Genomic DNA, 109,130 nt, shown 5'->3' on the forward strand with positions numbered 1-109,130 from the left:
TGTGCAGCTTCTCACCACGCAGATTCCGCACAGTGGACCTCGGGTGCCAGCGGGCTCCCGGTCTTCCCTGCGCCCTCTTTCATTTCAGAGGGTGAGGCCACAAAGCAAGGCTCGGGCGAGATCAGCCGCGAGGACGCCAAAGCGTGTCTGCAATGACGATGCGTCTTGAATGAGCAATGCCGTTGCTCCGACGCCATCGGTTTTCCCGGTACCGCGCCCGGGCTTGAGCCGGACGCCGGCAGACAAAAAACGGCGGGGAAAGAGCCCCGCCGCCACGTCTCCCCGTCATCAGGCGGCGAAGATCTCACGCATCCGAAATCTCACATGCCAATGTCGAACACGTTCGGCAATTGGCCGGCGAGAGGCAACGCGGTGGCGCCGAGGAAGGTCGCCACCATGGCCATCAGCCGGCGGTTGTTCTGGCGCTTGCCGCGCATCTGGCCGGCGATCCACTCCAGCATCTCGCTGTTCACCTTGGAGGCATAGGACGGCGCCCAGCTCTCGATGTCGGTGTCGGCCGACAGCGCCATGTTCCGCGGCGGCACCTTCAGGCCCGAAGCGCTCGCGGCATAATGGGCGACCGCCTTGGCGAGCAGATCGTCGAACCGGCCCCCATCGGTGCGCTCAGTCGCGGCCTCGTTGATCTCGAACAGCACTTCGGCCTCGGCGCGGCTCACCGGCTGATCGTTCACGGCGGAGGCCGTCAGGATGCGGATGCACCATGCGGTGTCATCAGCATCGAGCGAACGGGAGAAATGCACCCTTCCCTTGGTGGTCGGGCCTTCTCCCGTGATTATGCCGTCGCGCACCACGCTCAGCGCGTGAGCCGCGGTATCGCGGCAGGACGGTTCGAGGGACGATGACTCGGTGGGTTTGGGCGCAGCGGCAGACATAGTTCACTTCCAGATTTCTTCTGACCGGCCAGCATTTTCATGCCGGCGTAAAGGGGTGGTTAATGATTCGATATGGGGATCGCGACTTGTCCAGATGGTTGCCAATTGGTCGCTGTCAGGACTGATTTGGTTCTAGGGCGCGCCCCAGGAGCGTGATGGAAGTCATAAAAGGCATTATCGGGGCGAGCGAGACCGTGTGACCCCGGAAGAGACGTTTCGCGGCGGGGACGGCCGTAACAATAAGTTGCTGAGAAATGGGCTCTTCCGGGAAGGAATTCACATTTTACTTGAGCCGGTTCAGTTGGCGTTCACTTGGTCTTGCAAGCCCCTTATACTGCCCGCGACGGCAGAGACGCATTCTTCAACAAATTCAATGCGATGAGGTAAAATCATGACACTTCCGATCGGCGCCACCGCACCAGACTTCGAAGCCGAGACCACCGAAGGGAAGATCAAGTTCCACGACTGGATCGGCAACAGCTGGGCGTTGCTGTTCTCGCATCCGAAGGACTTCACGCCGGTTTGTACGACCGAGCTCGGTGCTCTCGCCAAGCTGAAGCCGGAATTCGACAAGCGCGGTGTCAAGCTGATGGGCCTCTCGGTCGATCCGGTCGACAACCATGCCAAATGGTCGGAGGACATCAAGGAGACCCAAGGCGCGGCGCCGAATTATCCGATGATCGGCGACACCGATTACAACGTCTCGAAGCTCTACGGTATGCTGCCGGCCGCCATTTCGGGCGATCCCCTGGTCCGCACGGCCGCCGACAATCAAACCGTTCGCAACGTTTTCATCATCGGTCCGGACAAGAAGATCAAGCTGGTGCTGGTCTATCCGATGACCACGGGCCGGAACTTCCAGGAAATCCTGCGCGTCATCGACTCGCTGCAGCTCACCGCCAAGCATCGTGTGGCCACCCCGGCCGATTGGTCACAGGGCGACGACGTCATCATCGCGGGCTCGGTCTCCAACGAAGAGGCCAAGACGATCTACCCGCAGGGGTGGAAGGAGCCGAAGCCCTACCTCCGCATCGTGCCGCAGCCGAAATAATTCCGCCGTTGAGCAGCGGGCATCATCCCGGGGGCACTTATTCCTCGGGATGACCTTGCTGATGAAACCCGGCGCGTGCGTCTCGTATATTGAGAACCTGCTCAGCGAGATGCGCTCCCGATCATGCCAAACCCGCAGCCGGTCATCGTCTGGTTTCGCGAGGACCTTCGTCTATCTGACCACCCCGCTCTCCACGCCGCCGGGAAGACCGGCGGGCCGGTGATCTGCCTCTATGTGCTCGATGAATCCGTGGGGCGGGCGCCGGGCGGCGCGGCGCGCTGGTGGCTGGCGCAGTCGCTGCGGGCGCTCGGGACCGAGATCGCCGCACGCGGCGGATCGCTGGTCCTGCGCAGGGGACCGGCGACCAAGGTGATCCCTGAAGTGGCGCGCGAGAGTGGCGCACGCGCTGTCTACTGGAATGGGATCGCGCAGGTGCCGCATCAAGCGGTTGAGCGACAGCTCGAAACGGCGTTGGCAAAGCTCGGAGCGGACTCGCAAAGTTTTCCCGGCGACCTCCTCGCCCCGCCCTCGGCAATCCGCAACAAGGATGGCCGGGGCCTGCGCGTGTTCACACCATTCTGGCGGCGGGTGCTGTCGCTCGGCACCCCGCCAAGGCCCTTGCCCGCGCCCAAGGAGCTGCGACCAGCGCCGGAGATCGCCAGCGATCGACTGGAGAGCTGGACGCTCGAGCCGAGCAAGCCGGATTGGGCGGCCGGCCTGCGCGAAGCATGGACTCCCGGCGAAGCCTCTGCACGCGAGCGCCTGCGCGACTTCCTGAAGCACACAGTGCGCGGCTATGTCGGCGATCGCGACCACCCGGATCGGCACGGCACTTCACGGCTGTCGCCGCATTTGCGGTTCGGCGAGATCAGCCCGCGCCAGGTCTGGCACGCCGCGCGCTTCGCCGCGGCGGAAGATCCGGCACTCGGACCCGGCGTCGAAAAATTCCTCAGCGAGCTTGGCTGGCGCGAATTCTGCCGCCACCTCCTCCACGACAACCCGGGCCTCGCCACCGAAAACCTGCAGACGAACTTCGATGGCTTCCCGTGGTCGCGCGACGACAAGGCGCTTGCCGCCTGGCAGCGCGGGCGCACCGGCTATCCAATCGTCGATGCCGGCCTGCGTGAGCTCTGGCACACGGGGGTGATGCATAACCGTGTCCGGATGGTGGTCGCCTCCTTCCTGGTCAAGCACCTGCTGGTCGACTGGCGCGAAGGCGAAGCCTGGTTCTGGGACACACTGGTCGACGCGGACGCCGGGAGCAATCCCGCGAACTGGCAGTGGGTCGCCGGCTGCGGGGCCGACGCGGCACCCTATTTCCGCGTGTTCAATCCGCTGCTTCAGGGCGAGAAGTTCGATCCGGATGGCGCCTACGTCCGGCGCTGGGTGCCGGAACTGAAGGGGATGCCCGCCAAGCTGATCCATCGGCCCTGGCAGGCAACGCCCATTGAGCTTGCCGCCGCGGGCATCACAATGGGCAAGACCTATCCCGAGCCGATTGTCGATCATGCCGGAGGACGCGAGCGTGCGCTCGCCGCCTTCGCAAAGATCCGCGGAGGTTGAGCGCGGCTTTGACACAATTTCGAAACCCGCTATCGTCATGACTCCTGTCAAACCGCGGGGGATGAGATGGACGACGAAAAGCCGATCACCGAACAGGCGATGGACACGATCACCAGCGCCGTGGAAGCGACCAAGGACGCGGCGGTCACGGCCGTGAAGCAGGTCAGACGCGCCGCCAAGAAGGTCGCCAGGAAAGTAGCGCCAAAGAAGACGTCCAAGAAGAAGGCCGGTAAATCCTCAAAGAAGGCAGCCAAGAAGACTGCAAAGAAGGCTGGCAAGACATCCACAAAGAAGGCCGCCAAGAAAACCACGAAAACAAAAAAGAAGGCCAAGAAGGCGAAGCGCTGATCGCAATCCTCAGAGCAGGTCTCCGGGTGCGGGCGCGCCCGGAGACGGCGCCGCCCTATCCTCACCGCCTGGCTGCCCGTCGGCCCGGATGGTGCTTGCCTTGGGATTGCGGATCGCTGCGATGAACGAGCGGTCCTCGGCGTTGAAGCGCTTCCGCTTTTCCGATGAGCCGAACTGCTTGATCACTCGCTGGCCATTGACCTTCTTGATCACGTTGCGCCCGCGGTCATCGTGAATGGAGCCTTCATCGACCCCGGATGATCGAACTTGGTGCCGTTGCGATGCGCGAACGGCTCGAACCATGATGGAGCAGTGCACGCCTCGCCTTCATTGATACAGCCGCGCTGACAAAAGAAGTGGAATTGAATGCTCCACCCTAGCACGACGCGGTCAACGGACGTCAGTGCTGCGCACAGTGCTAAGAGCGTCGATTGACCACGAAGACCGCCGCCGCGCACGTCGCCATTCCGGCAATGGCAATTGCGTCCAGCTTTTCTCCGAACAGCAGATAGGCCATCAGCGCCGTCACGGCCGGCACCAGATAGAACAGGCTCGCGACCGAGGTCGCCGCAGCGTGGCGGATCAGCCAGTACAACAGCCCGATCGAGCCTATCGAGAGCGCCACGGCGAGCCAGGCGAGCGCGAGCACGAATTCCTGTGTCCAGTGCACCACGCGGTCTTCGAACAGAAATGCTCCGATCGCGAAGAAGACGGTGACGGCGACATATTGCACGAGATTGCCGGCGCGCCAGTCGATGTGATTGCAGTAGCGGCGCTGGTAGAGCGTGCCGAGCGTGATGCTGATCAGCGAGACCACGGAGGCCAGCCAGCCAAGTCCGGCTTCGCCGGTCATGGGACGGTTGTGCAGGATCAACACGACGCCGCCGAGACCGAGCACGAGACCGGCCCATTGCACCGGCGTCACTCTCTCGCCGAGCCAGCGATTGGCGATGGTCGATGTCAGGATCGGCTGTAGGCCGGGAATCAGCGCAGAGAGCCCGGCCGGAATCGAATGCGCGATCGCGATCGCGGTGCCGCCGAGATAGAAACCATGGACGAGGATGCCGGCGACCGCGCTGTGGGCGAGCCCGATCCGGTCGGGCCATTTCGGCCGCGCAATCCCGGCGATGATCGCCATCAGGCCGACCACGATCGCCATGCGGATGGCGAGATAGGTCAAAGGATCGGCATTGTTGACGACGTATTTGGTGCCGATGAACCCGGTGCTCCAGAGCAGGACGAACAGGATCGGCGCGGCGCGGGCGGCCAGGATTTCTTGGTTATGGTTCATTGCCGCCCTCATTGCCCCACCGGAGGCCATGCGGCAATGCGAATTTCGTTCTGACGATGCTGCGCTGCGTCAGCCCACAGCGGCCCAGCTCAGCCGGTCACCATTCTTCCGGACAGGGATTGACAATCCTCCAGAGCTCGACACCGTTCTTGATCTTCTTCATGTCGGTGGTGAGCCCGCCATTGCGGCGAATCCAGTCCTTCACCGTGTCGGGGTAGTAGGACATGAGATCGGAGGTTCCTTCGGCGCTGGTGACCTTGATGCCGAAGGTGAACGCCTTGTCGTAATAGGCCTGATGGAAACCGAGGCTCGCGCGCGGCGTCACGCAGATCTTGTTCATGGGCACGATGCCGAGCACGAGCGTGCAGGCCGAATTGCAGATGCCATCGATGATGACGCGCTCGCCCTTCTCGCGCACCCGCTTGTACTTGGCCTTGTACTCCTCGACATAGCCGCCATGGTCGCGGGTGATGCGCAGTTCGGCGCGCGCCGGAGTTACGGCGGCGAGGCAGAGCAACAGCAGGCTCAGAAGCGTGATGCGCATGGCGAGGTGACGGCGACGGCCTTCAGGAATACCACCGACTTCCAGGGACCCAGAGAAATGATCCTCGGCGCCGGCGACAGGATTCTTACCGAAATACTCTTTGGTCATAGTTGTGTGGGGAATTCGTTAAGCATCCCGAAAAGGCCAAAAATGGGCAGCTTTTGACCCCAAGTCCGACAATTCTGTCACACACCCCGGAAATCTGCGGGATTGCACCTGATTTTGGGCCTCCGGAGCGATGCCAGACCACCCGAAATGGCTATAAAATGGTTGATCTGTTTGAGCGGGCTTCGGAGAATCGAGATGAGCAAGTTGACGTTTGTAGCCGCGATCGTGGCCCTGACGGCTGCAGTTCTGGCTCCCGGCCTTGCGGAAGCGCGCGGACACCATCGGTATCACCGCTCTTACGCCAACCCGCTGCCCTATCCGATCAGCTATCTGCACAATTACGGACCGGGCCTCACCCCCGGCACCTTTGCCTATTACGACGGCCCGTCGACCAACCATTGCTATCGCAGCGCGGCCGCGTATATCGGCCAGGATGGACGGCGGCACCCCTGCCACTGAGGCGCCGCGCGCGTCCTTCCGGCTGGCGCCTCTATTTCGCGGCGCCCGACAGCAACAATTGCTTCTCGATCTCGTAGACCGGCAGCTTGACGAGGTCCTTGCCGACTTCACCCTGGAGCGCCTTACGCACCGTGTCAGAATAGTCGGCGCGGATCATGCCCAGCGCGCGCGGGGAGGCCACCATGGTCAGCGCCTTGGTCTCGCCGGAGCTGACGGCAGCATCGAGCCGGCCAGCAAGTCCGCGCAGGAAGGCGCGCTCCGCCTCATCGTGCCAATCGGTCTGCTCGACCGAACTGCGCGATCCACCGACCGCCGCATGCAAGCGGCCGGGCGCATCGCTACCTTGCGCGGCGGTCGAGGGGTTGGGCTGCTCGTGCACTTCTCTGGTATGTAGATTGGGAAACATCTCGTCGCCGACGTTCTCCAGAATCAGCGCCTTGCGCCCGTCGCACACGACCAGCCAGTCACCCTTCTCGATTCTCATCTTGTTCATTGCAACTTCTCCTTGAAACTTATCGACCCCGCGTCCGGCATCAGAGGTGTTCTTCGAATTCCTCGAAAGACTTGCCGAACTGCGCCATTGCCTCTTCCAGATAATCGGCAAGCATCGGCGTGCCGATCAGGTAGGAAGCAGTGCGCTGATTGTGCGCCTGTGCGGCCTGGGCGTGCAGTTCGCGCCAATTAGAGAGATCACCGTCGCCCCGGCCGAGCCAGGTCAGCGCCACCAGATCGATCTGCTCGTCAACGTTGAGATCGCGGATGAAGCCCGCCAACTCCGTACGGTCGGTGGTTTCGCCACGTCCGCCGCGTCCGTAGCTCATGTCGTCGTCACCTGAGTCCAGGATGACGCCGCCTCCGGCCGCTTCGCTATCGGAGCGGCGCGATTTCGCGATGACGAAGAAGACCTTCTCCGGCGAGATCGACAGATTTGGAATGATTCGCATCCAGCTAACCTTACCCGGCAGCATGCACCACGCCGCTGCCACGGCGACGACAGTAAGAGCCAAGGCACACTTGCGATTTGCGCAGGATCAAGGTCTCCGGCACGGCATGGTCCTGCGGCCTAGGCCAGTCCTCGAGCCGGCATCAGGGCCGGTCGACTTGGTGAAGGCTTGTTCATCAGCATTACATTTCGGTTCCGCCACAATTTGATCCGAACAACTTCGATATTCTGCATCGCGTAAGCGGAGGAAGACATTATGACTCTCAAGACTGGCCTCGTCGCCGCGTCCCTGTTGGTTGGCGCCCTCGCGGCATCGCAGGCGGCGTCCGCCATGCCGATAGCGCCGGCTCCCGCGACACCGCAGATGTCCGGCGTCGAGCAGGTGCGGATGGTCTGCAACGCGTGGGGGCAGTGCTGGTGGCGCCCGAACTACTATGGATATTACGGGCCTCGGCCATATTACCGCCCTCGCTATTACGGGCCGCCGCGCTATTACGGGCCGCGCTACTATGGCTATTACGGCTATCGCCGCTGGTGACATCTGAAGGGGCTCTCGGGGCCCCTTCGCTTTTTGGCGAGCTCATGTCTTGCGCGGTGCCACCGCACTGGGAGCCGATCTGATCTAGATCAAGGATGAATCAGCCGACCTCGTCATCCTTTAACAAGGAGTTAATTGCCCGCCCGGTGGTCGTCAGGCATGAATGTGCAGAACGTTGGGCGCGACATTGAGCCGACGGACTTCATAGCATGATGTCCGCAATACTACGGCCTGAAATTCGGTTTACTGAAACGCGCGGTTCCGTCATTGATGGCGATGCTTCGACATTCATTTGATTGTACATTTCAGCGGCTGGCAGAAACCATGTTGTTCGACAACCTTGCTCCCTCCTCCGCGCTTCAACTGATCGGCTTTTCTGACGTCGATTCATTTCGGCCGATCGAGACGATGGAGGATGCGAGAAGCATTCCGCTCGACATCCCCAACTTCGCGCCGGTCCGCGCTGTCGTCGCCCTGCCGGCGTGCCGCATCATCGTGATGAAATCGTTCGCGCGCATTCTCGATACCGCCTATCGCATGCCGGGCGGGATGGTGATCCTGTCCATGACCGATGACGTTCAGGCCAGTTTCAAGGGAGTGGATATCGACGCCCGCTTCTTCGCTGCGCTGCGCGGCAACGACGAGTGCCATTTCGTCGAACCCCAATCCAATCATCATGCCATGATCATCTTCTCTCCCGAGCTGAGAGACCGGGGCTGGTTCGACAATGCCGACGACTTGCGGGCCCATGTCGCGAACCGGCCCGCACTGCTCCACACGCGGCAACTCCTGCTCGACATCCTACGCACGGCGTCAGTGCAGCCGGGCCTGTTCGAAAGCACAGAGGCTGCGGCCCATCTTCAGGAAGGCTTGCTGCTCGCGCTCGACGACCTGTTTCGAATCGAATCGTTGTCGGACCGGATCGCCTCGGTCCAGAGCCAGCGAGCGATCAAGCTCGTGCAGCGGATCGACGACTTCTTGGCGGCCGATCCGACAGCACCCATCTATACGGCCGACCTCGCCGGCGAGTTTGGCGTCTCGGTTCGGACGCTCGGCGGCGCCGTCAGCAAGGTGCGCGGCATGAGCTTGCACCAGTATATTCGCCTGAAGAGGCTGTGGGCGACTCGCGCCCGCCTGCTTAGGGGCGGCGGCGTCACCGTCGCCACCTGCGCGCGAGCCCAGGGCTTCCATCATCTCGGTGAGTTTGCCGCGGCCTACCGCGCGATCTTCCAGGAGGCGCCCTCCGACACGCTAGCCCGCGGACGTAGGAGCCCTCCCGCCGGCCCACACAGCATGCGTACAGTTTCTCTAGACCTTTAGAAAAGGCGAGGTCTGGCGCGCTCGGAAGGATTCGAACCTCCGACCCTCGGAATCGAAATCCGATGCTCTATCCAGCTGAGCTACGAGCGCCTGAGCCCGGGGTGACGGGCCACCAAGATCCCCTCACCGGCGCTGGCGATCAGGCCAGCACAGCAAACGGCGTTTGGACTGCTTCGAGTTAGCAGAGAGGCCGGCCAATAAAAAGCCCTTCCCGCCTCATCGAAGCGGGGTCGCAGGCGTCTGTCACCAAGTGTTGTTGAAAAGGCCGAAATGCGGCTGCTGGGCCACCAGCATCATGGGACGACCGGGCTGCGGCGGAGGTGTCCTGGCAACTTTGCGCTTGGGCTGGGCCGGAGAAGTTTGAGCCTGAGCAGCCTGAAGCTGACGAGCTTGCGATCTCGGCTCGGTCCTCGTCTCGGTCTTCCTGGTCGCGGCAGTCTCGGTCCTCGGCGCCGGCGTGAACTGGGCGAAGGTCTCGCGCACCCGGGTCTTGGCCGACATCTCGGCCAAAGCCGGCGTTAGGCTCTCCTGCGCCGGGGGCTCCGGTGCCGCAACAGCGGCGGTCTGCACCGCGGGCGCGGCTATCGTCGGCTGGCTGGTGTCGAGCACCACGCGTTCAGGCAGGTGCCGATTGGACCGGATTCGGATCAGGGGCTGATCGATGCCGGCGGTTGCGATGGCTTGCGTGACCGGCGCCGGCGGGAGAACGAAATCCGCCGCGAACAGCAGTGCGAGCAAGGCTCCACCGACGAAAATGAAATACCTAAAGATGGGCATTGGCCGCGCTCCGCCCCCCGCATCCCCGCGTGGGCTCTCCGCCTCAACAGGCGATCTCTCAATTGGTTCCTGACCCAGCCGCTCGGTTCAAATGGTGATGCATGGTTTTTTGCCCAAGCACCGAGGAGGGTAACTTTTCCGCTACCCGATCGCGTCGCCTTAGACACGGCGCGCTGCAACCAGCGAGCAATTTGCATGATCGGCATTCACGTTAACGAAGCCGACGAGGACACGTACAAAGGTCTTGCGGCTCTTCATGCTGACCGGATCGGCCACCACGCGGGTGCGGTTCGTAAGATGACTGCCGTCATGCCGCGTGAAGGCGCAGACGATCTCGACATCCTTTACGGCATAGTCGTTGTCGTTTCGGAGCGTGAACGTCACCAGGGCCTTCGAACCGAGGCCGCCGCGGCGCCAGGTCTGCGATGAGATCCTGAGACGACCGAGTTCTGCCCTCGCCGGCGCCTGAGCTTGGGATGCCGGCCGCACGTCTACCGACGCATCGTCCGACGGAAGCGCCTCAACAGAGGCCAGCTCCGGCGTCGCCGGCTCAGCACTATTGCCTCTGGAAAAAGGTAGCAAAATCCAGACACCACAACCCAGGATGATCGCCGCCAGCAGCCAGAGAAGACTGCGGCCAAACGAGACACTGGCGATCGTCACGGCCCGTGCCAGCCGTTCGCCGGTCCCGGCGAGGCGCCCAAATCCGATCCGGTCGAGCCTGGCGTTCATGGTGCATTACCAATTGCGGCCAAGGCACCATGGAGATGGGCTCGGCCACAGCTTACCCTAATTCGCGCAACGAACTAAGGTTCCCCGCTTCATGCGAGTCGGCCAGGAGCATGGTAAGCACCAGCCGAGCCCGTTAACATGCGCTGCAACATCGCAGCCCGTTGGGAGAACAGGTAATGCCATTCGCCGTCACTTGGGATCATGTCCACCTGCGCAGCCCCGATCCGGAGGCCACGGCGGCTTGGCTGCGGGACATCCTTGGTGGCGAGATCGCTCGCGCGCCGGGACGGATCGACGTGAACCTCGGCGGCGCCAGGATCTTCATCGCACCTCTAGAGGGCGACAGCGACGTCAACCCGCCGCCCCCGCACCCGCATCAGGGTCTCGACCATTTCGGCCTTGTGGTGCAGGACATCGACGCCGTGGCCGCCGAGATCAAGGCCAAGGGTGTCACCTTTACGCGTGAGCCGACGACCATCCGGCCCGGCGTACGCATTTGCTTCATCCAAGGCCCTGAAGGCATCTCCATCGAGCTGCTCGAGCGCGACAAGAAGTATAGCTGACGTGACGCGCGCCGTGCTCCCGCGCCCAGCCGGCAAACTGCCGCGTTGCGCGAGAAGACGGGCTTTGGCATAAAAGCTGGACCGGTTACGCCATTGGGCGATGGCGGCCGGCCCGTGGGACGTTATGAAGAACGGCCTTTATTCAATTCACGTGACCCTGCTCGATGGTCGAGTCGGCAAGGGCAGCGGCGTGATTCTGTTCCGCGACGGCAAGATTCTTGGCGGCGACGCCTACCTCTATTACACCGGCAGCTACACGGTGAAGGACAACAGCACCTTCAAAGGCGAAGTGCTGGTGCAACGGCACACGACGCCTCGGGGCGATGACAACCCACTGTTCGGCGGCCCCGCCCCCGTCGGCATCGGCGTCACCGGCAGCTTCACCGAGACGCGCGGGGAGATGACCGGGACTGCGCTGGTCGGCAAGGCCAGCCAGATCTTTGGCGCCACGCTGCACAAGCTCGCGGACGTCGATTAGCTATTCGGCCGCCTGCTCCAGCGGCGCCACCCGGGGCAAGATCATCTGGATGCGCGTGCCGCCCCCCGGCTCGGAATCGAGATCGAGCCGGCCCCCCAGCCGGTTGGTGACGATACTGTAGACGATGTGCAGGCCGAGACCGGTGCCGCCCTGGTCGCGCCGCGTCGTGAAGAACGGATCGAAGGCGCGGCGGCGGACGTCGAGCGACATGCCGCAGCCATTGTCGGAAAAGATGATCTCGACATTGTCCTTGCCGGATTCGCGCACCTGGATCTCGATGGTCCCCGGCCTGCCATCCGGGAAGGCGTGCGCCACCGAATTGAGAAACAGGTTGGTCAGCACCTGGCCGTACGGGCCGGGATAGCTGTTCATGGTCAGGTCCGGCTGGCACTCGACGTTGAGCGTCAGATTGTGCTTGCGCAGGCCCGGCCGCAGGCTCATCACCACCTGCTCGGTGAGGTCGCCGAGATCGAATGTGCGCTGGTCCGAATAGTTGCGGTCGGCGGCGACCTGTTTGAAAGACTGGATCAGTTCGGCGGCACGGTTGAGGTTGGAGACGAGTTGCGAGGATGCATCGCGGCTTGTACCGAGGAAATCGTTGAGCGTCGAGCGGCGCAGCTCCCCCCGCTCGACTTCGGCGGCGAACACTGCGGTCTTGCGCTCCAGCGCGGACGCGACCGTGAGGCTGATTCCGACCGGATTGTTGACCTCGTGAGCGACGCCGGCAACGAGGCGCCCGAGCGCGGCGAGCTTCTCGGCCTCGATCAGCGAGGCCTGCGTCTCGCGAAGATTGCGCAACGCGGTCTCGGCAGCCTCCTTGGCCTTGCGCATCTCCTGCTCGCCGCGCTTGCGCTCGCCGATGTCGAGCGCAACGGTGACGATCCGCTCGATCTCGCCCTCGGCATCGAGCAGCGGCAGCTTGTTGACCAGCCATTGCCGCATGTTGCCTGCCGCGTCCTTGTACTCCTCCTCATAGAAACCGAGCCCTTTGCGGAGCTGGAGCACGCGCTTGTCGTTCTCGTCGGTCTTCGCCGCGCCGTAGCGCGACATCAAGTCTGCGGTGGTGCGGCCAAGCGCATCGCGGGGCTCGATGCCGAAAATGCCCGCCATGTAGCGGTTCATCAGCACGTAGCGCAGGTTGCGGTCCTTGACGTTGATCACCGCAGGCACGGTGTCGATGACCTGCTGGAGCAGGCGCCGGCCTTCGGCAATGGCGTCTTCCGCGCGCTTCTGGTCGGTGATGTCGCGCAGCGTGCCCTCATAGCGGACGATACTGCCCTGCTCGTCCCGCACGGCCGTGGCGCTGTCGGAGAGCCACAGGATATTGCCGCTGCGCTGGCGCACCTGGTACTCGAACTCGCGCACCATGCCGTCGCGCGCCATCAGCCGCTGGTATTCGGCGCGCGCCTCTGGATGGACGTAGATCGTGTGGGCGATGTCGTTGATGCTGTCGATGAGCTGCTGTGGGCTGTCATAACCCATCATCCGCGCCAGCGCCGGATTGGCGTTGAGGAGGTCACCGGCGGGCGTCGTCACATAGATGCCGTCGACCGAGCCCTCGAACAGCTTGCGGTAGCTCTCCTCGGCGAGGCGCTGCTCGGTAAGAGCGCGCACCGCCGCCTCGCGCGCGGTGTCGGCCTCCTCCAGCGCGCGGCGGAACACTTCGGCCGCCCGCGCGATGTCGCCGATTTCGTTGTCGAGGTCGGCGGATGGAATCGAGGTGTCTTTCCGGCCGGCCGCAAGCGCGCGAATGGATCGTGCGATCTGGGCGAGCGGACGAACCGTCCTGCGCACCACGAACAACGAAGCGCCGATACCGATCAACACGCCGACCGTACCGAGCACGATGCTCTGCCATCGCGCCTCGGTCAGGGTTCGGGCAAAGTCGCGCGACAGCACGTGTCCGCGCCGGGAGCTGACTTCGCGCAGCAATTCGGTGACGCGGCCGATCAATCGGCCCTCAGTTCCCAAGACCTCGCGATCAATGTCGGCGATCTGCCGCTCCCGGACCGCCACCGCCATGATCGCCTCGGCGTAGTCGTTCACCGCGGACTTGAGCCTGGGATCGGCGATGCCCATCGTTCGCATGCTCTGCGCCGCTTGCTCGGCCGCGGAGGGGTTGCGCGCGAGCAGCCCGAGCGCGATCCGGCTCTGCGCTTCGGAGAGGTGCGACGCCAGCTCCCGGTCCGCAGTGCCGGCGACAGCTGCATCGAATTGCTCGCGCAGCGGCGGCAGGCCGGCGAGCAGCTGGGCGCGGCGGTCGATCAGCGTCGAGATCCGCTCCAAGCCGGTACGATAGGTGGCGAGCCGCTCGGTGACCCCGTCGAGCATGTCCTGCTGCTCGGGCGCGAGCTCGATACGGGTCTTCTTCAGGATCTCGCTCAGGGTCGAGGCCGCCTCGCCCACCTGCTGGAACTGAATGCCGGCGCCTGGGTCTGTGACAAAGTCACGCGCGGCGAGGCGCAACTCGTTCATGCGGCGGTCGATATCCTCGGCGAGGTCGCCGACGCTCTGGAGCCTCTGCAGCTCGGCGAAGGTGGTGTCGATGTGCCGGATCGCGATCACGCTCGCGGTCGAGGTAACGATGATCACCGCCAGCACCAACAGGAAGCTGCCGAAGGTGAGCTGGCCGATGGAGAGCGAAAATGTTCGCCTTTTCTCTGGGGACGGCGTCAATTCGGCGGACATTGGTGGTTTAAGGACCGGGCTGCTGGAAACCCAATATACGACGTATTGCCGCCCAGGGGGAACATGCCTCGTGGCGCGGAATATCCTTAATATCGAGGCTTGCCGCTCCTTCAGCCTCGCGCCTTACGACAGGTCGACGCCGGCGGGCTGCCGGCCGAATTGGCCATGGCGGTGACGCCGAGAGGACGCACGCCAAGGCCAGACCGTCCGGCCAAAGCTCGGGCGTATCCGCCCTCCGGCTCCGGATGTTTGGCTTCACAGAGGTGTACTAGCCGGCTGCCCCTACCTCGAACACCTCGCCGTCATAGCCGGCCTCGGCCGGGATGCGGAGCTGACGGCCGGTTTCAGTCTTGGTCATGACCGGCATCACCGTGACGATGGACAGGCCGCGGGCGTGCTCCATCGCCGCGCTCACGTTTGGCTGCTTGGCCAGCCGGATCAGATTGCGCGTCGTTGGGAACGGCAGCTTGAAGCGGCCGCTCTCGCCCCCCTCCACCGCTTCGCGCGGCGAGACCCAGATGGAATCGGTGGACTCGAGCCCGTCATGCGCGCCGAGCTGGTCCGGCGGTGCGGCGGCAAGGAAGAACCAGGTGTCGAAGCGCTTCGGCAAGCCCTCCGGCGTGATCCAGTGCGCGTATGGCACGAGCGTGTCCAGCGCGAGCTGGAGACCGTTGTCGGCGAGAATGTCGAGGAAGCCGATCTTGTGTTCGTTCAGCGCAACACGGTGCGCGTCGGCAATCTCGCCGGCACGCCTGGCATCGATTGGCGCGCCGGTATCCTTCGACCGCGCCAGGAGGATGCCGCTCTCCTCGAACGTCTCGCGGATCGCGGCGATCCGAAAACCGCGGTCCGCTTCGCTCAAGCCTTCGCCGCCCGAGTAAAGGCCGGCGCGGGCGACGATCTCCTTGTCGCCAGCATCGACGCTGCCACCTGGAAACACCAGCGCACCCGAGTTGAATTCGATCTGATGATGGCGGACCATCATGAAGACCTCGATTTCGTGTGCCGCGCCGTCCCGAAGCAGGAGGATCGTGGAGGCCGGGCGTGATGCTGATGTCTCGGCCATGCAACTAACCTGCGGCGCTGGATTGCGGGCCGAGATTGGCGCGCTTGTCGGCACGGGCGACGCGCGACAGCAGGTACTCGACCTCGGCCTTCGCCGCCGCCGTGATTGTCGCGCCGGGCTTGCGCTGGGCGCTGGAGGCAATGACGCCGCGCTTCTGCAGCACGTATTTGCGCACGGCAAGGCCCGCGCCGGGTTGCTGCTCATAGCGGATCAGCGGAAGATGCGCGTCGAACAGATCATGCGCGGCGTCGCGCTTGCCCTCCTTCGACAGCCGCACGACGTCGATCAGAAGCTCGGGGAAGGCGTAACCGGTCATGGCGCCGTCGGCGCCCCGCTCCATCTCGAAATCCAGGAACAGCCCGCCGTTGCCGCAGAGGATCGAGAGCGGCCGCAACGATCCGTCCTTCTGGAAGTTGCGAAGCGCCGAGATCTTCTCAAGCCCTGGCCAGTCCTCGTGCTTGAGCATCACGCAGTTCGGGTTGTCCATGACGATCTTGCGGATCACGGCAGGCGTGAACACCACCGACAGGGTCAGCGGATAATCCTGGAGCACCCAGGGCACGTCGGGGCCGATCGCCTCCGCGGCCTGCTTGAAGTAGCCGACAATCTGATCGTCGGTGCGAAGCGAGGGCGGCGGCGCGATCATGACGCCCGCCGCGCCCGCATCCATTGAAGCCCTCGCCAGCGAGCGCATGGTGGCAAAGCCCGGTGCAGAGACGCCGACGATCACCTGCATCTTCTTGGCGCGCTTGACGAAGCGCACCGCCACCTGCTCTGCCTCGGCAGCATCGAGCTTGGGGGCCTCGCCGAGAATGCCGAGCACCGTTACGCCGTCGCAGCCGACTTCCTCGTAGAAGTCGGTCAGGCGGTCGATCGAGCGCTCGTCGATCCGGCCATCGTCGTGGAACGGCGTCGGCGCGATTGCGAAAGTGCCCTTGGCCTCGGCGGTGAGTTTCATCGTCTTCCCTATCTCAATGTTCGTCATTCCGGGCGGCTCGAAGAGCCGAACCCGGAATCTCGATACTCCGGGTTCGTGCTTCGCACGCCGCGGAATGACGGGAAAGCTAAAACCGCCTCGCCCCCATCTTGATCTGCTCCTCGGAGAAGAAAATCTCCTTGGCGTGATCGACGATGTCCTGGGCCTTCCAGCCCGAATGCGGCGGCTTCCAGCCTTCCATTTCCATCATCCGCATCTCGCGCACGCCGCGCGGCCCGGAGACGCCCAGCACCTTGCCGGTCTGGTCACCCGACAAATCGCTGACCATGTATAGCACGGCCGGCGCGATGCCGTCCGGCCCCAGCGCCGCACCGGGGTTCTCCTTATAGCGGGGCAGGTCTGCGGTCATGCGGGTCAGGGCCCCCGGCGCCAGCGTCCAGATCCGGATGTTGTACTTCCGGCCTTCGATCGCCAACACGTTGGACAGGCCCCAGATCCCGCCCTTGGCCGCGCCGTAATTGGTCTGGCCGAAATTGCCGATCAGGCCCGAGGTCGAAGAGGTGTTGACGATGACGCCGCCCCCGTTCTCCCGCATCCAGCGAAACACCGGAAGGGTGCAACAGAAGGTGCCCTTCAGATGCACCTTGATGACCTTGTCCCAATCGGCCTCGGAGGCCTTGGCAAAGGTCTGGTCGCGCAGGATGCCGGCGTTGTTGACGAGGATGTCGGCGCGGCCGAAGTGCTTAATGGCATCGTCGAACACCGACTGACCGCCCTCCATGGTGGAGATGTCGGCCCCGTTGGCGACCGCCTTGCCGCCTTCCGCCGTAATTGCGTCCACGACCTGCTGCGCCATGGACTTGTCGGCGCCGGAGCCGTCTCGGGGCCCGCCGAGGTCGTTGACGACGACGGAGGCCCCTTCCCGCGCGAACAGCTTTGCGTAGGCTTCGCCGAGCCCGCCACCCGCGCCGGTGATCAGCGCAACCTTTCCGTCGAGTAGTCCCATGGTGGTTTCTCCCTGTTTTCTTTGTCATTCCGGGGGATCGCGCAGGGCTGAGCCCGGAATCCGGAACTATTAGCGCGAGATTCTCGGGTGCGCACTGCGCACCATAGTTCACGCATCGCGCGCCCCGGAATGGCGGAGAGCGCTAACCCAGGACCGTCTTGCCGTTCTTGATCACTGTGACGCCGCGCGACTCTACCTTGGCTTCGAACGAGATCACGTTGCCGTCTTTCCAGAGGTCCATGGTTACGGTCTCGCCGGGATAGACGGGGGAAGAAAACCGCGCGACGTGCTGGCGGAAAGCGCTGGCATCGTAGTCGGCATAGGTCTGGAGCACGCCGCGGCAGGTAATGCCGTAGGTGCACATTCCGTGCAGGATGGGGCGCGGGAAGCCGGCTTTCTTGGCAAACTCGGGATCCGAGTGCAGCGGGTTGCGGTCGCCGCAAAGGCGATAGACCAGCGCCTGATCGGGGCGCGTCGTGATATCGATGGTCTTGTCTGGGCTGCGCGAGGGAATCTTGTGCGGATCTGGCTGCGTCAGGTTCGGCCCGCCGAAGCCACCATCGCCGCGCGCGAAGCGCGAGGCGACCAGCGTTGCCAGCTTCTCGCCCTTCTCGTTCTTCAGTACGGTCTGGTGAACGATGACGACGCCCTTGTCCTTGCCCTTGTCGTAGACTTCGAGCACGGAGGAATCGGCGGTGATATTCGCTTCCACCGGCAGCGGCTGATGAAAGGTGATGTCGCGCTCGCCGTCGACAACCATGACGCGGTTGAGGTTCATCTCGCCCGGACCCGAGCCCCAGGCGGCCACGGACGCAAATGTCGGCACCACCTTCAGCGGTCGCGGCGTGTAGGCGCCCTCGTTGACGAAGGCGAGTTCCTTCTCATCCATCGGATCGGCGCCGAGCCCGATGCCGTAGGCGTAGAGCATGACTTCGCGGTCGGTGTAGGCATATTTCTGGCCGATGTTCTTCAGGCCCTTGAGTTCTTCATATCTGGCGGACATGTTGTTTTGTCTTCCTCTCCGAGTTTCTTATCCGCAGGCGGCGATGCCCGTTGATTGTGCCCTCTCCCCTTGTGGGAGAGGGCCGCACCGCCCTTGCAACAAACTCACTCGGGTGACGGTTGGCTCCGCAGTGACACTTCTCGTGTTGAGAGAGACCCCTCACCCGGCAGCCTTCGGCTGCCACCCTCTCCCACAAGGGGAGAGGGTTACACCTTGTTTTCGCGTCAGGCCGGCGTGAAGAACGGCAGCGGCGCGCCGTCGGTCGGCTTGAACACTACCTTCACCTTCTGCCCGATCTTCAGCTTTTCGAGATCGCAGTCGACGAAATTGGTCTGCACCGACGGCCCCTCCTTCAGCGTGACGTAGCCGATCGCGTAAGGACCGGTCGGCGACTTCCGCATCAGGCTGTAGGTGTAGATCGTGCCCTCGCCCGACGCTTCCTCCCACACCGTCTTGTCCGAGTAGCAGAACGGACAGATCGAACGCGGGAAGTAATGGGCTTCGCCGCACGCGGTGCAGCGTTTGATCATGAACTTGCCCTGCTTGGCGGCGTCCCAGAACGCTGCGGTCTCCGGATTCGTCACCGGGGCCGGATACTTCTTTGCTTCGCTCATCACACGCGCTCCAGAATGGCCGTCGACGCGGCGTGGCGGACACCGAGAAGCCCGCCAGTGCCGTGGGCGATGGCGAGATCGCAATTCTTGACCTGCACCTTCGGATGCGCCTCACCGCGCAGCTGGCGCACGGCCTCGAGGATCTTGGTCATGCCGCCGCGGTTGACGGGATGGTTGCTGCAAAGACCACCGCCGTCGGTGTTGAACGGCAGTTTGCCGACGCCCGAGATGAGGTTGCCGTCGGCGACGAACTTGCCGCCCTCGCCCTTCTTGCAGAAGCCGAGGTCTTCCAGCTGCATCAGGACTGTGATGGTGAAGCTGTCGTAGATGGAGGCGTACTTGATGTCCTTCGGCGTGATGCCGGCTTCCTCGAACGCACGCGGGCCGGACCAGACGCCGGCGGAGTATGTAAGATCGAGGTCCTTGCCGCCGCGCGGGCCCTTCATCGCCTCGCCGTGACCGATGAGCCGCACCAGCGGCTTCTTCAGGCTCTTGGCGATCTCGGGCGTCGTCACGATCATTGCGCCGCCTCCGTCGGAGACGACGCAGCAATCCATGCGATGCAAGGGATCGGAGATCATCGGCGAATTCAGGACGTCCTCAACGGTGACGACGTCCTTGAGCATCGCATGCGGATTGTACTGCGCGTGATGCGAGGCCGCGACCTTGATCCAGGCGAGCTGCTCGCTGGTGGTGCCATAGTCGTGCATATGGCGCATGGCACACATGCCATAGGCATTGTGGGTGGTCGCGCCGTAGGCGGTCTCGAAATCGGCTTCGGCGCCCTGCGCCCGCGGCGGCATCGCGCCGGTGCGCGGCTTGCCGGCCAGCGTGATCAGCGCGATCGAGCATTTGCCCGCCGCGATCGCCTCGGCGGCATGGCCGAGATGGATGATGTAGGAACAGCCGCCGGTCTCGGTGGAATCGACATGGCGGAGCTTCTTGGTGTTGAGGCCGAGATAATCGACCATCGGCCAGGCGCCGCCGGGGGCATCGCCCGCGCAGAAATAGCCGTCGATGTCGTCCTTGCTGATCCCGGCATCCTCGATCGCGCCCTTGGCGACCTCGGCGTGGAGCTGGGCGGTGGATTTGTCCGGCGCATGCCGGGTCGGGTGTTCGTAGATCCCGGCGATGTAGGCCTTGCCCTTGATGGTCAAACTTCAGGTCTCCGCTCGCGTTTCTTGTTGCGTGGTTTTTCTGAACCGCGGTGGGCTGATTGGCAAGCGTGGAAATATTCCGCCCCGCGAGAGGGCAGCGAGTGGGCGCAAGTGGAGAGGTTCTCGCCGGCCTCCGCGTCGTCATTGCGAACGGAGCCGCCGATCATCCATTCTGCAAAACAACCCCATGCACAGTAGAACGGTGGTTGATTTCACACGGGAATTCTTCGGTGGGTTAGCTGAAGGCGTGACCACCTCTTGGCTTTCCGCGTGGACGGAGAAGTGGCTGTCTACGGAGCTAACCCACCTACGAGACTGCCCTACTCCGCCGCGATCTGTCTGGGCGCAGGCGGCGGGGTTGCCAAGTCCGCCGCGAGCTGGGCGTAGCGAGCCTTTGCATCCGCCACCGCCTTCTCCTTCACCGGGCCGTAGCCGCGGATGCGATCAGGCAGCGAGAGCAGTTCGACCGCGGTGTCGATCGTCACCGGCGATAGGAGGCCGAGCACGGTGGCGACATCCTTCTCGTAGCCGGCGATGAGGTCGCGCTCGAGCTTGCGGTCGGCGCTGCGACCGAAGACGTCGAAGAGGGTGCCGCGCAGGAACTTGAACTTTGCCAGCACGCGGAAAACGTTCAGCATCCACGGGCCGAAGGTGCGCTTCTTCGGGCGGCCGAGGGCATCGACGCCACGCGCCAGGATCGGCGGCGCCAGGTTGAAGTTGAATGTGAAGTCGCCCTCGAACTGCTCGCGGAGCTGCTGTTCGAAGGCGCCGTCGGTGTAGAGACGCGCGACTTCGTACTCGTCCTTGTAGGCGAGCAGCTTGGCATAGTTCACCGCGACGGCGCGCGGCAGCGCGTCGCCATAGCCGCCCTTCACCGCGGCATCTCGGACTTGGTCGACCAGCTTGCGATAGCGCCTGGCGAGACGGCTGTTCTGATATGCCGTGAGATGCTTGGCGCGATGCTCGATGACCTCATCCAGCGTCATCGCGTCCAGGGTCTTGGGCGCGACCACCTCGTCCGTCCCCTTGAGCATGTCGGAAAGTCGCTTCGGATCGGCGACCGCGAGGCGGCCGAGGCGGAAAGCTTCCTTGTTCATCTTGATCGAGACACCGTTGACCTCGATCGCTTGCTCGATGGACTCCGCCGAGAGCGGGAAGAGACCCTTCTGATAGGCGTACCCCATCATCATCATGTTGGTGGCGATGGCATCGCCGAGGAGCTGCTCGGCCGGCTTGGTGAAGTCGAAGAAGACGGAGTCCTTGTGGAGCGCGGTCTCCAGCAGCGCGTGCAGCTTCCGAGTCTGGAAGTTGAAATCGCGGTTGAGGACGAAGTCGGCGGTCGGAATGACATGGCTGTTGATGATGCCGCGGGTGCGGCTGGTGTCGCAGAGCGAGATCGTGTCCTTGGCGACCGCGACCACCTCGTCCGCGGCAAGCACGAGGTCCGCCGTACCGGTGACGATGCGCGAGCAGGTTACCTCCGCGGGATGATCCGACAGGCGAACATGGCTGAGCACGGCGCCGCCCTTCTGCGCCAGGCCCGACATGTCGAGGATCATCGAAGCCTTGCCCTCGATATGCGCGGCCATGCCGAGCAGCGCGCCGATGGTGAGAACTCCGGTGCCGCCGACACCGCCGACTGCGATATTGTAGGGCTTGTCCAGTGTGGGCCGCGAGGCCGGCTCCGGCAGCTCACCGATGTCGGCGAGTTCCGCGGGTGCGCGGTGGCGCGGCTTGCCTCCGTCCACGGTGACGAAAGACGGGCAGAAGCCCTTCAGGCACGAATAATCCTTGTTGCAGGACGATTGGTTGATGGCACGCTTGCGGCCAAACTCGGTTTCCAGCGGCTCGACCGAAATGCAGTTCGACTGCACCGAGCAATCGCCGCAGCCTTCGCAGACCGCGGGATTGATCATGACGCGGCGCGCCGGATCCTCCATCAGGCCGCGCTTGCGGCGGCGGCGCTTCTCGGCCGCGCAGGTTTGCACGAACAATATCGCCGAGGTCCCCTTGAACTCGCGGCACATCTTCATGACGTTCTGGAGCTCGTCGCGATGATATTTCTTCACGCCGGGCGCAATGGTATCGGCCGGATAGGCATCGGGCGCCTCGGAGACCAGATAGATCTCGCGGATGCCTTCGGCGTGGAGCTGATGGGTGATCTGTTGCGGCGAGAGATCGCCGTCATGGCGCTGGCCACCGGTCATGGCGACGGCGTCATTGTAGAGGATCTTGTAGGTGATATTGGCCTTGGAGGCGACCGCCTGACGGATCGCCAGAATTCCCGAGTGGAAATAGGTGCCGTCGCCGAGATTGGCGAAGATGTGGTTTTCGTTGGTGAAGGGCGCGATGCCGACCCACGGCACGCCCTCGCCGCCCATATGGGTGAAGGTCTCCGTCGAGCGGTCCATCCACAGCGCCATGAAGTGACAGCCGATGCCGGCAAGCGCGCGGCTTCCTTCGGGGACCTTGGTCGACGTGTTGTGGGGACAGCCGGAGCAAAAATACGGCGTGCGGGAGACGGGCGCAGTCGGGATCATCTGCGACGCCTGACGGCCGTTGAACCAATCGGCCTTGGCGCGAAGCATCTCCGCAATCTCGGGGTTGAGATCAAGCCGGAGCAGACGCTCGGTGAGCGAGGTCGCAAGTGAAGCGACGCTGAGCTCCGCGGCGAAGGTGAGGAAGCGCTTGTCGTGCTCGTCCATCTTGCCGACGATGCGCGGGCGGACGTCGTCGCGCCAGTTGAACAGCACCTGCTTGACCTGGTTCTCGACGATCTCGCGGCGCTCCTCGATGATGAGAATCTCCTCGAGACCGACGGCGAATTGATGCACGCCTTCCGGCTCCAGCGGCCAGGGCATCCCGATCTTGTAGAGGCGCAGTCCGATCTTGGCGGCGACCTCCTCGGTAATCCCGAGCTCGCGCAACGCCTGGCGGACGTCTTCGTAGCTCTTGCCCGACGCCATGATGCCGAAGCGTGCGTTCGGCGAATCCATGGTGATCCGGTTGACCTTGTTGGCGCGCGCGAAGGCGATGGCGGCAAAGCCCTTGTAGTCCTGCAGGCGGCGGTCCTGCTCGAAACGGTCGTCGGGCCAGCGCAGGTTGAGGCCGCCGGGCGGCAGCTCGAAGTCGGTCGGGATGATGAAGGGCTTCATCTCGTCGCTGAGATCGATCTCGGCGGTGGTCTCCACCGTCTCCGTGATCACCTTCATGCCGACCCAGCAGCCGGAATAGCGCGACATCGCGATGCCGAGCAGACCCATCTCGATCATCTCGTGGATGCTCGAGGGATAGAGATACGGCATCAGTGCAGACATGAAGGCGTGGTCGGACTGATGCGGGACAGTCGAGGACTTTGCGCCGTGGTCGTCACCGGCGAGGCACAGTACGCCTCCGTTCCTGGCCGAGCCGGCGGCATTGCCGTGGCGGAACACGTCGCCGCAGCGGTCGACGCCGGGGCCCTTGCCGTACCAGATGCCGACGACGCCGTCGTACTTGGCGCCGGGCGAGAGGTTGAGCTGCTGCGATCCCCAGACGGCGGTGGCCGCCAGATCCTCGTTCACGCCGGGCTGGAACTTGATGTTGTACTGTTCGAGGTGCTTGCGCGCGGCGAAGAGCTGTTGGTCATAGCCTCCGAGCGGCGAGCCGCGATAGCCGGAGATGAAGCCGGCGGTATTGAGGCCATTGGCGCGGTCGCGCCGGATCTGCGCCATCGGTAAGCGCACCAGGGCCTGGATGCCGGTGGTGAAGACGTGTCCCGTCTGCTGGGTGTATTTTTGATCGAGACTGATCGGACCCTGGTTTATGCCCATGCTGTCCTCGCTACCGCCCTGTTCAAGTCTTGCCGACTTAAGCCGTTGCCTTCCCGTTGTTTTTAGCTAGGGCGCGCCGACCACCGCCGCCACTCTATGTCGGATATTTCATGATCCGCACCACAAATCTGGACCGAAGGACGCGCCGGGCAAAAATCGCAACTTCGTGGCCCGAAACACGCCGGGCGTTTTCAGTTTGTGTCACAATACCCCCGCCGCCGCGAAATGAACGGACATCCCCATCGTGCGGGTGACGGCGATTGGTCGCAGGGAAGGTCCCTCGACCGGACGATTCTGACTAGCTTGGCGCTTGCGGGCCCGACGTTGTGCAGTGCGGTTGCAGAGGTCGCGGATGGCAGGAGGAAACCGCCATGACGCTGTAGATGGCATGGCTCCGACATTCCAAGTGAGCGAAGCGCTAACGCTCGTCTCCCGTAAAGACGAATTTCGGCATTTCCCATTTGTAGCGCACCGCGAGCAGGCGGAAGCTGAGGCCGAGGACGAAGGTCAAAATCGTCCAGAGTTCGGCGTTGAGATTGAGGCCGAACGCCGTCGCATAGAACAACCCTGTCACGACCGAGACGCTTGCATAGAGCTCGGACCGAAACAGCAGCGGCACATCGTTGCAGAGCACGTCGCGCAACACGCCACCGGCGCAGCCGGTCACCATGCCCGAGACGATCACGATCGGCAGCGAGGCATCCATCTACCAGCCGACGTTGCAGCCGATCATGGTGAACACGACGAGCCCGATGGCATCGAGCACGATGAAGGCGAGGTGCAGCCGATGCACCAGCCGCGCGATCAGGATGGTCAGCAGCGCCGCTCCACCCGGCAGTGCGAGGTAGATTGGATTGGCCACCCAGACCAGCGGATAGTGACCGAGAAACGCCGACATAGTCCATGCTGCGCCGGCCCGCGGCGAGCGCCGCCGTCATCCCCTCCGCAGTGATGGCGACGAGTGCCAGAACATGCAGCACGCTGTCGGTCGGCGGCAAGCTCCACATCGGTTGTTCCCCTTCTCCGGACATGGAACTTGGGCGCAGTTCCTGCCGAACGGGTTCCCGATTCCCCACAGATCAGCAACATGCGACGAAAGCATAAGGTGGCGCGGAACGGAATGTCGCAGCTAAGGGTTGTCTTGCCGTCATAACCCGAGGAGATCCAATCGATGGCTGACGACCGTTTTCCCAACGATCCGTACCGCCCGAACCTCGCCGATGATGAGTATTCTCGCACGGCGCGCCGGGATACCGACCTTCAGGCCGATCCCCAACTTGGCGAAGGCCCTGCTTCCAGCGGCAAGATCGCGGTGTTTGCAGTGGCGATCGCCCTGGTGCTGGGCGCCGTGTTCTACGGCCTGAACAATACCAGCACGACCAATCAGGCCAGCAACACGCCGGCCTCGCAAACCGCTCAACAGGCGCCTTCCAATCCGGCTGCACCTCCCGGCATGCGAGACGTGACGCCGCGGAACAACACCGAGCCGGGCGTAACGACGGGTGCTGCACCGAGCAGGCCGGCTGCCCCGGCGCCGGAGTCGCAGACGCCGCCTGACGGCGCGAAGTGACAGTTTCAGTGAGATGGGTGAGCGGCGGGATGCAAGGTCCCGCCGCTTTTCGTTTGCCTAGCTGAACATCTTGTTGAGTTCGCCGCCAGGATAGCCGCTGCCAAGCTCGGTGAACGTTCCCTTCTCGGCCATCTCCTTTGCGGCGCGCATGAAGCCGCCCCAGGCGACGCGGGCGAGCGAGCCTCCTACACTGATGCGGCGCACGCCGAGATCCTGGGCTTCCTGCAGGGAGAGCCCGGACGCGCCGATCAGGAGATTGAACGGCTTGGGATGTACCGCCTTCACCACCGCAGCGATGTCTTCGCGGCTCTTCAGACCCGGCGCGTAGAGACAGTCGGCGCCGGCATCGGCGTATGCGGCCAGCCGATCGATGACGAGCGTAAGGTCGGTGACACCCCAGAGATAAGCCTCGCATCGGCCGACCAACAGCGTGCCACTGTCGCCGATCGCCTTGCGCGAGGCCTTGATGCGTTCGGTTGCGAGACTGTGGTCATAGAGCGGATTGTTCTTGTCTCCGGTTGAATCTTCGATAGACAGGCCCGCGACACCGGTGCGCACGCAGCGCTCGACATTGTCGGCGACCCTGTCCGGCTCAACCGCAAAGCCGCCCTCGAAATCCGCATTCACGGGAATGTCGACCGCCGAACTCAATGCTGCCAGATGCTGACAGACGTCCTCGACGGTGACGTGATTGTCGGCCTTGCCGATGGTCCAGGCAAAGCCCGCGCTCGATGACGCGATCGCCTTGAAGCCGAGATGCTGCAGCGCTTTGGCGCTGCCGACATCGACCGGATTGGGCAGGATGAAGCAGCCGCTCTCGTGCATCTTCCTGAACGCCGCGCGCTTGTCAGCAGTTGTCACATGCATGAATCTCTCCCTCGTTGGCCGCGCAGACATAGGCGCGCGTTTTCAAGTGCGCTAGTGCGCATCGTGCACCGCGCGGCTGTCCTTCGGCGCCTGCTCACGATCGGTCATGCTGTAGTCACGAACGACGCTCGCAATGCGCAGATGATAGTCCGAGAAGATCTTGGCACGGCCTTTCGCCTGCGTGCGGCGATGCTCCATCGTGTTGCGCCAAGCCTCGACCGCTGCCTCATCCCGCCAGAACGACACCGATAGAATCTTGCCCTTCTCGCTCAGGCTCTCGAAGCGTTCGACCGAGATAAAGCCGTCGATGGTTTGCAGCAGGGGCTTCAGATCCGCCGCAAGGTCGAAATAGTCCTGGCGATGTTCCGGCTTGGGCCAGACCTCGAAGATCACGGCGATCATAGGCGTCTCCTGCTGTTGGTTGGCCTACAATACCACCTTGCGCAGGAATGTGCGCTCTTCGGCGAGGATGAATTTCTCAGACTCGGCAAAATTGAAGTTTGCCATGCCGTCGAGATCAACCCGCAGCCGTTTGCGATAGGCCTCGTAGGCCGCCAGGCTTTCGAACGAGATCAGGGCGGACGCGATGTTGTTGGTGCCCTCATGCGGCATGAAATAGCCGATCAAGTCGCCGCCGCATCGCGGGATGATGGTAAGCCAGCGCTTCGAATATTCCTCGAATTGCGCCCGCTTGAAGGGATCTAGCTGGTAACGGATGAACACGGTAACGGACATGGGGTTCTCCTCGTTGCTCCGTCATTGCGAGCCAACGGGTCCGCGCGAAGCGCGGCCCGATGACAGGCTTCGCGAAGCAATCCAGGAATCCCTCCGCTGGGACAGTCTGGATTGCTTCGTCGCCAGTGCAAAATTGCTTGGCAATTCTGTCACGGGTTGCTCGCAATGACGACTTGAGTGAGGACTACGCGCTTGCCTCGCTACAATGCTTCGCCTATCATCGAACTATGAAAGCAGGCCCAGACATCGCCATGGTCGCCTCGTTGGTCGGCGACCCCGCCCGCGCCAATATGCTGACCGCGCTGATGAACGGCCGCGCGCTCACTGCGAGCGAGTTGGCGCAGGAGGCCGGCATCACACCGCAGACCGCGAGCTCGCATCTTTCGAAGCTGGAGGCAGGCGGCCTCGTCGCGCCGGAGAAGCAGGGCCGGCATCGCTACTACCGCCTCACCGACGACGACGTCGCCGGCGTGCTCGAGGGGCTTGCGGGACTTGCCGCGCGCACCGGCCACATGCGGGTGCGTACCGGACCGAAGGACCCGGCGCTGCGGCGCGCGCGGATTTGCTACGATCACCTCGCCGGCGATCTCGGCGTGCAGATGCTGGACTCGCTGCGACAGCGGCAGCTGGTCAGGCAGAAGAAACTGGACATCGAGCTCACCACCGAGGGGGCGCGTTTCCTTGCCAAACATCTGCAGATCTCCCCCGACATGCTCAGCCACCCGCGCCGCCCGGTTTGCAAGGCCTGCCTGGACTGGAGCGAGCGGCGTCACCATCTCGCCGGCATGCTGGGCGCGACCCTGATGCAACGCTTTGCCGAGCTGAAATGGGCCACGCGCGATGCCACGCCGGGCAGCCGCGTGGTGAATTTCACCCGTATCGGCGAGAAGCAATTCGCCGCGCTGTTCGGGAATGGGCGGGACTGATCACGCGAGCCCTCGCGACGGCACACAATCCCGTGTGAACTCCTCCTCTCGTCATGGCCGGGCTTGACCCGGCCATCCACGTCTTTATTGCGGCTGGCACGTGGATGCCTGGGACGAGCCCGGGCATGACGGAGATTTTGATGAACCGCATCTTCTCGACTGCACTTGCTGCCGTCCTCTTCAGCATCCCGCTTGCATCCCACGCCGCCGATACGAAGCCTCGCGAGCCCTATGGCATCGCGCTCGAAGGCTTCGCCTATCCCTACCCCGTGCATTTCATCCCGGTCGTCAACGACGGCGAGCCTCTCAGCATGGCCTATATGGATGTCGCCGCGGCTCAGCCGAACGGCCGCACCGTGGTGCTGCTGCATGGGCGCAATTTCCCATCGAGCTACTGGGCGCCTGTGATCGAGATGCTGAGCGAGGCGGGTTATCGCGTCGTGGTTCCGGACCAGATCGGCTTCGGCAAATCCTCCAAGCCGGCGGGCGAGCTGCACTTCGACAATCTGGCGCGCAACACCATGGCACTGCTCGATCATCTCAAGATCGACAAAGCCGAGATCGTCGCCCATTCGCTTGGCGGCATGCTGGGCGTGCGCATCGCGCGGGCCTACCCGAACCGCGTTGCCCATCTGGTGCTGACCGCGCCGATCGGACTCGAGGACTACCGCCTCTACGTGCCGCCGACGCCGACAGAGAAGATGATGGAGACCGAGGACAAGCTCACGGCGGAGGGCTACCGGAAGCAACTCCAGACCAACTACGCGATCAAGCTGCCGGCGGACGCAATCACGCCGTTCATCGATGCCCGCTTCAACATCAAGGGCAGCCCGGATTATCCGCGCTGGCTGCGCGCCTTCGTCAGCTCCGGCCAGATGATCTACCGCGAGCCGGTCGCGCACGAGATCCCGCTCATCGCGCTGCCGACCCTGTTCATCATGGGCGCCGACGATCACAATGCTCCCGGCCGGCCGCTCGCGCCGGAGGCGCTGCGGGCCAAGATGGGGCAGAACGCTGAACTGGCGAAGATGCTGGCCGCGACGATGCGGAATGCGCGGGCGGAGGTAATCCCGGACACCGGCCATCTCGTCTTCCTTGAGGCGCCGGAGAGGTATAGGGAGCTGGTGCTGGGCTTTCTCGGCCGCTAGCGCCGCCGACGTCGCCTGAAGCCGCATGCGGAGAACGTTCATGCCGCATTCAGGTCATGATTGGCAGGTTTGGATCGCTACGTGTCGGCATGTTGCAGGATTTTAACGTGTCGAATCGTGTCGCTTGATTCATTGTGCGCCAGAAGCGCCATGCCCCTGTGCCTGCCTCAAAGGACAAGAAGGAAGAATTCAATGAAATACCTGTTTGCCGCCGTCATGCTCGCAAGCGCGGCCGTGGTCGGTTTCAGCGAAGCTGCCAGCGCAGCTGAAGGCTGCGGCCGAGGGTTCTATCGCGGTCCTTACGGTAATTGCCGCCCGATGCGTGGCGCTGTGGTCGTGCGCCCGGCACCCGTGGTGATCGCCCCGGCACCGGTCGTCGTGGTGCCGCGCGCCCGCGTGTGCCCCTACGGCTTCCGCTGGTACGCCGGTCGCTGCCGCCCGTTCTGATATCCCTCCATTTTCGTTGCAGAATGGCCGCGCGGCGGGAGCCTGCGCGGCCTTTTTTGTGGGTGCGGCCCACGGCCCATCCGCCGTTGAACTGACGCGCGTCGGAATCGAAAGAGGACCGCCAGTGGCGATCCCCATCCAGTCCTCGACTTGGATTCCTTACCAATGATGGCGGCGGTGCCAGCGTCGGCGATGCCGGCGCCAATGACGGCGGTGCCAGCCCCAGTGGCGGTGATGGCCATGCGCGTGGCGGCGATGCCCGTGCCAGTGGACCTGCTCGGGCGTCAGCTCGGCGGCTTCCTCCCCCGTGGTGACTGCGGGGTGAGCGTCGGGATTGCCTTGCGGCATGCGGGCGGGATCAGCGAGCGGATGCGGTGACAGCGGCGCGGCCTGCGCCGCGGATGCGGCGAAGGCGGCGGCGCCCGCCGTCAATCCCAATGCAAGTTTCAAAAAACTCCGGCGCTCCATGGCTTCTTCCTTCTTGGATCATCGTGCCTGTGATGCAGAAGGAGTGTCGCCGTGACGGCATGAACCGAGGCTGAATCGTGCATTCAGATTTATCGCGCCCAGAAGATGTCTTCGGCTTACCTCGCAAACGCCTGCGCCAGCACCAGCATTTCTCGCGTGCGCTTGACGTCGGGCCAGTCGCGATTGAAGTCGGCGACGAGCTGCTTCAAGACATCGCCCTCGAGCATAGCCGTAAGCTTCGCCTCGTCCTCGAATTCATACATGGCCTGGTGAATCGACGGGTCATCCAGACTCCAGAATCGCCAAGCCTTGGCCACACCGAACGCCTTCACCGCGTCGGGCAGGTGTTCCCTCTCGTACCACCGGTCGAAGGCGGCGCGCTTGGCGGGATCGGTGACGATGGCGCGAACGACGAAGAAGGCAGCGGGCATCGGATTTCCTCCTGATTGTTTGAGCCAGGATAGCCGCTTCGGCGAGCGGCGACAAAAGAGTTCGTGCCGGTGTCGGAACGGGCCGCCTTCGATCGTCCTTCGCTTCGATCCCGAAACACACGGAGACAGCAATGGCCGACCTCACCCTGACCACCTTCAATTGGGTTCCCGACGCGCCGCGAGGCTTCGTGCGCGACCTCCGCGTGCGCTGGGCACTGGAGGAAGCCGGCCTGCCCTATCGCGTTGCGAGCGTGCCTTTCGAGGATCGCGGGCCTGCCCACCTCGCGCACCAGCCGTTCGGCCAGGTGCCGTGGCTGACCGACGGAGACATTTCGATCTTCGAGACCGGCGCGATCCTGCTGCATCTCGGCGGACTGAGCGAGAAGCTGATGCCGACGGATCCGCGCGGCCGCACTGAAGCGATGAAATGGGTGTTCGCTGCGCTCAATTCGGTGGAGATGGCGAGCCTGCCCTGGGCAATGTCGCAGTTCATGGGCCATCCGACCGATACGCCGGCGTGGAAATTCGTCGACGACTTCCTCAAGCTTCGGCTGAAGCACCTCGAGCCGGTGCTCGGCAGCCGCGAATGGCTGGCGGGCTCCTTCTCCGTCGCTGACATCCTGATGGCGGACGTGCTGCGCCCTGCCGACGGCTTCGACGGGCTGATGGACCATCCGGCCTGCCGCGCCTACCTCGCGCGCGCCACCGCCCGTCCCGCCTTCGCCAAGGCTCATGCCGATCAGATGGCACATTTTGCTATGGCGGATGCCAGGCGCGGGGCGTGATCTGCCTCACACAATAAATCAGGCACTCGGACTAGAGTCGCCCCAGCTGGAACGAAGCCATTCGTCGCAGAACTCCTCTGAAAGGTGCCACATGCCCCGCATCGAATATCTCAAGCAACAGATTGCGCGCGCCGAGCGGCTGGCCAAGGCCATCCTCGACCGGCAGGCCGCCGAGCGGCTTCAAGCCTTCGCAGCCGAGTGCCGCACCGAATTGTCGGAGCTGACGTTCAAGCGGGCCGCGTGAAGCGTGCTGGTGCGCCTCACACCAGCTTCAGCGGCGCATCGGCAACGACGCGGAGATCAATGCTGCCAATCAACGCCGAACGCCGCGCCTCCGCCTCACTGATGGCCTCGTCCGTCTGCCGCAGCGTGCTGACGTTCGAACCGAGCGAGACGATCCCGCCCAGCACCAGCGCGATCGATGCCAAGGCGGCGGTCTGACCGAAGCCAAAAAGGCCGAGGATCGTCACCAACAACAGCGTCGCCCCGCCGCCGATCGCGATCTTGGACGCGAGAATGTACTTCCGGCAGCGCTCGGCGATTTCGGCGAGCGCCTCGATCCGCGCTTCGATATCGGAAATCTCGTCAGCCGGATCGTCTTCGGTCATTGCATCCAGGATGCCAAATCAGAGGGACCTGTAGCCCGCATGAGCAAAGCAACATGGGACCTGAGTAAGGGCCCGGATGTCGCTGCGCTTATCCGGGCCACTTCCATCTCACAAAGGCAGATTGTCGTGCTTCTTCGCCGGCATTTCCGTCTTCTTGTCCTTCAGCATCGCCAGCGCCCTTGCGATCCGTTTGCGGGTCGAGTGCGGCATGATGACGTCGTCGATATAGCCGCGCTCGGCGGCGATGAAGGGCGACAGGAAGCGGTCTTCATATTCCTTCGTTCGCGCGGCGATCTTGTCGGGGTCGCCGATGTCTGAGCGGAAGATGATCTCGACCGCGCCCTTGGCGCCCATCACCGCGATCTGGGCGGTCGGCCAGGCGTAGTTCATGTCGGCGCCGATTTCCTTCGACGCCATGACGTCGAAGGCGCCGCCATAGGCCTTGCGGGTGATGATGGTGACGAGCGGCACGGTGCACTGCGAATAGGCAAACAGCAGTTTCGCGCCGTGCTTGATCAGGCCGCCATATTCCTGCGCGGTGCCCGGCAGGAAGCCCGGCACGTCGACGAAGGTGACGATAGGGATGTTGAAGGCGTCGCAGAAGCGCACGAAGCGCGCCGCCTTGCGGGAAGCGTCGGAGTCGAGCACGCCGGCGAGCACCATCGGCTGGTTGGCGACGAAGCCGACGGTGCGCCCCGCGATGCGGCCGAAGCCGGTGACGATGTTCTTGGCAAAGCTCTCCGCGATCTCGAAGAAGTCGCCCTCGTCCACGACCTTCAGGATCAGCTCCTTCATGTCATAGGGCTTGTTCGGATTATCGGGGATCAGCGTGTCGAGCGACATGTCGACGCGCTCGATGTCATCGAAGCTCGGCCATTCCGGCACGCCGTCGGAGTTATTGGACGGCAGGAAGTCGATCAGGCGCCGCATCTGCAACAGCGTCTCGACGTCGTTCTCGAAGGCGCCGTCCGCGATCGAGGAGCGCGTGGCGTGCACCGAGGCGCCACCCAGCTCTTCCGCCGTGACGACCTCGTTGGTGACGGTCTTCACCACGTCGGGGCCGGTCACGAACATGTAGCTGGTGTTCTTCACCATGAAGATGAAGTCGGTCATGGCCGGCGAATAGACGTCGCCGCCGGCGCAGGGGCCCATGATGACGGAGATCTGCGGGATCACGCCCGAGGCCAGCACGTTGCGGCGGAACACGTAGGAATAGCCGGCGAGCGCGGCGACGCCCTCCTGGATGCGGGCGCCGCCGGCGTCATAAAGGCCGATGATGGGCGCCCTCGCCTTCATCGCCATGTCCTGGAGCTTGGTGATCTTCAGCGCGTGCGTTTCCGACAGCGAGCCGCCGAACACCGTGAAATCCTTGGCGAACACGAACGTCTTGCGGCCGTTGACGGTGCCCCAGCCCGTGACGACGCCGTCGCCGGGGATCTTGTTCTTCTCCATGCCGAACTCGGTGGAGCGGTGCTCGACGAACATGTCGAACTCCTCGAACGATCCCTTGTCGAGCAGGAGCTCGATGCGCTCGCGCGCGGTCAGCTTGCCGCGGGCGTGCTGCGCCTCGATGCGCTTCTCCCCGCCGCCGAGCTTCGCGCCGGCACGACGATGTTCAAGGGCGTCCAGGATGTGCTTCATTTGCTCCCGCCAGTTCTTAAGTCTTACGCGATGCCGGGGTTCTAACACGGCATTTTGCGGGCCGGGAAGCGGCTTTCGGGCCTGCAGGGCTGCCTTGAGCAGCGTAAAAGCGCAAGGAAATACAAAGTTTTGCCTGGGAGGCGGAATGGAGCATGGATCGGCCGGGGTCACCCCGCTCGCGCGCTCGGCGGCAACAGGACACCAGATCGGCTTCCCGCCCGCGACCGGTGCCACGGGCTCAATGAACATGCACCCAAGATCGCCATGGCCGGGCTTGCCTGCCTGGGAGCCAGGATTTCACGGCGAGGCGGAATGGCTGCAAGAGAACTGCTCGGCCTGCGTTCGCAGACGCGGCTGCGGATGGAGCTAGATCGCGCCGATATCGGCAAGGCAGGCCTGTGTCAGTGGCATGCGCTCACCGACGAGACGCGGCTCCTTGCAATCCATGTTGAGCGCGAAAACCGTGTGCGACTCGCCCTTCTCGGTCCAGCCGACCATCCAGCCGAGCGACGGCTCGCCGCGCTCGGCGCCCAGCAAACCGGACTTGGCGCGAATGACGCTGTCGCCGACCTTGGTCACCGGCAGGATATCGCAGACGAGATCCTGGCTGCGCTTGCTCACCGGCAGTGCGCGGCGGCGCAGCCTGTCGACGAAGTCGATCTGCTCGACCGGATCGATGCGCAAAGCCCCGGTGAGCCAGAACTGGTCGATGCCGCCGCCGATGTCGCGATTGCCGTAATCGAACTCGTCGACATATTTCTGCATGCGTTCCTGGCCGATGCGGCGCGCAATCTCCTGATAGACCGGCACCGCGCTGACTGCGATCGCACTGCGCAGCGTGTGATCCTTGTTCCAGGCCTCGATCGGACGCTTGACGCCGTCCCAGGGAAACACGTCCTTGTCGGGATCAGTGACCACGCCGGTCTCGAGCGCAATCAGCGCGTTCGGAATCTTGAAGGTCGAGGCCGGCAGCTTGCCCTCACCCGATCGCTCCTTGTCACTTGCGACAACGAGATAGTCCTCGACCTTGTAGCCGACAAAGGTGCCTGACGTGCCGAGGTCGGTGAAGCGCTTTGCGATGCCCTCCCGTATTTCATTGCGCGGCGGCGCGACATGGGCAAGCGCACGCGATGGCAGGGCCGAGACTGCAGCGAGAAGACCGAGGGTAGAACGACGGGTCAGCAAAAGCGATATCCGTGAGCATGGAGAACCGGCGCGACCATGCAGCCGCTACGTGGTGAAACGATGACGGTTGATCCTTACCTTCCCCGGCCCGACAGCCGCAGCACGAACACCAGCACCTCGGCCACGGCCTTGTAGAGGTCCGGCGGAATTTCTTCACCGAGCTCCACCTTGGAGAGCGCGCCGGCCAACACCTCGTTTTCCTCGATCGGGATGTCGTGCGCCCTGGCGATCTCGACGATCTTCTCGCCGATCGTGCCTTTGCCCTTGGCCACGACGACTGGGGCGTTGGTGCCCTTCTCGTAGTGCAGCGCGATCGCGAGCTTGGTTGAATCGCTCATGTCGCGCGATCCAGAAAATGTCCGGCGGGGGCCGGCGCCGGTTGCGGCGGCGTGCCGTCGCGGACCAGGATGTCGCCCGGCTTGAGCTCGGCGCGCGTCAGCGCCTGGCTGAGCTCACCGATGCCGGCACGGAGCTGCTGCGCCGTCGCCGGCCGCTCGGCCCACATCCGCACGAAGGTCTTGTCGCCGTTGAGCGTGATCAGCGCGTGGACGGGGCCCGCCGGCTCCACATTCAGCGAGAAGCGTGCACGCCAAGCCTGCGCGACGGGATCGGCGGCCTCATTGCCACCATCGCGCGAGATCTCGAACTGCGCCATGGCAGTTCCTTGCGGGGTCGCGAACGGAATCTCGAAATTCCACTGCGGCACGGCCGGATCGATCCGGTGCCCGGTCGCACCGCTGCGATCGGGCAGCGAAGCAATCTGCAACAGCGTCTGCCGCGCGATCGCAGCATCAGTGTCGTCGAGCAGGCGATCCACGGTCGCGGCAAGCGGCGTGTCCGGCGCGAGCGATGGCGCGGCGATGGACTGCGGCGCCGGCAGCGCTCCGCGGAATGGCGGGGGCGTCGGCTGCGTGGCGGCCTCGAAGAGGCGGCCATCCGGCACGCCCTTGCTGGACCCCGGCACGTTGCCGGCCAGACGCGGCAGCTCTTGCGCGACCTCTTGCAGCAAGCTCGCCGCAAGGCCGGCGGACATGGTTCGCAGTGCCGCCGGCTGCGAAGCGCTGCCAGCGATCTCGGCGGGCAGGGCAGCTGCGGAATTGGCGCCGCGCGGCACTTGCGGCTGTTGGGCGGTTTCGGTCGACGGCGATGCGGCCTGCGCCGCTCCCCCTGCTGCCGGAGTCGTCGCTTCGGCTTGCGTCGATGGTACCGCAGTCCCGATTGTCGCCAGCGCATGGCGCAGCACCAGCAGCGCCGCCTTCAAATCGGGCATCGTGCCGGAGGACGGCGCCCCCGCGGCAAGCGAGGCCTCGAGGAACAGCCCTGACTTCTGGAAGGCGGATTCGATATCGCCACCGTCGAGCCCGGTGTTGAGCGGCGTCTGCTGTGCCAGCACGTCCAGCACCGCCTGCTTCAAGCCCGCGGGCAGATCGCTGCCGGTGACGACGGAGGCCAGATTGGCAAACAGGGTGGCCTGGCTGCCCTGTCTGGTCGCGGCATCGGCCGAAGCCACCGCAACAGCAGCATGCTCCAACGGCGTCAGCGTGTTGCGCGAAGCGCCCGCCGACGGGGCAAGTGGCGGGCTTTCCAGCAACGATGCCGCGCGGGGCGTCAGCGTGATCTGATCGGCAGCCGCTTCGCCTGCCCCACCCAGAACCGCGAGCCGAATGGTGCCGTTGTTCTGCGAGACCGCGAGCTGGAGATTCTGCCCCGGCGTCAGCGGGACCTCCGACATGACGTCCATCGAGAGGTTGGCGATCGCGATCCGCACCAGATTGTCGGCCATCACGCCGACCACCCTGGCATTGACGACGCTGCCCGCCTGAAGCACGAGGTCGGGCGTCGTCGCATCAGCCAGGGAGCTGGCGGCACTGACGGGAAGAATGGACGTGACCGGCGTCGGCATCGCAAAAGGCCCCAGGGAGCACGCCCCCACCCTAAGGCCGGCGTCGTAAACCTCTCGTTAAGGACCTTTGGCCGCGAGCGCCTTTGCCGCCGCCAAGACCGTCACGGCGGCCTCGAAATCCCTGAGGCGCGTGGCGCGGCGCGCGGCCGCTTCCTCGTCCACCCCCCATTGCTCGATGTTCCAGTCCTCATCGACATGGGCGGCATCCCAGACCTGCCCGGCATCGCGCACGTCATGAGCCAGCGCCAGCGCCAGCAGCGCCGAGCCGGTCAGGGTCGTCACCATGTGGAGCGCGGCGACCGACCAGGCATCCTGCGGCAGGGCGGCACGGGCCGCCTTCAACGCCTCGTCCGGCTGCTTCACATGCATGACCCCCTCGGACAGGATGAAATGTGCGCCCAGCGCCTCCGCCGCCCAGAACAGCACGGGATCCCAATGCGCGGCCTCGCGGGCGACCAGCCTTTCGGGATGGCCAGCGCGATAGAACAGAAGGTCGGATTCGAAATATTTCGCGAGGTCGTCGCTGACGAGTTCGACGCGGTCGACGACGCCTTCCACGACGCTGTTGGCGATGCGCGTCAGGGGCATGCTCACCGGGTCGATGCTTTCGCCCTGAGCCGCCCATTCAGCGGCCACGGCATCGGCAAGCGTCCGCGCCGGAATCAGCACTTGACGGCCGCTTGGCGTGCGGATCGCCTTGCCGTCGAGCGTGACGGCGAAACCGCCCTCGGCCTCAGCAACGCCCGCCTCCTTGTAGAAGCGCTTGCGCTGCGGCGGACGCGCGGACGCGCGCGCCGATGCCCGGGGATCCGGCGTGGGCTGGCCTGCTGCCTCTTCGAACAATTCGCGCATCTGCTTCTTCGATCCTTCGTCAGTCAAATCACCTGCGTCGTCGAGACTTCACCAGGACGACGATGAGCGCCGCTAGTTGGCGCAACTGCGTGCATACGTACCGCGATCGGCCGGGCCCAATCCCGCGGCCGCGGCGGCGTCGAGACACTTTGTGAAGCGATCGCCGAACGAATTGCGCGGAAGCGGCTGGTAATTGTATCGCGGTGGCGCGTCGAATTGCGGAACCTTCGGTGCCTCGATCTTCGGCGGCGGCGGTGGTTGGGGCGATAGTGGAGCGAGGCGCGAGGCGCCCGGTGACACATATTGCGCGTGCGCAGCCTGCTCCGTGCAGAGCGCCGCCATCAGCACAAAACAGATCGAGAGCCGAGTCATCGGGGACATGTCGTAGACCGGCCGCGCCCGTTCAACCCGGCTATTCCTCAGGCGCGTTCTCGATGGGATCAAATCTGGTTGCATCCAGCCCGAGCAGGTTCCACGACTGCTGCATGTGCGGCGGCAACGGTGCGGTGGCGTCGATGACGCCGCCGCGCGGATGCGGAATGACGATGCGGCGTGCCAAGAGATGCAGCCGATTCTGCAGTCCGCCCGGCAACTGCCAGTTCTCGATGTTGAAATACTTGGGATCGCCGACGATGGGATGGCCGATATGGGCCATGTGGGCGCGGAGCTGGTGGGTTCGGCCGGTCACCGGCTTCAGCGACACCCAGGTCAGCTTGTTGCCAGCGGTCTCGACCACGGCATAATAGGTCACCGCGTGGCTCGCGCCCTCATCGCCATGCTGGGCGATCCGCATGATGGTGTCGTCCTCGCCCTCCTCCTTCGCCAGGAACGTCGAGATGCGGCCCTGCTTGGGCTTCGGCAGGCCCGGTACCAGAGCCCAATAGACTTTGCGCGCCGACCGCGAGCGGAATGCGCCGGTCAGGTGCGAGGCGGCGAAGCGAGTCTTGGCGATCAGGAGACAACCCGACGTCTCCCTGTCGATGCGGTGCACGAGGCGCGGCTTCTGGCCCTTGGCATCGCGCATCACCTCAAGCATCTGGTCGATGTGCCGCGTCATGCCCGACCCACCCTGTACGGCAAGGCCGGCCGGCTTGTTCAGCACGAGGACGTCGTCGTCCTCCCAGATCGTCATCTCCTTCAGCGCCTTGAGCGTCTTCTGGGCAGCCTCCGAGAGCTCGCCGCCGCCCTTCGGGGCGTCGAGCTTCAGCGGCGGAATGCGGACGCTCTGCCCCTCCTCCAGCCGGTCCTTGCTGTCGACGCGCTTGCCGTCCACGCGCAGCTCGCCTTTGCGAACGACGCGCTGAATATGGGAGAACGACAGGCCGGGAAAGCGCGCTTCGAGGAAACGGTCGACGCGCATGTTGTTCTCGTCGGACGTCACGGTGACGGTCTGCACCTTGGTCGGCAGCAATGCTTCGACAGGCTTTGCCGGCGCGGACCTTTCCAGTTCCACCTTGGGCGCACGCCGCTCGGCGCGCTCACCCGCAAAGCGCGGTGGCTTGCTGCCGGGCTTGCCACTAGGACGTGGCCCGGCCCTCTTCGCGCTATGCGCCTGATGCGGGCGCGAGTTGTCGCGCTCGTCACGCGAACGCGGTTTTGGATTCATTCTCTTGATGCGGCGGCTCATGCGGTCTTTCCAAGCTTTCGTGTCGACTGCGCATTGGCGCGGCGGGGCAGCGACGCAACCTGCGCGCCCACCTCCTTCTCCGCCAGCCGCAGCTCATATTGCTGTTGCAGGTTCATCCAGAATTGCGGGCTGGTGCCAAACCAGTGACCAAGCCGCAGCGCCGTATCGGCGGTGATGCCGCGCTGTCCGTTGATGATGCCAGTGATGCGATTGACCGGCACGTCGATCTGACGCGACAGCTCTGCGGCCGTGATGCCGAGTTCGCGCAGCTCTTCGGCGAGTTGTTCGCCGGGATGGATGGGCGTGCGGGGCATAAGCTTCCTTCACTGATGGCCGACGATCTCTACATCGGTTGGGCCAGACGACCCTTCCGGCCAACTAAAACAGATCCGCCATTGATCGTTGATCCGGATCGAGAATTGTCCTGCACGATCGCCCCTAAAGGCTTCCAGACGATTACCCGGCAATGCCGCCAGGTCCGCTAGGCTTGTTGCCGCGCCCAATCGATCGAGGCGGGTCTCTGCCTGACCGGCAAACCCCGAGAAGTCCTTGACGTGCTGGCCAGCGGCAAATCGCTCCGTGCGCTTGTCACGGTAGCTGACGATCATGCGGTTCCCTAGCATGATTTACGGATTACGTAAAGTGTAACTCATCGCGCCGGCATAATGCGTTCTTCGGCTACTTGCCGCCCCGCTCCTTGCGCAGCTTGGCCCAGTAATCGAGCCGCTTCCGGATCTCCCGCTCGAAGCCGCGTTCGGGCGGGTCGTAGAAGGTCTGGCGGCCCAGGGATTCCGGGAAGTAGTCCTGGCCGGAGAAGGCATCCGGCGTGTCGTGGTCGTATTCGTACGCTGCGCCGTAGCCTTCCGACTTCATCAGCTTGGTCGGAGAATTGAGGATGTGCTTGGGCGGCAGGAGCGAGCCCGCCTGCTTGGCGACCTGCATTGCCGTGCCGAAGGCAGTGTAGACGGCGTTCGATTTCGGAGCGGTGGCGAGATAGACCACAGCCTGGGCGATCGCGAGTTCGCCTTCGGGATGGCCGAGGAAGTCGAAAGCGTCCTTGGCCGCGTTCGCAACGACGAGCGCCTGCGGATCGGCGAGACCGATGTCCTCGACTGCCATGCGCACGACGCGGCGGGCCAGGAACAGCGGGTCCTCGCCGGCGTCCAACATGCGCGCGAGATAATACAGCGCCGCATCGGGATCTGAGCCGCGTACCGATTTATGCAGCGCGGAGATCAGGTTGTAGTGGCCATCGGCCGACTTGTCGTAGATCGGCGCGCGGCGCTGCAAGATCTCCTGCAGTTGCGCGGCATTGAAGATCTCGGCCGCCCGCGCCGACCGCCAGACCTCTTCGGCGAGCGTCAGCGAGGCGCGCCCGTCACCGTCGGCCATCCGCACCAGCACCGCGCGTGCCTCGGGGTCGAGCGGCAGCTTCTTGCCCTCCACAGCCTCGGCATGCGCGAACAGCTTTTCGATCGCGGCGGCATCGAGAGAGCGAAACACCAGCACACGGGCGCGGGACAGGAGCGCCGCGTTGAGCTCGAAGGATGGGTTCTCGGTGGTGGCGCCGACCATGACGACGGTGCCATCTTCCATCACGGGCAGAAAGGAATCCTGCTGGGCGCGATTGAAACGATGCACCTCGTCGACGAAGAGCAGCGTGCCCTTGCCCATCTCGCGGCGGGCGCGCGCAGCATCGAAGGCCTTCTTCAAATCGGCGACGCCGGAGAACACGGCCGAAATCTGCTCGAAATGCAGATCCGTCGCGTCCGCCAGCAGCCGCGCCACCGTGGTCTTGCCGGTGCCCGGGGGGCCCCAGAAGATCAGCGAACCGAGCGAGCGCGTCTCCAGCATGCGCGTCAGGGCACCATCGGGCCCGAGGATATGATCCTGACCGACGACCTCCGACAACACGCGTGGACGCAACCGATCCGGCAGCGGATGCGGAGCGTCGCGGTCGAGCCCCCCAGCACCGAACAGGGTGGGCGCGTCCTGTGGTCGCCTCGGACTCATCCGCCCAGCGTGACGTTGATCTGCTGGCCGCCGCGCACAAGCGTGATACGCCAGATGCGCGGTCGCTCGCCTGCCGCCTTTTCGAGGTCCGCGGTCTTGCTGATCTTCTGATTGTTGACTGCAAGGATGACGTCGCCCTTCTGGAAGCCGACGCTCGCGGCCGCAGTATCGCCACCGATATCGGTGATCACGACGCCCTCGGTATCGGCGTCAAGACGCAGTTCGTCGGCCACCGCGGGCGTGATGGTCGAGACCTTCGCGCCCTGGAATGGCGAACGCGCGGTGATGACGAGTTCGTTGCGCCCCGTATCGGGTGCGGTCTCCAACGCCACCGTGAGCCTGACCGGCTTGCTGCCGCGCTGCACGTCGATCTGCGCGGTGCCGCCGAGCGGACGGGTTGCGAAGCGGTAGTCGAAAGCGTTGGGATCATCCACGGTCTGGCCATCGATCCCGATGATGAGGTCGGAGGATTTCAGACCGGCCCTCGCTGCGGGCCCAGTCGGTACCACGCTTGCGACCAGCGCACCGGTCGGCGAGCGCAGGCCGAGGCTTTCCGCAATCTCGGGCGTCACCGCCTGCAATTTTGCCCCAAGCCACGGCCGCTTCACCGCCTTGCCGCCGCTCTTGGCGGAGGCGACGACGACGCGCACCATGTTGGCGGGAATCGCAAAGCCGATCCCTTGCGAGCCGCCGGAGCGCGAATAGATCGCGGTGTTGATGCCCGCGAGCCTGCCGCTCATGTCGACCAGCGCGCCGCCGGAATTGCCGGGATTGATCGGCGCATCGGTCTGGATGAAGAATTGGTAGTCGGTGATGCCGACCTGCGTGCGTGCGAGCGCCGAGATGATGCCGTGGGTCACGGTCTGGCCGACGCCGAAGGGATTGCCGATCGCGAGCACGACGTCGCCGACCAAGAGTTCGTCGGAATTGGTGAAATCGAGGGTCGGGAATTTCTCCTTGGTGTCCTTCAGGCGGAGCACGGCAAGATCGGTTCGGGAATCCTTCAGCAGGATCTCGGCCTCGAACTCGCGCCTGTCCGACAGCGACACCTTCACCTGATCCGCGCCCTCAATGACGTGCACGTTGGTGACAACGAGGCCGGAGGCATCGACGATGACGCCGGAGCCGAGCGAGCGTTGCATCTGCTCGGGCTGCTGGCCCGGCACGCCGAAGAAGCGGCGAAAGATCGGATCGTCGAGCAGCGGATTGCGGTTCTGCACCACCTTGGCGGCGTAGACGTTGACGACCGCCGGCTGCACCCGCTGCACGATCGGCGCATAGGACAGCCGCAGCTCGACCGGCGACGCCGGGACCCGACGGTCCTGCGCGGCAGCCGGATTGAAATGGGCCGAAAAGACTATGCACGATGCCGTAACGACGGCGCTCCAGGTCGATCGAAACATTCCTACCTCTTGGAAAAGACGCCGGAATATAGGCGCGTTCGTCCCGCAATAGAAGGGCGCCGGAGGGCAATATTCGGCCCGTGCCCGCTGTACCCGGCATGCAAGCGCAGCGTGCGATTCGGCAATTTGCCTGAGCGATCGATTGGCATGATGCGTGTCATCCAGCATTGTGGAGTGACGCAGGATTCGGTTGCGGCGAATTGGCATCAGTGGGAACCGCACAACCGGACGCAGCGTCGCGGGGCAGTCATCGATCCCACCTAGGCTCTCCGTTCGCGACTTGGAAAGTTCGTCAAACGATGGGAGGCGTACGTGAGCAGAACAAGAATTGCGGCCACGGCAATTGGTCTCGCCGGCGCGCTGGCGGCCTCGCAGGCCCAGGCCCAATCGGCAAGCAGCAGCGAGCAGGAGATCGCGCTCCTGAAGCAGCAGTTGAAGTTGCTCGAGCAGAAGCTCGACAGGCTTCAGAGCCAAACCGCGGCGAATACGGCGGCCACGGCAAGAGCCAAAGCCGAAGCCAAGGCCGAGGCGAAAGCCGAGGCGCGGTCGGAGGCGAAGGCGGCCGTGGCCAACGCGAACGCGGCGATCCCGGTCAAAGGGCCGGCACCTGCATCCGGTGTCGTCGTGACGATGCCGAACAACCGGCCGACCATCTGCACCGCCGATGGAGCAAACTGCGTCGGCATCACCAGCCGCCTGCACTGGGATGTCGGCGGCTACGACTATCGCCCCAATACGGCGGCGACTGTGCCGCAGAAGCTCGATAGCGGCCAAAACGTCCGCCGCGCACGCATCGGTGTCACCGGCAAGTTCTTCCACGACTGGAACTTCGCGCTGATCTACGATTTCGGCGGCTCGTCGGACGGATTTGGCGGCGCCGCACCGGGATCGCTTCCGGGCGGTGGCCTCTCCGGCGTAGAGAACGCCTATCTCAGCTATACCGGCCTGAAGCCGTTCGGCGGCAAGATGGCGATCGAGGCCGGCATCATGGATCTGCCATACACTCTCGACGAGGCCACGAGCTCGAACGACATCATGTTCATGGAGCGCGCCTCGCCAGGCGTGATCGCGACCAACATCGGCGCCGGCGACTTCCGCTCCGCAGCCGGTGCGCGCTGGTTCAACGACCAGCTCTGGATCGGCGGCTATGTCACGGGCCCCACGACGGGCGCGATCCATTCCGCTTCGAGCGTCTCGCCGCCGGGCACGAGCGAGCAATATGGCGCCGTGGCACGAGTCGCTGGCAATCCCATCAGCGCCAAGGACTACTCGGTGCATATCGGCGCCAATGCGCAATGGCTGATCCAGCCGCCGCGCAATCTGATCGCCAACACGCAGACTGTCACGCTGAGCGATCGTCCGGAATTGCGCCTCGACCCGACACCGCTGATCTCCACCGGCGCCATCGCCAACGTCTCGGGTGCGCAGGTCTACAGCGTCGAAGCCGCGGCGACCTACGGTCCGTTCATCGTCCAGGGCGAGTACTTCTGGTACAACGTCGATCGCACGGCCAACACCAGCGTGCCGCTGGCCGGCGCACCAAGCCTGAAATTCCAGGGCGGCTATGCGCAGGCTGGCTACGTGCTGACGGGCGAAGGCCGGACCTACAATGCGGCGAACGCCGCCTATCACGGTGTCAAACCGGCACATCCGTTCTCGCTCGATGGCGGCGGCTGGGGTGCGTGGGAGATCGCAGGACGCTTCTCGACGATCGACCTCAACGATCAGCTTGCAACGGCTACCGGCGTTGCCGGCGGACGTCAGACCGTCTACACGCTGGCGCTCAACTGGTACGTCAACGGCAACGTCCGCTTCATGCTGGACTATCTGCACGGCACGGTATCGCGACAGGCTTCGCCCGTATCGACCGCCGATGTCGGCTCGAAGTTCGACGCGGTCGCGATGCGCACCCAGTTCGCGTTCTGACACAGCCGGCTTTTCCGGGAGCGGTGCGATCCGCTCCCGGAAGCTCTACGCCGCGCGCCGCGGCTTCTTCACGACCACCGGCGGCGACGCGCAGGACAGCCGCTCCTGGTGGCTCTCGCCCCAGGCCTTCAGGATGTCGATGACCGGCTTGAGGCTCTCGCCGAGTTCGGAGAGGCAATACTCCACGCGCGGCGGCACCTCGGCATAGACTTTGCGGATGACGAGCTTGTCCTCCTCCAGCGCGCGCAGCTGCTTCGTGAGCATGCGCTGGGTGATGCCGGGCATCCGGCGGCGCAATTCGCCGAACCGCTGCGTGCCGCTCTGGAGGTGGTAGAGGATCACGCCTTTCCACTTGCCGTCGATAAGGTCCAGCGTCGCCTCGACCGAACAACCCGGACGACGGGCAAAATCGCGCCGTTTCATTCGTGTTTTCCCAATAGTATCCAAACAGGGACTATATCCCCAAATTTACAGTACTTGCCAATTGGAGGCCAGGGCGACAGTTAGAGCGGCAGGCGAACACGCCATCTGATGGAGACAAGCCATGAAAGCCGTCGGCTACAAGAAATCGCTTCCTATCGAGGAAGCAGAGTCCCTGATCGATTTCGAGACCGCAAAGCCCGAACCCAAGGGGCGCGACATCCGCGTCGCCGTGAAGGCGATCTCGGCCAATCCGGTCGACTACAAGGTCCGCAAGCGCGCTGCCCCGTCCGAAGGCGAGACCAAGATTTTGGGCTATGACGCCGCCGGCGTGGTCGACGCTATCGGTCCTGACGTCACGCTGTTCAAGCCGGGCGACGAGGTGTTCTATGCCGGCTCGATCCTGCGCCAGGGCACCAATGCCGAATTCCACCTGGTCGACGAGCGCATCGTCGGCAACAAGCCAAAGAGCCTGTCGTTCGCGCAGGCCGCCGCGCTTCCCCTCACCTCCATCACGGCCTGGGAATTGCTATTCGACCGTCTCGGCGCGGTACCGGGCAAGAGCGTCGATCCGCGCACCCTGTTGATCACGGGAGGCGCCGGCGGCGTCGGCTCGATCCTGATCCAGCTCGCCCGCCGCCTCACCGGTCTGACGGTGCTTGCCACGGCGACGCGGCCGGATTCGCAAAAGTGGTGTCTCGATCTTGGTGCACATGCAGTGGTCGACCACGGCAAGCCGATGAAGGAGCAGATCGAGGCCTTGAAGCTGCCGCCGGTCGCGCTGGTGGCAAGCCTCACCTTCACCGACCAGCACTACAAGGCGATCGCGGAGTTCATGGCGCCGCAGGGCAAGTTCGGCCTCATTGACGATCCCCCGGAGTTCACCATGAGCACTTTCAAGGGCAAGGCGATCTCGGTGCACTGGGAATCAATGTTCACGCGTTCATCGTTCCAGACGCCGGACATGATCGCCCAGCATCATCTGCTCAATGACGTCTCCGACCTCATCGACAAGGGCGTGCTGCGCACCACGCTCGACCAGACCTTTGGCACGATCAACGCCGCCAACCTCAAGCGCGCGCATGCGCTGCTGGAGAGTGGCAAGTCGCGCGGCAAGATCGTGCTGGAGGGGTGGTAGGCGAACTTCGTAGGGCAAACAAGTCAGTGGTGGGCAAGCTTCGCTCTGCCCACCCTACTGCATCTTTTCCTGCGGACGCGTCGCCCGTTCGATGAATCCCTTGGCGAGCGCGTGATAGATGCCCTCCTCGCAGATCATCCGCGAAGTCGCGTGCGCGATCAGCGCCGCCGCCATCAACGGCACGACCATGCCGTGATTGTCGGTCATCTCCGTCACAATCACGAAGGCGGTAATCGGCGCCTGCACCACGCCCGCGAAATACGAGACCATGCCGAGCAGCATGATCGCGCCGAGCGGCGCATCGTGGAAGAACGAGGCGATGTTGCTGCCAATGCCGGCACCGACGGCGAGCGACGGCGAGAAAATGCCGCCCGGTATGCCGCTGATCGCAGCAAAGGTGGTGGCAAGAAACTTGAGGGCGCAGAAATCCTGCGGCAGCGGCGAGCTGTGCTCCAGCGCCGCCTTCACCTGCTCGTAACCGGTGCCATAGATGGTATCGCCGGATACCAGGCCGCAGATCGCGACGACGAGACCGCAGGCGAATGCAAACCACAGCGGATGGCTCTTGATCGCGCGTCCGAGCGGATTATTGAAGCCGCGCGCCATCGCGATGACGATGCGGCTGAACAGGCCGCCCGCGAGGCCGCCGGCCACCCCGCAAAGTGGAACGGCGAGCCAGTCCGCTCCACGCGCCAGCGTCGTCGCGCTGCTGCCAAAATAGGCGTAATTGCCGGCGAGCGCGAGCGAGGTGAGGCCGGCCGCGATGACGGCCGCAATGATGAGGCTGGACGTGCGGGTTTCAAAAGCGCGGCTCATCTCCTCGATGCCGAAGACGATGCCAGCCAGCGGCGTGTTGAACGCCGCGGCCAAGCCGGCCGCGGCACCAGCCAGGATCAATCCGGGCTGGCGGCGCGGCGAGACGCGGCCGAGCGCGAACATGATGGAAGCACCGACCTGCACCGTCGGCCCCTCCCGCCCAACGGAGCCGCCACACAACAGACCGAACAGAGTGAGGATCACCTTTCCGATCGCAACCCGGATCGAGACCAGGCTCTCTCGCGCGCCCTGATCGGTCAGGTGCCGCGCCGCAATTGCCTGCGGAATTCCGCTGCCCTGCGCGTTCGGGAATAGACGGATGGTCAGATAGGCCGACAGCATGAAGCCGAGCGGCGTCACCGCCAGCACGGCATAGCGCGATTTCGCGAGCAGCAACGCAAAGGCGTGCTGGGCGAGGTCGGCAACTTGCGCTAGCGCCACCGCAATGGCGCCGACTCCGATCCCACCGAGCAGAAAGATCGCCTGCCGCCGCCACCGCGCGGATGTCAGGCTGAACAGACGTCTATGGCGGGTCGATAGGGGCCAGAACATAGAAGTTCATTCTAGCCTGCCGGGCGCCAAATTGAAGCACCCAGTAGGCAGATCAGGTAAGCTGGCACTACACCTTCCACGAATAGCAGTTGCCGCTCGAGCGCCGTCTGCCGAAGCTTCAGTGCATCGGCATATTCTGCCGATGCGTACCATTCGCGCGCCCGGGCCATCGAGGGAAACTCGACGATGATGATGGTCTTGGCCGGCGGACCACCCTCCCCCACCTCGGCAGCGTCGCCCTGCGCGAGATAGCGGCCGCCATATTGGGCAATGGTCTGCGCCGCGAGCGTGCGGTAGGCCCCATCGTAGCTCTGTCGCGCACCCCGGCCTCGATATCACAGGGGCCGCCATGCGCATCGTCTCAGGCGATCGTGTTGACGATGCCACCCTCGGCGCGCAGCGCTGCACCGTTGGTCGCGGACGCCTCCTTGGATGCGACGTAGACCACCATGTTGGCGATTTCCTCGACGCTGGCGAAGCGTTGCAGCAGCGAGCTAGGGCGATGCTGCTTGACGAAATTGGCGGCGGCTTCATCGACCGATTGGCCGTTCTGCCTGGCGAGATCCTTCACGAACGTCTCGACGCCCTCCGACATGGTCGGGCCAGGCAGCACGGAATTGACGGTGACGCCGGTGCCGCGGGTGAGCTGCGCCAGTCCGCGCGCGACAGAGAGCTGGGCCGTCTTGGTCATGCCGTAGTGGATCATCTCGACGGGAATGTTGAGCCCGGACTCAGAGGAGATGAAGACGACGCGGCCCCAGTTGCGATCGAGCATGCCCTTCATGTACGCGCGCGACAGCCGCACGCCGCTCATGACGTTGACCTCGAAGAAGCGCGTCCAATCCTCATCGGGGATATCGAAGAAGTCCTTCGGCTCGAAGATGCCGGCATTGTTGATGAGGATGTCGATCTCGGGCACTGCCCTAACGAGCGCCTTGCAGCCTGCCGCGGTCGAGACGTCGGCGGCGATGCCGCGGGCCTTGGCACCCGTCCCTTCCAGCTTGCGCACCGCCGCATCGACCTTGTCCTGGCCACGGCCGTTGATCACGATGCTCGCGCCCGAGCCGGCGAGGCCCTTGGCAATGGCGAAGCCGATTCCGGCGGTCGAGCCGGTGACGAGAGCGGTCTTGCCGGACAGGTCGATCTTCATACGATGTCTCCATGGATGATGGCGGAGATATCGGGCGCGTTCGATGGAGTGCAATCGGCGCTCACTCACGCGTGAGTGGCGCGGTGCTCGCAAGGTGGTTCGCCGAATGCGCATCCACCTGTACAAAAAAAGCGGCGCCTGCGAGAGCGCCGCCTTGTCAGATCGAAATGCCGGCGGGCTTACGCCGCCTCGGCTTCCGTCTCCTGCACCGGGCCGGAATCCTGGCCCTTGGCATCGACGTCGCGGTCGACGAACTCGATCACGGCCATCGCGGCGTTGTCGCCGTAGCGGAAGCCGGCCTTGATGATGCGGGTGTAGCCGCCCTGGCGGTCCTTGTAGCGGGGCGCGAGCACGTCGAACAGCTTCTTGACCTGATCCTTGTCGCGCATCTCGGAGATCGCCTGGCGGCGCATGGACAGGCCGCCCTTCTTGCCGAGGGTGACCAGCTTCTCCACGATCGGACGGAGCTCCTTGGCCTTCGGCAGCGTGGTGACAATCTGCTCGTGCTTGATCAGCGCGGCCGCCATGTTGGCGAACATCGCGCGCCGATGCTCGGCCGTGCGGTTGAGCTTCCGATGAACCTTGCCGTGACGCATGTGAGTAGTCCTTTACGTTAAAACTGCCGCGACGGTTCGTCGGACATGTTGCTCAGGTGGGCTGCCTGCGTTCGCCCTTTGAAAGCGAGTTGTGAGTAGCGAATGGCGAATAATCGTCCATTCGCCACTCCCTATTCGCCATCCGCTCAGTAGTGATCCTCGAAGCGCTTGGCGAGCTCGTCGATGTTCTCCGGCGGCCAGCCCGGCACTTCCATGCCGAGGTGCAGACCCATCTGGGCCAGCACTTCCTTGATCTCGTTCAGCGACTTGCGGCCGAAGTTCGGGGTGCGGAGCATTTCCGCTTCGCTCTTCTGCACGAGGTCGCCGATGTAGACGATGTTGTCGTTCTTCAGGCAGTTGGCCGAACGCACCGACAGCTCGAGCTCGTCCACCTTCTTGAGGAAGGCCGGGTTGAACGCGAGATCGGGGATGATCTCCTGGGCGACTTCCTTGCGCGGCTCTTCGAAGTTGACGAACACGTTGAGCTGATCCTGCAGGATGCGCGCAGCGTAGGCCACGGAGTCATCCGGCGTGATCGCGCCGTTGGTCTCGATGGTCATTGTCAGCTTGTCGTAGTCGAGGATCTGGCCCTCGCGGGTGTTCTCGACCTTGTAGGAGACCTTGCGGACCGGCGAATACAGGCTGTCAACCGGGATCAGGCCGATCGGCGCGTCCTCGGGACGGTTGCGCTCGGCGGGCACGTAGCCTTTGCCGGTCGAGACCGTGAACTCCATGCGGATCTCGGCGCCCTCGTCGAGGGTGCAGATCTGCAGATCGGGGTTCAGCACGACCACGTCGCCGACGGTCTGGATGTCACCGGCGGTCACGACGCCCGGACCCTGCTTCTTCACGACCATGCGCTTGGGGCCTTCGCCCTGCATCTTGATCGAGATGTCCTTGATGTTGAGCACGATGTCGGTGACGTCCTCACGGACGCCCGCGATCGAGGAGAACTCGTGCAGCACGCCGTCGATATGCACCGACTGCACCGCCGCGCCCTGGAGGGACGACAGCAGGATGCGGCGCAGCGCATTGCCGAGGGTTTGGCCGAAGCCGCGCTCGAGCGGCTCGGCGACGATGGTCGCGAAACGCGAGGGGTCGCTGCCAGGCGTGACCTGGAGCTTGTTCGGCCGAATCAGTTCTTGCCAATTTTTCTGGATCGTCACTGTTTCACCCATACAGGCCAGTCGAACTGCCATGCAGACACTGGCGTTGGAGAAAGGCCGCGGGCCGTACCTGCGGCTTATTGCAAAACTCATTGCGGGCGCCGATGCGCCCGCAACCTGGTATCAAACGCGCCGACGCTTGCGGGGGCGGCAACCGTTGTGCGGGATCGTGGTCACGTCGCGGATCGAAGTAACGGTGAAGCCTGCGGCCTGGAGCGCGCGGAGCGCGGATTCGCGGCCTGAACCGGGACCGGCGACCTCGACTTCGAGCGTGCGCATCCCGTGCTCCTGCGCTTTCTTCGACACGTCCTCGGCGGCGACCTGCGCGGCATACGGGGTCGACTTGCGCGAGCCCTTGAAGCCCATCGTGCCGGCCGAGGACCAGGCGATCGTGTTGCCCTGCGCGTCGGTGATGGTGATGGTCGTGTTGTTGAACGACGAGTTCACGTGCGCGACGCCGGACGCGATGTTCTTGCGCTCACGACGACGAACGCGGGTGGCTTCCTTGCCCATTGAGTCCCTTTCCTGAAGATCTCAAACGCCGCCGTAATGCCAGCGGCTACACCTGTGGAACGAAAAGCGCGTGGCGAACGGGTCATCCCCTCTTCGCCACACGCCGCGATTGGATTCGAAAACTTACTTCTTCTTGCCGGCGATGGCCTTGGCCGGGCCCTTGCGCGTACGCGCATTGGTGTGGGTACGCTGGCCGCGCACCGGCAGACCGCGACGATGACGCAGGCCGCGATAGCAACCGAGGTCCATCAGACGCTTGATGTTGATGCCGACCTCACGACGCAGATCGCCCTCGACGAGATAGTCGCGGTCGATGACTTCGCGGATCTGAAGCACTTCGGCGTCGCTGAGCTGATTGACGCGACGATCCACGGGAATCTTCACTTTCTCCAGGATCTCACCGGCGATCTTCTGACCGATGCCATGGATGTACTGGAGCGCGATCAGCACGCGCTTGTTGGTGGGAATGTTCACGCCGGCAATACGGGCCACGGCCTTCTCTCCTGTCGCCGATCCTCGTCAGGACCGGGCTTTAAGTGCTTGTGTTCTCGGGCAGGTGTTCACAAACGCGAACACGACGCCCACCCCCGGTCTTCCTGGGGCCCGGCATCGTCTGAAACTATCCGACTTGGATGCGGGGCTTATTAGGGGATTCCGGGGGCTTTCGTCAACCGCTGCTAGCGTTTGGCTCGCTTTTTCGTGACCTTTTTTGCGGCCTTTCTGGCTCCCTTCTTGACGGCCTTCCCGGCGGTCTTCACGACCGCCTTCTTGGCTGTTTTCCTGGTCGCCGTCTTGGGGCCCTTCACGACCCTCTTGGCCGCCTTCTTGCCAGTCTTGACCGATTTGGCGCCTTTTTTGGTGGTTTTCGTCGGTTTCTTGGCCGTCCTCTTGGTGGTCTTGGCCTTTTTGGCAGGCGCCGCCTTCGCTGCGCTTCGGGCGCGGGTCTTGGGCTCAACCGCACCGAGGGCCAGGAGTTGGCGATGGATGGCCTGGGTGACCTCGTCGATGGCCATCATGCCGTCGATGGTGGAAAGCTTTCGACGCTCGGAATAGTAGTGAATCAGCGGTTCCGTCTGGCTGCGGTAGCTGGCCAGCCGCTTGGTCAGGACCTCCGGGGTATCGTCGACACGGACCTCCTCCCCCCGTTCGCGCATCTGGGCTACCCGGGTCTCGACGCGGTTCAAGAGCGCGCTCTCGTTGACGCGGAGCTCGATCACGGCGTCGAGCTTGAGATGCTTGCGCTTGAGCAACTCGTCCAGCGCCTCGGCCTGCGGCACGGTGCGCGGGAAGCCATCGAGGATGAAACCCTTCTTGGCGTCCGGCTGGTCGATCCGGTCGGAGATGATTCCCACGACGACATCGTCCGGCACTAGGCCGCCGCTGGCCATGATCTCCTTGGCCTTCAGTCCGACCGGCGTTCCAGCAGCAACAGCGGCACGCAGCATCTCGCCGGTCGAGAGCTGAACGATGCCATAGCGCTGCACCAGAAGCTGAGCCTGAGTCCCCTTGCCCGACCCCGGCGGTCCCAGAAGTATAATTCTCATCGGCGTACGCCCCCCGGATTGGTGAGCGATACGTCGCGCACCTGTGCTTTGATATCAAGAGCGGTGCAAACCACAACCAGCACCGCACCGCCATTGATGACCATACTATAAGGCAGTCCGATCCCGTAAAGGTCGAAGACCTCCGGAATCACCTGCAACGCCGTCAGGTAGACGGCTCCGACGACCGTCGTCAATGACACGACGCGATCGAGATAATCGGCGGTAGCCTCGCCGCGAGCAACACCGGGAATGGCGCCATCGCGGGCGGCAAGACATTTGGCGGTGTACTCGGGATCCACGACGTAGGCGGTGTAGACGAAGGCCAGAACGAACACGGCGATCGACACGAGCATGAGGTGCACAGGCTGCCCCATTTGAAGATGTCCGTAGACCGCCGCGACCGCCGGGTGATCGCCGCCCAGGACCAGGCCAGCAAAGGTGAGCGGCAGAAAGAATATCCACGGCGCCACGGTAACCGGAATCAGAAACCCGGCGCTGTTGAGCTTGATAGGCAGCACGGCATTACGCGCGGGCAGGTATCGCGTACCGACCCTGCGCGCGCCAAATGTGACGGGAATGTTCCGCCGGGCCTCTTCGAATAGCACGATCACGGCCACGGTCACGATCCAGAACACGGCATGGCCGAGCACGAGATAGCCCGAGATTGCCCCGCTCTGCACGAGACCGACGATGCCCGAGACGTCCTGCGGAATGGAGACGAGAAAGCCGGCACTCAGGATCAGAGCCAGGCCGTTGCCGATGCCGTGGCGGGTGATCTGTTCGCTCAACCACACCAGCACGAAGACGCCTCCGACCATCGAGGCCGTCGCCGCCGCCACGAACCAGCCATCGGGACTCCTGACTAGGCCCGGAATGGACGTCAACGCTGAGGCAATGCCATAGGCTTGAAAGGCAGCGAGAACCAAGGTGAGCCCGAGCGTAGCCCGCGCAATCTTGCGGCGACCGCTCTCACCGGAGCGCTCAAGCGAACTCACGCCGGGCCACACCACCGACAGCAGCCGAACAAAGATCGCAGCGGTCAGATAGGGAACAAGGCCGAGTGCAAAGAGCGAGAGGCGGGCGATGAGGGCCGAGGTCGGCAAGAGGCTGGACGTGCTTACCCCGGCAATCGGAATCTGCGTGCCGAGCCTGAAAAGAAGCAGCGCGCCGATCGTCAAAGCGATTCGGCGGGCGAGCTCCCTGTTCATCTACGGCGGCCCCGCAGCTTCGACTTGCGGATCAGGCCCTCGTACTGATGCGCCAGCAGATAGCCCTGGACCTGCGCCACCGTATCCATGGTGACACTGACCACGATCAGCAGCGAGGTGCCGCCGAAATAGAACGGCACCGAGGCGTAGGAGATCAGGATCTCGGGGATCAAGCAGACGATCGCGAGATAGATGGCGCCGAGCACGGTGATGCGCGAGAGCACGTAGTCGATGTATTCGGCGGTGCGCTCGCCGGGGCGAATGCCCGGAATGAAACCGCCGTGCTTCTTCAGATTGTCCGCGGTCTCGGTCGGGTTGAACACGATCGCGGTGTAGAAGAACGCGAAGAACACGATCAGCGCCAGATACATGATCAGGAACAGCGGACGGCCATGGCCGAGCTGCGTGGTGATCCACTGAAACCATTCCGGCCCGCTGCCCGCGTTGAAGTTCGCAACCGTGGTCGGCAACAGCAGCAGCGAGGATGCGAAGATCGGCGGAATCACGCCGGAGGTGTTGAGCTTGAGCGGCAGATGCGAGGACTGACCCTCGAACATCTTGTTGCCGACCTGCCTCTTCGGATACTGGATCAAGAGGCGGCGCTGGGCGCGCTCCATGAACACGATGAAGGCGATCACGACGACCGCCATGATGATGACGACCAGGATCAGGCCGGTCGACATCGCACCCTGACGGCCGAGTTCGAGCATGCTGGCGAGCGCGGCGGGGAGCTCGGCAACGATGCCCGCGAGAATGATCAGCGAAATGCCATTGCCGATGCCGCGCGAGGTGATCTGCTCGCCCAGCCACATCAGGAACATGGTGCCGCCGGTCAGCGTGATCGCGGTGGACAGGCGGAAGAACAGGCCGGGCTCGCTGACGACATTGCCGGCGCCCTCGAGACCCACAGCAATACCATAGGACTGGAATGCGGCCAGGATCACCGTCAGATAGCGGGTGTACTGGTTCAGAGTCTTGCGGCCGGCCTCGCCTTCCTTCTTCAGGGCCTCGAGCTGCGGCGAGACGGTGGTGAGAAGCTGGATGATAATCGAGGCAGAGATGTACGGCATGATGTTCAGCGCGAAGATCGCCATGCGGTGGATGCCGCCGCCGGCGAACATGTTGAACATGCCGAGGATGCCGCCCGCCTGCGAGCGGAACACCTGCTCCCAGATGTTGGGATCGATGCCCGGCAGCGGGATGTAAGTCCCGAGCCGATAAACGAGCAGCGCACCCAGGGTGAACCAGATGCGCTTCTTCAGTTCGTCGGCCTTGGCAAACGCGCCGAAATTGAGATTGGCTGCCAGTTGTTCCGCTGCAGAGACCATCTTGGACTTTCTCCCGCCGCCTGTTGCGCCGTCATGCCCGCGGCCGGGCTGCTAAGGCGCGATGAGATCAGGATGCCTCGTCATCGCGCTTTAGGTTGTCGCATTAAGCATGATCTTCCCGGAAAACCGCTTCACACTTTTCCGTATCATGCTTTGGCGGACGCCGGACATTATCTAAGGCTCGCCTTCGATAAGTCTACGTTCCCGCATGCGTAAAGGCCCGCGCGCCGCGGGCCGATGACGCAGTTGTTACGCCGCCTCGCCTTCTTCCTTGGCGGGGGCGAGGATCTTCACCGAGCCGCCGGCCTTCTCGACCGCCGCGATCGCCGTCTTGGTGGCGCCGTGCACCTCGATGTTGAGCTTGGACTTGAGCTCGCCGCGGCCGAGCAGCCGCAGGCCGCCCTTGGCGCGGCGCAGCACACCCCCCTTTACCAGGGCCTCGACGTTCACGACGCTGCCGGCGTCGATCTTCTTGGCATCGACCGCTTCCTGGAGCCGGTCGAGATTGATCTCGGCGAACTCGACGCGGAAAATGTTGTTGAAGCCGCGCTTGGGCAGGCGGCGATGCATCGGCATCTGGCCGCCTTCGAACCCCTTGATGCGCACGCCCGAACGCGCGGTCTGGCCCTTGCCGCCGCGGCCGGACTGCTTGCCCTTGCCGGAACCGATGCCGCGGCCGACGCGCATGCGCTTCTTGCGCGAGCCGGCGTTGTCGGCGATATCGCTGAGCTTCATCGCCCTTCTCCTTGTGTCTTGCGCACGATCTTCACCGAAAACCGCTTCCCGGTTTTCGGGATCCTGCGCTCTTGCTTACTTCTCGTCGACGATACGGACGAGATGGTGAACCTTCTCGATCATGCCGCGGACTGCCGGGGTGTCAGGCAGTTCGCTGGTGCGGCCGATCTTGTTGAGCTTGAGCCCAATCAGCGTCGAACGCTGCGAGTGATGGCGGCGGATCGCGCTGCCGGTCTGCTCGAGCTTGATCGTCTTTGCGGCCTTGGCCATGGGAGTTACTCCGAAAAGCTTCCGTTAGTCGGCAGCCGCCTCGGCATCGCCGCCGATACGACGCGACTGGAGGGTGGACACCTTGATGTTGCGGCGGGCTGCGACCGAACGCGGCGAATCCTGGTGCTTGAGCGCGTCAAAGGTCGCGCGCACCATGTTGTACGGATTCGACGAGCCGATTGACTTCGCTACCACGTCCTGGACGCCGAGCGTCTCGAACACGGCACGCATCGGGCCACCGGCGATGATGCCGGTACCGGCCGGAGCTGCACGCAGGTAGACACGGCCCGCACCGTGACGGCCGGCGATGTCGTGATGGAGCGTGCGGCCCTCGCGCAGCGACACGCGCGTCAGGTTACGCTTGGCCGACTCGGTCGCCTTGCGGATCGCCTCGGGCACTTCGCGCGCCTTGCCGTGACCGAAGCCGGCGCGGCCCTTCTGATCGCCGATCACGACCAGCGCTGCGAAACCGAAGCGCTTGCCGCCCTTGACGACCTTGGCCACGCGATTGATGTGGACGAGCTTGTCGACGAACTCGCTGTCGCGCTCCTCGCGCTCCCTGCGTTCACGTCCGCCGCCGCGTTGATCGCGTCCACCACGTTGTTCGCGTTCAGCTGCCATGGTTTTTCCAATCCTTCAGAGGCTTACGCCCCAATCCTCAAATTCCGTTAGAAGCTCAGCCCACTCTCACGCGCCGCGTCGGCCAGAGCCTTGACGCGCCCGTGATAGAGATAGCTGCCGCGATCGAACACGACTTCCTTGACGCCCTTCTCGGCGGCGCGCTCGGCCAGCAACTTGCCGACCGCCTTCGCCGCATCGATGTCGGCGCCGGTCTTGCCGCCATCGCGCATCGACTTCTCGAGCGAGGAGGCAGAGGCCAGCGTCTCGCCCTTCAGGTCGTCGATGACCTGGGCGTAGATGTGCTTTGACGAGCGGAACACCGACAGGCGCGGACGGCCGCCGGCGGAACGGCGCAGCTTCAGCCGCACACTCCGCTTGCGCCGGGCATTCGTAACCTTGGCTTTCGACATGACCGGCTCCGTTACTTCTTCTTGCCTTCCTTGCGGAAGATGAATTCGCCCACATACTTCACGCCCTTGCCCTTGTAGGGCTCCGGCGGACGGTAGGCGCGTATCTCGGCGGCGACCTGGCCGACGCGCTGGACGTCGCTGCCGGCGACCGTGATCTCGGTCGGCTTCGGCACGGTGATCGTGATCCCCTCGGGGATTGGATAGATCACGTCATGGCTGTAGCCGAGCGCGAGCTGCAGGTTCTTGCCCTGCATCGCGGCGCGGTAGCCGACGCCGGTGATCTCGAGCTTCTTCTCGAAGCCCTTGGTGACGCCTTCGACCAGATTCGCGACCTGGGCGCGAGCGGTGCCGTACAGCGCCCGCGCGCGGTTGGTCTCGGTCCGCGGCTTGACCTTGACCTGGCCGTTCTCGAGCTTCACCTCGACGTCGTCGTGGACGATGAACTGAAGCTGGCCCTTCGGCCCCTTCATCTTGACGGTCTGGCCGTCGACGGTCGCGGTAACGCCCGACGGCACCGCCACAGGCTTTTTGCCAACACGTGACATGGATCGAAAATCCTTCTCAGAACACCGTGAAGAGGACTTCGCCGCCCACATTCGCGTCGCGCGCGCTGTGGTCGGCCATGATCCCCTTCGGTGTCGACAACACCGAAATGCCGAGTCCGTTGTTCACCCGCGGCAGGTTCTTCACCGAGGCGTAGACTCTGCGCCCAGGCTTGGAAACACGCTCAATCTCGCGGATGACGGGCTCGCCGTCGAAATACTTCAACTCGATCTCGATCTCGCTGCGGCCGGAGGAATGCTCGAGCGTGGCGTAGCCGCGGATGTAGCCCTCGGCCTTCAGGACCTCGAGCACGTTCTCGCGCATCTTCGAGCCGGGGGTGGAGACCTTGGTCTTCGAACGCATCTGCGCGTTGCGGATACGGGTGATCAGATCGCTGATTGGATCGTGCGTAGACATCTAAACGACCCTCCTTACCAGCTGGACTTCACGAGGCCCGGGACCATGCCCTTGGAGCCAAGGTCGCGCAGCGCGATACGGGACAGCTTGTTCTTGCGGTAGTTCGAGCGCGGGCGCCCCGACAGCTCGCAGCGCAGACGGATGCGGGTCGCCGACGAATTGCGCGGCATTTCCGCCAGCTTTAGGGTCGCGGCGAACCGCTCCTCCATCGGCAGCGTCTTGTCGGCGATGATCGCCTTCAACCGCTCGCGCTTGGCGGCGGCGTTCTTCACCATCCGCTTGCGCCGGTTGTTCTTCTCGACTGAACTCTTCTTTGCCATGCTTGGCTCCTGGGTATCCGCGTTTGAGAGGCTTTAAATCAGCGTCTCACTGCCGGAACGGGAAATTGAAAGCGGTCAACAAGGCCCTCGCCTCTTCGTCGGTCTTGGCCGTGGTGCAGACGGTGATGTCCATACCACGGGCTTCCGTGACCTTGTCGAAGTCGATCTCGGGGAAAATGATGTGCTCCTTGATGCCGAGCGAGTAGTTGCCGCGCCCGTCGAAGCTCTTCGGGTTCAGGCCGCGGAAGTCGCGAACGCGCGGCAGCGCGACGTTCACCAGGCGATCGATGAACTCGTACATGCGAGCCTTGCGCAGCGTGACCTTGCAGCCGATCGGCTGGTTCTCACGGAGCTTGAAGGTCGCGATCGCGATACGCGAATAGGTCACGATCGCCTTCTGGCCGGCGATCTGGGTCAATTCGGCTGCGGCGGTCTCGGCCTTCTTGCGGTCGTTGACGGAATCGCCAACGCCCATGTTCAGGACGACCTTGTCCAGACGCGGAACCTGCATGACGTTCTCATAACCGAACTTCTCGGTCAGAGCGGTGCGGATATTCGCATCGTATTCCGCGCGCAGGCGCGGCGTGTAAGCGGCCTCAGCCATCGATCTCAGCTCCCGAGCTCTTGGCGATGCGGACCTTCTTTCCGTCCGCCAGAATCTTGAATCCGATGCGGGTCGGCTTTCCGTCCTTGCCGACATACGCGATGTTGGACAGTTGGATCGGCGCCTCTTTCGAGATGATGCCGCCCTCCTGGGCCTGCGTCTGCTTCTGGTGACGCTTGACCATGTTGATGCCGCGCACCAGCGCCGTGCCGGCGTCGGGGCGAACCTCGAACACTTCGCCGGTGCGCCCCTTGTCGCGACCGGTCAGCACGACGACCTTGTCGCCCTTGCGGATCTTCGCAGCCATCACAGCACCTCCGGCGCGAGCGAGATGATCTTCATGTGGTTCTTGGCGCGCAGCTCGCGCGGCACGGGCCCGAAGATACGGGTACCGACCGGCTCGGACTGATTGTTGATCAGGACGGCAGCGTTGCGGTCGAACCGGATGACCGAGCCATCGGCGCGGCGGATGTCCTTGCGGACGCGCACCACGACGGCCTTCATCACGTCGCCCTTCTTCACCTTGCCACGCGGGATAGCTTCCTTGATCGAGACGACGATGATGTCGCCGATCGTGGCGTAGCGGCGCTTGGAGCCCCCGAGCACCTTGATACACATGACACGGCGTGCGCCAGAATTGTCGGCCACGTCGAGGTTGGTCTGCATCTGAATCATTGATGCACCTCGTCCTCTTTCTATTTGCGCCAGCCCAGCCGGCGCTCAACATTTCCCTGAAGTCAGTCGGCTAGAGCCAACAGATCAGGCGCTTTTCTTGTGTTCGCCCCGGATCACGACCCAGCGCTTCAACTTCGAAATCGGCTTCGTTTCCTCGATCCACACCATGTCGCCCGGCTTGAACTGGTTGCTCTCGTCGTGCGCGTGGTAGTTCTTGGAGCGGCGGATCGTCTTCTTGTAGATCGGGTGCGTGAAGCGGCGATCGACCCGCACCACGATGGTCTTGGCCTGCTTGTCGCTGACGACCACGCCCTGCAAAGTACGTTTCGGCATCTTCGTAAGCCTCTTACTTCTTCTTGGCGCGCGTCTGCGCGGCGACGGTCTTGATCCGAGCGATGTCACGGCGAGCCTCGCGCAGGCGCGAGGTGTTCTCGAGCTGCCCGGTGGCGCGCTGGAAGCGCAGGTTGAAGCGCTCCTTCTTCAGGTTCAGGATGGCGTCATCCTGCTGGTCGGGGCTCATCGCGCGGATGTCTTCGATCTTCATCTGGGCCATGGCCATTACTCCGCAATGCGCTCGACGAAGCGCGTCTTGATCGGCAGCTTGGCCGCCGCCAGGGTCAGCGCCTCACGCGCCGTCTGGGTGTTGACGCCGTCGATCTCGAACAGCACCCGGCCCGGCTTGACGCGCGCGACCCACAATTCCGGAGAACCCTTGCCGGAGCCCATGCGGACTTCGGCCGGCTTCTTCGACACCGGAACGTCGGGGAACACGCGGATCCAGACGCGGCCGGCACGCTTCATGTGACGGGTCAGCGCGCGACGGGCGGCTTCGATCTGGCGCGCGGTGACGCGCTCAGGCTCGGTCGCCTTCAGGCCGAACTGCCCGAACGCCAACGTCGCGCCTGAAGACGCAACGCCGTGGATGCGGCCCTTATGCGCCTTCCGGAACTTCGTTTTCTTAGGTTGCATCATGGCTTTAAGCCCTCAAATTCCTGTCTGGCTCTAGGCAGCGGCCGTATCGCGGCGCTGACGGCCACCACGATCGCCACTGCCGCCGGTCTCGCCTTCGGCCATTCTCTTGTCCTGGGCCATCGGATCGTGCTCGAGGATCTCGCCCTTGAAGATCCAGACCTTGACGCCGCAGGTGCCGAAGGTCGTGAAGGCGGTCGCCACGCCGTAATCGATGTCCGCGCGCAGCGTGTGCAGCGGCACGCGGCCTTCGCGGTACCACTCCATGCGCGCGATTTCCGCACCGCCGAGACGTCCCGAGCAGTTGATGCGGATGCCTTCCGCGCCGAGACGCATCGCCGACTGCACGGCGCGCTTCATGGCACGGCGGAACGCCACGCGGCGCTCGAGCTGTTGGGCGATCGACTCGGCCACCAGCGTCGCATCGAGCTCCGGCTTGCGGATCTCGACGATGTTGATGACGACGTCGGACGAGGTGATGTCCGCGACCTTCTTGCGCAGCTTGTCGATGTCGGCGCCCTTCTTGCCGATCACCACGCCCGGACGGGCCGAGTGGATGGTGACGCGGCACTTCTTGTGCGGACGCTCGATCACGATGCGGGCGACGGCCGCCTGCTTGAGCTCCTTGTGCAGGATCTCGCGGATCTTGACGTCCTCGTGCAGCAGCTTGCCGTATTCCTGCTTGCCGGCGAACCAGCGGGAATCCCAGGTCCGGTTGATGCCGAGACGCAGACCGATCGGATTGATCTTCTGACCCATCGTGTTCTCCTGCGCCCTTAAGCGGCGGCTTCAGCTTCGACCTGACGAACAATGATCGTCAGCTGCGAAAACGGTTTGTAGACACGGCCCGAGCGGCCGCGACCGCGGGCGGCGAAGCGCTTCATCACGAGGCCGTTGCCGACGAAGGCCTGCGCCACGACCAGATCGTCGACGTCGAGGTCGTGGTTGTTCTCGGCGTTGGCGATCGCCGATTCCAGGCACTTCTTCACGTCGACCGCGATCCGCTTGCGCGAAAACTGCAGGTCGGCGAGCGCGGCAGACGCCTTCCGGCCGCGAATGAGCTGGGCAACCAGATTGAGCTTCTGCGGGCTCACCCGCAGCATCCGGGCGACCGCCTTGGCCTCGTTCTCGGCGAGGCTCCGTTCGCGCTTAGGTTTGCTCATCGTTTAATCCTCAAGCCTTCTTGGCTTTCTTGTCGCCGGAGTGGCCATGGAAGGTCCGGGTCGGCGAGAACTCGCCGAACTTGTGACCGACCATTTCCTCGTTCACGGCCACCGGCACGTGCTTCTGACCGTTGTAGACGCCGAAGGTCAGGCCGACGAACTGCGGCAGGATCGTCGAACGACGGCTCCAGATCTTGATGACGTCGTGACGGCCGGACGCGCGCGCGGCATCTGCCTTCTTGAGCAGAGAACCCTCGACGAACGGGCCTTTCCAGACTGAACGAACCATGTCCGGCGTTCCTTACTTCTTCCGCTTGTGGCGGCTTAGGAGAATGAATTTGTTGGTCGACTTGTTGGTGCGGGTCTTCTTGCCCTTGGTCGGCTTGCCCCATGGGGTGACCGGATGACGGCCGCCCGAGGTACGACCTTCACCACCGCCGTGCGGATGGTCGATCGGGTTCATCGCAACACCGCGGTTGTGCGGGCGACGGCCCATCCAACGCTTGCGACCGGCCTTGCCGATCGAGGTGTTCATATGATCCGGGTTCGACACCGCGCCGATCGTGCCGCGGCAGCGGCCGTGCACCAGGCGCTGCTCGCCCGAGTTCAGGCGGATGATGACGTAGTCCTGGTCGCGGCCAACGAGCTGGGCATAGGTGCCGGCAGAACGGGCGAGCTGGCCGCCCTTCCCGATCTTGACCTCGATATTGTGAATGATCGTGCCGACCGGCATGTTGCCGAGCGGCATGACGTTGCCCGGCTTCACGTCGACATAGTTGCCGGCGATGATGGTGTCACCCACGGCCAGGCGCTGCGGCGCCAGGATATAGGCCTGCTCGCCGTCCTGATACTTGATCAGAGCGATGAAGCCGGTTCGGTTCGGATCGTACTCCAGCCGCTCGACGGTCGCGGGGACGTCGATCTTCTCGCGCTTGAAATCGACGGTACGCAGCGTCTGCTTGTGACCGCCACCGCGGAAACGCACGGTGATGCGACCGGTGTTGTTGCGGCCGCCCGAGGACTTCTTGCCCTCAGTGAGTGCCTTGACCGGCTTGCCCTTGTACAGGGCCGAACGATCGACCATGACCAGCTGGCGCTGGCCCGGCGTCGTGGGATTGAATGTCTTCAGTGCCATCGTCGTACGACCTTACAGACCGGTGGTCACGTCGATCCGGTGGCCCTCTTCGAGGGTCACGATCGCGCGCTTGCTGTTCGACTGCGAACCGAGATTACCGCGGAAGACCTTCGTCTTGCCTTTGCGGACCAGCGTGTTGACGCTCTTGACCTTGACGTCGAACAGCTTCTCGATCGCTTCCTTAATCTGCGGCTTGGTCGCCTTCGCGGCCACCTTGAACAGCACCTTGTTGTGCTCAGAGGCGATCGTCGCCTTTTCGGTAACGACCGGCGACAGGATCACGTCGTAGTGGCGAGGCTCGATGTTCTTCGTCATTTGAAGCGCGCCTCCAGCGCATCGATGGCGGCCTTGGTCAGAACAAGCTTCTGACGGCGCAGGATGTCATAGACGTTGATGCCCTGGATCGGCAGCACGTCCATGTTCGGGATGTTCCGGGCGGCAGCGGCAAAACCGTTGTTGAGCTCGGCACCGTCGATGATCAGCGCGTTGGTGAGCCCGAGGCCCGAGAAGTGGCCGAGCAGCGCCTTGGTCTTGGCGGTATCGAGAGCGGCCTTCTCGATCACGACCAGATCGCCGTCCTTGGCCTTGGCCGAGAGCGCGTGCTTGAGCGCAAGGGCGCGGACCTTCTTCGGCAGGTCTGTGGCGTGCGAACGCACAACCGGACCGAAGGCACGGCCGCCGCCACGGAACTGCGGCACGCGGGCCGAGCCGTGACGAGCACCGCCGGTGCCCTTCTGCTTGTACATCTTCTTGCCCGTGCGCCAGATCTCGGCGCGGCCCTTGGCCTTGTGCGTGCCGGCCTGCCGCTTGTTCAGCTGCCACTGCACGCAGCGCGCGATGATGTCCTCGCGCGGCTCGAGGCCGAAAATGGCGTCGGAAAGCTGGACCGAGCCCGCTTCCTTACCTTCGAGGGTGGTAACCTTCAATTCCATCTCACGCCTCCTGCGCAGCCGGAGCGGCTTCCGCGTCGCCAGCAACCTTGAACTTGCCGGGCTTCGGAGCTTCCTTCGGCAGCGGCTTCTTGACGGCGTCGCGCACGCGGATCCAGCCGCCCTTGGAGCCGGGAACGGCTCCCTCGACGAGGATCAGGCCGCGCTCGACATCGGTCTGGACGACGCGAAGGTTGAGCGTGGTGATGCGGTCGACGCCCATGTGGCCGGGCATCTTCTTGTTCTTCCAGGTCTTGCCGGGGTCCTGACGGCCACCGGTCGAACCGATGGAGCGGTGCGAGATCGACACACCGTGCGTGGCGCGCAGACCGCCGAAGTTCCAGCGCTTCATGCCGCCGGCGAAGCCTTTGCCGACCGAGGTGCCGGTGACGTCGACGAACTGACCGACGACGAAGTGATCGGCCTGGATCTCGGCGCCGACCGGGATCATCGCATCGGCGCTGACCCGGAATTCCTCGACCCGGCGCTTCGGTTCGACCTTGGCGACCGCGAACTGGCCGCGCTCAGCCTTCGGCATGTAAACGGTCTTGCGGCTGCCAGATCCGAGCTGGAGCGCGACGTAACCGTTCTTCTCCTCGGTGCGGTGGCCTACGACCTGGCAATTGCCGAGCTTCAGCACGGTCACGGGGATATGTTCGCCGGCCTCCGTGAAGACCCGCGTCATCCCGACCTTTTGTGCGATCACTCCGGAGCGCATCGGCTTGCTTCCTGTTCTTTCTGTCCTTGCGGACTAGCTAATCTTCGGTGTGAGCAAGACCCGGTCAGAAACCGGCGCCCACTCTCGGGGTCTTGCTCAGAGCTTGATCTCGACGTCGACGCCGGCAGCGAGGTCGAGCTTCATCAAGGCGTCGACGGTCTGCGGGGTCGGATCGACGATGTCGAGCAGGCGCTTGTGAGTGCGCATCTCGAACTGTTCGCGGCTCTTCTTGTCGACGTGGGGCGAACGGTTGACGGTGAACTTCTCGATGCGGGTGGGCAGCGGAATGGGTCCGCGGACCTGCGCGCCGGTGCGCTTCGCCGTGTTCACGATCTCGCGGGTCGACGTATCGAGGATACGATGGTCGAACGCCTTGAGACGGATACGAATGTTTTGGCCGTTCATTGCCGTGTCTTTCTCAGTGGGTGGCGAGTAGCGAGTAGCGAACAGAATCCCCTATTCGCCACTCACCGTTCCCTATTCGCGTGATTACTCGATGATCGAGGCGACGACGCCGGCGCCGACGGTGCGGCCGCCCTCGCGGATCGCGAAGCGCAGCTTCTCTTCCATCGCGATCGGCACGATCAGGTGCACTTCCATCGCGATGTTGTCGCCCGGCATCACCATCTCGGTGCCTTCCGGCAGGTGCACGACACCAGTCACGTCGGTGGTGCGGAAGTAGAACTGCGGACGGTAGTTGGTGAAGAACGGGGTGTGGCGACCGCCCTCTTCCTTGGTGAGGATGTAGGCCTCAGCCTTGAACTTGGTGTGCGGCTTGACCGAACCGGGCTTGGCCAGAACCTGGCCGCGCTCGACGTCCTCGCGCTTGGTGCCGCGAAGCAGCGCACCGATGTTGTCGCCGGCCTGGCCCTGATCGAGCAGCTTGCGGAACATTTCGACGCCGGTGACGGTGGTCTTCTGGGTGGCGCGGAGACCTACGATCTCGATTTCCTCGCCGACCTTGACGACGCCGCGCTCGACACGGCCGGTCACGACGGTACCGCGGCCCGAGATCGAGAAAACGTCTTCGACCGGCATCAGGAACGGCTGGTCGATCGGACGCTCCGGCTGCGGGATGTACTCGTCGACATTGCGCATCAGCTCGAGAATGGCGTCGTGGCCCAGCTTCTTGTCGGAGTCTTCGAGAGCGGCGAGCGCCGAACCCTTGATGATCGGGATCTTGTCGCCGGGGAACTCGTACTTCGAGAGCAGTTCGCGAACTTCGAGCTCGACGAGCTCAAGCAGCTCCGGATCGTCGACCATGTCGCACTTGTTGAGGAACACGACGAGCGCGGGCACGCCGACCTGGCGGGCGAGCAGGATGTGCTCACGGGTCTGCGGCATCGGGCCGTCAGCGGCCGACACGACCAGGATTGCACCGTCCATCTGCGCGGCGCCGGTGATCATGTTCTTCACGTAGTCGGCGTGGCCGGGGCAATCGACGTGGGCATAGTGACGGTTCTGCGTCTCATACTCGACGTGCGCGGTCGAGATGGTGATGCCGCGCGCCTTCTCTTCCGGCGCCTTGTCGATCTGATCGTACGCGGTGAACGTCGCACCGCCGGTCTCGGCGAGGATTTTGGTGATCGCCGCGGTCAGCGACGTCTTGCCATGGTCGACGTGACCGATGGTGCCGATGTTGCAGTGCGGCTTGGTACGTTCAAACTTTGCTTTGGCCATTTGACTCTCCGTTCAATCGTCAGCTTGAGACCGACGACAATCAGGCAAACTTCTTCTGGACTTCTGCCGACACGTTGGCCGGCGCTTCTGCGTAGTGGTCGAACTGCATGGTGAAGGTCGCGCGACCCTGGCTCATCGAGCGCAGGTTGTTCACGTAACCGAACATGTTCATGAGCGGCACCATCGCGTTGATGACGTTGGCGTTGCCGCGCATGTCCTGGCCCTGGATCTGACCGCGCCGGGAGTTCAGGTCGCCGATGACCGAACCGGTGTAGTCTTCCGGGGTCACCACTTCGACCTTCATGATCGGCTCGAGCAGGACGGACTTGCCCATCTGCAGCGCTTCGCGGAAGCAGGCGCGCGACGCGATTTCGAAGGCGAGCGCCGACGAGTCGACGTCGTGATACTTGCCGTCGACCAGCGTCACCTTGACGTCGACCACCGGGAAGCCCGCGACCACGCCGGACGACAGTACGCTCTCCAGGCCCTTCTCGACGCCCGGGATGTACTCCTTCGGCACCGCGCCGCCGACGATCTTCGACTCGAACTCGTAGCCCTTGCCGGGCTCGTTCGGCTCGACGATGAACGACACGGCCGCGAACTGGCCGGTACCGCCGGTCTGCTTCTTGTGGGTGTAGCTATGCTCGACCCGCTTGGTGACGCGCTCACGGAACGCCACCTGCGGCGCGCCGATGTTGGCGTCAACCTTGTAGGTGCGCTTGAGAATGTCGACCTTGATGTCGAGATGGAGTTCGCCCATGCCCTTGAGAATGGTCTGGCCGGACTCGTGGTCGGTCGACACGCGGAAGGACGGATCCTCCGCGGCGAGCTTGGCCAGCGCCACGCCCAGCTTCTCCTGGTCGGCCTTGGACTTCGGCTCGATCGCGATCTCGATGACCGGCTCGGGGAACTCCATCTTCTCCAGGATCACCGGCTTGTCGGGATCGCACAGCGTGTCACCGGTGCGCGCTTCCTTCAGGCCGGCCAGCGCGACGATGTCGCCGGCATAGGCTTCCTTGATGTCCTCGCGGTTGTTCGCATGCATCAAGAGCATGCGCCCGATCCGCTCCTTCTTCTCGCGGGTCGAGTTAACGACGCCGGTGCCGCTCTGCAGGATACCGGAATAGATGCGGCAGAAGGTGATGGTGCCGACGAAGGGGTCGTCCATGATCTTGAACGCGAGCAGCGCCAGGGGCTCCTTGTCGTCCGCCTTGCGCACCACCTCGTTGCCCTTGTCGTCGGTACCCTTGATCGCGGGCACGTCGAGAGGCGACGGCAGATAGTCGACGACAGCATCAAGCAACGGCTGCACGCCCTTGTTCTTGAAGGCCGAGCCGCACAGCACGGGATAGAACGCGCCGGTCAGCACCGCCTTGCGGATCAGGCGCTTCAGGGTCGCTTCGTCCGGCTCCTTGCCGTCGAGATAGGCGGCCATGGCGTCGTCATCGAGCTCGACGGCGGCTTCCACCATCTTCTCGCGGTATTCCTTGGCCTGGTCGACGAGGTCTTCCGGAATGTCGACATAGTCGAACTTCGCGCCGAGCGCTTCATCGTTCCAGACGACGCCCTTCATCTTCACGAGGTCGACGAGACCCTTGAAGTTGTTCTCGGCGCCGATCGGAAGCTGGATCGCAACGGGCTTGGCACCCAGACGGTCGACGATGTCAGACAGGCACTTGAAGAAATCGGCACCGATCTTGTCCATCTTGTTGGCGAAGACGATGCGCGGAACCTTGTACTTGTCACCCTGGCGCCAGACGGTCTCGGTCTGGGGCTCGACACCTTGGTTGGAGTCGAGCACGCAGACGGCGCCGTCGAGCACGCGCAAGCTGCGCTCGACTTCGATGGTGAAGTCGACGTGGCCGGGGGTGTCGATGATGTTCAGGCGCTTGCCGTTCCAGAAGGCGGTGGTCGCAGCCGAGGTGATCGTGATGCCACGCTCCTGCTCCTGCTCCATCCAGTCCATCGTCGCGGCACCCTCGTGCACTTCGCCGATCTTGTGGCTCTTGCCGGTGTAATAGAGGATGCGCTCGGTCGTCGTGGTCTTGCCGGCGTCGATATGCGCCATGATACCGAAATTGCGGTAGTCCTCGATGGCATGTTGGCGGGGCATGGGGCGTTCCTTGCGAGTCCGAGTGTGTCGCCGTTACCAGCGATAGTGCGAGAAGGCGCGGTTGGCTTCCGCCATCCGGTGCACGTCTTCACGCTTCTTGACGGCGTTCCCGCGGTTGTTCGATGCGTCCAGGAGCTCCGCCGAGAGGCGCTCCGTCATCGTCTTCTCGTTGCGCTCGCGCGCGGCAGAGATCAGCCAGCGAATGCCCAAGGCCTGCCGGCGGGTCGAGCGAACTTCGACCGGAACCTGGTAGGTCGCGCCGCCGACGCGGCGGGAGCGCACCTCGATGGTCGGCATGACGTTCTCGAGCGCCTGCTCGAACACGCCGAGCGGGTTCTGCTTGGTCTTGGCCTCGATGATGCCGAACGCACCATAGACGATGCCTTCCGCAACCGACTTCTTGCCGGCGTACATCACCGAGTTCATGAACTTGGTGACGATGATGTTCCCGAACTTGGGATCCGGGAGGACTTCGCGCTTTTCCGCAGAGTGGCGACGAGACATAGGCTTGGTTCCCGCTTACTTCGGACGCTTGGCGCCGTACTTCGAACGACGCTGCTTACGGTTCTTGACGCCCTGGGTATCCAGAACGCCGCGGAGGATGTGGTAGCGCACGCCGGGCAAGTCCTTGACGCGGCCGCCGCGGATCATGACCACCGAGTGCTCCTGGAGGTTATGACCTTCGCCGGGGATGTAGCCGATCACCTCGAAGCCGTTCGTCAGGCGCACCTTGGCGACCTTGCGAAGCGCCGAGTTCGGCTTCTTCGGGGTCGTGGTGTAGACGCGGGTGCAAACACCACGCTTCTGAGGCGACTGCTGCAGCGCCGGCACCTTCTTGCGCGACTTCTGCACTTCCCGCGGTTGAGCGATCAGCTGGTTGATCGTCGGCATCCTGGCCTTACCCTTTGTTCTGCCGCAGGCCCTTCCGGACCCGCTGTCTTGCCGCGGCCCGTTGCCGGGACCGCAAATTGTTTTCGAGCCACCCGCCCGACGAGGTCGCCTCAAGCGGAACAATCCGCGCAAAGCGAAATTGCGCCAACCGCTCCATCACCGAGCGGAAAGCGCTTCGACGCCACAGAGGACCGCAGTCTTGAAGCCGTTCAGCGTAACGCCGCGGCCCGAATACTGAGGTCATGCATCCGAATTCGATCTCAAGAGAGCGTGCTCAAGAGAACTAAAATCGCACTGGCATTGCCTAGCTATGATCGACAGCGTTTGAGCGGCATTCGTCGAGGTTGGTGCCCGCCTTGAGCGACCCTTGTGGACTAGTCCTTGGGGATCAACGGGTGGCCCGTTCCGACTCTGGCGATGCTCACCGCCTGTCGTTAAGTGAGGCGCTTTCTATAAGCGAGAATCGGTCTAGTCAAGGCGAAACGACAGTCACAAAGCGCTTCATGCGCCTGCAGAATTAGCCTCTTCGGCGTACCCACCGCGTCCGACCGACGGAGCAACAGAGTGTCCGCTGTGCCAGTATCGATCATATTTCATCCGGATTAAATATTCCTTTATTACTAGAATGAGGTTCTTTTGATGGCCGGGCGCCAATCCGCCCTCCGCGGTCGGGTTCCGGCGCAATCGCGCGTTGCGATGTCGAGCCCCGCGAGCTGATTTCCGACGACACTGATCGCCGTTGCAGAAGCTTATGCCACCCACGCAGAGGCCCGAGAAAATCAGCGGCTCCGCGCCGGCCGAACGATTTGGATCCGAGAATCGCTATGCCGGCGCTGCGTTTGCGCAGCCCCGACGGCAAGATAGATCAGACAGGGTCTGTTCTTCCGGAGCTGAACGCCCGCCCGCGATCACTCCTCGTCCTCATCGTCGAGATCGTCATCATCGTCATCGCCGCTGTCCTCGGCGTGAGCCGACGCGCCATGAGGCTGGTGGATCTGGTCGTTCCACAGCTTGCGATAGATGCCGTTCCTGGCGAGCAGCTCGGCGTGGGAGCCCCGCTCGATCGCCCTGCCCCCTGAAATCACGATGATCTCATCCATCTCGACCACCGAGGTCAGACGGTGGGTCGACCAGATCATGGTGCGACCCTTGGCGACCTTGAGCAGCGTACGGTTGATTGCGGCCTCCGTGGTCTGATCGAGCGCCGAGGTGGCTTCGTCCAGCAGCAGCACGGAAGGGTTCCGGATGATTGCGCGGGCGATCGCGATGCGTTGGCGCTGGCCGCCCGACAGCGTGTCTCCGCGTTCCCCGACGGGCGTATCGTAGCGCTGCGGCAGGCTCATGATGTAGCGGTGGATCTCGGCCTTCTTGGCCGCCTCCTCCACCTCTTCGTCCGTTGCGCCCTCCTTGCCGAGACGGATGTTCTCGCGGATCGACATGTTGAAGAGCATGTTCTCCTGGAACACCACTGCCATGCTCCGCCGCAGCGAATCCAGCGTCACCCTGCGGACATCGACGCCGTCGATGGTGACGCGGCCCTCGTCGGGAACGTAGAGCCGCAGGATCAGATTGAGCAGCGTGCTCTTGCCGGAGCCGCTCGGACCGACGATGGCGATACGCTTGCCGGCATTGAGCTTGAGGCTGAGATTATCCAGCACCGGCGTCTGACTGCCCTCGTACCGGAAGGTGACGTGATCGAAAGTGATGTCGTTGGTGATGCGCGGCAGATCGGGCGCACCCGGACGATCGGCGGCGCGGGTCGGCTCATCGAGCAATTCCTGGATGTGGCGGATGGCGGCGGCCGAGGAGATCGACACCGGGACGAAATGCATGACGTGAGCGATGTTGTAGGACACCTCCCAGAACGCGCTCTCGAAGGTGACGAAGGTCCCGATGGTGATCTGGCCGGTGGTTGCAAGATAGGCGCCGATCGCGAGCACCACGAGATGCAGGAGAAGAACTGAGATGGTGACCGTCCGCTCCACCATCGTCGAGAGGAACGTAGCCGCAGCGATCCTGTTGCGGGTCTCGTCGTTGCGCAAGGTGAAGAAGCCGAACATCTTGCGTTGGAGGCTGAACGCCTTGATCACAGCCTGCGCCGCGACATTCTCCTGCACCATGCCGAGCAGCGCGCTCTCGTTGAGCTTCTGCTCGTAGTTGGCCTGCACCGCTTTAGGAGTCAGAATCCGCGGGCCGATCAGTGTGATCGGGAACACCAGTAGCGCGACGACGGCGAGCTGCCAGTTCAGGAACAACATCAGGATGATGCCGGCGATCAGTTCCAGGAACGGCAGCGCCGCGCTGTTGGCGAACGTCTTGACCGAACCTTCGAAGGCCGAGAGGTCGACCGAGAAACGCGACAGGATCTCGCCGCGCTTCGTGCGGCCGAAATAGGCGGCCGGCAGGTCCTGGACATGCTCGAACAGGCGCTTGCGGACATCGGAGATGATGCAGGCGGCAAGCCGCGCGTCCCAGCGCTCGTACCAGACCGCGACGATCGAGGTGAATATGCCGGCGATCGCGAGCACGCCGAGGATCTTGTAGAGCGCCCGGAAGTCCTCCTCGCCCAGCGCGTCGTCGATCAGATACTTGAGGCTGAGGGGCATAATGACGTTGAACAGCGTCTCCACGAGGACACCGAACGCCACGTAGGACAGCATCCGCTTGTAGTTGGTCAGATAGGGCCTGACGAATCCGACGATGGTCGCGAGCGCCCCGGCGGCCTCGCGCGCAGTAAAGACGACGAGGTCCTCGTCCTCATCGTCGTCGAGTTCCAGTTCGTCCTCTCCGTCTTCTTCGTCCTCGTCGTCGAGATCGACTTTGGCAGCAGAGGCCAGCTTGTCGTCGAGCTCGACCGCCTCTTTCGCGGCGAGCTTCTGTTTGTCGGGAGGGAGGGGCTTGGACGCCATGAAACCAACCGATGCTGACGGCCGGCATGACCGCAGAGAATGCAGGAATAGCGGCAACCGCTATTGCACCGATTCTATGCGATCAGGATGAATTCGGCAAAACAATTGGCGAATTCGCACCGCATCCCGCGGGCTAATCCTCGTCCTCGACCTTGTCGAAGAAGGAATAACGCAAGCTATCGGCGTCGGCGTACCATTGCCCAGGCCCCTTGTTCGCGGCGAGCGTCGCTTCCCAGAGCGCATCGGTGCAATCCTTGCGGTGCATCGACAGATCGAAGCCGTTGCCGAAGAACAGTTCGGACCATTCCCACCAGGTACCCAGCTTCTTGACGCCGCGCAGGAGATCGTATCGGTCGATCAATGCCGGCGCCATGTCCGAGGTGATCGAGCCGAACACGAGGCCGGTCTTGACCACGCGGTTGAGCTCGCGGATCGCGCGGCCCACCTGTCTGGGGGCAACGTGACAGAGGCTGGTCTCAAACACGAAATCGAACGCGCGGTCCTTGAACGGCATGTCGGTGATCGAGCCGAGCTTGTTGTACTTCTTCAGCGCTTTTGGCGTCTTGGCGTGGATGCCGCGATTGTTCTCGATTCCCCATGCATCGATGCCGCGATCGCGCAGCGCACCGACCAATTCTCCGCTGGCGGAACCCGCGACCAGCATCTTGGCGCCCGTCGCCTTGCCCCAGACGATGCTGATCAGTCTGGTGAGGTAATCGGGGTCGGTGAAGTGGCGCCAGGCCTGGTGATAGGGTCCGAGGCCGCGATAGTTCTCGAAATAATCGCGATCGATCTTGTTCGAAAGCGGCTTATCCTCCTGCGTGCGTTCGCGGCGCAGGCGCATCATCTCGGTCAGGATAATGTCGGTCGCTGCGTCCGAGGAGTCGAGCAGACCGTTCAGCGTCGAGTCGAACAGATAGTCGCCGACCACGACGATTCCGGGATGATCCTTCGGCTCGGGCCGGTGATTGGTCATGACGTCGCGCACCGGCAAGCCGCCTGGAATTGCGTTCACCGACGACAGCCAGCGGTGGATCTTGCCTTCCATGAAATGCAAACGCGCATCGCCGAGAGACGCCGGCAGCGACTTCAGGGCGGCATCGATCAGCTCCCCGTCCGACAGATTGGCGAAAGCCAGCGCGTCGGAGCCGGGGATGAGCCAGTTCAGAACGCCATGCTTGCCGACGTCGTGACGCGCACCCTCATTGTAGACGCAGCAGCCGCCGAAGGCCTCCGACATGAACCAGGCTCCGGGAATCTTCTCGCCCCAGAACGGCTCGTCGAACAGGATCGACACGCGCAAATAATGAGCGGGACGGTCGAAGTAGGCAACGTGCTTGACCATCGACCTGCGCAGCTGCTCGCCCTCCCAGCCGAGGGTGGCGAGCCAGGAATGCGGCAGGCAGACCAGCACGAGATCGAAATCGCGGATCTCCGGTCCCTTGCCGTTCATCATCTTGAGCTGATAGCGGCCGGTCGGCGCCTTGCCGACGGTGAGCACGCGGTGATTGAGCTGGATGTCCGCGTTGACCTCGGACTGCAGGCATTCGATCAGCTGCTCGTTGCCGTTCTGGATGGAATAGAGGCCGATATAGCCATCGACGTCCATCAGATAGTTCTTGAGGGCATTGAGACCGTTGGTGTTGTGGCTCTCGGTCGCGATGTCGGACCGCGCCATCACCTTGAAGAAACGCTTTGCCGTCTCGTCCTCGACCTCCTCGTCGAGCACCTGCTCGGCGGTCTTGTAAGCCCAGGGATTCTCGTTGTCGTGCGCACCAACGCCCTCGTAATACTCGACGGGCGACATTGCCTCGGTGCAGCGCTTCCGGAACGCCTCGATCGCGTCCGCGGTCTTGGCGCCATATCTGCGGCGCATGCCGGGCACATCATTGATGAGTTCGCCGCCAAAATGTACCTGCTCGGCGTCCATCGGGATGGTCTGGAGGCCGAAATGCTGGATCAATTCGCGCAGCGGATCGGGTCCCGTCATCGAGTAGTCGTAGATCTCGGCAACGCCGGCCTCGTACATCGCGGGGGCTGAATCGAATTTGCGCGTGACGATCTTGCCGCCGAGCCGATCGGAGGCCTCGTAGATGGTGACGCGACAGAGATCGCCGAGCTTACGCTTCAGATACCAGGCGCTCATCAGCCCGCCGGGGCCGCCGCCTACGATTGCGAGATCAAGCATGTGGGTTCCGTGGTCTTCCGGCCCTGCCCCCATCGCGGGACCACCGGTCTACGCTCTCCTAGCAGAAGCCCTTTTGCGGCTGAAGGAAAGATGAATGGAGGCTGAGCCTGCGTCGCAGCAGGCAAAGATAGCAGCAAAAAGGCCGGCAAAAGCCGGCCTTTTCATTGTCCTACGTATTCCTACGGATGAACGATCATTCCGCAGGCGGCAGCGCAGGAAGCTCGGCTTCCGGTGCGGGCGACACGACGGCCGCCTGCTTCTCGCGCTCGTCCAGGATCAGCTTGTCGCGCTTCATGGCGACTTCGCGGATCTTGGCCATGGAGGCGCCGGTGCCCGCCGGGATCAGCCGGCCGACGATGACGTTCTCCTTGAGGCCCTCGAGCGGATCGATCTTGCCGTTGACCGCCGCTTCGGTGAGGACGCGTGTGGTCTCCTGGAACGATGCCGCCGAGAAGAAGGACCGGGTCTGCAGGCTCGCCTTGGTGATGCCGAGCAGAACCGGCGTTCCCGTGGCGGGCTTCTTGCCCTCTTCCTTGGCCTTCGCGTTCAGCGCGTCGAACTCGATCTTGTCGACCTGCTCGCCCGAGATCATGTCCGTATCGCCCTGGTCGGTGACTTCCACCTTCTGGAGCATCTGACGGACAATCACCTCGATGTGCTTGTCGTTGATGAGCACGCCTTGCAGCCGGTAGACCTCCTGGATCTCGTTGACCAGATAGGCCGCGAGTTCCTCGATGCCCTTCACCGCCAGGATGTCGTGCGGCGCCGGGTTGCCCTCCACGATGAAGTCGCCCTTTTCGACGACGTCGCCGTCCTGGAGGTGGATGTGCTTGCCCTTCGGGATCAGGTACTCGCGCGGCTCGTCGGTCTTGTCCATCGGCTCGATCGAGATGCGACGCTTGTTCTTGTAGTCGCGTCCGAACCGGATGGTGCCCGCGATTTCGGCGATGATTGCCGCATCCTTCGGGCGCCGGGCCTCGAACAGTTCCGCCACGCGCGGCAGACCGCCGGTGATGTCACGCGTCTTGGCGCTTTCGGTCGAGACACGGGCGAGGATGTCGCCCGGCGCAACCTTGGCTCCAATGTCGACAGACAGAATGGCGTCGACCGACAGCATGTAGCGGGCATCGCCGCCCCGAGCGAGCTTGAGCACCTTGCCGTCCTTGCCCTTGACCACGATGGCCGGACGCAGGTCCGAGCCGCCGCGCGTCGAGCGCCAGTCGATAACCACGCGCTTGGCGATACCGGTGGCTTCGTCGAGCGTTTCCGAGATCGACTGCCCCTCGACAAGATCCTCGAAGCCGATGGTTCCTTCGACTTCGGTGAGCAGTGGACGGGTGTAGGGATCCCACTCGACGATACGCTGGCCGCGCTTGACCATGTCGCCCTCGTCAACGTGCAGGCGCGAACCGTACTGAATACGGTGCGTTGCACGCTCGGTGCCGTCGGCATCGACGATCGCGACAACCATGTTGCGCACCATCGCGATCAGGTGACCTTCGCTGTTGCGGGCGATGGCCTTGTTCCTGATCACGATCTTGCCGTCGAAGTTGGCTTCGACGAAGGACTGCTCGTTGAGCTGCGCCGCACCACCGATGTGGAAGGTGCGCATGGTCAGCTGCGTGCCCGGCTCGCCGATCGATTGCGCCGCGATGACGCCGACCGCTTCGCCATGGTTGACCGGCGTGCCGCGGGCGAGGTCACGGCCGTAGCACTTGCCGCAGATGCCGTTGACGAGCTCGCAGGTCAGCGCCGAGCGGATCTTCACCTCCTGGATGCCGGCCTGATGGATGGCATCCACGTGGCTCTCTTCCATCAGCGTATCGCGCTTGACGATCACCTTGCCCGAGCTGTCACGCACGTCTTCGCAGGCCGTGCGTCCGAGGATGCGCGAGCCGAGCGAAGCGACCACGGTGCCGGCGTCGACGATGGCGCGCATCTTGATGCCGAGCTTGGTTCCGCAGTCGCTCTGCGTGATGATGCAGTCCTGCGCCACGTCGACGAGACGACGGGTCAGGTAGCCGGAGTTCGCGGTCTTCAACGCGGTGTCCGCGAGGCCCTTGCGGGCGCCGTGGGTCGAGTTGAAGTACTCGAGCACCGAGAGGCCTTCCTTGAAGTTCGAGATGATCGGCGTCTCGATGATCTCACCCGACGGCTTGGCCATCAGGCCGCGCATGCCGGCGAGCTGGCGCATCTGGGCCGGCGAACCGCGGGCACCGGAGTGAGCCATCATGTAGATCGAGTTGATGTCGGCGTCGGCTCCGCTCGCCGTCTTCTTGGTGGCGGAGATCTCCTTCATCATCGCCTTGGCGATTTCTTCCGTGGCCTTCGACCAGGCGTCGACGACCTTGTTGTACTTCTCGCCGTGCGTGATCAGACCGTCGTTGTACTGCTGCTCGAAATCCTTCGCCAGCGTACGGGTGGTGTCGACGATCTTCCACTTGCCGTGCGGCACGACCATGTCGTCCTTGCCGAACGAGATGCCGGCCTTGAACGCGTTGTAGAAGCCGAGCGCCATGATGCGGTCGCAGAAGATCACGGTCTCCTTCTGACCGCAGTGGCGGTAGACTTGGTCGATGACGCCGGAGATCTCGCGCTTGGTCATCAGCTTGTTGATGATCTCGTACGAAATCCGCGGGTTCTTCGGCAGCAGATTGCCGAGCATGACGCGGCCGGCGGTGGTTTCGATCCAGCGCTTGGAGACCTTGCCGGTCTCGTCCATGCCTTCCCACCGGTACTTGATCTTGGTGTGGAGGTGGATGACCTTCGCGTGCAGCGCGTGCTCGAGTTCGGCCATGTCGCCGAACACCTTGCCCTCGCCGGGCAGGCCTTCGCGCATGATCGAGACGTAGTACAGGCCGAGCACGATGTCCTGCGACGGCACGATGATCGGCTGACCGTTCGCCGGATGCAGGATGTTGTTGGTCGACATCATCAGGACGCGCGCTTCCAGCTGCGCTTCAAGCGACAGCGGAACGTGGACGGCCATCTGGTCGCCGTCGAAGTCGGCGTTGAAGGCGGAGCAGACCAGCGGGTGGAGCTGGATCGCCTTGCCCTCGATGAGCACGGGCTCGAACGCCTGGATGCCCAGGCGATGCAGCGTCGGCGCGCGGTTGAGCAGCACCGGATGCTCGCGGATGACCTCGTCCAGGATGTCCCAGACCTCGGGCCGCTCCTTCTCGACCAGCTTCTTGGCCTGCTTCACGGTGGTGGACAGACCCTTGGCGTCAAGCCGCGAGTAGATGAACGGCTTGAACAGTTCGAGCGCCATCTTCTTCGGCAGGCCGCACTGATGCAGGCGCAGTTCGGGACCGACCACGATCACCGAGCGGCCCGAATAGTCGACGCGCTTGCCGAGCAGGTTCTGACGGAAGCGGCCCTGCTTGCCCTTGAGCATGTCGGCGAGCGACTTCAGCGGACGCTTGTTGGCGCCGGTGATGACGCGACCACGGCGGCCGTTGTCGAACAGCGCGTCGACGGCCTCCTGAAGCATGCGCTTCTCGTTGCGGATGATGATGTCGGGCGCGCGCAGCTCCATCAGCCGCTTCAACCGGTTGTTGCGGTTGATGACACGGCGGTAGAGATCGTTGAGGTCCGAGGTCGCGAAGCGGCCGCCGTCCAGCGGCACCAGCGGACGCAGGTCCGGCGGAATCACCGGGACCACGGTCATGATCATCCATTCCGGCTTGTTGCCGGAGTGGCGGAACGCTTCCACGATCTTCAGGCGCTTGGCGAGCTTCTTGTGCTTGATGTCGGAGTCGGTCTCCTGCATCTCGACGCGCAAGGAGGCCTCGAGCTTCTCGAGGTCCATGCCCTTGAGCAGCTCACGGATCGCCTCCGCGCCGATCATGGCGGTGAAGGAATCCTGGCCGTACTCGTCCTGTGCCTTCAGATATTCGTCTTCCGACAGCAGCTGACGGTCCTTCAGCGCGGTGAGACCCGGCTCCAGCACGACGTAATATTCGAAGTAGAGGATCCGCTCGAGATCCTTGAGCGTCATATCCAGCAGAAGACCGATGCGCGAGGGCAGCGACTTCAGGAACCAGATGTGGGCGACGGGGGCTGCGAGTTCGATGTGGCCCATGCGCTCGCGCCGAACGCGCGACAGCGTGACCTCGACCGAGCACTTCTCGCAGATGATGCCCTTGTACTTCATGCGCTTGTACTTGCCGCACAAGCACTCGTAGTCCTTGATCGGCCCGAAGATGCGCGCGCAGAACAGGCCGTCGCGCTCGGGCTTGAAGGTGCGGTAGTTGATGGTCTCCGGCTTCTTGATCTCGCCGTAGGACCAGGACAGAATCTTTTCCGGAGACGCGATCGAGATCCGGATCTGGTCGAAGACCTGAGCCGGCGTCGTCGGATTGAAGAGATTCATAATTTCTTGGTTCATCGTCTTCTCCTCGCGTGCCGGTCGCCTCCGGCCGCAAATTCGAAAATCACTTAGCGGGGCGCCCTGCCCTCAAGGCCTCGGGAGGGGCACCAATGCCCGGCCGCGAGGGCCGGGCATGAAAGATCGTATTACTCGGCCGCTTCCGACGTCGGCGCCGGTCCCATCTTGGAGTTATGCAAGTCGACGTTGAGGCCGAGCGAGCGCATTTCCTTGACCAGCACGTTGAACGATTCCGGAATACCGGCCTCGAACGTGTCGTCGCCGCGCACGATCGCCTCGTACACCTTGGTACGGCCGGCGACGTCGTCCGACTTCACCGTCAGCATCTCCTGGAGCGTGTACGCCGCGCCGTAAGCCTCGAGCGCCCACACCTCCATTTCGCCGAAGCGCTGGCCGCCGAACTGCGCCTTGCCGCCCAGCGGCTGCTGGGTGACGAGCGAGTACGGACCGATCGAACGCGCGTGGATCTTGTCGTCGACCAGATGGTGCAGCTTGAGCATGTAGATGTAGCCCACCGTCACCTTGCGATCGAACGGATCGCCGGTGCGGCCGTCATAGACGGTCGACTGCCCCGACGCGTCGAGACCGGCAAGCTTCAGCATCTCCTCGATGTCGGCTTCCTTGGCGCCGTCGAACACCGGCGTCGCGATCGGCACGCCGCGGCTGAGGTTATGGCCGAGTTCGAGCAGCTCGTTGTCGTTGAGCGACTTGATCGTCTCGTCCTCGCCGTAGACCTTCTTCAAGGTTTCCTTCAGCGGCTTGATGTCCTGCTTCGACAGATAGGCATCGACCGTCTGGCCGATACGCTTGCCGAGGCCGGCGCAGGCCCAGCCGAGATGGGTCTCGAGGATCTGTCCGACGTTCATGCGCGAAGGCACGCCGAGCGGATTGAGTACGATGTCGGCATGCGTGCCGTCTTCGAGGAAAGGCATGTCCTCGATCGGCACGATCTTCGACACCACGCCCTTGTTGCCGTGGCGGCCGGCCATCTTGTCGCCGGGCTGGATCTTGCGCTTCACCGCGACGAAGACCTTGACCATCTTCATCACGCCGGGCGGAAGCTCGTCGCCGCGCTGAAGCTTCTCGACCTTGTCGAGGAAGCGCTGTTCCAGCCCCTTCTTCGACTCGTCGTACTGCTTCCGCATGGCCTCGATCTCGGCCATCAGCTTGTCGTTGGGCGAAGCGAACAGCCACCATTGCGACTTCGGGTACTCCTCGAGCACCGCACGGGTGATCTTGGTGTCCTTCTTGAAGCCTTTCGGGCCTGCGATGCCCTGCCGCCCCTCGAGGAGCTCGGCAAGACGGTTGTAGACGTTGCGGTCCAGGATGGCCTGCTCGTCGTCGCGGTCCTTGGCGAGGCGCTCGATCTCTTCCCGCTCGATCGCCAGCGCACGCTCGTCCTTGTCGACACCATGGCGGTTGAACACGCGCACTTCAACGATCGTGCCCTGCACGCCCGGAGGGACGCGCAGCGAGGTGTCGCGAACGTCGGAGGCCTTCTCGCCGAAGATGGCGCGCAGGAGCTTTTCTTCCGGCGTCATCGGGCTTTCGCCCTTCGGCGTGATCTTGCCGACCAGGATGTCGCCGGCGCGCACCTCAGCGCCGATGTAGACGATGCCGGCCTCGTCGAGGTTCTTCAGCGCTTCTTCCGAGACGTTCGGGATGTCGCGGGTGATTTCCTCAGGTCCGAGCTTGGTGTCGCGCGCCATCACCTCGAACTCCTCGATGTGGATCGAGGTGAAGACGTCTTCCTTCACGATCCGCTCGGAGAGCAGGATCGAGTCTTCGAAGTTGTAGCCGTTCCACGGCATGAACGCGACCAGCACGTTTCGGCCGAGCGCGAGTTCGCCGAGATCGGTCGACGGACCGTCGGCGATGATGTCGCCCTTCTTGACGACGTCACCGACCTTCACCAGCGGACGCTGGTTGATGCAGGTCGACTGGTTGGAGCGCTGGTACTTCATCAGACGGTAGATATCGACGCCCGACTTGGTGGGATCGAGATCTTCCGTCGCGCGGATGACGACGCGGGTCGCGTCGATCTGGTCGATCACGCCGGAGCGGCGCGCCGCGATCGCGGCACCCGAGTCACGGGCAACCACACCCTCCATGCCGGTGCCGACGAACGGCGCCTCGGCGCGAACCAGCGGCACCGCCTGGCGCTGCATGTTCGAGCCCATCAGCGCGCGGTTGGCGTCGTCGTTCTCGAGGAACGGAATCAGCGCCGCGGCGACCGAAACCAGCTGCTTCGGCGACACGTCCATGTAGTCGACCTTGTCGGGCGTCATCGGCACGACGTCGCGGGTGCCGCTCGAGCGGCAGACCACCAGGTCTTCGGTGAAGCGACCCTTGGCGTCGACCGGCACGTTGGCCTGAGCCACGGAATAGCGTCCCTCTTCCATCGCCGACAGGTACACGACCTCGTCGGTGACACGGCCGTCCTTGACCTTGCGGTACGGCGTCTCGACGAAGCCGTACTTGTTCACGCGCGCGAAGGTCGCGAGCGAGTTGATCAGGCCGATGTTCGGACCTTCCGGCGTCTCGATCGGGCAGATGCGGCCGTAATGCGTCGGATGCACGTCGCGCACCTCGAAGCCGGCGCGCTCGCGGGTCAGACCGCCCGGTCCAAGCGCCGACAGGCGGCGCTTGTGGGTGATTTCCGACAGCGGGTTGGTCTGGTCCATGAACTGCGAGAGCTGCGAGGAGCCGAAGAACTCGCGCACGGCGGCAGCTGCGGGCTTCGCGTTGATCAGGTCCTGCGGCATGACCGTGTCGATGTCGACCGAGGACATGCGCTCCTTGATCGCGCGCTCCATGCGCAGCAGGCCGATGCGGTACTGGTTCTCCATGAGCTCGCCGACCGAACGCACACGGCGGTTGCCGAGATGGTCGATGTCGTCGATCTCGCCCTTGCCGTCGCGCAGATCCACCAGCGTCTTGATGACGGAGAGGATGTCCTCCTTGCGAAGCGTGCGCTGGGTGTCGGGCGCATCGAGGTCGAGGCGCATGTTCATCTTGACGCGACCGACCGCGGAGAGGTCGTAGCGTTCTGCGTCGAAGAACAGCGACTGGAACATCGCCTGCGCCGACTCCAGCGTCGGCGGCTCGCCCGGACGCATCACGCGGTAGATGTCGAACAGCGCGTCCTCACGCGTCATGTTCTTGTCGGCCGACAGCGTATTGCGGATGTAGGGTCCGACATTGACATGGTCGATGTCGAGCAGCGGCAGCTCCTTGTATCCCTGCTCGTTGAGCGCCTTCATCAGCTTGTCGGTGATTTCCTCACCGGCCTCGGCGTGGATCTCGCCGGTCTTCGGGTTGACGAGATCCTCGGCGACGTAGTTGCCGACCAGTTCCTCGTCAGCCATGCGCAGCGCCTTCAGCCCCTTCTCCTGGAGCTGGCGCGCGGCGCGGACAGTGAGCTTCTTGCCGGCCTCGAGCACGACCTTGCCGGTGTCGGCGTCGATCAGGTCGTTGACGGTCGAGTAGCCGCGGAAACGGTTGGCGTCGAACGGAACACGCCAGCCCTCCTTCGTCCGCTTGTAGAGAATCTTCTTGTAGAACGTGGACAGGATCGCCTCGCCGTCGAGGCCGAGAGCGAACATCAGCGACGTCACCGGAATCTTGCGGCGACGGTCGATACGCGCATAGACGATGTCCTTGGCGTCGAACTCGATATCGAGCCAGGAGCCGCGATACGGGATGACGCGGGCGGCGAATAGCAGCTTGCCCGAGGAATGGGTCTTGCCCTTGTCGTGGTCGAAGAACACGCCGGGCGACCGGTGCATCTGCGAGACGATGACGCGCTCGGTACCGTTGACGATGAAGGTGCCGTTCATCGTCATGAGCGGGATGTCGCCCATGTAGACGTCCTGCTCCTTGATGTCCTTCACCGACTTGGCGCCCGTTTCCTCGTCGATATCGAACACGATCAGACGCAGCGTCACCTTGAGGGGTGCAGCGAAGGTCATGCCGCGCTGACGGCACTCGTCGACGTCGTATTTCGGCTGCTCGAACTCGTAGCGGACGAATTCCAGCATCGAGGTGCCCGAGAAGTCGGAAATCGGAAACACCGAGCGGAACACCGCCTGCAGACCTTCGTCGAGACGGCCGCCCGGGGGCTCGTCGACCATCAGGAACTGATCATAGGACGCCTTCTGAACCTCGATGAGGTTCGGCATCTCGGCGACTTCCTTGATGTGTCCGAAGAACTTGCGAACTCGTTTGCGACCGGTGAATGTCTGCTGCGCCATCGTGGCCTCTCATTTTCGTCGCCCGCTCGGGGCGCGCCGTCCGGAACGCGGCTGCCACCGCTCTCCGGGTTGAATTCTTCGAACCGTCTTGGGGCTGGAGCCTCAGCTTCAGGCAGGAATGTCCTGAATCTGTTCTTCAGACCTTCAAAACGCAAAACGACGCGCGGGGCGCAAGAGCGCACCCGCCCGTCACATCGACCAACTTCACGGACTGCAAAAGCCCGAAATAACCTGCTCTCCCAACGGCTTACAGGGAAATCCGGCATCCCTGCCCACCGCGCTTTCGTGCTGTCGACCCGATATGGGGCGACAATAGTGCAGATTCGAGGGTCAAACCCTCAAATCCCCACACTTTTTCGTGTTCGGCCTACGTCGGGAGGTTCCGTCGCACGCCTTTTGCATCTCGGCCACCCTCTGGAGCAGCGGACCAGGACCCCGACCGCGCCGAACGCAGCCGGGATCCTTGCCAGTAAGTGCTGCTTACTTGAGCTCGACCTTGGCGCCAGCCTTCTCGAGCTGGGCCTTGATCTTGTCGGCTTCTTCCTTGTTCACGCCTTCCTTCAGCGGCTTCGGAGCACCCTCGACGAGGTCCTTTGCTTCCTTCAGGCCGAGACCAGTGATGGCGCGGACTTCCTTGATGACCTCGATCTTCTTGTCGCCGGCGCTGGCGAGAACGACCGTGAACTCGGTCTTCTCTTCGGCCGGAGCGGCGGCGGCGCCACCTGCGGCCGGGCCGGCCACGGCGACAGCCGCGGCAGCCGAAACGCCCCACTTCTCTTCGAGGAGCTTCGCGAGCTCGGCAGCTTCGAGCACGGTGAGGCTCGAGAGGTCGTCAACGATCTTCTGCAAGTCAGCCATTGTTCAGTTTCCTTGAGTGTAAGTCTGGTTCGGGTTTGAGTTTTGCGAAGGGCGTCAGGCCGCTTCGCCCTTTGAGGCATGAGCCTGGATGACGCGTGCGAGCTTGCCCGCGGGCGCGTTGGCGAGCTGGGCCAGCTTGGTCGCCGGGGCCACGATGAGGCCGACGATCTTGCCGCGCAGTTCGTCAAGCGACGGTAGCGAGGCAAGCGCCTTCACGCCGTCGACATTCAGGACGGTCTTCCCCATCGATCCGCCGACGATGACGAACTTTTCGTTCGCCTTGGCGAAGTCGATGGCGACCTTCGGCGCCGCTACCGGATCGCTGGAAGTCGCGATCACGGTCGGTCCCTTCAGCATGGGGCCGATGGCAACGACGTCAGTGCCTTCAAGAGCAATTTTGGCGAGACGGTTCTTCGAGACCTTCACCGATGCGCCAGCCTGCCGCATCTGCTTGCGCAGAGTCTGCATCTGGGCGACGGTGAGGCCGGAATATTGAGCAACGATCGCGACGCCCGTGGTCTTGAAGACCTCATGGAGCTGTTCGACCGCTTCTTTTTTTGCCGCTCGTTCCACAGCAAGCTCTCTCCGGTTGGCGGTCATCGCAAAAGCGGGACCACCGGGTTGCACCCATCGTCCCACCCAAACCTGAACCTCCGGGGCAAAGCCCTTCGGACACGCCGGGCAAGACGACAATTCAAAGCCTGCCCTCCGGGAGCCCATGAGGCCCACGGCGTGTCGAGGTCCGAACCAGACCCGTTTCGCGAAACCAGCCGCTAAAGCTGGGTGCGAAGTGAAATCCGGTCTTCACCCGTCTATGCAGGCTATGCGATTAAGCCGTTGAGAAATCGAAATTCCCCGCCGGCGCCTGCAGTCTTGGACAGGACAAGGTCAGCCGGCGAACCGCCCGACCTCTGCCCGCACCCCAGCCAACCGACGGATTTCTCTCTTCCTTTTCCGGCAAATCCTTACGGACGTCCTGAAAAGGAATGATCTCCTGTCGTATCGGGTTTTTCGGGATGCGTGCACGAACGCGCCAGCCGAGGCCGGCACGTCCGGAGGCGGTTCTTTAACCGCTCTCTGCCCGCTTGCCAAGAGCAAAATTCACACCAATTCCAGTTCGTTGCCGGCCGGACTTGAAACGGCCGAAAAGGGCCGATTCAGGCTGATTTGACCGCATAAGGTAGCGGCTTCCCCTCGAAGAACGCGGTGAGATTCGCCAGCACGCAATTCTGCATGGCGACGTGCGATTCGACGGTGTGGCCGCCGATATGCGGGGCGAACACGACATTTGGAAGCGCGGTCAGCGCGTCAGGCGCGTGCGGTTCCTTCTCATAGACGTCTAGGCCCGCGCCAGCGATGGTTTTGTCGGAGAGGGCCGCGACCAAGGCTTTCTCGTCGATGACCGAGCCGCGGGAGATGTTGACGACATAGCCATCCGCGCCAAGCCGCCTCAGGATATCGCCATTGACCACGTGCTGGGTCTCGCCCCCTGCTCGCACGGCAATCATCAGCACGCTGCACCAGTCGACGAGCGCCTCCAGAGAGGGGAAATATCGATAGGGCAGATCGTATCTGGTGCGGCTGAAATAGCCGACCTCGCTCTCGAAGGCGGCGCAGCGCGCCGCGATCTTGCGGCCGATCTCGCCCATGCCGTAGACGCCGATCCGGCGCCCGGGCATGCCGACCTGGGGCCGCATCATCGGCGACTGTTTTGACTCAGCCCAATCGCCGCTGCGGACATACTGGTCGGCCACCAGGATCCGCCGCGTCGTCGCCAGCATCAGGGTCATCGCGATATCGGCGACCGAGGCCGCATTGGCGCCCGGACTGTGCCCGACCGCGATGTTGCGGCTGGCTGCCGCCTTCAAGTCGACGCCGTCATAGCCGGTGCCATAGCAGACGATGGCACCCAGCTTTGGAGACTCGTCCATCGCCTCCGGGCCGAGCGGGGTGCCGCCCGCCGTCAGCATCGCGCGGATGCCGCTCAGCTCATCAGCCGAAAATACCTCGTGCGCGGGCTTGCCACCGGTATCGAGCAACTCGAAACGCTCAGCGAAACGCACCATCATCGACTTGGGAAAGCGCGAGTAGATCAGGACCTTGTCAGTCATTGTTCTTGTTTCCGGTGAAAGCCGTCACAAACGACGAGGGGCGGAATCGGTTGCCCAATTCCGCCCCTCGCCTCATGCAATTTCCAAACCTTAGCCGAGAATGGTGCCCGGCTCGACCTTCACGCCCGGGCCCATCGTCGAGGACACCGCCACGCGCTGGATGTAGGTGCCCTTCGAGCCGGCCGGCTTCGCCTTCGAGACAGCATCAGCCAGAGCCTTGATGTTCTCGACGAGCTTCTCCTCGGAGAACGAGGCCTTGCCGACGCCGGCCTGGAGGATGCCGGCCTTCTCGACGCGGAACTCGACCGAGCCGCCCTTGGCCCCCTTCACCGCACCGGTGACGTCCATGGTCACAGTGCCGATCTTCGGGTTTGGCATCAGGCCGCGCGGGCCGAGCACCTTACCGAGGCGGCCGACCAAAGGCATCATGTCGGGGGTAGCGATGCAGCGGTCGAAGTCGATGTTGCCGTTCTGCACCTTCTCGACCAGATCCTCGGCTCCGACAACGTCGGCACCCGCCGCCTTGGCCTCATCGGCCTTGGCGCCGCGGGCGAACACGCCGACGCGCAGTGTGCGGCCGGTGCCGTTCGGCAGGGTTACGACGCCACGAACCATCTGGTCGGCGTGACGGGGGTCGACGCCGAGATTGATCGCGACCTCGATGGTCTCGTCGAACTTCGCTTTCGCACGTTCCTTGACCATCTTGATGGCGTCCGCGAGCGGGTAAAGCTTTTCGCGATCAATGCCTTCGCGGGCTTTGTTCAAACGCTTTCCGATTGCCATGACCGCTTACCCCGCAACTTCCAGACCCATCGAACGGGCCGAGCCCTCGACCATCTTCATGGCCGATTCGATGGTGTCGCAATTCAAGTCCTTCATCTTCTTCTCGGCGATCTCGCGCACCTGCGCCTTGGTCACCTTGCCGGCCTTGTCACGGCCCGGCGCCTTCGAGCCGGACTGGATCTTGGCGGCCTGCTTGAGGAAGTAGGACATCGGCGGCGTCTTCATCTCGAAGGTGAAGGAACGGTCCGCATAGATGGTGATGATCACCGGGATCGGGGTGTTCTTCTCTTCCTTCTGGGTCTGGGCGTTGAACGCCTTGCAGAACTCCATGATGTTGAGACCGCGCTGACCGAGCGCGGGACCGATCGGGGGCGAAGGATTCGCCGCACCGGCCGGGACCTGAAGCTTCAGGTATCCGGTCACTTTCTTTGCCATATATCACTCCTGTTGTGCCGGCGTGCCGCCGGCGGTTTCAGGTTCGTGGTCGGGATCTCAGGCGGCTGGCAACCGCCCTCGTCCTCCCACGGCCTCCATCGGAGACGTCGCCGCCTCCACTCTGTCATGCCCAGACTTGAATCCGGGCATCCATCCATCTTCGCAGAGACTTCTGCGAAGGAGATGGATTGCCGGGTCAAGCCCGGCAATGACCAACGATCAGACCTTCTCGACCTGACCGAATTCCAGCTCGACCGGCGTCGCGCGACCGAAGATCGAGACCGCGACCTTCACGCGCGAGCGCGCCTCGTCGATTTCCTCGACGACGCCCGAGAACGAGGCGAACGGGCCATCGGCCACGCGCACGTTCTCGCCAATCTCGAATGATACCGACGCCTTCGGCCGTTCCACGCCTTCCTGCACCTGGTGCAGGATACGCATGGCCTCGGCTTCCGAGATCGGCATCGGCTTGTTTTCCGCGCCGAGGAAACCCGTCACCTTCGGGGTGTTCTTGATCAGATGGAACGCCTCGTCGGTCAGCTTCATCTTCACCAGCACATAGCCCGGGAAGAACTTGCGCTCGGCGTCGATCTTGCGGCCGCGGCGCACTTCCGTGACCTTCTCGGTCGGAACCAGCACCAGTTCGAACAGATCCTCGAGCCCGCGCTGCTTGGCCTGCTCGCGGATCGATTCGGCGACCTTCTTCTCGAAGTTCGAATAGGCGTGGACAATGTACCAGCGCTTGTCGGACACTTGAGCGGTTGCTGTTGCCATCAGTGAATGCCCAGGAGGAAGGTGATGAGATAGCGGATGATCTGGTCGGCGGCGAAGAAGAAGATCGAGGCGACGGCGACCATGACGAACACCATGATGGTGGTGATCGTGGTCTCCCGGCGGGTCGGCCAGGTGACCTTGGCAGTTTCCGAGCGCACTTCCTGCAAGAACTTGAACGGGCTGACTGCCATCGTTTGATGTCCAACGTCCGTCGACAGACGCAAATGAATTTCAGGGATCCGAACAGCCGCCGTTGTTGACCCAGCCCTCTGTCGCGAAGGATGAGCCGGAAACCGGGCTCGATTGTTCGGGGATTTCAAGGCCGCGCCGGAAATCCGCGTCTAACGGGCCGGCTGCGAGTGCGGGGTATCTACTGCGGATAGGGCTAAAGGTCAAGGTATCGGGGCTTGCACGGACCAGCCGGCGCCGCGCGACGGCCGCGCAGACCGGCGTGGGATCAAGGGCTTATCCCTGCCCCGCAAGGCGCCATCCAGGCTCCGAACCGTGCAGGACTACGTTACAAGGATCGGTACGCTCGCGGCAAGCATCTGAGGGGGCCGTAGATCGAGTGCTGCTGCTATTCGATTGTCGCGCCGCGAATGTTCGATGACAACCAACCAATGATGCTGATTTCGTCCTACTCTCCCAATGAGTCAAACCCGTGACCGACCAATGCCGCCTTTGCCATTCGATCAACCTGCGTCCGGTCATCGACCTCGGTCTAATGCCGATTGCGCATCGGCTTCGGCATGGCCAAGACGAGCAGCAGGAGCAGTAGCCGTTCGAGGTGCTGGCCTGCGGCGAATGCGGCCTGCCGCAGATCGTGGTCTGAGCCCCTCGCTTCATCCAGCAATGGAAAGAGTCCCGGTTGAATATGAGCCCAAGGGGCTCGGTGAAGCAACGGGGCGGGGCGCGGAGCCCTNATAGATCCTGATGTGCCTCCCGTTTGTCGGACGAAGTGGTCTGAGCCCCTCGCTTCATCCAGCAATGGAAAGAGTCCCGGTTGAATATGAGCCCAAGGGGCTCGGTGAAGCAACGGGGCGGGGCGCGGAGCCCTCGGCATAGCGCAGCGTCCCGTCCCGTTGCGGCCCAAGAGCGTTGCGTTTGGCGTATTCGGTCGGCGTGAGGTTGCCCAGGGCGCTGTGCGGCCGGGCGTTGTTGTAGTCGTCTTTCCAGGCGGCCAGCACGGCTCGCGCCTGTGCGAGCGAAGTGAACAGCGTCTCATTGAGGAGTTCATCGCGCAGGCGGGYGTTAAAGCTCTCGATGAAGGCATTCTGGGTCGGTTTGCCGGGCGCGATGTAGTGCCACTCGATCTGCCTCTCTTGGCTGAAGCGCAGCATGGCCATTCCGGTCAGCTCAGTNTCGTCTTTCCAGGCGGCCAGCACGGCTCGCGCCTGTGCGAGCGAAGTGAACAGCGTCTCATTGAGGAGTTCATCGCGCAGGCGGGTGTTAAAGCTCTCGATGAAGGCATTCTGGGTCGGTTTGCCGGGCGCGATGTAGTGCCACTCGATCTGCCTCTCTTGGCTGAAGCGCAGCATGGCCATTCCGGTCAGCTCAGTRCCGTTGTCGGACAGGCACATCGCCGGCCGGCCGCGCCAGGCAATGATGACATCGAGCTCGCGTGTGRCCCGCAGGCCCGGCAGCGAAGTATCGGCGACGAGCGCCAGGCATTCGCGAGTGAAGTCGTCGACCACAGCCAGAATCCGGAACCGTCGGGCGCCGGCGAGACATTCGGTCAGCGCGCAAGGGAGTACAGCGCTCGTCTTCGTCCGATCCTCGCCAAGGCCCGCGCCAGCGGTGCCGAGATCGCCATCTATGGCGCCGGCTGCCGCGCCTGCACCTTCACCAATGCCCACGAGCTGACGGATCTCGTCGACCTCTCGGTCGACGACCAGAAGGAGCGCCAGGGCCTCTCCCTGCCCGGCACCGGGATCCCCATCCGCTCGCCGGACGTTCTCGCCGGCAAGACTGGGCCGCTCGTCTGTCTTCTCGCCGTGAATCAGGAGAACGAAGCCAAGGTTAACAGCCGGCTGCGCGAGAACGTGAGGCGCCCGCTCCACGTCGTTTCGATCTTCGCGCCGTCGGACATCTGGAGCGAGCTCGATCGTCTCGAAGCGGCCGCAGGGTCGCCGCATGGCCTATGCTAGCCAGCGGCGCGATCTGTTCTCGGACAAGCTGGTGCTGCCCCCCCGGCTGTTCCGATGTGCTCGAGTTCGGTCCTGATTCCGGCGAGAACGCGCTGGTGTTTGCCGGCTGGGGCGGAAATATGACGCTCGCCGAGCCGAACCAGCATGCGCACCCGAAGATCCAGGCCTTTTTCGCGCGTTTTGGCCTGACGAAGCGACTGCGCGAGCTCGTGCTGGCCGATGTCGAGGGATTCCGCAGCGATCGCCGTTTCGACATCATCGATGCCGAAGGGTTCATCTACACGGTGCAGCCGACGGAGAATCGGCTGGGCATCTTCCGCGGCCTGCTCAATCCGGACGGTTATGCCGTGGTGTCCTATTACGAGCGCTATGGCGGCTTCTCCGAGCTCGCGCTCAAGGCGATCCATGCGGCCGGCAAGGCCCTGACAGGGCGCCCCGCGCTCGAGACGGCGAGGACGCTGTTCGAGCCGAAATGGAACAGCATTCCGCACACCCGCAGCTTCGAATCCTGGCTGATGGACGTGCTCGAAAATCCTTTCGTTCGGCACAGATACTTTCTCGACGCGGCAGCCTTGTGCACGGCGGCGCATGAGCAGGGATTCGATATCCATTCGGCCTGGCCCGCCTACCGCGACAGCCTGGACATCTACTGGCACAAAAAGGTCCTGTCCGGCCCGACAAGCTGCACCGCCTCACACGCCATCTCGATCGCAGCCGCCTGAGCTTCCTCGGCGGACGAAAGCTCTATCTGGTGGGCAAGGCCGATGCCGTGCAGGCGGTCGCGGCATCAGTCGAGACGCTGGCTCCCGATGTCGACAGGATGATCGACGATCCCATCGGGGAGAGCCTGGCACGCGCCGTCGCCGGCCTCGCGGCCCTGCGCGAGGCGATCCGCACCGCTGACATCCTGTCCGACGATACTGTCGACCTTGATGCCATCATCGCGACCCTCGACAGCTTCCATCGCATCTTTGACGCGATCGAGCGACGGGACACCACGGTCACCGCCCTCACCCAGACGGACCCGGCGTTCATCAACGCCCGGGGGGCAGCCGGCGCATTTCCTCGTCATCCGCAAACGCTGAGGGATCGAGCCAGTGACACCAGGCATTGGCATCATCGGAACGGGTATGGTCGGTCAGATGTGCCACCTCGCCAATTTCGCGGCCAATCCCGCGGGCCGCGTCATCGCGATTGCCGATCTCCGGCCGGAACTCGCGGCCGCCGCCGCGCAGAAATTCGGCGTCTCACGGATCTATGGCACGCACCGGGAGCTGCTTGCGGACAGCGAGGTCTCCGCGGTGGTCGTGGTGACGAAGCGGCGCGCGACCGGGCCGATCGTCCTGGACGTCTTGAACAGCGGCCGCCACGTGCTGTCGGAAAAGCCGATGGCCTACACGACGGCTCAAGCCGAGACGCTGGTCGAAGCGGCGCGGCGACAGGACCTCATCTACAGCATCGGCTACATGGAAGCGTCACGATGCCGGCGTGGCACGCGCGTGGCCGAGTTGGCACGTATTCGCGCAGACCGGTCGCTGGGGCGCATCGTCGCCGCGCATGGCTGGTGCTTCGGCGGCGACACGGGCCGAGCGCAGGACAACTTCGTGATGACCGCCGAAGCACGGCCGGACGGGCTCGAACTCTGGGAGGATGGCCCCGACTGGATGCCGCGCGCGATGCGCCAGGGTTACGACCACTTCTTGAATGTCTCCAGCCATATCATCAATGTGGTGCGCTACCTGCTCGGACCATCGCCGACTCTTCTCGATAGCTCGATCGAGGATTCGGGGGCGGGGCGCATCACGCTCGATTTCGACGGCCTCGCCTGCACGCTCGATCTCACCAGCGGGTCGGCCGGGCCCTGGCGCGAGGGGCTGACGGTCGAGTTTGAACGTGGCGCAATGACCCTGGAACTGCCTCCACCCTTTGCCGAGCAAGAGGCTTTGGTCGTTGTCGATCACGATGGTCAACGCATGCAGACGGCGGGTGCACCGAGCTGGGCATTCCGGCGTCAGGCCGATGCCTTCGTTTCCGATGTCGCCAGGCGACGCACGCCGTTGGCCTCGGGCGCCGATTCAGTCACCGAAATCGCACTTGCGGAAGCCGTGTGGAAGCGGCGGGTGAGCGGGTAGGCTGAGGCCCGGGGTATGACGGCGCATGCGATTCGCCTCGTTAGACGCCACCGCGCCTATCTCGCCGCCACCTCACTCAAGTGATTGATTTAACTGGCAGGAGTGGCAGGGCTCGAACCTGCGACCCCCGGTTTTGGAGACCGGTGCTCTACCAATTGAGCTACACTCCTACGGACCCACGTCGCCGCGGATCAGGGCCGCTTTCAAGCACAGGGGACGGCCGGTTTGCAAGGGTGAACCGCGCGGGCCTCGCTTGTTTATGCCGAGGCTTCTGGGCCACAGTCCATCGCCCATAATGAAAAGCAACCGGGAGTGCCCATGACCGCTACAGCCACCGCCACAGCCGCTACACAGGCCACGACCGCGTTCCGGACGCCACCTGTGCCGGAAGCCCGCCCCGAGACCCTCGGGCTGTCGCGTCCCCGCCTCCAAGCCATGTCGGACGCTTTCAAGCGCGAAATCGAAAAGGGAACCATCCCTGGGGCTACTGTGCTGGTGGCCCGGCGTGGCCAGATCGGCTGGTTCGAGGCGCTCGGCAAGCAAAGCCCGTCGGGCGCTGCGCCAATGGCGCGCGATTCGATCTTCCGGATCTTCTCGATGACCAAGCCGATCGTCTCCGTCGGCATCATGGCCCTGGTCGAGGACGGCCATCTGCTTCTCAGTGACGCGGTCGCCAAGTTCATACCCGAGTTCGCCGACCAGAAGGTCGGCGTAGTCAGTGGCGGCAAGCTGGAACTGGTGCCGGCAACGCGGCCGATGACGGTGCAGGACCTGCTCCGCCACACCTCCGGCCTCACCTACGAGCACCAGGGCGATGGCCCCGTGCACAAGCTCTATCAGGAATCCCGCGTCCGCAGCCGCAAGATCACCAACGCCGAGCACGCCGCACTGGTCGCGAGCTTTCCGCTGGTCTGCCAGCCAGGCGCGGAGTTCAACTACAGCCGCTCCACCGACATTCTGGGCCGCATCATCGAGGTCGTCAGCGGCAAGTCGCTTGGCGCTTTCCTCACCGAGCGCGTCCTCGCGCCGCTCCAGATGGCCGAGACCGGCTTCTCGACATCGGAGGCCAATGCGGGCCGGCTCGCCGAGCCGTTCGCGTCCGATCCCTGGACCGGCGACAAGGTCGCGCTGTTCAACATGCTCGAGCAGCCGGTGATGGAGTCCGGCGGCGGCGGCCTGGTCTCGACCACCATGGACTATGCCCGATTCTGCCTGATGCTGCGCAATGGCGGTACGCTCGACGGCAACAGGGTCATCGGCCGCAAAACGCTGGAACTGATGGCGTCAGATCATCTCGGGCCAGGCGTTGCGATCAACGGCACCCTGCTCTCGCCCGGCCACGGCTTCGGCCTCGGCTTCGCCGTGCGCAAGGAGGCGGGCATCGCGCCCTTCCCCGGCAGCATCGGCCAGTATTTCTGGAGCGGCATTGCCGGCACGTTCTTCTGGATCGATCCGAAGGAGGATCTGTTCGCGGTGTTCATGAGCCAGGGCCCCGGACAGCGCGACTACACGCGGACCCTGGTGCGGGATCTGGTTTACGCCGCGGTGGAGTGACGCGGTGTCCGCATGGTCTCGCACGGTGACGCTGCATCCTCACATTCGCTGTCATGCCCCGGCTTGACCGGGGCATCCAGTACGCCGTGGCGGATGTGGTAAGAGCGAGCTCTCCAATGTCGGCCCCCGGAATACTGGATCGCCCGCTTCCGCGGGCGATGACACCGGTCGTTGGGTGGGCTGCGTGCCTCTTCTACGCTCTATCGCTCAACTGATCGTCGCGCCGCCGTCGATCACCATGGTCTGGCCGGTCATGAAGTCGCCGGCCTTTGACCCCAGGAACACCGCAGCGCCCGCGATCTCGTCGGGGATGCCGATGCGCAGCAGCGGCGAGCGCGAGGTCGAGGCTTTCAAATTCTCCGGATTGTCCCACAGCGCTTTGGCAAAATCGGTCTTGATCAGGCCGGGCGCGATGCAGTTCACGCGGATGTTGTGCGGGCCGTATTCGCAGGCGAGATTGCGGGCGAGCTGCATGTCGGCGGCCTTCGAGATCGCATAGGCGCCGAGGATGGTCGAGCCCTTCAGGCCGCCGATCGAGGAGACGATGATAATCGAGCCGTCCTTGCGCTCGATCATCTGCGGCACCACCATCGAAATCAGCCAGTTGTTGGCGACAATGTTGTTGTCGAGGATTTTCCTGAACTGATCGTCGGAGATGCCGGCGAGCGGACCGTAATACGGGTTCGATGCTGCGTTGCACACCAGCACGTCGATCTTGCCGAACGCGCGGTTGCTCTCGTCCACGAGGTTTTGCAGATTTTCCTTCGAGGAGATGTTGGCGGCGATCGCGACCGCGGTGCCCTTGCCGTATTTGTCGTTGATGCCCTTTGCCACCTGGTCGCAGACGTCGCCCTTTCGCGAGGAGATCACCACCTTGGCACCGTGCTCGGCCATGCGCTCGGCGATCGCGAGCCCGATGCCACGCGTCGATCCCGTGATGACGGCGACTTTCCCCTTCATGTCGAACAAGGTCATTTTGATCTCCCTGAGTACGATTTGATTGGCCCGGAGCTTATGCCGCTCGCGCGAGCGGACAGCCGCTTCAGGCGAGCTTCTTGACTTCCGGCCCCGCCGGCTGGTGCATCGCCGCGTGCGCAACATCCGCGATCCACGGCTGCTGGTTCACCATCGGCAGCCGCCAGACCGTGCGCTCGGGGCTCGCAAAATAGTCCAACCGCGTCACCGAGCAATTGTCGATGTCGAATGACAGCCCGCGCTCCGGCTGACCGTCGAGCGCGAGACCCAGCGCCGCCTTGATGGTGCCGCCATGCGCGACCGCGATAATGTCCTGCCCTGCCGCCTCGTTGTTGATCCGCTCGATGGTGCGGCGCGTGCGGTTGTAGAGATCCATGAAGCTTTCGCCGCCGGGCGCGGGCTCATTGATATCGGCGAACCAACTCGATCCGACGGGGCGGCTGGCGATGAACTGGGCGCGGTTCATGCCCTGCCAGCGGCCGAGATTTTGCTCGGCGAGGTCGGCCTCCCATTTCATCGACGCAGGCCGCGGGAAACCAGCCGCCCAGATCGCTTCCGCGGTCTGGTGCGTGCGCATCAAGTTGCTCGAGTACCAGATCGCGGTGCGTGGCAGCACCTTGGCAACGGCATTGAATACGTAGGTGTCGCTGGTGTCGCAGGCGATATCGCTCTGCCCGTAGATGTTGCCGCCGTCATTGCGCACGGGGGCGTGCCGGACCCACCACCATCGCGTGACGACCACATTCGGCTTGTCTGCACCGGCCATCGAAACCCTTCCATCCCGTTTGATGTCGCTGTACGTCAGTAGCGAACGTGTCTCAAGACACTTTACCGTTTGAAATCTTGTTTGAAATTCCGTCGCGCGGCAAGGGCTGCGCGCGAGCCAAAGGGAGAAGCGCATGGGCCGCCTGCAAGGCAAATCCGTCATCATCACTGGCGCGGGCAGCGGCATCGGTCGCGCGGCTGCGCTGCTGTTCACCAAGGAAGGTGCCAAACTGATTGCGGTCGATCGCTCGGAGGCGGTGAAGGAGACGGTCGACGAGGTGAAGAAGGCCGGCGGCACCGCCGAAGCCATGATCGCGGACGCCGGCTCCGAGACCGACGTCATCGCCGTCATCGACAAGGCCGTGAAGACGCACGGGCGGCTCGACGTGATCTGGGCGAATGCCGGAATCTCCGGCGGGCTCGTTCCGCTCGCCGAGCAGACGGTGGAGCACTGGCAGGAGATCTTGCGGGTCAACCTGATCGGGCCATTCCTCGCGGTGAAGTACGCCATGCCACACATGGTCAAGCAGCAATCCGGCGCGATCGTGCTGACGGCGTCCGTCGCAGGCCTTAAGGCCGGCGCGAGCGGACATCCCTATGCCGCGAGCAAGGCCGGCGTGATCAGCCTGGTGCAGACCACGGCCTATTCGCTCACCGGCACCGGAGTTCGCATCAACGCGGTCTGCCCCGGGCTGATCGAAACAGGCATGACCAAGCCGATCTTCGACCGCGCCAAGGAGCGCGGCACCCAGGACAAGATCGGGCAGCTCAACCCGCTCAAGCGCCCCGGCCAGCCGCATGAGCTCGCGGCGATGGGACTGTTCCTTGCGAGCGACGAGGCGTCTTATGTGAACGGCCAGGCGTTTCCGGTCGACGGCGGCCTTACCGCGTCGATGCCGTACACGGGCAAGCCGGTTTGATCCTCCCGTGTCCCGGACGCGCGGCAGCGTTCTTGCGCTGCTGCGCAGAGCCGGGACCCAAGGGCGGGTGGTCGCACGTAACTGCATCAACGCCGTCATTGTGTCTGCGGTGGCGCGCATCGCTCTTTCGATTCGCATCTCACCCGAAGACACATCTTCTCGTTCTCGCGGCTGATCTCGCCCGAGCTTTGCTTTGTCGCCTCACCCTCTGAAATGAAAGAGGGCGCAGGGAAGACCGGGAGCCCGCTGGCACCCGAGGTCCACTGTGCGGAATCTGCGTGGTGAGAAGCTGCACAGNATCACCCCCGGCAGCAGCCGGACGCAGGCGTCGATCAGCTGATCTCGCCCGAGCTTTGCTTTGTCGCCTCACCCTCTGAAATGAAAGAGGGCGCAGGGAAGACCGGGAGCCCGCTGGCACCCGAGGTCCACTGTGCGGAATCTGCGTGGTGAGAAGCTGCACAGCGGCATACAGGTGTAGCCAGGACATCCCGGCCTTCCCTGCGCAGTGGTTGGAACGGCTTATGTCGTGCTCTCCCCGGGGAGCGATGCACTATTGCCCCCGTCGCCTTGCGGATGGCTGGTGCGCGCGTCCGGTCGGACCGCCACATCACCGCAACACTTGGCGCACAGACCCCGGGCGCCAGGACCACACGATTTTGCCGTACGCAGATGGCACCTGTCGCATGCGCGGCGAGCTTGCTCACGGTCTCCCGCCCTGCAAATCCGTTCGCGCCAACGCCATCTGCGTCCACCGCCGCCCGGCCCGCGTTCGTGACGATCGCGATACGCCCCTCTTCCTCGGGCCGGGTTGCGGCGATGAATACGTCTTTTCCGAATTTCTGTAAAGACAGAAGACCTGGACCACNCACGGTCTCCCGCCCTGCAAATCCGTTCGCGCCAACGCCATCTGCGTCCACCGCCGCCCGGCCCGCGTTCGTGACGATCGCGATACGCCCCTCTTCCTTGGGCCGGGCTGCGGCGATCAATACGTCTTTTCCGAATTTCGGTAAAGCGGAATATTTCCGGCTTCGAGCATTGACCGACCGCTGGCGTGTTTTGCCCGACAGGCACCTCGATATCTTGTACGACCTGTGTTGATTTGCCCGACCGGGCGCCACATTGGTATGGTTCCTGCAAGCGTTTCAGCCGCCATTTCCTCGACAGAATGAGACAATGCCAAGCTCAAGACCCGATCGCATCCGAAAGCTCCTCGCCGACCTCGTCGGCTTCGACACCATCAGCGACCGCACGAACCTGCCCCTGATTGCCCATATCGAACGCTATCTCGCCGGGTTCGGCATCAAGGGTGAGCGCATCGTAGACGAGACCGGGCAGAAGGCCGCTCTCTGGGTCACAATCGGGCCGGAGGACCGGCCGGGCTTCGTGCTGTCGGGCCATACCGACGTGGTGCCTGTCGTGGGCCAGGACTGGAGCCATGATCCGTTCAAGCTGGCGGAGCGGGACGGCAAGCTCTATGGCCGCGGCACCACCGACATGAAGGGATTTGTGGCGGTGTGCCTCGCCATGGTGCCGGAGATGGTGGACGCCAGGCTGAAGACGCCGATTCATCTGGCGATCTCCTATGACGAGGAGATCGGCTGCGTCGGCGTGCGGCCGATGCTGCGCGAGGTCGCCAGGAAGAAGGTCAGGCCGCTCGGCTGCTTCGTCGGCGAGCCGACCCAGATGCAGGTCATCATCGGTCATAAGGGCAAGCACGGCGTGCGGGCCACGTTTCGCGGGCTCGCCCGCCATTCCTCGATCGCGCCGGAGGGTGTCAATGCGATCGAATATGCCGCCGAGCTGATCGTCGAAATCCGCCGCCGCGCCATGGCGCTCGCAGCCGCGCACGCGACGGACAGTCTCTACGACGTTCCGCACTCGACGCTGCTCACCAGCATCGTGCACGGCGGTGCCGCGCTCAACATCGTGCCTGATACCTGCACGGTGGAATTCGAGTGCCGCGGCATCGGCATCACCGAGTCGCGCGAGGTCACCGATGCAATCGTCGCCTGGGCCAAGGCCGAACTCGAGCCTGCGATGAAGGCAAGGAATGCGGAGTGCGGCATCGCATTCGAGGAGATCCTCGACTACCCCGCGCTCGACACGGAAGCCGATGCTCCAATCGTCACCCTGGCCAAGAGCCTGGCGGGACGCAACGACCACGCCAAGGTCGCCTTCGGCACCGAGGCGAGCCTGTTCGCCGACATCGCCGATATCCCCTCCGTGGTGATCGGCCCCGGCTCGATCGCGCAGGCGCATACGCCGGACGAGTTCGTGGAGATGGCGGAGCTGGAGAAATGCGGAGCCTTCGTGGAGAGGCTGATCGCGCATTGCGTGAAGAGCTGAGCGCCTCCCGTCATTGCGAGGAGTTCCTGCGACGAAGCAATCCAGACTGCCAGTAGAGGGCACACTGATTGCCTCGCGGAGCCTGTCATCGGGCCGCGCTTCGCGCGGACCCGTTGGCTCGCAACGACGGTGGAATGAGTCGCCTCATCATCGCTGTCATGCCCGGCTTGACCGGGGGCGTCCAGCGGGCCGCGGCGTCTCGATTCAAGAACTGGCGTCTCTGAAATGCAGGATTGCTCGCCTTCGCGGACAATGACAGCGAAGGTGTGGGAATGACGCAGCTCCCCACATGCAAAAGGCGCGGCCACCGGCCGCGCCTTCGTCATTTCTACACCGCGCCCGCCTTCTGCGCGTATTCCCACGAGGCCTTTGACAGCGGCACGGTGCGTTTGGCGGACTCCAGCGCCTTGGCGTTGGCGGCGGTGCCGTCGCGGACGCGGCCGGCGATGCCTTGGGTAATGCCGGCAAGGCGGAACAGGTTATAGGCGAAGTACCAGTTGAGATCTGGCACCGTCATCTTGGTGACGTTGCAGTAGATCTGCGCGGCCTCTTCCAGGCTCGGGATGTTGAGCGCCTTGAGGTCGGCGCCCTCGAGGCCCGGCATGATCCACTGCATCAACAGATAAGTGAAGTCGGCCATGGGATCGCCGAGGGTCGACAGCTCCCAGTCCAGCACGGCCTGCACGCGCGGTTCCGTCGCGTGGAAGATCATGTTGTCAAGGCGATAATCGCCATGGACGATGGAGACGCGCGCCTGCTCCGGCACCGTCTTCGGCAGCCATTCGGCCACCTTCTCGAACTCGGGAATGTGCTGCGTCTCGGATGCGCGATATTGCTTGGTCCAGCGGTCGATCTGGCGTGCAAAATAGTTGCCGGGCTTACCGAAATCGCCGAGACCGATCGCGTCGGGATCGAACATGTGGAGCTTTGCCAGCGTCTCGATCTTGCTGGTGAAAATCTTGCGCCGGTCGTCCGGCGCCTGGCTCGGCAGCGTCGGATCCCAGAACACACGGCCCTCCTCCATCGACATGATGTAGAAGGCTGCACCGATGACGCTGTCGTCCTGGCAGAGTGCATAGGCGCGCGCGACCGGAAAGCCCTGCTTTCCGAGCGCAGCGATCACGCGATACTCGCGATCGACCGCATGCGCCGACGGCAGCAGTTTGCCGAACGGCTTTCTGCGCATCACGTAGGAGCGGTTCGGCGTGTTGAGGCGATAGGTCGGGTTGGATTGGCCGCCCTTGAACTGGAGCACGACCAGCGGGCCTTCAAAACCTTCGACATGCTCGCGCATCCAGGCTTCGAGGCGCAGCTCGTCGAAACGATGCCGCTCCTCGACCGGCTTGGTACCCGAGAACTCTTCGTCTTTCCTGACGCCGTCCGCCACAGTGACGCTCCCTCTTCAGTCCTGACCATTTCAGGTCGAGCATGATCCTAGTCGGTAACCGCTGACGCACTTGCGTCAAGCGGTCACCGGATCATGCCCTCTCATTCGTCAAGCCGGGAGCGCCTCCAGGCTCTCCCGTCTAATGACCGGGAGAGTTTGCATACTTCCGAACCTCAAGTCTGGCAATGGCGCGGTTATGCACCTCGTCCGGACCGTCGGCGAGACGGAGCGTGCGGATGTGGGCGTAGTCCTTGGCAAGGCCCGCTTCGTCCGAGACGCCGGCGCCGCCAAAGGCCTGGATCGCCTCATCGATGATCTTCAGCGCCATGTTGGGCGCCGCGACCTTGATCATGGCGATCTCGGCCTGCGCGGTCTTGTTGCCGACCTTGTCCATCATGTCGGCGGCCTTGAGGCACAGGAGGCGGGTCATCTCGATGTTGGTGCGGGCTTCGCCGATGCGCTGCTCCCACACGCTGTGCTCGACGATCTTCTTGCCGAAGGCGGTGCGCGAGGTGAGACGCTTCACCATCTTCTCCAGCGCCTCCTCGGCCTTGCCGATGGTGCGCATGCAGTGATGGATGCGACCCGGACCGAGGCGGCCCTGCGCGATCTCGAAGCCGCGACCCTCCCCGAGCAGGATATTCTCCTTCGGCACCCGCACGTTCTCGAGCAGCACCTGCGCATGTCCGTGCGGCGCATCGTCGAAGCCGAACACCGGCAACATCTTCTCGACCTTGATGCCGGGGGTGTCGAGCGGAACCAGGATCTGCGACTGCTGCTGGTGCTTGGCCGCCTTGAAATCCGTCTTGCCCATCAGGATCGCGATCTTGCAGCGGGGATCGCCGACGCCGGACGACCACCATTTGCGGCCGTTGATGACGTAGTGATCACCGTCGCGCTCGATGCGGGTTTCGATGTTGGTGGCATCGGACGACGCAACCGCAGGTTCCGTCATCAGGAAGGCCGAGCGGATCTCGCCGTCCATCAACGGACGCAGCCATTTGCGCTTCTGCTCCTTGGAGCCGTAGCGGATGAACACTTCCATGTTGCCGGTGTCGGGCGCGGAACAGTTGAACACTTCCGAGGCCCAGGTGATGCGGCCCATCTCTTCCGACAGCAGCGCATATTCGAGATTGGTCAGTCCCGCGCCGCGGAATTCGTCGTCCTCGTGCTCGGACGGCGGCATGAACATGTTCCAGAGGCCTTCCGCCTTCGCCTTCTTCTTGAGGTCTTCCAGGATCGGGATGACCTTCCAGCGGTCGCCACTCTTGTCCTGCTGGTCGTAGATCGGCACCGCCGGGCGCACGTGCTTGGCCATGAAGGACCGCACGCGGTCGAGCCATTCCTTCTGCTTGGGGGACATATCGAAGTCCATGGGACGCTCCTCGCTTCTTTCAACAGACACTCTTGCGCCGGATTGTCCTCCCGCTCCGCGCTGCCCGCAATGGTCGAGAGCGCGGGCCCTTCTGACCAAGCCGCGAAGTTGCGAACGAGTCCGAATGCGGATTGACTTTTCCGGCCTTCAAACGATAGTTTCATACAACTGTTTGATTTGCAACTCCTCCCCTTCGGGACATTTCATGGCCAGCGATCACACCAGGTCCGCCATTCTCGCCGCCGCCGAACGGCTCTATGCCGATCGCGGCTTCGGCGACGTGACGCTGCGCGACATCGTCGCGGCCGCCAATGTCAACCTGGCCGCGGTGAACTATCATTTCGGCTCGAAGGACGAGTTGATCGCGGAATTATTTGTCACGCGCTCGATCGCCACGAACCGCGAGCGCCTGCGCGAATTAAAGGCGGCGGAAGAGCAAGGCGGCGGCCGCGCGCCGATCGAGGCGATCTTGCGCGCCCTCGTCGGTCCGACCTTGCGCGGCTGCCTCGGCCCGGAGACCCAGCGCTCCACCGCCGCGCGCTTCATGATCCGTGCCTCGATCGAATCCGTGCCGCCGATCCGCCGCATCAAGAACCGCGAGATCGACCATTTGCGCAAATTTGCCGGCGCGATGCGACGGTCCCTGCCCGATCGGAGCGAGGTCGATATCTATTGGGGCCTCAACTTTGCGCTCGCGATGGCGCATCACACCATCCGCGAGAGCGAGCGACTGACGAAATTGTCGGAAGGCAAATGCGATCTCGATGACGTCGAGGACGTGGTCGCACGCGTGGTCAGCGTGGCGACGATGGCGCTGACGGCGGGAAAGGTCGAGGCGAAAGCCCCCGCGCGCGCACTCGCACGGGACGCGCGCTGATCAATGAGCCCGGTCGAAACCCGGCGCGAGGTCAGTTCGGCGTGGCGGAAAATGCCTGAATTTTGCGGCTAACGCGGCGGCTAGACCCGCTGCGGCATCTCCTCGGCCTCTTCCTTGGCGAGCAGCAGCAGCATCTCGATACCCATCTCGCCTTCCTGCGGCGAGCGGATGAACTTTATTTCGTCCGCGCTCTGCCGCAGCGCGGCAATGATGGCGACGGCCTGATTGGCGGTGGCCGCCTCGGTCGCCAGAATGGACTTCTGGTCCTTGGCCTGGAACCCGATCGTGTAGGACATTCGCTTCCCTCCCGAACTCAAGTGCAGGGATCGAATCAGAGTCGCGCGCGAAGCGGAAGCCTGTGCGACTACGGACCGGGATTATCTGGGGATTGCGCGCAAGCTTCACGCAAGCCCCGGCATGCGGGCGTCCTGCACGACCAGGCACATTCCCCGGCGCTCCACGGGAGAGGCTAGGAACGCGCTAGATGATCCCCAGCTGCTTCAAGGCCGCGATCTTCTCCGCGTCAAAGCCGAGCTTGCCGCCGAGCACCTCCTGCGTGTGCTCCCCAAGCAGCGGCGGCGCGCGGTACTCCTTGATCGGCGTCTCCGACAGGGTCAGCGCATTGCGGACCAGCGACAGATCCGGCTCGAAAGGATGTTTGACCTTCACGCGCATGCCGCGCGACTGAACGTGCGGATCGGAGAACACCTGCTCGAAATTGTTAATCGGACCTGACGGCACGCCGGCCTCCTCCAGCTTCTCCAGCCAGTAAGCCACCGGCTTCTTCAGGAACAGGCCGGCGAAGATGGCCATGATCTCTTTGCCGTGCACGACGCGGTCGTTGTTCTTGACGAAGCGGGGATCGTTCGCGAGCTCCGGCTCGCCGAGCACGGCGCAGGTGCGCTGGAACTGCCCGTCGTTGCCGACCACCAGCATCAGCTCGCCATCGGCGCAGCGGAACACACCGGCCGGCATCCCGCCATTGCCCCAAGTGCCGCGGCGCGGCGGCGTCTTCCCGTTGACCAGATAAATCTGCAGCCAGTGCGACAGGGATGCGATGACGGTGTCGAACAGGCAGACGTCGATGTGCTGTCCCTGGCCGCCCTTGGCGTCGCGATGATAGAGCGCCGATAGGATCCCGATCGAGGCATTCATCCCGGTCATGTAGTCGACGATCGACGGGCCGACCTTCATCGGGCCCTCACCCGGCTCGCCGTCGATATGGCCGGTGACGCTCATCAACCCGCCCATCGCCTGCAGGATGGCGTCGTATCCGGCGCGCGGCGCGTACGGGCCGGTCTGGCCGAAGCCGGTGACCGAGCAGTAGATGATGCCGGGATTGATCGCCTTGATGGTCTCGTAGTCGAGGCCGTAGCGCTTGAGATCGCCGACCTTGTAATTCTCCATGAAGACGTCGGCGTCCTTGGCGAGCGCGCGGACGATCGCCTGCCCTTCCGGCTTGGCGATATTGACCGTGACCGACTTCTTGTTGCGGTTGGCGCAGAGATAGAATGAATTGTTGTTGTTGGCCTTGCCATCGGGGTCATTCAGGTAAGGCGGTCCGAAGGCGCGCGCGTCGTCGCCGGTGCCCGGCCGCTCGATCTTGATCACCTCCGCGCCGAGATCGCCCAGCATCTGGGCCGACAGGGGCCCGGCAAGCACGCGGGTGAGGTCAAGGATCTTGATGCCTGAAAGCGGCAGGGCCGACATGTCGATTTCCTCCGGAGAACTGATCTTGGCGCGGCGGCGAGGCCGCAGGCCGCGCTTCCTGCGGATACACTATTTCGAAGGTGCGAGCATTGCACTGGCGGCATGCGGCCATCTCCGGCCGCCCCAGGGGGCCGTTGCCGTCCGCGATTTTCCGCGCCGCGAATATTGCCTGATCGGTTCAGGTCGCCCCGGCCAAACTTTGAAAAACCAGGCAGGGTTCGAAAAGAGACAGCGCCCGCCTCAAGCGGTATGGCCGGGATCGACGTGCTTCGGGGTCTTCTTGTCGCGTTGGGGCGTCATCTTGGCAGGATCGGGCGCGCCAGGCACGCCGCGCGGACCGAGCTGGTCGCGCTGCATGTCGTCCTCGGAGCGGGATGGCTCGATGCCGTTGGGCTCGCGGGGCTTGGTCATTGCGGCCTCCTTCTTGCGAACGCTATCCGCCGGCTGGGCACTCTACACACCCAGCGCGTTGTCGCCGGCTTCGCGGCCGGGCACGCTGACATGGACCTCGTGTCCCTCACGAAGGGCCAGTGATGCCGCGGCGACTGCCGACTCGAACGCGGCTTCCTTGGTGGCGTACCGGCTCCTGACGTCGCCGTCATGCAGCACGCCCCATTCGTCCTGTACCGGCACGATGGCGTATTGAGCGAGACCCATTGTCCTCCTCCTGGCTTGGGCTTTAACTGTTCCGAACTCCCAACGCGGGACCGGGCTTAACGTTGCGTCAGCTGCGGATGCGCAGCGTTCACCCGCCACAACGTGTTGCCGCTGTCGTCGGCAACCAGCGGCGCACCGGTCTTGTCGATGGCGACGCCGACGGGACGTCCGCGCCCGGACCAGGCGGTTGCCGATGAAGTCAGTCAGCCCCGCGATGGCGGCGAGCACGCCGAAGATGACACCGACTACCAGGAGCCAGGCGGAAAAGTCCGCCCACATGATCTCGGCGCTCGCGACATAGGCGATGTCGGTCGGCAGCGCCCCGATGAAGCACGCAATCGGGATCGGCACCAGCATCGGATGGATCGGATGGCCTGCGATTGCGCCGTGGAGCGCACGCGCACATCCTTTTGCACGATCGGGCTCGTGTAACTTTCGCTGCCCGAGCCGCCAACTCATGCATCGGGTGAAGGTTCCTTCGATCTCTGCATTGCACAACGAGCCAACCACAATGTTCGGGAGGAACGGAATGGCACGCCCCGAAGTCTTGGACTCAATCATTCTTTCGGAGACCGCAGCGTGGATCAGCCTGGCGACGGAGCCTCCTTCAGTCCTGCATCCAAGCTCGACGGCGTCTCGCGGCGTCAAACCAAGCAGGTCGAATCCCAGAGCCGGCCGAGCGCCGCGCTCATCCATGAAACGATCCGCGCAGAGGGAGAGCAGGAACTGGAGCGGCGCTGGTGGGCGATCGTCCTCTCCGGTCTTGCCGCAGGGCTGTCGATGGCCCTGTCGCTGATCGTTCAGGGCGCGTTTCACGGGCTGATTTCGGATGATGCGACGCGGCGCCTGGTCGCTCCGCTCGGCTACACGGTGGGCTTCCTCGTCGTGGTGCTGGGACGGCAACAACTGTTCACTGAGAACACGCTGACGCCGATCCTGCCGCTCTTGCACAACCGGGACCTCCGCACTCTGGCAAGCGTGCTCAAGCTGTGGTTTCTGGTCCTTGCTTCGAACGTCGCAGGAACCTGGGCGATCGGGTCGGTGCTCGCCCACACCAGCATCTTCGAGCCGCGCATTGTGGACGCCTTCGTCGACATCAGCCGGCATACGGTCGAGGGGACGTTCTCGACCACCTTCGTCCGGGCCATCTTCGCCGGCTGGCTGATCGCCTTGATGGCCTGGCTTCTTCCGGCGGCGAAGGAATCACGCGCGCACATCATCGTCATAATGACCTATGTCGTCGCGCTCGGCGGATTCTCGCACATCGTCGCAGGCTCCGTCGAGTGTGCCTTCCTGGTGCAGAGCGGCCGGGCATCCCTGGCCCAATACGCCTCGGACTTCTTCATGCCGACACTGCTCGGAAACATTCTCGGCGGAACGACCCTGGTTGCGTTGCTGAACTACGGACAGGTCGCAGCGGAGATCGACGATCACAGGGAATAAATCCGCCCGAAAGGTGCGGCTTGGTCAGGAACGATAGGCTCGAACCGGGCTTGCCTCAACAATCAACATGCGACCACAAGCAGGATCATTCATATGAGCGTGGAGACCAAAAGCCCATTCGACAAGGAACCGGCGGAAGGATCACGTGACATCATCGACCGCGAACTGCGGCGCGCTGACGATGCCGAGAAAAACAAGGTCGATCATCTCCCCGGCGTGAAGGTCAGCGGGCAGCCGCAAGGTGGTGCCGTCGACCGTGCGCGCGAGGAACGCGAGCAAGAGAACACGAAGGAGAAATAGCCGATCGATCGCAGGCTGCGCTCGGCTTCAACTCTGCATCGACGTGCGGATACGCCCGATCTCACACTTCCAGCCATTGCGCGCGAACGTCGCCGTTCGACTTCAGTTGCTCGGGCGTCCCTTCGAAGACGACGCGACCGTGTCCCATAACGTAGACCCGGTTGGAGATCTTCATCGCAATCGACAGCTTCTGCTCGACGAGGAGAATCGCGACGCCGGCGTGCGCAATGCGGGCAATGAGATCCCCGACCTGCTGTACGATGAGCGGGGCAAGACCTTCGGTCGGCTCGTCGATCATGATGAGATCGGGGTCGCCCATCAGGGTCCGGCAGGTCGTGAGCATCTGCTTCTCGCCGCCTGACAGCACCCCCGCAGGCGTGTCGGCCCGCGCGGCAAGATTGGGAAACATGTCGAGCATGTCCTGAAGCTGCCATTTGCCGGGACGTCGCGTGTCCTTGATACCGAGGAGCAAATTCTGGCGAACGGTCAGACCCGGGAAGATGTCGCGATGCTCCGGCACATAGCCGAGACCGAGACGCGCAATCCTGTAGCTCGGCAGCCCGGCGATGTCCTTGCCCTTGAAGCGGATCGTGCCTTGCGGCGCGACCTCGCCCATGATCGCCTTGACCGTGGTCGAACGCCCGACACCATTGCGGCCGAGCAGGCTCACGACTTCGCCCGAGGCGACATCGAGGTCGACGCCCTGGAGAATGTGGCTCTTGCCGTAGTAGGCGTGCAGATCCCTGACCTCGAGCATCAGTGCGCCTCCTCGCCGAGATAGGCTTCCTTGACCTTCGGATCGCGCCGGATCTCTTCCGGCGTGCCCGAGGCAATGATGTGGCCGTAGACCAGCACGGAAATTCGATCGGCAAGGCCGAACACGACGCTCATGTCGTGCTCGACGATCACGAGCGTCTTGCCTTCCGTCAACCGCCGGATCAGCGCCACCGCACGGTCGGTTTCGGCATGGCTCATGCCGGCGGTCGGCTCGTCCAGCAACACGACATTGGCACCGCCGGCGATGGTGATGCCGATCTCAAGCTCGCGCTGCTCAGCGTAGGTCAACAAGCCCGCCGGAACATCGCGCCGGTGCGTCAGATGGATATCGTCGAGTATCTGAGAGGTACGTTCGCGCACCTCAGGCAGGCTGTCGACGTTCTTCCAGAACGCGTAACGGTGCCCCGTCGCCCACAGCACGGCACAACGGACATTCTCCCAGACCGACATGCGGGAGAACACGTTGGTGACCTGGAACGACCGCGACAGGCCGCGCCGGTTGATCTCGAAGGGCCTGAGACCGGAGATCACATCGCCGTTCAGTCTTACCTCGCCCGAACTCGGCCTGATATGGCCGCTGATCAAGTTGAACGTCGTCGATTTGCCGGCACCGTTCGGACCGATGATGGCATGACGCTCGCCTTGCGCGACGCTGAGATTGAGGTCCCGGATAATACCGACGTTGCCAAAGCGCTTTTCGACAGCGTTAAGTTCGATGGCTGCCGTCATGCCAGATACCCCCGGTCGCGCGCGATCGTCGCCGCGCGATCCCAAGCATCGGCGACTCGTCGCCAGCTGAGGCGCGCCACGAAGAAGCCGACGACGATAAGGATCGCCGCACTCGCCCACGTCATCGGCGACGCCGGAGTGAAGGCAACACCGAACAGGTTGATGGGGCTGCTTTGGCCGCTATGGGTGCGCGCGATCGATTCGATCGTCAGGATCACGCCGCAGGCCAGCGCCAGGGTCGGCACCGCCGCGACGACATAGGACGGAATCACCGTCTGCAAAGTTCCGGCACGAGCCAGCGGCCGGTGCATCATGATCAGGCCGGCGATGCCGCCCGGAGACAGCATCACGATGCCGATGAAGATAATGCCGAAATAGAGCTGCCACACGCCCGTGACGCTGGTCAGCCCAAGCTGCAGATATGTCACGAGGATCGCGCCAAGGATGGGGCCGAAGAAAAATGCGACGCCTCCGATAAAGGTCGAGAACAGCACGAGGCCGGACTGGATCGCGCCGAGATAGGCCGCGTTGGCAATCTCGAAGTTGATCGCAGCCAAGCCTCCAGCCACGCCGGCGAAGAACCCGGCAAAACAGAAGGCAATGTAACGGACCACGTGCGGATCATAGCCGATGAACTGGACGCGCTCGGGATTGTCGCGAACGGCGTTGCTGATCCGCCCCAGCGGCGTCCGGGTCAGCGCGTACATCGCGATCGCGGAGATCACCAGCCAGAACGCGATCAGGTAATAGACCTGAATCTGAGGACCGAAAGTCCAGCCGAACATTTTCGGCAAAGCCGTGCGGTCGGTCGAGATCCCGGACTCACCTCCGAACACGGAACGCAGGATCAGCGAGGAGGACGCCACCAGTTCGGCAATGCCCAGCGAGATCATCGAGAACACGGTGCCGGCGCGCTTGGTCATCACCCAGCCGATGATCATTGCGAAAGCAAGACCGCCGAGCCCGCCGAACAACGGTATGAAGGGAAGCGGGACCGGCCAGCCGTGCGAGACCACGGCATTCATCACATGGCAGGCCGCGAAGCCGCCGAGGCCGTAATGCACCGCATGGCCGAACGACAGGAGGCCGGTCTGGCCGAGCAAGATGTTGTAGGACAGCGCGAACACGATCGCGATGCCGATCAGGCTGAAGGACGTGAGCGAGCCGCCGGAGGAGAAGATCATCGGCAGGAGGATCAGCGTAGCGATGCCGACCAGCCAGACGCCATAAAAGCGCAGGCTGTCGCCGGCGGACTTGCCTGAGATGTTCGATGCGGAAGTCGTCG

At 63.6% G+C, this 109,130-nt stretch carries 116 protein-coding genes, 2 tRNA genes and 5 pseudogenes (1 of these 123 running past the window's edge); 25 read left to right on the forward strand and 98 right to left on the reverse strand.

Features of this window, described 5'->3' with window-relative positions:
• Positions 1-320 precede the first annotated feature (320 nt).
• Positions 321-893, reverse strand: coding sequence for a hypothetical protein (locus ASG57_RS32810; protein WP_024342515.1), 573 nt, complete (start codon positions 891-893; stop codon positions 321-323).
• Positions 894-1,284: 391 nt separating this feature from the next.
• Here ASG57_RS32810 and ASG57_RS32815 point away from each other — a divergent pair, with 391 nt between their 5' ends.
• The 3 genes from ASG57_RS32815 to ASG57_RS32825 all read left to right on the forward strand — a co-directional run bounded on the left by ASG57_RS32815 (position 1,285) and on the right by ASG57_RS32825 (position 3,855).
• Complete coding sequence (locus ASG57_RS32815; protein WP_024342514.1) at positions 1,285-1,944, forward strand: peroxiredoxin; 660 nt, start codon at positions 1,285-1,287, stop codon at positions 1,942-1,944.
• A gap of 123 nt (positions 1,945-2,067) precedes the next feature.
• Positions 2,068-3,507 carry a cryptochrome/photolyase family protein gene (locus ASG57_RS32820; RefSeq protein WP_080654965.1) on the forward strand — a complete coding sequence of 480 codons (1,440 nt, stop codon included), beginning with the start codon at positions 2,068-2,070 and terminating at the stop codon, positions 3,505-3,507.
• A gap of 66 nt (positions 3,508-3,573) precedes the next feature.
• On the forward strand, positions 3,574-3,855 hold the full coding sequence (locus tag ASG57_RS32825; protein ID WP_057198959.1) for a hypothetical protein: 282 nt from the start codon (positions 3,574-3,576) through the stop codon (positions 3,853-3,855).
• A 61-nt stretch (positions 3,856-3,916) separates the two neighbouring features.
• Here ASG57_RS32825 and ASG57_RS37335 read toward each other — a convergent pair.
• The 3 genes and pseudogenes from ASG57_RS37335 to ASG57_RS32840 all read right to left on the reverse strand — a co-directional run.
• Positions 3,917-4,163 (reverse strand): annotated as a pseudogene (locus tag ASG57_RS37335) (hypothetical protein); the annotation flags it as partial.
• 110 nt (positions 4,164-4,273) lie between these two features.
• Positions 4,274-5,146 carry a DMT family transporter gene (locus ASG57_RS32835; RefSeq protein WP_057199085.1) on the reverse strand — a complete coding sequence of 291 codons (873 nt, stop codon included), beginning with the start codon at positions 5,144-5,146 and terminating at the stop codon, positions 4,274-4,276.
• A gap of 97 nt (positions 5,147-5,243) precedes the next feature.
• Complete coding sequence (locus ASG57_RS32840) at positions 5,244-5,690, reverse strand: hypothetical protein (protein WP_024342509.1); 447 nt, start codon at positions 5,688-5,690, stop codon at positions 5,244-5,246.
• A gap of 303 nt (positions 5,691-5,993) precedes the next feature.
• On the opposite strand from ASG57_RS32840, the gene ASG57_RS32845 reads away from it, so the two are divergent.
• Positions 5,994-6,257, forward strand: a complete 264-nt coding sequence (locus tag ASG57_RS32845) for a hypothetical protein (RefSeq protein ID WP_024342508.1) — start codon at positions 5,994-5,996, stop codon at positions 6,255-6,257.
• A gap of 31 nt (positions 6,258-6,288) precedes the next feature.
• On the opposite strand, the gene ASG57_RS32850 is transcribed toward ASG57_RS32845, so the two are convergent.
• Positions 6,289-6,750, reverse strand: coding sequence for a host attachment protein (locus tag ASG57_RS32850; protein ID WP_057198961.1), 462 nt, complete (start codon positions 6,748-6,750; stop codon positions 6,289-6,291).
• 40 nt (positions 6,751-6,790) lie between these two features.
• Positions 6,791-7,225 carry a DUF3775 domain-containing protein gene (locus ASG57_RS32855; RefSeq protein ID WP_230646646.1) on the reverse strand — a complete coding sequence of 145 codons (435 nt, stop codon included), beginning with the start codon at positions 7,223-7,225 and terminating at the stop codon, positions 6,791-6,793.
• 231 nt (positions 7,226-7,456) lie between these two features.
• On the opposite strand from ASG57_RS32855, the gene ASG57_RS32860 reads away from it, so the two are divergent.
• Both ASG57_RS32860 and ASG57_RS32865 read left to right on the forward strand, forming a co-directional pair.
• Positions 7,457-7,738, forward strand: a complete 282-nt coding sequence (locus ASG57_RS32860; RefSeq protein ID WP_057198963.1) for a hypothetical protein — start codon at positions 7,457-7,459, stop codon at positions 7,736-7,738.
• Positions 7,739-8,062: 324 nt separating this feature from the next.
• Positions 8,063-9,058: an AraC family transcriptional regulator gene (locus ASG57_RS32865; protein WP_057198964.1), complete on the forward strand. Its 996-nt coding sequence runs from the start codon at positions 8,063-8,065 to the stop codon at positions 9,056-9,058.
• 13 nt (positions 9,059-9,071) lie between these two features.
• Here the strand turns inward: ASG57_RS32865 and ASG57_RS32870 are convergent.
• From ASG57_RS32870 to ASG57_RS32880, 3 genes are all read right to left on the reverse strand, one after another.
• Positions 9,072-9,148 (reverse strand) — tRNA-Arg (locus ASG57_RS32870).
• A 153-nt stretch (positions 9,149-9,301) separates the two neighbouring features.
• Positions 9,302-9,835, reverse strand: coding sequence for a hypothetical protein (locus ASG57_RS32875; protein ID WP_024342503.1), 534 nt, complete (start codon positions 9,833-9,835; stop codon positions 9,302-9,304).
• Positions 9,836-9,994: 159 nt separating this feature from the next.
• Entirely contained in the window at positions 9,995-10,567 is a 573-nt protein-coding gene (locus tag ASG57_RS32880) for a hypothetical protein (RefSeq protein ID WP_057198965.1), read from the reverse strand.
• Between the two features lie 176 nt (positions 10,568-10,743).
• On the opposite strand from ASG57_RS32880, the gene ASG57_RS32885 reads away from it, so the two are divergent.
• Positions 10,744-11,130, forward strand: a complete 387-nt coding sequence (locus ASG57_RS32885; protein WP_024342501.1) for a VOC family protein — start codon at positions 10,744-10,746, stop codon at positions 11,128-11,130.
• 124 nt (positions 11,131-11,254) lie between these two features.
• Positions 11,255-11,608: a GrlR family regulatory protein gene (locus tag ASG57_RS32890; protein WP_024342500.1), complete on the forward strand. Its 354-nt coding sequence runs from the start codon at positions 11,255-11,257 to the stop codon at positions 11,606-11,608.
• On the opposite strand, the gene ASG57_RS32895 is transcribed toward ASG57_RS32890, so the two are convergent.
• The 9 genes and pseudogenes from ASG57_RS32895 to ASG57_RS32935 form a co-directional block, all read right to left on the reverse strand.
• Positions 11,609-14,296 carry a PAS domain S-box protein gene (locus tag ASG57_RS32895; protein ID WP_057198966.1) on the reverse strand — a complete coding sequence of 896 codons (2,688 nt, stop codon included), beginning with the start codon at positions 14,294-14,296 and terminating at the stop codon, positions 11,609-11,611. It abuts the gene before it with no gap.
• Positions 14,297-14,564: 268 nt separating this feature from the next.
• A complete protein-coding gene (locus ASG57_RS32900) occupies positions 14,565-15,362 on the reverse strand; it encodes an NUDIX hydrolase (RefSeq protein WP_024342498.1) in 798 nt (265 codons plus the stop codon).
• A gap of 4 nt (positions 15,363-15,366) precedes the next feature.
• Complete coding sequence (locus ASG57_RS32905) at positions 15,367-16,320, reverse strand: dihydrodipicolinate synthase family protein (protein ID WP_057199086.1); 954 nt, start codon at positions 16,318-16,320, stop codon at positions 15,367-15,369.
• A gap of 106 nt (positions 16,321-16,426) precedes the next feature.
• Positions 16,427-17,305 (reverse strand): SDR family oxidoreductase, encoded by an 879-nt coding sequence (locus ASG57_RS32910; protein WP_024342496.1) that lies wholly within the window; start codon positions 17,303-17,305, stop codon positions 16,427-16,429.
• 142 nt (positions 17,306-17,447) lie between these two features.
• Positions 17,448-18,308 carry a MaoC family dehydratase gene (locus tag ASG57_RS32915; protein ID WP_057198967.1) on the reverse strand — a complete coding sequence of 287 codons (861 nt, stop codon included), beginning with the start codon at positions 18,306-18,308 and terminating at the stop codon, positions 17,448-17,450.
• A 224-nt stretch (positions 18,309-18,532) separates the two neighbouring features.
• Positions 18,533-18,922 carry a Zn-ribbon domain-containing OB-fold protein gene (locus tag ASG57_RS32920; RefSeq protein WP_057198968.1) on the reverse strand — a complete coding sequence of 130 codons (390 nt, stop codon included), beginning with the start codon at positions 18,920-18,922 and terminating at the stop codon, positions 18,533-18,535.
• Positions 18,922-20,079 (reverse strand): thiolase family protein, encoded by a 1,158-nt coding sequence (locus ASG57_RS32925; RefSeq protein WP_024342493.1) that lies wholly within the window; start codon positions 20,077-20,079, stop codon positions 18,922-18,924. Before ASG57_RS32925 ends, ASG57_RS32920 begins: the two co-directional genes overlap by 1 nt.
• A gap of 320 nt (positions 20,080-20,399) precedes the next feature.
• Positions 20,400-23,891: an indolepyruvate ferredoxin oxidoreductase family protein gene (locus ASG57_RS32930; RefSeq protein WP_057198969.1), complete on the reverse strand. Its 3,492-nt coding sequence runs from the start codon at positions 23,889-23,891 to the stop codon at positions 20,400-20,402.
• A 418-nt stretch (positions 23,892-24,309) separates the two neighbouring features.
• A pseudogene (locus tag ASG57_RS32935) lies at positions 24,310-24,898 on the reverse strand (trimeric intracellular cation channel family protein).
• A gap of 164 nt (positions 24,899-25,062) precedes the next feature.
• Here ASG57_RS32935 and ASG57_RS32940 point away from each other — a divergent pair.
• On the forward strand, positions 25,063-25,461 hold the full coding sequence (locus tag ASG57_RS32940) for a hypothetical protein (protein WP_057198970.1): 399 nt from the start codon (positions 25,063-25,065) through the stop codon (positions 25,459-25,461).
• Positions 25,462-25,518: 57 nt separating this feature from the next.
• Here the strand turns inward: ASG57_RS32940 and ASG57_RS32945 are convergent, their stop codons facing one another.
• From ASG57_RS32945 to ASG57_RS32955, 3 genes are read right to left on the reverse strand one after another with little or no spacing between them, the layout of a single operon-like run.
• Positions 25,519-26,328, reverse strand: a complete 810-nt coding sequence (locus ASG57_RS32945; RefSeq protein WP_057198971.1) for an isocitrate lyase/PEP mutase family protein — start codon at positions 26,326-26,328, stop codon at positions 25,519-25,521.
• A gap of 51 nt (positions 26,329-26,379) precedes the next feature.
• Positions 26,380-26,730 (reverse strand): antibiotic biosynthesis monooxygenase family protein, encoded by a 351-nt coding sequence (locus ASG57_RS32950; protein WP_057198972.1) that lies wholly within the window; start codon positions 26,728-26,730, stop codon positions 26,380-26,382.
• Between the two features lie 24 nt (positions 26,731-26,754).
• Positions 26,755-27,063 (reverse strand): NIPSNAP family protein, encoded by a 309-nt coding sequence (locus ASG57_RS32955; protein ID WP_024342487.1) that lies wholly within the window; start codon positions 27,061-27,063, stop codon positions 26,755-26,757.
• 227 nt (positions 27,064-27,290) lie between these two features.
• On the opposite strand from ASG57_RS32955, the gene ASG57_RS32960 reads away from it, so the two are divergent.
• From ASG57_RS32960 to ASG57_RS32970, 3 genes are all read left to right on the forward strand, one after another.
• Positions 27,291-27,989 carry an ArsR/SmtB family transcription factor gene (locus ASG57_RS32960; RefSeq protein ID WP_063997035.1) on the forward strand — a complete coding sequence of 233 codons (699 nt, stop codon included), beginning with the start codon at positions 27,291-27,293 and terminating at the stop codon, positions 27,987-27,989.
• Between the two features lie 140 nt (positions 27,990-28,129).
• Complete coding sequence (locus ASG57_RS32965; RefSeq protein ID WP_024342485.1) at positions 28,130-29,137, forward strand: alpha/beta fold hydrolase; 1,008 nt, start codon at positions 28,130-28,132, stop codon at positions 29,135-29,137.
• A 192-nt stretch (positions 29,138-29,329) separates the two neighbouring features.
• Positions 29,330-29,584 carry a GCG_CRPN prefix-to-repeats domain-containing protein gene (locus tag ASG57_RS32970; RefSeq protein WP_024342484.1) on the forward strand — a complete coding sequence of 85 codons (255 nt, stop codon included), beginning with the start codon at positions 29,330-29,332 and terminating at the stop codon, positions 29,582-29,584.
• 159 nt (positions 29,585-29,743) lie between these two features.
• On the opposite strand, the gene ASG57_RS37340 is transcribed toward ASG57_RS32970, so the two are convergent.
• On the reverse strand, positions 29,744-30,052 hold the full coding sequence (locus ASG57_RS37340; protein WP_080654964.1) for a twin-arginine translocation signal domain-containing protein: 309 nt from the start codon (positions 30,050-30,052) through the stop codon (positions 29,744-29,746).
• 116 nt (positions 30,053-30,168) lie between these two features.
• Positions 30,169-30,483 carry a hypothetical protein gene (locus ASG57_RS32980; protein WP_024342482.1) on the reverse strand — a complete coding sequence of 105 codons (315 nt, stop codon included), beginning with the start codon at positions 30,481-30,483 and terminating at the stop codon, positions 30,169-30,171.
• Between the two features lie 131 nt (positions 30,484-30,614).
• Here ASG57_RS32980 and ASG57_RS32985 point away from each other — a divergent pair, with 131 nt between their 5' ends.
• Positions 30,615-31,268: a glutathione S-transferase family protein gene (locus ASG57_RS32985; protein WP_057198975.1), complete on the forward strand. Its 654-nt coding sequence runs from the start codon at positions 30,615-30,617 to the stop codon at positions 31,266-31,268.
• A gap of 91 nt (positions 31,269-31,359) precedes the next feature.
• Positions 31,360-31,512, forward strand: a complete 153-nt coding sequence (locus ASG57_RS38880; RefSeq protein ID WP_196232431.1) for a hypothetical protein — start codon at positions 31,360-31,362, stop codon at positions 31,510-31,512.
• Positions 31,513-31,528: 16 nt separating this feature from the next.
• Here ASG57_RS38880 and ASG57_RS32990 read toward each other — a convergent pair whose 3' ends face one another.
• The 12 genes from ASG57_RS32990 to ASG57_RS33045 form a co-directional block, all read right to left on the reverse strand.
• Entirely contained in the window at positions 31,529-31,876 is a 348-nt protein-coding gene (locus ASG57_RS32990) for a hypothetical protein (protein WP_057198976.1), read from the reverse strand.
• A gap of 108 nt (positions 31,877-31,984) precedes the next feature.
• A complete protein-coding gene (locus tag ASG57_RS32995) occupies positions 31,985-33,517 on the reverse strand; it encodes an acyl-CoA carboxylase subunit beta (RefSeq protein ID WP_024342479.1) in 1,533 nt (510 codons plus the stop codon).
• A 366-nt stretch (positions 33,518-33,883) separates the two neighbouring features.
• Entirely contained in the window at positions 33,884-34,702 is an 819-nt protein-coding gene (gene blaOXA, locus ASG57_RS33000; protein ID WP_057198977.1) for a class D beta-lactamase, read from the reverse strand.
• Positions 34,703-34,776: 74 nt separating this feature from the next.
• Positions 34,777-35,040 (reverse strand): EscU/YscU/HrcU family type III secretion system export apparatus switch protein, encoded by a 264-nt coding sequence (locus ASG57_RS33005; RefSeq protein WP_024342477.1) that lies wholly within the window; start codon positions 35,038-35,040, stop codon positions 34,777-34,779.
• Positions 35,037-36,605: a flagellar hook-length control protein FliK gene (fliK, locus tag ASG57_RS33010; protein ID WP_057198978.1), complete on the reverse strand. Its 1,569-nt coding sequence runs from the start codon at positions 36,603-36,605 to the stop codon at positions 35,037-35,039. The genes ASG57_RS33005 and fliK overlap by 4 nt, the downstream gene beginning before the upstream one ends.
• Positions 36,606-36,662: 57 nt before the next feature.
• Complete coding sequence (locus ASG57_RS33015; RefSeq protein ID WP_024342475.1) at positions 36,663-37,457, reverse strand: ATP12 family chaperone protein; 795 nt, start codon at positions 37,455-37,457, stop codon at positions 36,663-36,665.
• Positions 37,458-37,529: 72 nt separating this feature from the next.
• A complete protein-coding gene (locus ASG57_RS33020) occupies positions 37,530-37,838 on the reverse strand; it encodes a hypothetical protein (RefSeq protein ID WP_230646645.1) in 309 nt (102 codons plus the stop codon).
• A 31-nt stretch (positions 37,839-37,869) separates the two neighbouring features.
• Positions 37,870-39,084 carry an RluA family pseudouridine synthase gene (locus ASG57_RS33025; protein WP_057198980.1) on the reverse strand — a complete coding sequence of 405 codons (1,215 nt, stop codon included), beginning with the start codon at positions 39,082-39,084 and terminating at the stop codon, positions 37,870-37,872.
• Positions 39,081-39,398 (reverse strand): HigA family addiction module antitoxin, encoded by a 318-nt coding sequence (locus tag ASG57_RS33030; RefSeq protein ID WP_057198981.1) that lies wholly within the window; start codon positions 39,396-39,398, stop codon positions 39,081-39,083. Before ASG57_RS33030 ends, ASG57_RS33025 begins: the two co-directional genes overlap by 4 nt.
• A gap of 9 nt (positions 39,399-39,407) precedes the next feature.
• Entirely contained in the window at positions 39,408-39,692 is a 285-nt protein-coding gene (locus tag ASG57_RS33035; protein ID WP_024342471.1) for a type II toxin-antitoxin system RelE/ParE family toxin, read from the reverse strand.
• Positions 39,693-39,762: 70 nt separating this feature from the next.
• Complete coding sequence (locus ASG57_RS33040; RefSeq protein WP_057198983.1) at positions 39,763-41,097, reverse strand: replication-associated recombination protein A; 1,335 nt, start codon at positions 41,095-41,097, stop codon at positions 39,763-39,765.
• A complete protein-coding gene (locus ASG57_RS33045) occupies positions 41,094-42,500 on the reverse strand; it encodes a DegQ family serine endoprotease (RefSeq protein WP_024342469.1) in 1,407 nt (468 codons plus the stop codon). The genes ASG57_RS33040 and ASG57_RS33045 overlap by 4 nt, the downstream gene beginning before the upstream one ends.
• 312 nt (positions 42,501-42,812) lie before the next feature.
• Between ASG57_RS33045 and ASG57_RS33050 the strand changes: the two genes are divergently transcribed.
• The gene (locus ASG57_RS33050; protein WP_024342468.1) at positions 42,813-44,426 is read left to right on the forward strand and encodes an OprO/OprP family phosphate-selective porin; all 1,614 of its coding nucleotides are present in this window, start codon (positions 42,813-42,815) and stop codon (positions 44,424-44,426) included.
• A gap of 45 nt (positions 44,427-44,471) precedes the next feature.
• On the opposite strand, the gene ASG57_RS33055 is transcribed toward ASG57_RS33050, so the two are convergent.
• Positions 44,472-44,849, reverse strand: coding sequence for a winged helix-turn-helix transcriptional regulator (locus ASG57_RS33055; protein ID WP_024342467.1), 378 nt, complete (start codon positions 44,847-44,849; stop codon positions 44,472-44,474).
• Positions 44,850-44,970: 121 nt separating this feature from the next.
• Here ASG57_RS33055 and ASG57_RS33060 point away from each other — a divergent pair, with 121 nt between their 5' ends.
• Positions 44,971-45,984: a zinc-binding alcohol dehydrogenase family protein gene (locus ASG57_RS33060; RefSeq protein WP_024342466.1), complete on the forward strand. Its 1,014-nt coding sequence runs from the start codon at positions 44,971-44,973 to the stop codon at positions 45,982-45,984.
• Between the two features lie 54 nt (positions 45,985-46,038).
• Here the strand turns inward: ASG57_RS33060 and ASG57_RS33065 are convergent, their stop codons facing one another.
• From ASG57_RS33065 to ASG57_RS38270, 48 genes and pseudogenes are all read right to left on the reverse strand, one after another.
• On the reverse strand, positions 46,039-47,352 hold the full coding sequence (locus ASG57_RS33065) for a chloride channel protein (protein WP_057198984.1): 1,314 nt from the start codon (positions 47,350-47,352) through the stop codon (positions 46,039-46,041).
• Positions 47,353-47,363: 11 nt separating this feature from the next.
• Positions 47,364-47,656 (reverse strand): annotated as a pseudogene (locus ASG57_RS37345) (DUF1330 domain-containing protein).
• Between the two features lie 57 nt (positions 47,657-47,713).
• A complete protein-coding gene (locus tag ASG57_RS33070; RefSeq protein WP_024342464.1) occupies positions 47,714-48,502 on the reverse strand; it encodes an SDR family NAD(P)-dependent oxidoreductase in 789 nt (262 codons plus the stop codon).
• A gap of 179 nt (positions 48,503-48,681) precedes the next feature.
• Complete coding sequence (gene rplQ, locus ASG57_RS33075; RefSeq protein WP_024342463.1) at positions 48,682-49,098, reverse strand: 50S ribosomal protein L17; 417 nt, start codon at positions 49,096-49,098, stop codon at positions 48,682-48,684.
• 146 nt (positions 49,099-49,244) lie between these two features.
• Positions 49,245-50,276: a DNA-directed RNA polymerase subunit alpha gene (locus tag ASG57_RS33080; RefSeq protein ID WP_029674561.1), complete on the reverse strand. Its 1,032-nt coding sequence runs from the start codon at positions 50,274-50,276 to the stop codon at positions 49,245-49,247.
• A 111-nt stretch (positions 50,277-50,387) separates the two neighbouring features.
• On the reverse strand, positions 50,388-50,777 hold the full coding sequence (gene rpsK / locus ASG57_RS33085; protein WP_007603045.1) for a 30S ribosomal protein S11: 390 nt from the start codon (positions 50,775-50,777) through the stop codon (positions 50,388-50,390).
• Positions 50,778-50,900: 123 nt separating this feature from the next.
• Positions 50,901-51,269, reverse strand: a complete 369-nt coding sequence (rpsM, locus tag ASG57_RS33090) for a 30S ribosomal protein S13 (protein ID WP_008549231.1) — start codon at positions 51,267-51,269, stop codon at positions 50,901-50,903.
• A 185-nt stretch (positions 51,270-51,454) separates the two neighbouring features.
• The gene (locus ASG57_RS33095) at positions 51,455-52,321 is read right to left on the reverse strand and encodes an adenylate kinase (RefSeq protein WP_024342461.1); all 867 of its coding nucleotides are present in this window, start codon (positions 52,319-52,321) and stop codon (positions 51,455-51,457) included.
• Positions 52,318-53,499: a preprotein translocase subunit SecY gene (locus ASG57_RS33100; RefSeq protein WP_230646644.1), complete on the reverse strand. Its 1,182-nt coding sequence runs from the start codon at positions 53,497-53,499 to the stop codon at positions 52,318-52,320. The genes ASG57_RS33095 and ASG57_RS33100 overlap by 4 nt, the downstream gene beginning before the upstream one ends.
• Before the next feature lie 26 nt (positions 53,500-53,525).
• Entirely contained in the window at positions 53,526-54,857 is a 1,332-nt protein-coding gene (secY, locus tag ASG57_RS33105; protein WP_024342459.1) for a preprotein translocase subunit SecY, read from the reverse strand.
• 249 nt (positions 54,858-55,106) lie between these two features.
• Positions 55,107-55,592, reverse strand: a complete 486-nt coding sequence (rplO, locus tag ASG57_RS33110) for a 50S ribosomal protein L15 (RefSeq protein WP_011088136.1) — start codon at positions 55,590-55,592, stop codon at positions 55,107-55,109.
• Between the two features lie 75 nt (positions 55,593-55,667).
• The gene (gene rpmD / locus ASG57_RS33115; RefSeq protein ID WP_011088137.1) at positions 55,668-55,862 is read right to left on the reverse strand and encodes a 50S ribosomal protein L30; all 195 of its coding nucleotides are present in this window, start codon (positions 55,860-55,862) and stop codon (positions 55,668-55,670) included.
• Positions 55,863-55,886: 24 nt separating this feature from the next.
• A complete protein-coding gene (gene rpsE, locus ASG57_RS33120) occupies positions 55,887-56,483 on the reverse strand; it encodes a 30S ribosomal protein S5 (protein ID WP_014494507.1) in 597 nt (198 codons plus the stop codon).
• A 47-nt stretch (positions 56,484-56,530) separates the two neighbouring features.
• Entirely contained in the window at positions 56,531-56,893 is a 363-nt protein-coding gene (rplR, locus tag ASG57_RS33125) for a 50S ribosomal protein L18 (RefSeq protein ID WP_024342458.1), read from the reverse strand.
• Between the two features lie 11 nt (positions 56,894-56,904).
• A complete protein-coding gene (gene rplF / locus ASG57_RS33130; RefSeq protein ID WP_024342457.1) occupies positions 56,905-57,438 on the reverse strand; it encodes a 50S ribosomal protein L6 in 534 nt (177 codons plus the stop codon).
• Between the two features lie 16 nt (positions 57,439-57,454).
• Positions 57,455-57,853 carry a 30S ribosomal protein S8 gene (gene rpsH / locus ASG57_RS33135; RefSeq protein ID WP_024342456.1) on the reverse strand — a complete coding sequence of 133 codons (399 nt, stop codon included), beginning with the start codon at positions 57,851-57,853 and terminating at the stop codon, positions 57,455-57,457.
• Positions 57,854-57,867: 14 nt separating this feature from the next.
• A complete protein-coding gene (gene rpsN / locus ASG57_RS33140; RefSeq protein ID WP_024342455.1) occupies positions 57,868-58,173 on the reverse strand; it encodes a 30S ribosomal protein S14 in 306 nt (101 codons plus the stop codon).
• A gap of 46 nt (positions 58,174-58,219) precedes the next feature.
• Positions 58,220-58,777, reverse strand: a complete 558-nt coding sequence (gene rplE / locus ASG57_RS33145) for a 50S ribosomal protein L5 (RefSeq protein WP_024342454.1) — start codon at positions 58,775-58,777, stop codon at positions 58,220-58,222.
• The gene (gene rplX / locus ASG57_RS33150) at positions 58,770-59,084 is read right to left on the reverse strand and encodes a 50S ribosomal protein L24 (protein WP_024342453.1); all 315 of its coding nucleotides are present in this window, start codon (positions 59,082-59,084) and stop codon (positions 58,770-58,772) included. The genes rplE and rplX overlap by 8 nt, the downstream gene beginning before the upstream one ends.
• The gene (rplN, locus tag ASG57_RS33155) at positions 59,084-59,452 is read right to left on the reverse strand and encodes a 50S ribosomal protein L14 (protein WP_007603030.1); all 369 of its coding nucleotides are present in this window, start codon (positions 59,450-59,452) and stop codon (positions 59,084-59,086) included. The genes rplX and rplN overlap by 1 nt, the downstream gene beginning before the upstream one ends.
• Before the next feature lie 84 nt (positions 59,453-59,536).
• Positions 59,537-59,785, reverse strand: a complete 249-nt coding sequence (gene rpsQ / locus ASG57_RS33160) for a 30S ribosomal protein S17 (protein WP_024342452.1) — start codon at positions 59,783-59,785, stop codon at positions 59,537-59,539.
• Positions 59,786-59,798: 13 nt separating this feature from the next.
• Complete coding sequence (gene rpmC / locus ASG57_RS33165; protein ID WP_011088144.1) at positions 59,799-60,005, reverse strand: 50S ribosomal protein L29; 207 nt, start codon at positions 60,003-60,005, stop codon at positions 59,799-59,801.
• Between the two features lie 5 nt (positions 60,006-60,010).
• Positions 60,011-60,424, reverse strand: a complete 414-nt coding sequence (gene rplP, locus ASG57_RS33170) for a 50S ribosomal protein L16 (protein WP_008136349.1) — start codon at positions 60,422-60,424, stop codon at positions 60,011-60,013.
• Between the two features lie 30 nt (positions 60,425-60,454).
• Positions 60,455-61,180 (reverse strand): 30S ribosomal protein S3, encoded by a 726-nt coding sequence (gene rpsC, locus ASG57_RS33175; RefSeq protein ID WP_014494500.1) that lies wholly within the window; start codon positions 61,178-61,180, stop codon positions 60,455-60,457.
• A gap of 17 nt (positions 61,181-61,197) precedes the next feature.
• Complete coding sequence (gene rplV, locus ASG57_RS33180; protein ID WP_024342451.1) at positions 61,198-61,584, reverse strand: 50S ribosomal protein L22; 387 nt, start codon at positions 61,582-61,584, stop codon at positions 61,198-61,200.
• Positions 61,585-61,594: 10 nt separating this feature from the next.
• On the reverse strand, positions 61,595-61,873 hold the full coding sequence (gene rpsS / locus ASG57_RS33185; RefSeq protein ID WP_008136357.1) for a 30S ribosomal protein S19: 279 nt from the start codon (positions 61,871-61,873) through the stop codon (positions 61,595-61,597).
• 12 nt (positions 61,874-61,885) lie between these two features.
• On the reverse strand, positions 61,886-62,719 hold the full coding sequence (gene rplB / locus ASG57_RS33190) for a 50S ribosomal protein L2 (RefSeq protein WP_024342450.1): 834 nt from the start codon (positions 62,717-62,719) through the stop codon (positions 61,886-61,888).
• Positions 62,720-62,731: 12 nt separating this feature from the next.
• Positions 62,732-63,034: a 50S ribosomal protein L23 gene (locus ASG57_RS33195; protein ID WP_008136362.1), complete on the reverse strand. Its 303-nt coding sequence runs from the start codon at positions 63,032-63,034 to the stop codon at positions 62,732-62,734.
• Positions 63,031-63,651 (reverse strand): 50S ribosomal protein L4, encoded by a 621-nt coding sequence (rplD, locus tag ASG57_RS33200; protein WP_024342449.1) that lies wholly within the window; start codon positions 63,649-63,651, stop codon positions 63,031-63,033. Before rplD ends, ASG57_RS33195 begins: the two co-directional genes overlap by 4 nt.
• Position 63,652: 1 nt before the next feature.
• On the reverse strand, positions 63,653-64,366 hold the full coding sequence (gene rplC, locus ASG57_RS33205; RefSeq protein ID WP_024342448.1) for a 50S ribosomal protein L3: 714 nt from the start codon (positions 64,364-64,366) through the stop codon (positions 63,653-63,655).
• Between the two features lie 96 nt (positions 64,367-64,462).
• Complete coding sequence (rpsJ, locus tag ASG57_RS33210) at positions 64,463-64,771, reverse strand: 30S ribosomal protein S10 (RefSeq protein ID WP_002712302.1); 309 nt, start codon at positions 64,769-64,771, stop codon at positions 64,463-64,465.
• Positions 64,772-64,855: 84 nt separating this feature from the next.
• Entirely contained in the window at positions 64,856-66,046 is a 1,191-nt protein-coding gene (gene tuf / locus ASG57_RS33215; protein ID WP_024342447.1) for an elongation factor Tu, read from the reverse strand.
• A 40-nt stretch (positions 66,047-66,086) separates the two neighbouring features.
• Positions 66,087-68,159: an elongation factor G gene (fusA, locus tag ASG57_RS33220; RefSeq protein WP_024342446.1), complete on the reverse strand. Its 2,073-nt coding sequence runs from the start codon at positions 68,157-68,159 to the stop codon at positions 66,087-66,089.
• A 33-nt stretch (positions 68,160-68,192) separates the two neighbouring features.
• A complete protein-coding gene (gene rpsG / locus ASG57_RS33225) occupies positions 68,193-68,663 on the reverse strand; it encodes a 30S ribosomal protein S7 (protein WP_024342445.1) in 471 nt (156 codons plus the stop codon).
• A 15-nt stretch (positions 68,664-68,678) separates the two neighbouring features.
• Positions 68,679-69,050, reverse strand: a complete 372-nt coding sequence (gene rpsL / locus ASG57_RS33230) for a 30S ribosomal protein S12 (protein ID WP_007603006.1) — start codon at positions 69,048-69,050, stop codon at positions 68,679-68,681.
• Positions 69,051-69,958: 908 nt separating this feature from the next.
• The gene (locus tag ASG57_RS33235; RefSeq protein ID WP_057198986.1) at positions 69,959-71,959 is read right to left on the reverse strand and encodes an ABC transporter ATP-binding protein; all 2,001 of its coding nucleotides are present in this window, start codon (positions 71,957-71,959) and stop codon (positions 69,959-69,961) included.
• A 133-nt stretch (positions 71,960-72,092) separates the two neighbouring features.
• Positions 72,093-74,147 (reverse strand): FAD-dependent oxidoreductase, encoded by a 2,055-nt coding sequence (locus ASG57_RS33240; protein ID WP_024342443.1) that lies wholly within the window; start codon positions 74,145-74,147, stop codon positions 72,093-72,095.
• Positions 74,148-74,340: 193 nt separating this feature from the next.
• Entirely contained in the window at positions 74,341-78,537 is a 4,197-nt protein-coding gene (gene rpoC, locus ASG57_RS33245; RefSeq protein ID WP_024342442.1) for a DNA-directed RNA polymerase subunit beta', read from the reverse strand.
• A gap of 128 nt (positions 78,538-78,665) precedes the next feature.
• Complete coding sequence (rpoB, locus tag ASG57_RS33250) at positions 78,666-82,790, reverse strand: DNA-directed RNA polymerase subunit beta (protein ID WP_024342441.1); 4,125 nt, start codon at positions 82,788-82,790, stop codon at positions 78,666-78,668.
• A gap of 480 nt (positions 82,791-83,270) precedes the next feature.
• Positions 83,271-83,648: a 50S ribosomal protein L7/L12 gene (rplL, locus tag ASG57_RS33255; RefSeq protein WP_024342440.1), complete on the reverse strand. Its 378-nt coding sequence runs from the start codon at positions 83,646-83,648 to the stop codon at positions 83,271-83,273.
• A 54-nt stretch (positions 83,649-83,702) separates the two neighbouring features.
• A complete protein-coding gene (gene rplJ, locus ASG57_RS33260; protein WP_024342439.1) occupies positions 83,703-84,221 on the reverse strand; it encodes a 50S ribosomal protein L10 in 519 nt (172 codons plus the stop codon).
• A gap of 584 nt (positions 84,222-84,805) precedes the next feature.
• Complete coding sequence (locus ASG57_RS33265; protein WP_057198987.1) at positions 84,806-85,759, reverse strand: 2-hydroxyacid dehydrogenase; 954 nt, start codon at positions 85,757-85,759, stop codon at positions 84,806-84,808.
• 90 nt (positions 85,760-85,849) lie between these two features.
• On the reverse strand, positions 85,850-86,542 hold the full coding sequence (gene rplA / locus ASG57_RS33270; protein WP_024342437.1) for a 50S ribosomal protein L1: 693 nt from the start codon (positions 86,540-86,542) through the stop codon (positions 85,850-85,852).
• Between the two features lie 6 nt (positions 86,543-86,548).
• Positions 86,549-86,977: a 50S ribosomal protein L11 gene (gene rplK / locus ASG57_RS33275; protein ID WP_011088164.1), complete on the reverse strand. Its 429-nt coding sequence runs from the start codon at positions 86,975-86,977 to the stop codon at positions 86,549-86,551.
• Positions 86,978-87,196: 219 nt separating this feature from the next.
• Positions 87,197-87,751, reverse strand: coding sequence for a transcription termination/antitermination protein NusG (gene nusG / locus ASG57_RS33280; RefSeq protein ID WP_028146088.1), 555 nt, complete (start codon positions 87,749-87,751; stop codon positions 87,197-87,199).
• Positions 87,751-87,942, reverse strand: a complete 192-nt coding sequence (gene secE, locus ASG57_RS33285; RefSeq protein WP_007611620.1) for a preprotein translocase subunit SecE — start codon at positions 87,940-87,942, stop codon at positions 87,751-87,753. Before secE ends, nusG begins: the two co-directional genes overlap by 1 nt.
• A gap of 786 nt (positions 87,943-88,728) precedes the next feature.
• Positions 88,729-89,112: integrase core domain-containing protein (locus tag ASG57_RS38265; RefSeq protein WP_210169301.1), on the reverse strand; the 384-nt coding region annotated here is incomplete at its 5' end.
• A gap of 1 nt (position 89,113) precedes the next feature.
• Positions 89,114-89,478, reverse strand: a pseudogene (locus ASG57_RS38270) (integrase core domain-containing protein); the annotation flags it as partial.
• Between the two features lie 45 nt (positions 89,479-89,523).
• On the opposite strand from ASG57_RS38270, the gene ASG57_RS33300 reads away from it, so the two are divergent.
• Positions 89,524-89,898, forward strand: a complete 375-nt coding sequence (locus tag ASG57_RS33300) for a Rossmann-fold NAD(P)-binding domain-containing protein (RefSeq protein WP_230646565.1) — start codon at positions 89,524-89,526, stop codon at positions 89,896-89,898.
• Between the two features lie 56 nt (positions 89,899-89,954).
• The gene (locus ASG57_RS39535; protein ID WP_230646562.1) at positions 89,955-90,620 is read left to right on the forward strand and encodes a methyltransferase domain-containing protein; all 666 of its coding nucleotides are present in this window, start codon (positions 89,955-89,957) and stop codon (positions 90,618-90,620) included.
• 65 nt (positions 90,621-90,685) lie between these two features.
• Here ASG57_RS39535 and ASG57_RS39540 read toward each other — a convergent pair whose 3' ends face one another.
• A complete protein-coding gene (locus ASG57_RS39540) occupies positions 90,686-90,862 on the reverse strand; it encodes a hypothetical protein (protein WP_230646561.1) in 177 nt (58 codons plus the stop codon).
• A gap of 133 nt (positions 90,863-90,995) precedes the next feature.
• On the opposite strand from ASG57_RS39540, the gene ASG57_RS33310 reads away from it, so the two are divergent.
• Positions 90,996-92,030, forward strand: a complete 1,035-nt coding sequence (locus ASG57_RS33310; protein WP_057198988.1) for a Gfo/Idh/MocA family protein — start codon at positions 90,996-90,998, stop codon at positions 92,028-92,030.
• Between the two features lie 94 nt (positions 92,031-92,124).
• Here the strand turns inward: ASG57_RS33310 and ASG57_RS33315 are convergent.
• Positions 92,125-92,200, reverse strand: a tRNA-Trp gene (locus ASG57_RS33315).
• Between the two features lie 148 nt (positions 92,201-92,348).
• On the opposite strand from ASG57_RS33315, the gene ASG57_RS33320 reads away from it, so the two are divergent.
• Positions 92,349-93,584: a serine hydrolase domain-containing protein gene (locus tag ASG57_RS33320; protein WP_024343480.1), complete on the forward strand. Its 1,236-nt coding sequence runs from the start codon at positions 92,349-92,351 to the stop codon at positions 93,582-93,584.
• A gap of 207 nt (positions 93,585-93,791) precedes the next feature.
• Here the strand turns inward: ASG57_RS33320 and ASG57_RS33325 are convergent, their stop codons facing one another.
• Together ASG57_RS33325 and ASG57_RS33330 are read right to left on the reverse strand one after the other, a co-directional pair.
• Positions 93,792-94,559, reverse strand: a complete 768-nt coding sequence (locus tag ASG57_RS33325) for an SDR family NAD(P)-dependent oxidoreductase (RefSeq protein ID WP_057198989.1) — start codon at positions 94,557-94,559, stop codon at positions 93,792-93,794.
• Between the two features lie 67 nt (positions 94,560-94,626).
• Complete coding sequence (locus ASG57_RS33330) at positions 94,627-95,325, reverse strand: histidine phosphatase family protein (protein WP_057198990.1); 699 nt, start codon at positions 95,323-95,325, stop codon at positions 94,627-94,629.
• 133 nt (positions 95,326-95,458) lie between these two features.
• Here ASG57_RS33330 and ASG57_RS33335 point away from each other — a divergent pair, with 133 nt between their 5' ends.
• Together ASG57_RS33335 and argE are read left to right on the forward strand one after the other, a co-directional pair.
• Positions 95,459-96,244 carry an SDR family NAD(P)-dependent oxidoreductase gene (locus tag ASG57_RS33335; protein ID WP_024343483.1) on the forward strand — a complete coding sequence of 262 codons (786 nt, stop codon included), beginning with the start codon at positions 95,459-95,461 and terminating at the stop codon, positions 96,242-96,244.
• Between the two features lie 1,173 nt (positions 96,245-97,417).
• Complete coding sequence (gene argE / locus ASG57_RS33340; protein ID WP_057198991.1) at positions 97,418-98,590, forward strand: acetylornithine deacetylase; 1,173 nt, start codon at positions 97,418-97,420, stop codon at positions 98,588-98,590.
• 328 nt (positions 98,591-98,918) lie between these two features.
• Here the strand turns inward: argE and ASG57_RS33345 are convergent, their stop codons facing one another.
• Together ASG57_RS33345 and ASG57_RS33350 are read right to left on the reverse strand one after the other, a co-directional pair.
• Positions 98,919-99,977, reverse strand: a complete 1,059-nt coding sequence (locus tag ASG57_RS33345; protein ID WP_024340675.1) for a phosphotransferase family protein — start codon at positions 99,975-99,977, stop codon at positions 98,919-98,921.
• 139 nt (positions 99,978-100,116) lie between these two features.
• On the reverse strand, positions 100,117-101,352 hold the full coding sequence (locus ASG57_RS33350) for an acyl-CoA dehydrogenase family protein (protein ID WP_024340676.1): 1,236 nt from the start codon (positions 101,350-101,352) through the stop codon (positions 100,117-100,119).
• A 205-nt stretch (positions 101,353-101,557) separates the two neighbouring features.
• Between ASG57_RS33350 and ASG57_RS33355 the strand changes: the two genes are divergently transcribed.
• A complete protein-coding gene (locus ASG57_RS33355; protein WP_057198992.1) occupies positions 101,558-102,229 on the forward strand; it encodes a TetR/AcrR family transcriptional regulator in 672 nt (223 codons plus the stop codon).
• 80 nt (positions 102,230-102,309) lie between these two features.
• On the opposite strand, the gene ASG57_RS33360 is transcribed toward ASG57_RS33355, so the two are convergent.
• From ASG57_RS33360 to ASG57_RS39890, 5 genes and pseudogenes are all read right to left on the reverse strand, one after another.
• A complete protein-coding gene (locus ASG57_RS33360) occupies positions 102,310-102,525 on the reverse strand; it encodes a hypothetical protein (protein WP_024340678.1) in 216 nt (71 codons plus the stop codon).
• Positions 102,526-102,709: 184 nt separating this feature from the next.
• Positions 102,710-103,939, reverse strand: a complete 1,230-nt coding sequence (locus tag ASG57_RS33365) for a CaiB/BaiF CoA transferase family protein (RefSeq protein ID WP_057198993.1) — start codon at positions 103,937-103,939, stop codon at positions 102,710-102,712.
• Between the two features lie 240 nt (positions 103,940-104,179).
• Positions 104,180-104,350 carry a hypothetical protein gene (locus ASG57_RS38885; RefSeq protein ID WP_196232390.1) on the reverse strand — a complete coding sequence of 57 codons (171 nt, stop codon included), beginning with the start codon at positions 104,348-104,350 and terminating at the stop codon, positions 104,180-104,182.
• A 42-nt stretch (positions 104,351-104,392) separates the two neighbouring features.
• Positions 104,393-104,596: a hypothetical protein gene (locus ASG57_RS33370; RefSeq protein ID WP_028145980.1), complete on the reverse strand. Its 204-nt coding sequence runs from the start codon at positions 104,594-104,596 to the stop codon at positions 104,393-104,395.
• Between the two features lie 228 nt (positions 104,597-104,824).
• Positions 104,825-105,292, reverse strand: a pseudogene (locus tag ASG57_RS39890) (DUF2231 domain-containing protein); the annotation flags it as partial.
• On the opposite strand from ASG57_RS39890, the gene ASG57_RS33380 reads away from it, so the two are divergent.
• Together ASG57_RS33380 and ASG57_RS33385 are read left to right on the forward strand one after the other, a co-directional pair.
• Positions 105,176-106,039 (forward strand): formate/nitrite transporter family protein, encoded by an 864-nt coding sequence (locus ASG57_RS33380; protein ID WP_057198994.1) that lies wholly within the window; start codon positions 105,176-105,178, stop codon positions 106,037-106,039. The pseudogene ASG57_RS39890 and the gene ASG57_RS33380 sit on opposite strands and share 117 nt — an antisense overlap.
• Positions 106,040-106,132: 93 nt before the next feature.
• On the forward strand, positions 106,133-106,339 hold the full coding sequence (locus ASG57_RS33385) for a hypothetical protein (RefSeq protein WP_057198995.1): 207 nt from the start codon (positions 106,133-106,135) through the stop codon (positions 106,337-106,339).
• A 61-nt stretch (positions 106,340-106,400) separates the two neighbouring features.
• Here the strand turns inward: ASG57_RS33385 and ASG57_RS33390 are convergent, their stop codons facing one another.
• The 3 genes in view from ASG57_RS33390 to ASG57_RS33400 are tightly spaced (each overlapping or abutting the next) and all read right to left on the reverse strand, a layout consistent with a single transcriptional unit that may run on beyond the window.
• Positions 106,401-107,096: an ABC transporter ATP-binding protein gene (locus tag ASG57_RS33390; protein WP_024340682.1), complete on the reverse strand. Its 696-nt coding sequence runs from the start codon at positions 107,094-107,096 to the stop codon at positions 106,401-106,403.
• Positions 107,096-107,845, reverse strand: coding sequence for an ABC transporter ATP-binding protein (locus tag ASG57_RS33395; RefSeq protein ID WP_057198996.1), 750 nt, complete (start codon positions 107,843-107,845; stop codon positions 107,096-107,098). Before ASG57_RS33395 ends, ASG57_RS33390 begins: the two co-directional genes overlap by 1 nt.
• Positions 107,842-109,130, reverse strand: partial view of a branched-chain amino acid ABC transporter permease gene (locus ASG57_RS33400; RefSeq protein WP_024340684.1) — the 3' portion only. Its footprint extends 10 nt past the window's final position; the window shows 1,289 of its 1,299 coding nt (coding positions 11-1,299); the start codon falls outside the window, past its right edge — the gene reads right to left on this strand; its stop codon occupies positions 107,842-107,844. Before ASG57_RS33400 ends, ASG57_RS33395 begins: the two co-directional genes overlap by 4 nt.

The organism is Bradyrhizobium sp. Leaf396 (genome assembly GCF_001424605.1).
Lineage (GTDB): Bacteria > Pseudomonadota > Alphaproteobacteria > Rhizobiales > Xanthobacteraceae > Bradyrhizobium > Bradyrhizobium japonicum_C.

What these genes read in the sequence shown, in the direction of transcription:
- ASG57_RS32880 (WP_057198965.1), bottom strand. Translation starts at nt 10,567, where the DNA reads ATGAACGCCAGGCTCGACCGGATCGGATTTGGGCGCCTCGCCGGGACC.
- ASG57_RS33055 (WP_024342467.1), bottom strand. Translation starts at nt 44,849, where the DNA reads ATGAAACGGCGCGATTTTGCCCGTCGTCCGGGTTGTTCGGTCGAGGCG.
- ASG57_RS33325 (WP_057198989.1), bottom strand. Translation starts at nt 94,559, where the DNA reads ATGACCTTGTTCGACATGAAGGGGAAAGTCGCCGTCATCACGGGATCG.
- ASG57_RS33355 (WP_057198992.1), top strand. Translation starts at nt 101,558, where the DNA reads ATGGCCAGCGATCACACCAGGTCCGCCATTCTCGCCGCCGCCGAACGG.
- ASG57_RS33370 (WP_028145980.1), bottom strand. Translation starts at nt 104,596, where the DNA reads ATGGGTCTCGCTCAATACGCCATCGTGCCGGTACAGGACGAATGGGGC.
- ASG57_RS32920 (WP_057198968.1), bottom strand. Translation starts at nt 18,922, where the DNA reads ATGAGCGAAGCAAAGAAGTATCCGGCCCCGGTGACGAATCCGGAGACC.
- ASG57_RS33320 (WP_024343480.1), top strand. Translation starts at nt 92,349, where the DNA reads ATGACCGCTACAGCCACCGCCACAGCCGCTACACAGGCCACGACCGCG.
- rpsE (WP_014494507.1), bottom strand. Translation starts at nt 56,483, where the DNA reads ATGGCAGCTGAACGCGAACAACGTGGTGGACGCGATCAACGCGGCGGC.
- rplC (WP_024342448.1), bottom strand. Translation starts at nt 64,366, where the DNA reads ATGCGCTCCGGAGTGATCGCACAAAAGGTCGGGATGACGCGGGTCTTC.
- ASG57_RS32960 (WP_063997035.1), top strand. Translation starts at nt 27,291, where the DNA reads ATGAAAGCAGGCCCAGACATCGCCATGGTCGCCTCGTTGGTCGGCGAC.
- rplK (WP_011088164.1), bottom strand. Translation starts at nt 86,977, where the DNA reads ATGGCAAAGAAAGTGACCGGATACCTGAAGCTTCAGGTCCCGGCCGGT.
- secY (WP_024342459.1), bottom strand. Translation starts at nt 54,857, where the DNA reads ATGGTCTCTGCAGCGGAACAACTGGCAGCCAATCTCAATTTCGGCGCG.
- ASG57_RS33070 (WP_024342464.1), bottom strand. Translation starts at nt 48,502, where the DNA reads ATGAAGATCGACCTGTCCGGCAAGACCGCTCTCGTCACCGGCTCGACC.
- ASG57_RS33015 (WP_024342475.1), bottom strand. Translation starts at nt 37,457, where the DNA reads ATGCGCGAATTGTTCGAAGAGGCAGCAGGCCAGCCCACGCCGGATCCC.
- ASG57_RS37340 (WP_080654964.1), bottom strand. Translation starts at nt 30,052, where the DNA reads ATGGAGCGCCGGAGTTTTTTGAAACTTGCATTGGGATTGACGGCGGGC.
- rplF (WP_024342457.1), bottom strand. Translation starts at nt 57,438, where the DNA reads ATGTCACGTGTTGGCAAAAAGCCTGTGGCGGTGCCGTCGGGCGTTACC.
- ASG57_RS39540 (WP_230646561.1), bottom strand. Translation starts at nt 90,862, where the DNA reads ATGGAAGCTGTCGAGGGTCGCGATGATGGCATCAAGGTCGACAGTATC.
- ASG57_RS32970 (WP_024342484.1), top strand. Translation starts at nt 29,330, where the DNA reads ATGAAATACCTGTTTGCCGCCGTCATGCTCGCAAGCGCGGCCGTGGTC.
- ASG57_RS32825 (WP_057198959.1), top strand. Translation starts at nt 3,574, where the DNA reads ATGGACGACGAAAAGCCGATCACCGAACAGGCGATGGACACGATCACC.
- ASG57_RS32980 (WP_024342482.1), bottom strand. Translation starts at nt 30,483, where the DNA reads ATGCCCGCTGCCTTCTTCGTCGTTCGCGCCATCGTCACCGATCCCGCC.
- rpmD (WP_011088137.1), bottom strand. Translation starts at nt 55,862, where the DNA reads ATGGCCAAGGCCGCAAAGACGATCAAGCTCGAGCAGACCGGCAGCGCG.
- ASG57_RS33080 (WP_029674561.1), bottom strand. Translation starts at nt 50,276, where the DNA reads ATGGGTGAAACAGTGACGATCCAGAAAAATTGGCAAGAACTGATTCGG.
- ASG57_RS33045 (WP_024342469.1), bottom strand. Translation starts at nt 42,500, where the DNA reads ATGTTTCGATCGACCTGGAGCGCCGTCGTTACGGCATCGTGCATAGTC.
- rplL (WP_024342440.1), bottom strand. Translation starts at nt 83,648, where the DNA reads ATGGCTGACTTGCAGAAGATCGTTGACGACCTCTCGAGCCTCACCGTG.
- ASG57_RS33065 (WP_057198984.1), bottom strand. Translation starts at nt 47,352, where the DNA reads ATGTTCTGGCCCCTATCGACCCGCCATAGACGTCTGTTCAGCCTGACA.
- rplR (WP_024342458.1), bottom strand. Translation starts at nt 56,893, where the DNA reads ATGTCGAAAGCCAAGGTTACGAATGCCCGGCGCAAGCGGAGTGTGCGG.
- secE (WP_007611620.1), bottom strand. Translation starts at nt 87,942, where the DNA reads ATGGCAGTCAGCCCGTTCAAGTTCTTGCAGGAAGTGCGCTCGGAAACT.
- ASG57_RS32910 (WP_024342496.1), bottom strand. Translation starts at nt 17,305, where the DNA reads ATGGGACTACTCGACGGAAAGGTTGCGCTGATCACCGGCGCGGGTGGC.
- ASG57_RS32835 (WP_057199085.1), bottom strand. Translation starts at nt 5,146, where the DNA reads ATGAACCATAACCAAGAAATCCTGGCCGCCCGCGCCGCGCCGATCCTG.
- ASG57_RS33360 (WP_024340678.1), bottom strand. Translation starts at nt 102,525, where the DNA reads ATGTCCTACACGATCGGGTTCCAGGCCAAGGACCAGAAGTCCATTCTG.
- ASG57_RS33095 (WP_024342461.1), bottom strand. Translation starts at nt 52,321, where the DNA reads ATGAGAATTATACTTCTGGGACCGCCGGGGTCGGGCAAGGGGACTCAG.
- rpsH (WP_024342456.1), bottom strand. Translation starts at nt 57,853, where the DNA reads ATGTCTACGCACGATCCAATCAGCGATCTGATCACCCGTATCCGCAAC.
- ASG57_RS32905 (WP_057199086.1), bottom strand. Translation starts at nt 16,320, where the DNA reads ATGAAACTCACCGCCGAGGCCAAGGGCACTTTCGCAATCGCGCCGACG.
- rplB (WP_024342450.1), bottom strand. Translation starts at nt 62,719, where the DNA reads ATGGCACTGAAGACATTCAATCCCACGACGCCGGGCCAGCGCCAGCTG.
- rpsS (WP_008136357.1), bottom strand. Translation starts at nt 61,873, where the DNA reads ATGGTTCGTTCAGTCTGGAAAGGCCCGTTCGTCGAGGGTTCTCTGCTC.
- ASG57_RS38885 (WP_196232390.1), bottom strand. Translation starts at nt 104,350, where the DNA reads ATGACCAAGCCCCGCGAGCCCAACGGCATCGAGCCATCCCGCTCCGAG.
- ASG57_RS32895 (WP_057198966.1), bottom strand. Translation starts at nt 14,296, where the DNA reads ATGTCCGCCGAATTGACGCCGTCCCCAGAGAAAAGGCGAACATTTTCG.
- ASG57_RS32820 (WP_080654965.1), top strand. Translation starts at nt 2,068, where the DNA reads ATGCCAAACCCGCAGCCGGTCATCGTCTGGTTTCGCGAGGACCTTCGT.
- ASG57_RS32850 (WP_057198961.1), bottom strand. Translation starts at nt 6,750, where the DNA reads ATGAACAAGATGAGAATCGAGAAGGGTGACTGGCTGGTCGTGTGCGAC.
- rpsJ (WP_002712302.1), bottom strand. Translation starts at nt 64,771, where the DNA reads ATGAACGGCCAAAACATTCGTATCCGTCTCAAGGCGTTCGACCATCGT.
- rplD (WP_024342449.1), bottom strand. Translation starts at nt 63,651, where the DNA reads ATGGAATTGAAGGTTACCACCCTCGAAGGTAAGGAAGCGGGCTCGGTC.
- ASG57_RS33195 (WP_008136362.1), bottom strand. Translation starts at nt 63,034, where the DNA reads ATGACGAAGAACATCGAGCCTCGCCACTACGACGTGATCCTGTCGCCG.
- rplO (WP_011088136.1), bottom strand. Translation starts at nt 55,592, where the DNA reads ATGAAGCTCAGCGATATCGCCGACAACGCCGGCTCGCGCAAGAAGCGC.
- rplQ (WP_024342463.1), bottom strand. Translation starts at nt 49,098, where the DNA reads ATGCGTCACGGCAAGGTTCATCGGAAGCTCAACCGCACGGCCGAGCAT.
- ASG57_RS32945 (WP_057198971.1), bottom strand. Translation starts at nt 26,328, where the DNA reads ATGCATGTGACAACTGCTGACAAGCGCGCGGCGTTCAGGAAGATGCAC.
- ASG57_RS32840 (WP_024342509.1), bottom strand. Translation starts at nt 5,690, where the DNA reads ATGCGCATCACGCTTCTGAGCCTGCTGTTGCTCTGCCTCGCCGCCGTA.
- rplN (WP_007603030.1), bottom strand. Translation starts at nt 59,452, where the DNA reads ATGATTCAGATGCAGACCAACCTCGACGTGGCCGACAATTCTGGCGCA.
- ASG57_RS33025 (WP_057198980.1), bottom strand. Translation starts at nt 39,084, where the DNA reads ATGAGCCGCCGCATCAAGAGAATGAATCCAAAACCGCGTTCGCGTGAC.
- ASG57_RS32845 (WP_024342508.1), top strand. Translation starts at nt 5,994, where the DNA reads ATGAGCAAGTTGACGTTTGTAGCCGCGATCGTGGCCCTGACGGCTGCA.
- ASG57_RS33060 (WP_024342466.1), top strand. Translation starts at nt 44,971, where the DNA reads ATGAAAGCCGTCGGCTACAAGAAATCGCTTCCTATCGAGGAAGCAGAG.
- rpsL (WP_007603006.1), bottom strand. Translation starts at nt 69,050, where the DNA reads ATGCCGACGATCAACCAGCTGATCGCTCAACCGCGGGAAGTGCAGAAG.
- ASG57_RS32900 (WP_024342498.1), bottom strand. Translation starts at nt 15,362, where the DNA reads ATGGCCGAGACATCAGCATCACGCCCGGCCTCCACGATCCTCCTGCTT.
- ASG57_RS33040 (WP_057198983.1), bottom strand. Translation starts at nt 41,097, where the DNA reads ATGAGTCCGAGGCGACCACAGGACGCGCCCACCCTGTTCGGTGCTGGG.
- rplP (WP_008136349.1), bottom strand. Translation starts at nt 60,424, where the DNA reads ATGATGCAACCTAAGAAAACGAAGTTCCGGAAGGCGCATAAGGGCCGC.
- rpsK (WP_007603045.1), bottom strand. Translation starts at nt 50,777, where the DNA reads ATGGGCAAGGAAGCCACCCGCGTTCGTCGTCGTGAGCGCAAGAACATC.
- rplV (WP_024342451.1), bottom strand. Translation starts at nt 61,584, where the DNA reads ATGAGCAAACCTAAGCGCGAACGGAGCCTCGCCGAGAACGAGGCCAAG.
- rpsN (WP_024342455.1), bottom strand. Translation starts at nt 58,173, where the DNA reads ATGGCAAAGAAGAGTTCAGTCGAGAAGAACAACCGGCGCAAGCGGATG.
- ASG57_RS32860 (WP_057198963.1), top strand. Translation starts at nt 7,457, where the DNA reads ATGACTCTCAAGACTGGCCTCGTCGCCGCGTCCCTGTTGGTTGGCGCC.
- ASG57_RS32885 (WP_024342501.1), top strand. Translation starts at nt 10,744, where the DNA reads ATGCCATTCGCCGTCACTTGGGATCATGTCCACCTGCGCAGCCCCGAT.
- ASG57_RS33265 (WP_057198987.1), bottom strand. Translation starts at nt 85,759, where the DNA reads ATGACTGACAAGGTCCTGATCTACTCGCGCTTTCCCAAGTCGATGATG.
- fliK (WP_057198978.1), bottom strand. Translation starts at nt 36,605, where the DNA reads ATGCCGACGCCGGTCACGTCCATTCTTCCCGTCAGTGCCGCCAGCTCC.
- rpsQ (WP_024342452.1), bottom strand. Translation starts at nt 59,785, where the DNA reads ATGCCGAAACGTACTTTGCAGGGCGTGGTCGTCAGCGACAAGCAGGCC.
- argE (WP_057198991.1), top strand. Translation starts at nt 97,418, where the DNA reads ATGCCAAGCTCAAGACCCGATCGCATCCGAAAGCTCCTCGCCGACCTC.
- ASG57_RS33240 (WP_024342443.1), bottom strand. Translation starts at nt 74,147, where the DNA reads ATGCTTGATCTCGCAATCGTAGGCGGCGGCCCCGGCGGGCTGATGAGC.
- rpsC (WP_014494500.1), bottom strand. Translation starts at nt 61,180, where the DNA reads ATGGGTCAGAAGATCAATCCGATCGGTCTGCGTCTCGGCATCAACCGG.
- ASG57_RS32995 (WP_024342479.1), bottom strand. Translation starts at nt 33,517, where the DNA reads ATGAAGCACATCCTGGACGCCCTTGAACATCGTCGTGCCGGCGCGAAG.
- ASG57_RS33020 (WP_230646645.1), bottom strand. Translation starts at nt 37,838, where the DNA reads ATGTCCCCGATGACTCGGCTCTCGATCTGTTTTGTGCTGATGGCGGCG.
- ASG57_RS32985 (WP_057198975.1), top strand. Translation starts at nt 30,615, where the DNA reads ATGGCCGACCTCACCCTGACCACCTTCAATTGGGTTCCCGACGCGCCG.
- rpoB (WP_024342441.1), bottom strand. Translation starts at nt 82,790, where the DNA reads ATGGCGCAGCAGACATTCACCGGTCGCAAACGAGTTCGCAAGTTCTTC.
- ASG57_RS32965 (WP_024342485.1), top strand. Translation starts at nt 28,130, where the DNA reads ATGAACCGCATCTTCTCGACTGCACTTGCTGCCGTCCTCTTCAGCATC.
- ASG57_RS33395 (WP_057198996.1), bottom strand. Translation starts at nt 107,845, where the DNA reads ATGACGGCAGCCATCGAACTTAACGCTGTCGAAAAGCGCTTTGGCAAC.
- ASG57_RS33005 (WP_024342477.1), bottom strand. Translation starts at nt 35,040, where the DNA reads ATGAGCGATTCAACCAAGCTCGCGATCGCGCTGCACTACGAGAAGGGC.
- ASG57_RS38880 (WP_196232431.1), top strand. Translation starts at nt 31,360, where the DNA reads ATGCCCCGCATCGAATATCTCAAGCAACAGATTGCGCGCGCCGAGCGG.
- ASG57_RS32955 (WP_024342487.1), bottom strand. Translation starts at nt 27,063, where the DNA reads ATGTCCGTTACCGTGTTCATCCGTTACCAGCTAGATCCCTTCAAGCGG.
- rplA (WP_024342437.1), bottom strand. Translation starts at nt 86,542, where the DNA reads ATGGCAATCGGAAAGCGTTTGAACAAAGCCCGCGAAGGCATTGATCGC.
- ASG57_RS32815 (WP_024342514.1), top strand. Translation starts at nt 1,285, where the DNA reads ATGACACTTCCGATCGGCGCCACCGCACCAGACTTCGAAGCCGAGACC.
- ASG57_RS33350 (WP_024340676.1), bottom strand. Translation starts at nt 101,352, where the DNA reads ATGGACTTCGATATGTCCCCCAAGCAGAAGGAATGGCTCGACCGCGTG.
- rpmC (WP_011088144.1), bottom strand. Translation starts at nt 60,005, where the DNA reads ATGGCCCAGATGAAGATCGAAGACATCCGCGCGATGAGCCCCGACCAG.
- ASG57_RS32875 (WP_024342503.1), bottom strand. Translation starts at nt 9,835, where the DNA reads ATGCCCATCTTTAGGTATTTCATTTTCGTCGGTGGAGCCTTGCTCGCA.
- fusA (WP_024342446.1), bottom strand. Translation starts at nt 68,159, where the DNA reads ATGCCCCGCCAACATGCCATCGAGGACTACCGCAATTTCGGTATCATG.
- nusG (WP_028146088.1), bottom strand. Translation starts at nt 87,751, where the DNA reads ATGGCAACAGCAACCGCTCAAGTGTCCGACAAGCGCTGGTACATTGTC.
- rpsG (WP_024342445.1), bottom strand. Translation starts at nt 68,663, where the DNA reads ATGTCTCGTCGCCACTCTGCGGAAAAGCGCGAAGTCCTCCCGGATCCC.
- rplX (WP_024342453.1), bottom strand. Translation starts at nt 59,084, where the DNA reads ATGGCTGCGAAGATCCGCAAGGGCGACAAGGTCGTCGTGCTGACCGGT.
- ASG57_RS32810 (WP_024342515.1), bottom strand. Translation starts at nt 893, where the DNA reads ATGTCTGCCGCTGCGCCCAAACCCACCGAGTCATCGTCCCTCGAACCG.
- ASG57_RS32865 (WP_057198964.1), top strand. Translation starts at nt 8,063, where the DNA reads ATGTTGTTCGACAACCTTGCTCCCTCCTCCGCGCTTCAACTGATCGGC.
- ASG57_RS32940 (WP_057198970.1), top strand. Translation starts at nt 25,063, where the DNA reads ATGGCTGACGACCGTTTTCCCAACGATCCGTACCGCCCGAACCTCGCC.
- ASG57_RS32990 (WP_057198976.1), bottom strand. Translation starts at nt 31,876, where the DNA reads ATGACCGAAGACGATCCGGCTGACGAGATTTCCGATATCGAAGCGCGG.
- ASG57_RS32890 (WP_024342500.1), top strand. Translation starts at nt 11,255, where the DNA reads ATGAAGAACGGCCTTTATTCAATTCACGTGACCCTGCTCGATGGTCGA.
- ASG57_RS33385 (WP_057198995.1), top strand. Translation starts at nt 106,133, where the DNA reads ATGAGCGTGGAGACCAAAAGCCCATTCGACAAGGAACCGGCGGAAGGA.
- rpoC (WP_024342442.1), bottom strand. Translation starts at nt 78,537, where the DNA reads ATGAACCAAGAAATTATGAATCTCTTCAATCCGACGACGCCGGCTCAG.
- ASG57_RS33335 (WP_024343483.1), top strand. Translation starts at nt 95,459, where the DNA reads ATGGGCCGCCTGCAAGGCAAATCCGTCATCATCACTGGCGCGGGCAGC.
- ASG57_RS33365 (WP_057198993.1), bottom strand. Translation starts at nt 103,939, where the DNA reads ATGTCGGCCCTGCCGCTTTCAGGCATCAAGATCCTTGACCTCACCCGC.
- ASG57_RS33235 (WP_057198986.1), bottom strand. Translation starts at nt 71,959, where the DNA reads ATGGCGTCCAAGCCCCTCCCTCCCGACAAACAGAAGCTCGCCGCGAAA.
- ASG57_RS33330 (WP_057198990.1), bottom strand. Translation starts at nt 95,325, where the DNA reads ATGGCCGGTGCAGACAAGCCGAATGTGGTCGTCACGCGATGGTGGTGG.
- ASG57_RS32950 (WP_057198972.1), bottom strand. Translation starts at nt 26,730, where the DNA reads ATGATCGCCGTGATCTTCGAGGTCTGGCCCAAGCCGGAACATCGCCAG.
- ASG57_RS33030 (WP_057198981.1), bottom strand. Translation starts at nt 39,398, where the DNA reads ATGCCCCGCACGCCCATCCATCCCGGCGAACAACTCGCCGAAGAGCTG.
- ASG57_RS32855 (WP_230646646.1), bottom strand. Translation starts at nt 7,225, where the DNA reads ATGCTGCCGGGTAAGGTTAGCTGGATGCGAATCATTCCAAATCTGTCG.
- tuf (WP_024342447.1), bottom strand. Translation starts at nt 66,046, where the DNA reads ATGGCCAAAGCAAAGTTTGAACGTACCAAGCCGCACTGCAACATCGGC.
- ASG57_RS33035 (WP_024342471.1), bottom strand. Translation starts at nt 39,692, where the DNA reads ATGATCGTCAGCTACCGTGACAAGCGCACGGAGCGATTTGCCGCTGGC.
- ASG57_RS32930 (WP_057198969.1), bottom strand. Translation starts at nt 23,891, where the DNA reads ATGGGCATAAACCAGGGTCCGATCAGTCTCGATCAAAAATACACCCAG.
- rplE (WP_024342454.1), bottom strand. Translation starts at nt 58,777, where the DNA reads ATGGCTGAGGCCGCTTACACGCCGCGCCTGCGCGCGGAATACGATGCG.
- ASG57_RS32915 (WP_057198967.1), bottom strand. Translation starts at nt 18,308, where the DNA reads ATGTCCGCCAGATATGAAGAACTCAAGGGCCTGAAGAACATCGGCCAG.
- ASG57_RS33390 (WP_024340682.1), bottom strand. Translation starts at nt 107,096, where the DNA reads ATGCTCGAGGTCAGGGATCTGCACGCCTACTACGGCAAGAGCCACATT.